The 115,343-nt window shown below is 44.0% G+C and carries 105 protein-coding genes, 1 pseudogene and 2 riboswitches (2 of these 108 cut by a window edge); of the genes and pseudogenes, 40 read left to right on the top strand and 66 right to left on the bottom strand.

The features are described 5' to 3' along the window. The 4 genes in view from motA to CXF83_RS02810 are tightly spaced (at most 50 nt apart) and all read left to right on the top strand, a layout consistent with a single transcriptional unit that may run on beyond the window. Nucleotides 1–691: the 3' portion of a flagellar motor stator protein MotA gene (motA, locus tag CXF83_RS02825; protein ID WP_101090868.1), read on the top strand. The gene continues 167 nt to the left of window position 1, outside the view; 691 of the gene's 858 nt are visible here — the last part of the coding sequence; its start codon lies beyond the left edge, outside the window; it ends in the stop codon at nucleotides 689–691. Next, complete coding sequence (locus tag CXF83_RS02820) at nucleotides 691–1,698, top strand: flagellar motor protein MotB (RefSeq protein WP_101090870.1); 1,008 nt, start codon at nucleotides 691–693, stop codon at nucleotides 1,696–1,698. Before motA ends, CXF83_RS02820 begins: the two co-directional genes overlap by 1 nt. Further along, nucleotides 1,683–2,117: a hypothetical protein gene (locus CXF83_RS02815; RefSeq protein ID WP_101090872.1), complete on the top strand. Its 435-nt coding sequence runs from the start codon at nucleotides 1,683–1,685 to the stop codon at nucleotides 2,115–2,117. The genes CXF83_RS02820 and CXF83_RS02815 overlap by 16 nt, the downstream gene beginning before the upstream one ends. A 50-nt stretch (nucleotides 2,118–2,167) precedes the next feature. Further along, nucleotides 2,168–2,452: a hypothetical protein gene (locus CXF83_RS02810; RefSeq protein ID WP_101090875.1), complete on the top strand. Its 285-nt coding sequence runs from the start codon at nucleotides 2,168–2,170 to the stop codon at nucleotides 2,450–2,452. Nucleotides 2,453–2,512: 60 nt separating this feature from the next. Here the strand turns inward: CXF83_RS02810 and CXF83_RS02805 are convergent, their stop codons facing one another. The 5 genes from CXF83_RS02805 to add form a co-directional block, all read right to left on the bottom strand. Then, a complete protein-coding gene (locus tag CXF83_RS02805; RefSeq protein WP_101090876.1) occupies nucleotides 2,513–2,857 on the bottom strand; it encodes a hypothetical protein in 345 nt (114 codons plus the stop codon). Between the two features lie 283 nt (nucleotides 2,858–3,140). After that, nucleotides 3,141–3,497 carry an antibiotic biosynthesis monooxygenase family protein gene (locus CXF83_RS02800; RefSeq protein ID WP_101090925.1) on the bottom strand — a complete coding sequence of 119 codons (357 nt, stop codon included), beginning with the start codon at nucleotides 3,495–3,497 and terminating at the stop codon, nucleotides 3,141–3,143. Nucleotides 3,498–3,616: 119 nt separating this feature from the next. After that, complete coding sequence (locus tag CXF83_RS02795; RefSeq protein WP_101090878.1) at nucleotides 3,617–4,030, bottom strand: VOC family protein; 414 nt, start codon at nucleotides 4,028–4,030, stop codon at nucleotides 3,617–3,619. 29 nt (nucleotides 4,031–4,059) lie between these two features. Next, complete coding sequence (locus CXF83_RS02790) at nucleotides 4,060–4,353, bottom strand: hypothetical protein (RefSeq protein ID WP_101090880.1); 294 nt, start codon at nucleotides 4,351–4,353, stop codon at nucleotides 4,060–4,062. A gap of 229 nt (nucleotides 4,354–4,582) precedes the next feature. Continuing rightward, nucleotides 4,583–5,578: an adenosine deaminase gene (add, locus tag CXF83_RS02785; protein ID WP_101090882.1), complete on the bottom strand. Its 996-nt coding sequence runs from the start codon at nucleotides 5,576–5,578 to the stop codon at nucleotides 4,583–4,585. Between the two features lie 25 nt (nucleotides 5,579–5,603). Beyond that, nucleotides 5,604–5,703: riboswitch (purine riboswitch) on the bottom strand. Between the two features lie 216 nt (nucleotides 5,704–5,919). On the opposite strand from add, the gene CXF83_RS02780 reads away from it, so the two are divergent. After that, a complete protein-coding gene (locus CXF83_RS02780) occupies nucleotides 5,920–7,134 on the top strand; it encodes an MFS transporter (RefSeq protein ID WP_101090884.1) in 1,215 nt (404 codons plus the stop codon). Continuing rightward, the gene (yidZ, locus tag CXF83_RS02775) at nucleotides 7,109–8,062 is read left to right on the top strand and encodes an HTH-type transcriptional regulator YidZ (RefSeq protein ID WP_101090886.1); all 954 of its coding nucleotides are present in this window, start codon (nucleotides 7,109–7,111) and stop codon (nucleotides 8,060–8,062) included. Before CXF83_RS02780 ends, yidZ begins: the two co-directional genes overlap by 26 nt. A gap of 403 nt (nucleotides 8,063–8,465) precedes the next feature. On the opposite strand, the gene CXF83_RS02770 is transcribed toward yidZ, so the two are convergent. The 6 genes from CXF83_RS02770 to CXF83_RS02745 form a co-directional block, all read right to left on the bottom strand. Then, nucleotides 8,466–9,590, bottom strand: coding sequence for a serine/threonine protein kinase (locus CXF83_RS02770; RefSeq protein ID WP_101090888.1), 1,125 nt, complete (start codon nucleotides 9,588–9,590; stop codon nucleotides 8,466–8,468). Further along, nucleotides 9,587–10,174, bottom strand: coding sequence for an ECF-type sigma factor (locus CXF83_RS02765; protein WP_157822905.1), 588 nt, complete (start codon nucleotides 10,172–10,174; stop codon nucleotides 9,587–9,589). Before CXF83_RS02765 ends, CXF83_RS02770 begins: the two co-directional genes overlap by 4 nt. A 73-nt stretch (nucleotides 10,175–10,247) precedes the next feature. Next, nucleotides 10,248–10,940, bottom strand: a complete 693-nt coding sequence (locus CXF83_RS02760; RefSeq protein WP_157822906.1) for a metallophosphoesterase — start codon at nucleotides 10,938–10,940, stop codon at nucleotides 10,248–10,250. 55 nt (nucleotides 10,941–10,995) lie between these two features. Beyond that, complete coding sequence (locus tag CXF83_RS02755) at nucleotides 10,996–11,589, bottom strand: hypothetical protein (protein WP_101090894.1); 594 nt, start codon at nucleotides 11,587–11,589, stop codon at nucleotides 10,996–10,998. An 85-nt stretch (nucleotides 11,590–11,674) separates the two neighbouring features. Further along, the gene (locus tag CXF83_RS02750) at nucleotides 11,675–12,001 is read right to left on the bottom strand and encodes a hypothetical protein (RefSeq protein ID WP_101090896.1); all 327 of its coding nucleotides are present in this window, start codon (nucleotides 11,999–12,001) and stop codon (nucleotides 11,675–11,677) included. A 294-nt stretch (nucleotides 12,002–12,295) separates the two neighbouring features. Continuing rightward, entirely contained in the window at nucleotides 12,296–12,691 is a 396-nt protein-coding gene (locus tag CXF83_RS02745; protein WP_101090898.1) for a GFA family protein, read from the bottom strand. 1,294 nt (nucleotides 12,692–13,985) lie between these two features. Here CXF83_RS02745 and CXF83_RS02735 point away from each other — a divergent pair. Then, entirely contained in the window at nucleotides 13,986–15,188 is a 1,203-nt protein-coding gene (locus CXF83_RS02735) for a dicarboxylate/amino acid:cation symporter (RefSeq protein ID WP_443018871.1), read from the top strand. Nucleotides 15,189–15,861: 673 nt separating this feature from the next. Here CXF83_RS02735 and CXF83_RS02730 read toward each other — a convergent pair. Next, complete coding sequence (locus tag CXF83_RS02730; RefSeq protein ID WP_101090902.1) at nucleotides 15,862–16,665, bottom strand: IclR family transcriptional regulator; 804 nt, start codon at nucleotides 16,663–16,665, stop codon at nucleotides 15,862–15,864. A 231-nt stretch (nucleotides 16,666–16,896) separates the two neighbouring features. On the opposite strand from CXF83_RS02730, the gene pta reads away from it, so the two are divergent. Both pta and CXF83_RS02720 read left to right on the top strand, forming a co-directional pair. After that, entirely contained in the window at nucleotides 16,897–17,949 is a 1,053-nt protein-coding gene (gene pta, locus CXF83_RS02725; protein WP_101090904.1) for a phosphate acetyltransferase, read from the top strand. 18 nt (nucleotides 17,950–17,967) lie between these two features. Then, a complete protein-coding gene (locus CXF83_RS02720; RefSeq protein ID WP_101090906.1) occupies nucleotides 17,968–18,729 on the top strand; it encodes a sulfite exporter TauE/SafE family protein in 762 nt (253 codons plus the stop codon). Between the two features lie 5 nt (nucleotides 18,730–18,734). Here the strand turns inward: CXF83_RS02720 and CXF83_RS02715 are convergent, their stop codons facing one another. Next, the gene (locus CXF83_RS02715) at nucleotides 18,735–20,495 is read right to left on the bottom strand and encodes a cobaltochelatase CobT-related protein (RefSeq protein ID WP_101090908.1); all 1,761 of its coding nucleotides are present in this window, start codon (nucleotides 20,493–20,495) and stop codon (nucleotides 18,735–18,737) included. Nucleotides 20,496–20,499: 4 nt separating this feature from the next. After that, nucleotides 20,500–21,471 carry an AAA family ATPase gene (locus CXF83_RS02710; protein ID WP_101090910.1) on the bottom strand — a complete coding sequence of 324 codons (972 nt, stop codon included), beginning with the start codon at nucleotides 21,469–21,471 and terminating at the stop codon, nucleotides 20,500–20,502. A gap of 263 nt (nucleotides 21,472–21,734) precedes the next feature. Between CXF83_RS02710 and xsc the strand changes: the two genes are divergently transcribed. The 10 genes and pseudogenes from xsc to CXF83_RS02660 form a co-directional block, all read left to right on the top strand. Beyond that, nucleotides 21,735–23,546, top strand: coding sequence for a sulfoacetaldehyde acetyltransferase (xsc, locus tag CXF83_RS02705; protein ID WP_180961127.1), 1,812 nt, complete (start codon nucleotides 21,735–21,737; stop codon nucleotides 23,544–23,546). 66 nt (nucleotides 23,547–23,612) lie between these two features. Next, nucleotides 23,613–24,653: a YeiH family protein gene (locus CXF83_RS02700; protein ID WP_101090912.1), complete on the top strand. Its 1,041-nt coding sequence runs from the start codon at nucleotides 23,613–23,615 to the stop codon at nucleotides 24,651–24,653. 194 nt (nucleotides 24,654–24,847) lie between these two features. Further along, nucleotides 24,848–25,240 (top strand): nuclear transport factor 2 family protein, encoded by a 393-nt coding sequence (locus CXF83_RS02695; protein ID WP_101090042.1) that lies wholly within the window; start codon nucleotides 24,848–24,850, stop codon nucleotides 25,238–25,240. Nucleotides 25,241–25,278: 38 nt separating this feature from the next. After that, the gene (locus CXF83_RS02690) at nucleotides 25,279–26,718 is read left to right on the top strand and encodes an NAD(P)/FAD-dependent oxidoreductase (protein WP_101090043.1); all 1,440 of its coding nucleotides are present in this window, start codon (nucleotides 25,279–25,281) and stop codon (nucleotides 26,716–26,718) included. A 58-nt stretch (nucleotides 26,719–26,776) separates the two neighbouring features. Beyond that, entirely contained in the window at nucleotides 26,777–27,784 is a 1,008-nt protein-coding gene (locus CXF83_RS02685; RefSeq protein WP_101090044.1) for a TRAP transporter substrate-binding protein, read from the top strand. Between the two features lie 105 nt (nucleotides 27,785–27,889). Beyond that, nucleotides 27,890–28,435, top strand: coding sequence for a TRAP transporter small permease (locus tag CXF83_RS02680; RefSeq protein ID WP_101090045.1), 546 nt, complete (start codon nucleotides 27,890–27,892; stop codon nucleotides 28,433–28,435). Between the two features lies 1 nt (nucleotide 28,436). Continuing rightward, nucleotides 28,437–29,777, top strand: a complete 1,341-nt coding sequence (locus tag CXF83_RS02675) for a TRAP transporter large permease (RefSeq protein WP_101090046.1) — start codon at nucleotides 28,437–28,439, stop codon at nucleotides 29,775–29,777. Between the two features lie 57 nt (nucleotides 29,778–29,834). Continuing rightward, complete coding sequence (locus tag CXF83_RS02670) at nucleotides 29,835–30,716, top strand: cache domain-containing protein (protein ID WP_101090047.1); 882 nt, start codon at nucleotides 29,835–29,837, stop codon at nucleotides 30,714–30,716. Between the two features lie 178 nt (nucleotides 30,717–30,894). Continuing rightward, the gene (locus tag CXF83_RS02665) at nucleotides 30,895–31,959 is read left to right on the top strand and encodes a porin (RefSeq protein ID WP_232775015.1); all 1,065 of its coding nucleotides are present in this window, start codon (nucleotides 30,895–30,897) and stop codon (nucleotides 31,957–31,959) included. 428 nt (nucleotides 31,960–32,387) lie between these two features. Beyond that, nucleotides 32,388–33,032, top strand: a pseudogene (locus CXF83_RS02660) (ISAs1 family transposase); the annotation flags it as partial. Nucleotides 33,033–33,457: 425 nt separating this feature from the next. Here the strand turns inward: CXF83_RS02660 and CXF83_RS02655 are convergent. After that, entirely contained in the window at nucleotides 33,458–34,219 is a 762-nt protein-coding gene (locus CXF83_RS02655) for a class I SAM-dependent methyltransferase (RefSeq protein WP_101090162.1), read from the bottom strand. A 140-nt stretch (nucleotides 34,220–34,359) separates the two neighbouring features. Here CXF83_RS02655 and CXF83_RS02650 point away from each other — a divergent pair, with 140 nt between their 5' ends. Continuing rightward, nucleotides 34,360–35,202, top strand: a complete 843-nt coding sequence (locus CXF83_RS02650) for a 23S rRNA (adenine(2030)-N(6))-methyltransferase RlmJ (protein ID WP_101090048.1) — start codon at nucleotides 34,360–34,362, stop codon at nucleotides 35,200–35,202. A gap of 104 nt (nucleotides 35,203–35,306) precedes the next feature. Here the strand turns inward: CXF83_RS02650 and CXF83_RS02645 are convergent, their stop codons facing one another. From CXF83_RS02645 to CXF83_RS02635, 3 genes are all read right to left on the bottom strand, one after another. Further along, nucleotides 35,307–35,558, bottom strand: a complete 252-nt coding sequence (locus CXF83_RS02645) for a hypothetical protein (protein WP_101090049.1) — start codon at nucleotides 35,556–35,558, stop codon at nucleotides 35,307–35,309. Between the two features lie 20 nt (nucleotides 35,559–35,578). After that, nucleotides 35,579–36,973, bottom strand: coding sequence for a M28 family peptidase (locus CXF83_RS02640; protein WP_101090050.1), 1,395 nt, complete (start codon nucleotides 36,971–36,973; stop codon nucleotides 35,579–35,581). A gap of 171 nt (nucleotides 36,974–37,144) precedes the next feature. Then, nucleotides 37,145–38,026, bottom strand: coding sequence for a LysR family transcriptional regulator (locus tag CXF83_RS02635; protein ID WP_101090051.1), 882 nt, complete (start codon nucleotides 38,024–38,026; stop codon nucleotides 37,145–37,147). 96 nt (nucleotides 38,027–38,122) lie between these two features. Here CXF83_RS02635 and CXF83_RS02630 point away from each other — a divergent pair, with 96 nt between their 5' ends. Beyond that, complete coding sequence (locus CXF83_RS02630; RefSeq protein WP_101090052.1) at nucleotides 38,123–39,505, top strand: MATE family efflux transporter; 1,383 nt, start codon at nucleotides 38,123–38,125, stop codon at nucleotides 39,503–39,505. A 12-nt stretch (nucleotides 39,506–39,517) separates the two neighbouring features. Here CXF83_RS02630 and CXF83_RS02625 read toward each other — a convergent pair whose 3' ends face one another. The 3 genes from CXF83_RS02625 to CXF83_RS02615 form a co-directional block, all read right to left on the bottom strand. After that, on the bottom strand, nucleotides 39,518–40,207 hold the full coding sequence (locus CXF83_RS02625) for a lytic transglycosylase domain-containing protein (RefSeq protein ID WP_101090053.1): 690 nt from the start codon (nucleotides 40,205–40,207) through the stop codon (nucleotides 39,518–39,520). Further along, nucleotides 40,204–41,226 carry a DUF3137 domain-containing protein gene (locus tag CXF83_RS02620; protein ID WP_101090054.1) on the bottom strand — a complete coding sequence of 341 codons (1,023 nt, stop codon included), beginning with the start codon at nucleotides 41,224–41,226 and terminating at the stop codon, nucleotides 40,204–40,206. The genes CXF83_RS02625 and CXF83_RS02620 overlap by 4 nt, the downstream gene beginning before the upstream one ends. Before the next feature lie 91 nt (nucleotides 41,227–41,317). Beyond that, the gene (locus tag CXF83_RS02615; protein ID WP_101090055.1) at nucleotides 41,318–41,887 is read right to left on the bottom strand and encodes a LemA family protein; all 570 of its coding nucleotides are present in this window, start codon (nucleotides 41,885–41,887) and stop codon (nucleotides 41,318–41,320) included. A gap of 1,638 nt (nucleotides 41,888–43,525) precedes the next feature. Between CXF83_RS02615 and CXF83_RS02610 the strand changes: the two genes are divergently transcribed. Further along, nucleotides 43,526–45,145 carry an AbgT family transporter gene (locus CXF83_RS02610; protein ID WP_101090056.1) on the top strand — a complete coding sequence of 540 codons (1,620 nt, stop codon included), beginning with the start codon at nucleotides 43,526–43,528 and terminating at the stop codon, nucleotides 45,143–45,145. 500 nt (nucleotides 45,146–45,645) lie between these two features. Here the strand turns inward: CXF83_RS02610 and CXF83_RS02605 are convergent, their stop codons facing one another. From CXF83_RS02605 to CXF83_RS02595, 3 genes are all read right to left on the bottom strand, one after another. Beyond that, nucleotides 45,646–48,801, bottom strand: coding sequence for an efflux RND transporter permease subunit (locus CXF83_RS02605; protein ID WP_101090057.1), 3,156 nt, complete (start codon nucleotides 48,799–48,801; stop codon nucleotides 45,646–45,648). Nucleotides 48,802–48,810: 9 nt separating this feature from the next. Further along, the gene (locus tag CXF83_RS02600; RefSeq protein ID WP_101090058.1) at nucleotides 48,811–49,968 is read right to left on the bottom strand and encodes an efflux RND transporter periplasmic adaptor subunit; all 1,158 of its coding nucleotides are present in this window, start codon (nucleotides 49,966–49,968) and stop codon (nucleotides 48,811–48,813) included. 343 nt (nucleotides 49,969–50,311) lie between these two features. Then, entirely contained in the window at nucleotides 50,312–51,001 is a 690-nt protein-coding gene (locus CXF83_RS02595) for a DNA-3-methyladenine glycosylase I (protein WP_101090059.1), read from the bottom strand. Between the two features lie 229 nt (nucleotides 51,002–51,230). Here CXF83_RS02595 and CXF83_RS02590 point away from each other — a divergent pair, with 229 nt between their 5' ends. After that, the gene (locus tag CXF83_RS02590) at nucleotides 51,231–51,857 is read left to right on the top strand and encodes a glutathione S-transferase family protein (RefSeq protein ID WP_101090060.1); all 627 of its coding nucleotides are present in this window, start codon (nucleotides 51,231–51,233) and stop codon (nucleotides 51,855–51,857) included. A gap of 85 nt (nucleotides 51,858–51,942) precedes the next feature. On the opposite strand, the gene CXF83_RS02585 is transcribed toward CXF83_RS02590, so the two are convergent. Further along, nucleotides 51,943–52,473, bottom strand: coding sequence for a thioesterase family protein (locus CXF83_RS02585; RefSeq protein ID WP_101090061.1), 531 nt, complete (start codon nucleotides 52,471–52,473; stop codon nucleotides 51,943–51,945). Between the two features lie 135 nt (nucleotides 52,474–52,608). Further along, entirely contained in the window at nucleotides 52,609–54,648 is a 2,040-nt protein-coding gene (gene prlC / locus CXF83_RS02580) for an oligopeptidase A (RefSeq protein ID WP_101090062.1), read from the bottom strand. A gap of 273 nt (nucleotides 54,649–54,921) precedes the next feature. Between prlC and CXF83_RS02575 the strand changes: the two genes are divergently transcribed. The 4 genes from CXF83_RS02575 to CXF83_RS02560 all read left to right on the top strand — a co-directional run bounded on the left by CXF83_RS02575 (nucleotide 54,922) and on the right by CXF83_RS02560 (nucleotide 59,141). Beyond that, entirely contained in the window at nucleotides 54,922–55,707 is a 786-nt protein-coding gene (locus tag CXF83_RS02575) for a hypothetical protein (protein ID WP_101090063.1), read from the top strand. Between the two features lie 112 nt (nucleotides 55,708–55,819). Then, a complete protein-coding gene (locus CXF83_RS02570) occupies nucleotides 55,820–56,287 on the top strand; it encodes a hypothetical protein (protein ID WP_101090064.1) in 468 nt (155 codons plus the stop codon). A gap of 344 nt (nucleotides 56,288–56,631) precedes the next feature. After that, nucleotides 56,632–57,987: a glutathione-disulfide reductase gene (gorA, locus tag CXF83_RS02565; RefSeq protein ID WP_101090065.1), complete on the top strand. Its 1,356-nt coding sequence runs from the start codon at nucleotides 56,632–56,634 to the stop codon at nucleotides 57,985–57,987. Between the two features lie 221 nt (nucleotides 57,988–58,208). Beyond that, the gene (locus tag CXF83_RS02560) at nucleotides 58,209–59,141 is read left to right on the top strand and encodes a YeiH family protein (protein ID WP_101090066.1); all 933 of its coding nucleotides are present in this window, start codon (nucleotides 58,209–58,211) and stop codon (nucleotides 59,139–59,141) included. Between the two features lie 17 nt (nucleotides 59,142–59,158). Here the strand turns inward: CXF83_RS02560 and CXF83_RS22670 are convergent, their stop codons facing one another. The 9 genes from CXF83_RS22670 to CXF83_RS02520 form a co-directional block, all read right to left on the bottom strand. Then, nucleotides 59,159–59,308 (bottom strand): hypothetical protein, encoded by a 150-nt coding sequence (locus CXF83_RS22670; RefSeq protein ID WP_180961128.1) that lies wholly within the window; start codon nucleotides 59,306–59,308, stop codon nucleotides 59,159–59,161. Between the two features lie 117 nt (nucleotides 59,309–59,425). Then, complete coding sequence (locus CXF83_RS02555; protein WP_232775014.1) at nucleotides 59,426–60,142, bottom strand: DJ-1/PfpI family protein; 717 nt, start codon at nucleotides 60,140–60,142, stop codon at nucleotides 59,426–59,428. A 182-nt stretch (nucleotides 60,143–60,324) separates the two neighbouring features. After that, nucleotides 60,325–61,521 (bottom strand): HD-GYP domain-containing protein, encoded by a 1,197-nt coding sequence (locus CXF83_RS02550; RefSeq protein ID WP_101090067.1) that lies wholly within the window; start codon nucleotides 61,519–61,521, stop codon nucleotides 60,325–60,327. A gap of 259 nt (nucleotides 61,522–61,780) precedes the next feature. Then, nucleotides 61,781–62,005: a hypothetical protein gene (locus tag CXF83_RS02545; protein ID WP_101090068.1), complete on the bottom strand. Its 225-nt coding sequence runs from the start codon at nucleotides 62,003–62,005 to the stop codon at nucleotides 61,781–61,783. A gap of 8 nt (nucleotides 62,006–62,013) precedes the next feature. Next, nucleotides 62,014–62,769: a DNA-binding protein gene (locus CXF83_RS02540; RefSeq protein ID WP_101090069.1), complete on the bottom strand. Its 756-nt coding sequence runs from the start codon at nucleotides 62,767–62,769 to the stop codon at nucleotides 62,014–62,016. Between the two features lie 40 nt (nucleotides 62,770–62,809). Beyond that, nucleotides 62,810–63,355, bottom strand: a complete 546-nt coding sequence (locus CXF83_RS02535) for a core component of ECF transporter (RefSeq protein WP_101090070.1) — start codon at nucleotides 63,353–63,355, stop codon at nucleotides 62,810–62,812. Then, entirely contained in the window at nucleotides 63,352–64,038 is a 687-nt protein-coding gene (locus CXF83_RS02530) for an energy-coupling factor transporter transmembrane component T (protein ID WP_101090071.1), read from the bottom strand. Before CXF83_RS02530 ends, CXF83_RS02535 begins: the two co-directional genes overlap by 4 nt. Next, a complete protein-coding gene (locus CXF83_RS02525) occupies nucleotides 64,028–65,401 on the bottom strand; it encodes an ATP-binding cassette domain-containing protein (RefSeq protein WP_101090072.1) in 1,374 nt (457 codons plus the stop codon). The genes CXF83_RS02530 and CXF83_RS02525 overlap by 11 nt, the downstream gene beginning before the upstream one ends. 17 nt (nucleotides 65,402–65,418) lie before the next feature. Further along, nucleotides 65,419–67,464 carry a TonB-dependent receptor plug domain-containing protein gene (locus CXF83_RS02520; RefSeq protein ID WP_101090073.1) on the bottom strand — a complete coding sequence of 682 codons (2,046 nt, stop codon included), beginning with the start codon at nucleotides 67,462–67,464 and terminating at the stop codon, nucleotides 65,419–65,421. A 430-nt stretch (nucleotides 67,465–67,894) separates the two neighbouring features. On the opposite strand from CXF83_RS02520, the gene CXF83_RS02515 reads away from it, so the two are divergent. Next, the gene (locus CXF83_RS02515; protein WP_101090074.1) at nucleotides 67,895–69,253 is read left to right on the top strand and encodes an isochorismate synthase; all 1,359 of its coding nucleotides are present in this window, start codon (nucleotides 67,895–67,897) and stop codon (nucleotides 69,251–69,253) included. Between the two features lie 220 nt (nucleotides 69,254–69,473). After that, complete coding sequence (locus CXF83_RS02510; RefSeq protein ID WP_101090075.1) at nucleotides 69,474–70,133, top strand: 7-cyano-7-deazaguanine/7-aminomethyl-7-deazaguanine transporter; 660 nt, start codon at nucleotides 69,474–69,476, stop codon at nucleotides 70,131–70,133. 866 nt (nucleotides 70,134–70,999) lie between these two features. On the opposite strand, the gene CXF83_RS02505 is transcribed toward CXF83_RS02510, so the two are convergent. Beyond that, nucleotides 71,000–73,135 (bottom strand): sensor histidine kinase, encoded by a 2,136-nt coding sequence (locus CXF83_RS02505; protein ID WP_101090076.1) that lies wholly within the window; start codon nucleotides 73,133–73,135, stop codon nucleotides 71,000–71,002. Nucleotides 73,136–73,157: 22 nt separating this feature from the next. Next, nucleotides 73,158–74,540: a sigma-54-dependent transcriptional regulator gene (locus CXF83_RS02500; protein WP_101090077.1), complete on the bottom strand. Its 1,383-nt coding sequence runs from the start codon at nucleotides 74,538–74,540 to the stop codon at nucleotides 73,158–73,160. Nucleotides 74,541–74,819: 279 nt separating this feature from the next. Here CXF83_RS02500 and CXF83_RS02495 point away from each other — a divergent pair, with 279 nt between their 5' ends. From CXF83_RS02495 to moaA (CXF83_RS02470), 6 genes are all read left to right on the top strand, one after another. Then, nucleotides 74,820–75,632, top strand: a complete 813-nt coding sequence (locus tag CXF83_RS02495; protein WP_101090078.1) for a substrate-binding domain-containing protein — start codon at nucleotides 74,820–74,822, stop codon at nucleotides 75,630–75,632. Continuing rightward, entirely contained in the window at nucleotides 75,629–76,336 is a 708-nt protein-coding gene (locus CXF83_RS02490) for an ABC transporter permease (RefSeq protein WP_101090079.1), read from the top strand. The genes CXF83_RS02495 and CXF83_RS02490 overlap by 4 nt, the downstream gene beginning before the upstream one ends. After that, complete coding sequence (locus CXF83_RS02485) at nucleotides 76,336–77,064, top strand: ABC transporter ATP-binding protein (RefSeq protein ID WP_198553515.1); 729 nt, start codon at nucleotides 76,336–76,338, stop codon at nucleotides 77,062–77,064. The genes CXF83_RS02490 and CXF83_RS02485 overlap by 1 nt, the downstream gene beginning before the upstream one ends. 94 nt (nucleotides 77,065–77,158) lie before the next feature. Further along, nucleotides 77,159–77,773: a molybdenum cofactor guanylyltransferase MobA gene (gene mobA, locus CXF83_RS02480; RefSeq protein WP_101090081.1), complete on the top strand. Its 615-nt coding sequence runs from the start codon at nucleotides 77,159–77,161 to the stop codon at nucleotides 77,771–77,773. Continuing rightward, nucleotides 77,770–79,566, top strand: a complete 1,797-nt coding sequence (locus tag CXF83_RS02475; RefSeq protein WP_101090082.1) for a bifunctional molybdopterin-guanine dinucleotide biosynthesis adaptor protein MobB/molybdopterin molybdotransferase MoeA — start codon at nucleotides 77,770–77,772, stop codon at nucleotides 79,564–79,566. Before mobA ends, CXF83_RS02475 begins: the two co-directional genes overlap by 4 nt. Before the next feature lie 20 nt (nucleotides 79,567–79,586). Further along, complete coding sequence (gene moaA / locus CXF83_RS02470; RefSeq protein WP_101090083.1) at nucleotides 79,587–80,573, top strand: GTP 3',8-cyclase MoaA; 987 nt, start codon at nucleotides 79,587–79,589, stop codon at nucleotides 80,571–80,573. A gap of 57 nt (nucleotides 80,574–80,630) precedes the next feature. Here moaA (CXF83_RS02470) and CXF83_RS02465 read toward each other — a convergent pair whose 3' ends face one another. Then, complete coding sequence (locus tag CXF83_RS02465; protein ID WP_101090084.1) at nucleotides 80,631–82,661, bottom strand: Ig-like domain-containing protein; 2,031 nt, start codon at nucleotides 82,659–82,661, stop codon at nucleotides 80,631–80,633. A gap of 238 nt (nucleotides 82,662–82,899) precedes the next feature. Between CXF83_RS02465 and CXF83_RS02460 the strand changes: the two genes are divergently transcribed. Next, nucleotides 82,900–83,352, top strand: coding sequence for a hypothetical protein (locus CXF83_RS02460; RefSeq protein ID WP_101090085.1), 453 nt, complete (start codon nucleotides 82,900–82,902; stop codon nucleotides 83,350–83,352). A 55-nt stretch (nucleotides 83,353–83,407) separates the two neighbouring features. After that, complete coding sequence (mutM, locus tag CXF83_RS02455; protein ID WP_101090086.1) at nucleotides 83,408–84,223, top strand: bifunctional DNA-formamidopyrimidine glycosylase/DNA-(apurinic or apyrimidinic site) lyase; 816 nt, start codon at nucleotides 83,408–83,410, stop codon at nucleotides 84,221–84,223. A gap of 9 nt (nucleotides 84,224–84,232) precedes the next feature. On the opposite strand, the gene CXF83_RS02450 is transcribed toward mutM, so the two are convergent. The 16 genes from CXF83_RS02450 to moaA (CXF83_RS02375) form a co-directional block, all read right to left on the bottom strand. Then, complete coding sequence (locus CXF83_RS02450; protein ID WP_232775012.1) at nucleotides 84,233–84,907, bottom strand: TVP38/TMEM64 family protein; 675 nt, start codon at nucleotides 84,905–84,907, stop codon at nucleotides 84,233–84,235. Nucleotides 84,908–84,942: 35 nt separating this feature from the next. Then, nucleotides 84,943–86,436, bottom strand: a complete 1,494-nt coding sequence (locus CXF83_RS02445; protein WP_101090087.1) for a capsule assembly Wzi family protein — start codon at nucleotides 86,434–86,436, stop codon at nucleotides 84,943–84,945. 10 nt (nucleotides 86,437–86,446) lie between these two features. Continuing rightward, complete coding sequence (gene coaD / locus CXF83_RS02440; protein ID WP_101090088.1) at nucleotides 86,447–86,929, bottom strand: pantetheine-phosphate adenylyltransferase; 483 nt, start codon at nucleotides 86,927–86,929, stop codon at nucleotides 86,447–86,449. A gap of 156 nt (nucleotides 86,930–87,085) precedes the next feature. Further along, the gene (locus CXF83_RS02435; protein WP_101090089.1) at nucleotides 87,086–87,760 is read right to left on the bottom strand and encodes a TIGR01621 family pseudouridine synthase; all 675 of its coding nucleotides are present in this window, start codon (nucleotides 87,758–87,760) and stop codon (nucleotides 87,086–87,088) included. A 56-nt stretch (nucleotides 87,761–87,816) separates the two neighbouring features. Beyond that, nucleotides 87,817–89,073, bottom strand: a complete 1,257-nt coding sequence (locus tag CXF83_RS02430) for a sensor histidine kinase (protein WP_180961134.1) — start codon at nucleotides 89,071–89,073, stop codon at nucleotides 87,817–87,819. A 49-nt stretch (nucleotides 89,074–89,122) separates the two neighbouring features. Continuing rightward, a complete protein-coding gene (locus CXF83_RS02425; protein ID WP_101090090.1) occupies nucleotides 89,123–89,800 on the bottom strand; it encodes a response regulator transcription factor in 678 nt (225 codons plus the stop codon). A gap of 3 nt (nucleotides 89,801–89,803) precedes the next feature. Beyond that, the gene (locus tag CXF83_RS02420; RefSeq protein ID WP_101090091.1) at nucleotides 89,804–90,325 is read right to left on the bottom strand and encodes a hypothetical protein; all 522 of its coding nucleotides are present in this window, start codon (nucleotides 90,323–90,325) and stop codon (nucleotides 89,804–89,806) included. Nucleotides 90,326–90,368: 43 nt separating this feature from the next. Further along, complete coding sequence (locus CXF83_RS02415) at nucleotides 90,369–90,719, bottom strand: NirD/YgiW/YdeI family stress tolerance protein (RefSeq protein WP_101090092.1); 351 nt, start codon at nucleotides 90,717–90,719, stop codon at nucleotides 90,369–90,371. Between the two features lie 110 nt (nucleotides 90,720–90,829). Continuing rightward, a complete protein-coding gene (locus CXF83_RS02410; protein WP_101090093.1) occupies nucleotides 90,830–91,945 on the bottom strand; it encodes an ABC transporter ATP-binding protein in 1,116 nt (371 codons plus the stop codon). Next, nucleotides 91,926–92,606 carry a molybdate ABC transporter permease subunit gene (gene modB, locus CXF83_RS02405; RefSeq protein WP_101090094.1) on the bottom strand — a complete coding sequence of 227 codons (681 nt, stop codon included), beginning with the start codon at nucleotides 92,604–92,606 and terminating at the stop codon, nucleotides 91,926–91,928. Before modB ends, CXF83_RS02410 begins: the two co-directional genes overlap by 20 nt. Next, the gene (gene modA, locus CXF83_RS02400; RefSeq protein ID WP_101090095.1) at nucleotides 92,606–93,385 is read right to left on the bottom strand and encodes a molybdate ABC transporter substrate-binding protein; all 780 of its coding nucleotides are present in this window, start codon (nucleotides 93,383–93,385) and stop codon (nucleotides 92,606–92,608) included. Before modA ends, modB begins: the two co-directional genes overlap by 1 nt. A 36-nt stretch (nucleotides 93,386–93,421) precedes the next feature. Further along, the gene (gene moaE / locus CXF83_RS02395; RefSeq protein ID WP_101090096.1) at nucleotides 93,422–93,871 is read right to left on the bottom strand and encodes a molybdopterin synthase catalytic subunit MoaE; all 450 of its coding nucleotides are present in this window, start codon (nucleotides 93,869–93,871) and stop codon (nucleotides 93,422–93,424) included. A 1-nt stretch (nucleotide 93,872) separates the two neighbouring features. After that, nucleotides 93,873–94,124 (bottom strand): molybdopterin synthase sulfur carrier subunit, encoded by a 252-nt coding sequence (gene moaD, locus CXF83_RS02390; RefSeq protein ID WP_101090097.1) that lies wholly within the window; start codon nucleotides 94,122–94,124, stop codon nucleotides 93,873–93,875. Between the two features lie 6 nt (nucleotides 94,125–94,130). Further along, nucleotides 94,131–94,562 (bottom strand): cyclic pyranopterin monophosphate synthase MoaC, encoded by a 432-nt coding sequence (gene moaC, locus CXF83_RS02385; RefSeq protein ID WP_428848205.1) that lies wholly within the window; start codon nucleotides 94,560–94,562, stop codon nucleotides 94,131–94,133. A 142-nt stretch (nucleotides 94,563–94,704) separates the two neighbouring features. Beyond that, nucleotides 94,705–95,229: a molybdenum cofactor biosynthesis protein B gene (gene moaB / locus CXF83_RS02380; protein WP_101090099.1), complete on the bottom strand. Its 525-nt coding sequence runs from the start codon at nucleotides 95,227–95,229 to the stop codon at nucleotides 94,705–94,707. An 86-nt stretch (nucleotides 95,230–95,315) separates the two neighbouring features. Further along, nucleotides 95,316–96,296: a GTP 3',8-cyclase MoaA gene (gene moaA / locus CXF83_RS02375; protein WP_101090100.1), complete on the bottom strand. Its 981-nt coding sequence runs from the start codon at nucleotides 96,294–96,296 to the stop codon at nucleotides 95,316–95,318. Then, nucleotides 96,284–96,420: riboswitch (molybdenum cofactor riboswitch) on the bottom strand. Its footprint overlaps the gene before it by 13 nt. Nucleotides 96,421–96,671: 251 nt before the next feature. On the opposite strand from moaA (CXF83_RS02375), the gene CXF83_RS02370 reads away from it, so the two are divergent. Then, a complete protein-coding gene (locus CXF83_RS02370) occupies nucleotides 96,672–98,321 on the top strand; it encodes an electron transfer flavoprotein-ubiquinone oxidoreductase (RefSeq protein WP_101090101.1) in 1,650 nt (549 codons plus the stop codon). A 327-nt stretch (nucleotides 98,322–98,648) separates the two neighbouring features. Beyond that, entirely contained in the window at nucleotides 98,649–100,565 is a 1,917-nt protein-coding gene (locus tag CXF83_RS02365; protein WP_101090102.1) for a methyl-accepting chemotaxis protein, read from the top strand. Between the two features lie 57 nt (nucleotides 100,566–100,622). On the opposite strand, the gene CXF83_RS02360 is transcribed toward CXF83_RS02365, so the two are convergent. From CXF83_RS02360 to CXF83_RS02345, 4 genes are all read right to left on the bottom strand, one after another. Further along, the gene (locus CXF83_RS02360) at nucleotides 100,623–100,949 is read right to left on the bottom strand and encodes a DUF4870 domain-containing protein (protein ID WP_101090166.1); all 327 of its coding nucleotides are present in this window, start codon (nucleotides 100,947–100,949) and stop codon (nucleotides 100,623–100,625) included. Between the two features lie 57 nt (nucleotides 100,950–101,006). Next, nucleotides 101,007–101,705: an MOSC domain-containing protein gene (locus CXF83_RS02355; protein WP_101090103.1), complete on the bottom strand. Its 699-nt coding sequence runs from the start codon at nucleotides 101,703–101,705 to the stop codon at nucleotides 101,007–101,009. A gap of 217 nt (nucleotides 101,706–101,922) precedes the next feature. After that, nucleotides 101,923–103,380 (bottom strand): sensor domain-containing diguanylate cyclase, encoded by a 1,458-nt coding sequence (locus CXF83_RS02350; protein ID WP_101090104.1) that lies wholly within the window; start codon nucleotides 103,378–103,380, stop codon nucleotides 101,923–101,925. 238 nt (nucleotides 103,381–103,618) lie between these two features. Then, nucleotides 103,619–104,482: a PfkB family carbohydrate kinase gene (locus tag CXF83_RS02345; protein WP_101090167.1), complete on the bottom strand. Its 864-nt coding sequence runs from the start codon at nucleotides 104,480–104,482 to the stop codon at nucleotides 103,619–103,621. Between the two features lie 373 nt (nucleotides 104,483–104,855). Between CXF83_RS02345 and CXF83_RS02340 the strand changes: the two genes are divergently transcribed. Continuing rightward, nucleotides 104,856–105,035: a hypothetical protein gene (locus tag CXF83_RS02340; RefSeq protein ID WP_101090105.1), complete on the top strand. Its 180-nt coding sequence runs from the start codon at nucleotides 104,856–104,858 to the stop codon at nucleotides 105,033–105,035. A 125-nt stretch (nucleotides 105,036–105,160) separates the two neighbouring features. Here the strand turns inward: CXF83_RS02340 and CXF83_RS02335 are convergent, their stop codons facing one another. The 8 genes from CXF83_RS02335 to CXF83_RS02300 form a co-directional block, all read right to left on the bottom strand. After that, entirely contained in the window at nucleotides 105,161–106,489 is a 1,329-nt protein-coding gene (locus CXF83_RS02335) for a coproporphyrinogen III oxidase family protein (RefSeq protein ID WP_101090106.1), read from the bottom strand. A gap of 278 nt (nucleotides 106,490–106,767) precedes the next feature. Next, nucleotides 106,768–107,751: a formate dehydrogenase subunit gamma gene (locus CXF83_RS02330; RefSeq protein WP_101090107.1), complete on the bottom strand. Its 984-nt coding sequence runs from the start codon at nucleotides 107,749–107,751 to the stop codon at nucleotides 106,768–106,770. A gap of 81 nt (nucleotides 107,752–107,832) precedes the next feature. Further along, nucleotides 107,833–108,402: a formate dehydrogenase FDH3 subunit beta gene (gene fdh3B, locus CXF83_RS02325; protein ID WP_101090108.1), complete on the bottom strand. Its 570-nt coding sequence runs from the start codon at nucleotides 108,400–108,402 to the stop codon at nucleotides 107,833–107,835. Between the two features lie 29 nt (nucleotides 108,403–108,431). After that, nucleotides 108,432–111,287 (bottom strand): molybdopterin-dependent oxidoreductase, encoded by a 2,856-nt coding sequence (locus tag CXF83_RS02320; protein WP_101090109.1) that lies wholly within the window; start codon nucleotides 111,285–111,287, stop codon nucleotides 108,432–108,434. Between the two features lie 18 nt (nucleotides 111,288–111,305). Next, nucleotides 111,306–111,503 (bottom strand): twin-arginine translocation signal domain-containing protein, encoded by a 198-nt coding sequence (locus tag CXF83_RS02315; RefSeq protein WP_101090110.1) that lies wholly within the window; start codon nucleotides 111,501–111,503, stop codon nucleotides 111,306–111,308. A gap of 540 nt (nucleotides 111,504–112,043) precedes the next feature. After that, nucleotides 112,044–113,054: a formate dehydrogenase subunit gamma gene (locus CXF83_RS02310; protein ID WP_101090111.1), complete on the bottom strand. Its 1,011-nt coding sequence runs from the start codon at nucleotides 113,052–113,054 to the stop codon at nucleotides 112,044–112,046. 50 nt (nucleotides 113,055–113,104) lie between these two features. Next, a complete protein-coding gene (gene fdh3B, locus CXF83_RS02305) occupies nucleotides 113,105–113,695 on the bottom strand; it encodes a formate dehydrogenase FDH3 subunit beta (RefSeq protein ID WP_101090112.1) in 591 nt (196 codons plus the stop codon). 26 nt (nucleotides 113,696–113,721) lie between these two features. After that, nucleotides 113,722–115,343 carry the 3' portion of a formate dehydrogenase subunit alpha gene (locus tag CXF83_RS02300; RefSeq protein WP_101090113.1) on the bottom strand. Its footprint extends 1,228 nt past the window's final position, so 1,622 of the gene's 2,850 nt are visible here — the last part of the coding sequence; its start codon lies off the right edge, out of view — the gene reads right to left on this strand; its stop codon occupies nucleotides 113,722–113,724.

Below are 115,343 nucleotides of genomic sequence, written 5' to 3'. Positions count from 1 at the left end.
TATGTATGAGCAGCTCAAAGAGCTAGTCAAAGTCGACCAAGAGGACCCTGAACTCTATCCACAACTGTTTGGCTTATTGAACATGTTGATGTCGCAGATTCAATCTCAAGGCCTACGAGTACTCGACGATCATATTGAAAAACCAAACGAAAGCTCACTATTCCTCATGTATCCAGCGGTACTTGAGCACCCAAATGTACTCAACTTTCTCATCGACAATCTAAGACTACAGTCTATTGGCAAGCTTTCACCTCATGATTTAGAACACATGCTAGATGAAGAGATCCACCGTATTGATGAAGATAGAATGCGCCCATCTTACGCCCTCAGTAAGGTCGCAGAGGCGATGCCAGGCTTTGGCATCCTGGCGGCAGTGATGGGAATTATTATTACCATGTCGAATATCGATGGTCCTATTACCATGATTGGTGTCAAAGTAGCCGCAGCACTTGTGGGGACTTTCATCGGTATCTTTGCCTGCTACTGCATATTTGATCCACTCTCCAAAGCACTTGAACATTTAGTCGAACGAAAATCGGCACAAATGCGGTGTGTTGCCGCAGTCTTGGCAGCCTTTGCTAAGGGTAAACCGCCGATGTTGGCGATTGATGCAGGTCGTAAACAAATTCAGAGTGAAAACCGTCCAACCTTTGTTGAACTTGAGCGCTGGATGCAGGAACAGAAAAGCTAATGGCGATTAGACCAGAGCCAATCATTATTCGACGCAGGCAGCGCTCAAAAGCTAAAGCTGCCCATGGTGGTGCCTGGAAAGTGGCATTTGCCGACTTCACCTTAGCCATGATGGCGCTATTTATGGTGCTATGGATAATGCAAATCGCAGATCAGCAAGAGCGAACGATGATAGTCCAATACCTCAATGGCGACTTATATGCTAAAGGTTCAGTCAATCCATTTGACCTAAGTAGTGCCTCGTCAATGCTCGACTTTCAAGGTAATCTCGCCATTCAACAAGCCGTGTTACCGGCCACTTCTACTGGTGTCGCACGCAGTGGTCCAGCACTGCATAATCGTATTCCATCCGGTACTGAGAACGCAAATGCGGGTAAAGGACCAGAGTTAAACTCCCTCGTGCCAGGCAAGTTTGAAACCCAGGCGCAACTAGAGTTTCTCGCAAGGGAGATAGACAAGGTAATCAAAGATGTCAGCATGGGGGCCAACGTTGAGCTGCAAGTGGTACCACAAGGTGTGCGTATATTGATGCACGATAATGTACATCAGTTTATGTTCACTCGCGGTAGCTCGGAGATGAAACCCTACTTTGAAGATCTACTCATGGCGCTCGGCCCTTTATTGAGTAAAGTGGACAACAAGATCACGATTTCTGGCCACACTGACTCAACGCCCTATGCGGGTAATAAGTTCACTAACTGGGAACTCTCGAGCAAACGGGCGCTACTCGCGCGCAGAGTACTTGAGTACGGTGGTCTTAAACGTCAGCAAGTTATTCAAATTACTGGTATGGCCGATCAAGCTCCCTATGTTGATGATCCCGCTGCAGCTGCAAACCGCCGTATCGAGGTGCTCATCATGACATCGGATGCGGAGACACAACTTCGTCAAATGATGGGGCTTCCTCAAGAGAAACCAGCTCCAAAAGAGAACCTTATAAAAGCAAAACACATTGCTGAGGCAAATCAACCACGGACGAGATACCCCTTATCATGGACAAACCAATAGTTAACCATGGCGAATTTATCCCTGCAGATAAAACGCCAACGCCTCAGCATGACCATGCCGACAGCCGGGAACACCTCAGGGTGAGTCTACGCCATGATGAACTACAAGATATTCGACTCGCTTGCGACGGCGTGACTCTGCCTTTATACAAAGACTATTGTTGGGCAAAAACCAAAATAGGCATCGCCAATATAAAGAACGTTGGCTTAGGTGGCGTCGGCATCATTAGCATTTGTGAGTTAAAACCTAAACAAGAACTGTACCTTAGGTTCGATGAGGTATATTACTCAATCAAAGTGATGCGCACTCAGAACATCAGCCACAAGCTACATTTCATTGGTGCTATGTGGATGGAAGAGGACGAAAAGCAGCGCGCTCTGATTACCAATAAGATCCTTGCCTCGAGTCAAAAAGCATAGATTAAACCGATTGATAACTTAAGTACTCAGTGATGAATAAGGAGATCACTATGCCAGCACCATATGAGCGCAAAAGACCCGATTTATTACAGAAGCTATTCCTTTATCTTATTCTGTTTGATTGGGTCATCTTGATTTACTTGATCATCGAACTCAAAGAGATATCTTTTCGCCATGGCGCAATAACCTCTGTAATGGTCGCGATCTTCAACCTCATTTTGGTTAACCTGTGCTTTAGACGTGCCCGCAGAGCAGGAGACAGCTATCAGATCTATCCCGTGATCATCGGCGCCTTAATGTCGTTTGTACTTATCGCCTATTTCTTTTTCTTTTAGCAAAACGTTTATATACCCATCCTGCATGAAGATGCTGGATTCAGTGGGAATTGGATGGGCTCACTTTCCAACGAACTCAAGATTAAACACGTCCAGAAATTCACGTAATGATTTGATCTTTAGTTCGGTCATAACAATGAGTAAAAATCCAAACACCCCCATAGCGATGAAGAATGGGCCAGAAAAGGCATCGGATGTTTTATAGGTCCACAAGCCATTAAGCAGTATCAGTGCGTTTATACTGCCGTTAATGAAATCATGAGTTTTGACAACATAACGATTGAGCGAAATATCATACGAAATTGAGCCGTTATTCGACAGACCTCCTAGCTTTACATTTATCCTGCGATCTTTCAGTGTGGCAGCGTAACCACGTGCCGTTAGCTCTTTGAGTAACAATTCCATCTGTGACCTCACTATCCTTTTTAATGATTTTGGCATCGACTCACGCGTCGTTACAACACATTTAACACTTATCACAAGGCAACCTAGCTTTGCCGCTGCAATGCTTCAAATCTAGTGACTTTGATGTCACAAGGCAATCAACTTACAGTGGAAAACATTCGAAAAGTTTTCACTTTACATCATGTGAAATAACCCTATATTCAGGTTTACTGTAATTTCAGCATCATCACTTGCTGAACGATAAGCACGAAAAAATAGCGGATAAAGCAATCAAACCCCGACGTTAATCTGAAGTCGATCGATGTGCTAATAGGCTGTCATCAGGGGCTTCTTCGCGCTGCTCCATACCGTAATCTCGAATAACACCGGCAACTCTAAGCCGATAGTGACTAAAGACTCCGCCACGCCCTTTTACTTGAGCATAACGATGAGATTCTAAATTTCGCCACTGTTGAATTGATGCTTCATCACGCCAAAATGATAATGATAGGATTTTGCTGTTGTCAGTCAAACTCTGAAACCGTTCAATCGATATAAAACCATCAATATCAGCTAACAGCGGTTTAATTTCAGCGGCAATATCCAAGTATTCTTCGGATTTTCCCGCTGCTATTTGCACTTCAAATATGACAGCAATCATAGGGTGTCTTACTCCAAACGGTTCAATATACTTGTCGATTACGTTAGCATTTTCAATATCAAACATTAATGAGTCGTATCAAAGTTTATTCAACAAAAAGGCGTTACGACTTACACCACCTAAGCAGTGGTTTTAATTAATTGCAATAAATCCCACTTAGTACCATAAAGATCTTTAAATACGACCACCATGCCATATTCTTCCGACCTTGGTGCTTCAGTAAACTCGATACCATTAGCCTTCATCTGCTCATAGTCACGCCAAAAGTCATTGGTGTGTAGAAACAAGAATACTCGACCACCCGTTTGATAACCCACAGATCGCTTTTGCTCTTCATTACTCGCTTGAGCTAATAATAAACTCGTGCCTGTAGAGTTTGGCGGAGCGATCAATACCCAACGTTTACCGCCCCCTAAATCAAGGTCTTCAATCAGTTCAAACCGCAGTTTTTTAGTGTAAAACGCAATGGCATCATCATAGTTTTCGACCACTAAGGCAACGCTGCCTATGTTCTGTTCGATAGCTTTACTCATATCATTTTCACTCCTAGTTATACCAATCATTATTTAATTTCTACGCCACATTTACAGCATTTATCTTGGGGCCAACGCAACGAAAAAATACTTAAGCCTGGTACCACTTGTCTTGCACCGCAATTAGAACAGCCTAAGCGAATCGCATAAAGAATCGTGAACGTCCCCCAGCCCATTGTAAGCAAGAACATCCAGTTATCTAACGAATAAAAATTACTTACATCAAAGCGCTCAGAAGATGTTCTATATACAATCGTTATGGCAGGTGTACCAGTAAAATACCAATTAATCGGCGTTTGTATTTGTTCATCAATAACTTCCATGTAGTAATATTTTTACTCTTGAATAATACGTTAGTTATTTTTATATGTATCAATTAACCAGTATGAATACCGACTTAAATAACACAAAAAATGAAGCAATAAACTTAAGCTTTACGGTAAGAATTTAAGGGGAATTGAGAGAACAAAAAATGGACGGAGAAAGAATTGAAAGCGACCCAGAGCATCTGCTCTGAGTCATATATCGGCGAGAATAAACGCTAGCGCGGTATTATTCTGCCAAGGTTAATAGTTGCTGCTTTACCGCTGCAGAAGCAAATGAATGTTCAACACTTACCTTATAGATTTCAAAATATTCTTTACGGCTTAGTTTAAACTCTTGCATCACTTTGCGGACTTCATCAGTCATGGTGGTATTCGAAACCGTGCGGTTATCGGTATTGATTGTGATCAACACACCATCTTTATAAAATTCGCTGAAAGGGTGCTCACTCAAGTTGTCGACCGCTTTAGTTTGTACATTACTTGTTGGGCAGCTTTCTAAGGCAACCGACGCACTTTTTGTTAAATCATAAGCTGCTCGATGCGTCTTAATATCAATACCGTGACCAATACGCTCCGCGCCAAGCATAGTAATAGCATCATGCACGTTTTGCCCTACGCCCTGCTCACCCGCATGAATAGTCACTCGATAGCCTTTCTTAACCGCATATTGCGCATGAGGAATAAATCCTTCGCAGAACCCTGGCAATTCACTGCCCGCAAGATCGAAAGCGACTACGCCGTCATTAATGAAGTTGGCGCCCGCATCAATAACTTCGTTAACTCTATCTTTAGGCATATTACGGATAATCGACAGAATGAAATTACCTTTGATGTCGTATTGCGACTCCGCTCTTTTCATCCCGTTAACTGCACTGCCAATCACTTGTTCCAGCGTCAACCCACTTTGAAGATGTAATAACGGCGCAAAACGCACTTCAAGATACTTGACGTTCTCTTTGGCAGCATCTTCAAACACTTCAAAAGCAATCCGCTCAATACCAGTAGCCGTTTGCATCACTGACAGTGGCAATTCAAATCGAGTCAGGTATTCATCAAGATTTTGGCAGGTATCGGGGGCGACCATTAACGATTGAATGTCACTAAGATCATTACTCGGTAATGATAAATTGTGCTGCTGCGCGATATCAATAACGCTTTGCGGACGAACGCTACCATCTAGGTGGCAATGTAGATCGATTTTGGGCAAGTCTAAATAATTCATAGGTCTCTACCTTTATTGAATAAGAAATTAAAGTCACAGACCTCATAATCAAGAATTTAAGGCTCTTGGTAGAAACTCCCAAACCATATCATTGGGATTATACGAAGTAATGTACCCAAGCTATTTCTAGATGCTGAATCCTGCATATAGAGTTTGGGTATAAGCGGGGTAGAATTTAACATTGTTAGCGCTATGACTACAAGCCGCTTAAAAATAACCACAAATAAAATACCTTATTGATCAACCGTATGTCGTAATAAGAAATACCTGTTGTCATAACAGCAACTCGTATATTGATAATTGGGAGCTTATTATCCTGCAATCAATTATACGAGGTACTTATGTTTCGATATCTTCTTTGCAGTTTTGCGCTTGTGCTCCTCTACCCCACCGCGATCGATCTCTACCTTGTGGGGTTACCTCAAATCGCACAAGATCTCGGTGCCAGTGAATCTCAATTGCACCTCGCTTTTTCAATCTACCTTGCAGGCATGGCGGCCACGATGCTATTTGCTGGGCGCTTTGCCGATGCCGTCGGCCGTAAGCCTGTCGCCATTGTTGGAGCGACTATCTTTATTATTGCCTCTGCACTTTGCGGTGCAGCTGACAGCACTCAAACATTCTTAATCGCGAGATTTGCCCAAGGAATTGGTGCTGGATCTTGTTATGTCGTGGCATTTGCTATTTTACGTGACACTTTAGACGACCAACGTCGCGCCAAGGTGCTGTCGATGCTGAACGGTATCACTTGTATCATTCCTGTTATTGCGCCGGTTATTGGCCACTTAATTATGCTCAAATTCCCATGGCAGAGTCTGTTTACAACGATGACTGGCATCGGAATATTGGTGTGTATCTTGTCTATATTTATCCTAAAAGAAACGAAACCCGATAAAGATGCTGAGCAGAAAACTGACAGTAACAAAAACCTCAATATAGCCAATACCGCAAAGCCTGAGATGTTTCTCGAACGCTATTTCATCAGCCGATTAATTATCACCGCCATGGGCGTGACGACCATTCTGACTTACGTCAATGTTTCACCCATGCTGATAATGGGAACGATGGGCTTTGATCGTGGCGAATACTCATCGGTGATGGCGTTAACGGCTTTGGTGAGCATGACCTCATCATTCTTAGCACCATTGGCATTATCTTGGTTGAAACAAAGCACGCTAATGCTAATCTCACAATGCGTATTAATGGCAGCGGCACTCGTGTTAGTCGTCTCCTATTTCGGTGTCGACAATCACAGCTTCTACCTCGTTGGATTCGGGCTGACATGCAGTGGATTCGCCATTGGTTTTGGTGTCGCAATGAACCAAGCCCTCAGCCCATTTTCCCTAAGGGCAGGCGTGGCCAGTTCTTTGCTCGGTATCGCCCAAGTATGCAGTTCTGGCTTATATATATGGCTTATGGGGCTGCTTGGTGTGAGCCCATTAAATATGTTGCTGATAATATTGCTGCTAGGTAGCCTTATTAGCCTCACTCTAATACTATTATTGGGGTCTCCCCTTCACAGTGGTCCAAATGAAAAAATCGTTAGCACGGCTTGATCTTAATTTGTTGTTCACGCTACAAATTTTACTCAAAGAGCAAAATGTGTCTAAAACCGCTAAGAAGCTAAATGTGACTCCTTCTACGGTAAGTAAAGCGCTTAAAAAGCTTAGAGATTGGTTCGACGATCCGTTATTTGTTAAAACACCTCAAGGCTTGAGGCCAACCCCTCTAGCGCAAAGTATCGAGGAAGATCTCGCTGAGTGGCTGCAAATGGGCAGCCAGATCCTAGAAAAACGCGGAGATGAAGTACCCAATGGTGTGCATTTTAATCTAGTGATGGAATCACCTTTACTGCTAATCATGTTTAATCAGCTATCACAGTCAATCTACCAAAAGTATCCTGATGCAAAAGTGAAGGTTCAAACTTGGGATTATGATTCGCTAGAGTCGATTATTTGCGGCGATGCTGACATCGGTTTTTCAGGTAGAGAGAGCCACCCACGTTCCAAAGAATTGCTGGATTTACTACCCTACTTTATTGACTTTGAAGTGTTATTTACCGATCTACCCATGGTGTACTTGCATAAAGATCATCCCGCACTGCTAGAAGAGTGGAACATAGATACGTTTCTCAAATACGCTCATATTAATATTGTTTGGGAAAAGAGCGAGAGCTGGGCGCTCGACGAAGTGCTAATGGAGATAGGGTTAACTCGCAATGTCGCCCTGACCATGAACAGCTTTGAACAGTCTCTCTTTATGGCTGCTCAACCTGGGCATAATATGTTCACAACGGCGCCTAAGTATTGCCAACAATATGTTCAGCATATGCGTTTTGATTTAGTCAGCCTGCCGATCCCTTTAGATAAGGAGTATCTCGACAAACTACTCACCCCCTTTACCATGCTGTGGCACAAACGCAACGGACATAATCCCAAAATAAGGTGGCTCAGAGACACCATAAAAAGCCTTTATTGCTCATAGGTTTAATGCCGACTAGATCTGTGGTTCGATCTATATTGCTATATAGGTGAATTGGAAAGAGTTTAAAATATAAATGAGCTAGCGATGCGTATTTGTCCTAATCAATAAATGTTAGGGGCTGTTGATCTTTCACGGTTGTTTTTGCCGCCGTTTATTGGCTATTTTGACAAGGCGGAGGCTATGTCGTTTAGTCATTCTCCACAAATAGCCTACAACACCGTAAAAATAGCCAAGAAGCGCGGCCCTTCGGGTTCGTTTCAATGCTTTTAGTCTTTTATGGCTAGAATGCGTTACAAGCTTTTCGCTTAGCCAGCTAAGCATCATCGCTCAAGCCTTGTACTAAAAGTATTATTCTTTACCGTAGAGAGTCGAGCAAAAACTAAGATCGAAAGATCAACGGCCCCTAGTTAAATATAATCCACAAACTGGTCGCTACAGAGTAAACCAACAACACACAAGTAAGTGAGGTAAAGGGCTTACGCTTTAATAGCTTTTGGAACAGATAAGGGCCACTTTGTGAAAACTCTTGAACCGGTAAACCTTGCTGGTAATAGCGGATACTTTTCCTAAGTGCTTCTGCATTTGAGTAGCGATGCTCAGGTCTAATCGATAACGCTTTTTTTATAATCGCATTGAGCTCGGTATTATTAAGTTTATCCACATCCATTTTCGTCGCCACTTTATCCGTCAGCAAATAATGTAATATAACCCCCAATGAAAAAACATCTGATTGCGCGGTACATTTTTGACCTAAAACCTGCTCTGGCGCACTCCAATACCGCGTAAAAGCCTGGATGGTATCGTGGCTTTTTTCACTAGCACTCGCTTGATATTTACTGGCCAGACCCAAGTCGATTAACACCAAGTGGCCTTGCTCATTAATAATGATATTCTGTGGTTTTATATCACCGTGGAAAAACTGTTCATGATGAAGGTAACTGACAGCTCGCATCAATTGATCAAATACATTTAGCCTCTCATTTTGGCTAACGTTATTATTGGCTATCCAGCTATCTAATCCTAGACCATCAATGTAATCCATCACAATGCAGGCATGACCTTGTACCTCAGACACCCCGTAAATACTGCACACATTAGGGTGATCTAACGCGATTAAAATAGACGCTTCATTAAAAAATATCGCCTTTTGTTGGCCTGAGTTAAGCTTATTGGTACGGAGAATTTTGACAGCAGCTTTATGTACTTTTTCACTCTCGCAGTCATGGCTCACTAAGCGTTGTTCACCTTGAAACACCAAGCCCATACCGCCAGATTCTGACACTAGTTGGGTAATCGTAAACCCCATCACCTGCTGACCAATAAAGGTATTTTGATCCATCGGATTTTGATTAGAAATTTGCTGAGATAATAATTGGCTACTCGATAGCGGAATATCGTCCACCAAGAGCATTTTTTCAAGCTCAATGGCTGCGGCAGGATAGGCCCTCTTCAACGGTAATAGCCGCTTTTCTTGCTCTATTTTACTTAAACTTGCCAATTCAATGTACAGGGAAACGATATCTATCATTCGCTTAATTTAGCTCTCAGCCATACAGTGGCAAATTTTAAATCACTATCGACGGTTCTAGGAGACAACCCTAAAATATCGGCAATTTGTTGATGCGACACTATGGCAAAATTTTTAAGTTCAAACACTTCAGCTTGTCTTGGATAAGTTTGTTGTAACTGCTCTAATACGGATGACAATGCTAGATTTTCAGTCCAATTAGGCAACAACACATCCGAATCGGATAATTGCGAATTCAAAAACTCATATTTAGCTTTTTGCTTGTTAATTAACGACTGGTGCGGCTTACCAAACAGTAAATGCCACACTGACACGCGTACATAGTCAAAAAAGTCTTGTCGGTTTTCAAAAGGCAGCTCATCGTTACGCCAGCGGTGTAATTTCACCACAGACTCACTCGCTAACTCAGTAATCGAAGCATCATGCAGGATAGTTTCATTTGGGCGATGCTGTGAGAGGTACTTTCCAACTATTGCGCGAATATCTTGATAAGCATAAGTGAGAAATTCCTCACTTTGATCTTTATCCCTATTTTGCCAACCCACCAATAATTCAGTGGCATTATTTAACTCTCTAATTGACACGTAAATCCCTCTATTCGCCACTTATAGACAACCGATAATCATCTATTTATGCTTCAATTACTAGTTATTACAGTTAATTAAGTTCATCCATATTAAAATCATTTAAGTTTATAATGGTCAGCTCTTGTTTTAATGCAAACGTATCAATCCAATAGCGATTATCAAACTGAGTAATATGACTAACAGGGCTATGTCCGTGCACCACATAGTCGATCATATCGATACCTTTACATGATTCATTTTTATGTAAAGGTCGGCTCCATAACACTTGCCAAATATCTTCATCGGACAACTCACCCTTTTGTAGAGTTTGCCAGTCAGGTGGGGCTGATGCATGGCTAATACCAATGTTTTTTCCATTGACACTAATCGTCCGGGTCAATGGCATGGTGATATCAATTAATGTTTTCCAACGCATTAGCACATCAAATCGGTCTAAGTGTTGTGACAACCACTCGCCCCCTTTTTGCTGTAATACATCCCAATACTCAGAGGACTGAAAGCCCAATAAAAACAACTGTTCATGGTTGCCCATTACTGAAAAAAACCACTTCTTGGTTAATAAATTTAAGCATTCAATACTTTCTACACCTTTACTGATGAGATCCCCAGTGCAAAAAAGTCGGTCAATCTGAAAGTTAAACCCCAATGTAAACAATTGCTCATAGAGTCGTTTAATTTGCCCATGAATATCACCGACAATATAATCTTTGCCCAAGACGTTGGCAGTATTAAACACATGCTGTTTTCGAGGTTTAAAATGCATTACTTTGAACCTTAAAAAATGGCCAGTCATCAACTGGCCATTCGAAAATGACAATCTACTTTTGAACCAGTTGAGCCCACAGAGCATGGTTGGTTTTGTAGCCAGGCTTAATCGTTGTAATGACCACTAACACAAGACTGACTAAGAAAAGATAAAGACCAATATCGGTATACTTAAGAGCCTCACCTAACCCACGCATAATGTCTTTTGTTCTTGCTCCACCTAGCATCTGAGTCATCTGAAACATCTCTGCTAATTGCTGGTAAAGTGTATAACCAATAGACACTAGTAATATAAGCAATAAACTGCGTGAAATTAACTGCTTTGCACCCAATAGGTGGCTACACAAAGCCAGAATAACAATCACATATAACCAAGACGGTGTTAGCTCGCTCAGCGGCATACTACTTCCCATAAATGTCATCACGGGGAAAAATGTGCTCAGCAGCATAAAAGCCAAACTAAATACTGCGAAAAAGTTCATTAATTTAATGCTCGCAGTATCGACAGCTAACGCTCTATCTTTAGTATTGGTAAGGGTTACCTTAGCTTGTTCAAAAGCTTGCGACTGCTGTAAATCACTGGTTAACTGCCCTGCGGTATTTCTGGCCTCGCTAGCCAAGTCTAACGCTTTATTCTTTAATGACATGTCTTGTTATCCCTGTTATTTCGGTCTGTTTTTTACCCAAGAAGGTTATACACCTCAAGAGTATTTGGTGGTTGCTGCCTACTGATTAAAGTTGGAGAATGTTAGCGGCTAATAACTCTCGATCTAAACTAATATCATCATCTTCTGCACGCTCAATGATGTACGACAGTTCGCATGCATTCACGATGTCACTTTGTTCACTGGTCATCGATTTAGTCAGGCTTCTCACTCCCGCTTCCTTAAAGCAAGTATTCATCATTTTCATTTTCTGTTGGAAATCACCTGATGAATTCCAATCTTGGATCCAAGCTAATTGATCTTCTTCTGCAGAGCTTCCACAACCGACTAATATGATCGCAGCCAAGCCAAATAACATTGCAGATTTAATGTTGTTTCCAGTATTCGATTCCATCGTTATTCCTTAATTTTGGGTATATATTTTTAATCAATGAGCTAATAGGGAATGAGTTTAAAGAAACAACAGAAAACGATGAGTGACGTAAAATAATTATATTTACGCAAAGAGGATTGAAGATTTTTTGTATTTTGAGGAATTGATTACTGAGTATCAGATTAGAGTGAGACAATTATCGCGAGCTTTTAATAATGACCAAAGCAGCGTTGAGTGTTAGCGGTTCAACCTAGCATGATGAATGGCCTTATTATTTAGTCAGCCAAAGACAACATTGACCATTTGGCTAAGCAGTTACTCCGGCCCCTCTTGAAACAATACAACACCTGTAGGCATTACTTCCCAACTTGCTTTAGAGCCAACAAATATATGTTGGCCAATTTCGATATCTGGAGAGCCATTAACGCAGCCTAACGTAACCTGCAATATCTTCCCATTATGTATGGTGCACAGAGTCGAGCCACAGTGCTTACAAAACTGTAAGCCATAGCCATGCTCACCCACAAACGAAGTCAGTAAACTTTCACCAGAAAGCCACTCGAATTGCTCCGGATCTACAAAAGCAGCTGCGGATGCCTGCGCATTAAATGCCTTGCGACATCGAGAGCAATGGCAAGATTTAGCGTCTCGAAGCTTTCCGTTTAGTTGATATCTAATCTCTCCGCAGAAACATTCTCCGGTGATAGGCATAGCTTTCTCCATGGTGCTCTCGATCTGCTGATAAGTTCATCATAGCCACTGACGTAAAGTGTGCCATGCACTATGACGGTCTATATTTGTCGCTGGCGGCATCAATAATTAAGAATGCTGTTATTACTAAAAATGAAATGAGCCTTTGCTGGATCACTTATAAACTGCAGCTAGTTAAAGCCATAGCTATTACTTTTGTGATTTTTATTAGCTAAATACGCGACAGAAAATGAAGTAACGCCTTGTTAAGTCGGGAGTAAACGATTGCCAAATTTGCAGCAACGTAAGAACGGCACATACTGACGAATCCGCCTTAACAGATTGTTAAGTTTGCCTCTTAAGCAGCCACTTTATTGCCGAAAACAACAAGTGAATAACTGTAACGACAAGCGATACATAAACGAATATTGGGACAAACCAACTTATCGCAGTATCGAAAATAAATTGCCAATTCGTCCCTCCGTCATTGTAAAAAATACCGTTTGGGTTCTCTAGCCGTTCCCACAAAACAATTATCAACGTCACAACAGATGATACCGATAAGCCCACTAATAGCCCCAAAAACCAAAAGTGATTTTTTATGTCGGTTAATTTCAAGAGTTCTCATCCAATTGGTTGAAGTGCCAATCTACTAGGCAACTTAACGCCCTATAACAAGCGAATCATGTACTGACGGGCGACTGGCAAATAACCTTGATGAATCTTAATTCAGAGGCTTGTTTACTTCACACCATATCAGTCGCTTGTTGGACTGAAAAACAGCGCTATTAATAGTCAATAACATACCTAGCTTTCTACTCGAGATCAACGCTCAGCCCTCACCAACTCACTCGCTGAAAGGTTTTCAGCATCCTCCCTGCGGCTAATCACCGAAGAAGATTGATTTGGGAAAATCAGTGTATTAACGATGGTTGTCCTTCTTTTCACTCCCAAAAAGAAGCTGAAACAAAATGTAATCCTGCTTAATTAAGTAAACATCTCAAACTCTTGTTCATTCACTCCGTAAAGAAAAAGCGTTAAACACATGCTTAAATAACGAACGTCAAATACAGATACATGAATCCGCCCTACAAATTATGAATCCGATTTAGCGATATACTAATTTTTACCTATACTTTTTAAAGATAACTCAATGTGGATCTAATATATTTGTAGAAGGAGGACTTAACCACCTATTTAAGTGCTGTTTCACAGTGCCTGATACACGGGTGTGATAGCTTTACGCCTCTTCAGCAAATGCTTAATAGAACAGTTCAACAACGGAGCGAGTGTGGCAATTTCAGATAAAAAATTAATGAACAATATAGGTCTTCAGGTCGTTATTGCCATGATAATAGGGGCATTAGTAGGCCTTTACATGGGAGAAGATGCCGCCATATTTGGACCTTTGGGCACCATATTTATTCATCTGGTTAAGATGCTCGTTATCCCCTTAGTCGTGGTATCTATTATCGCCGGCGCCGCCAGCCTAGGTAACAGCCCCTCAGCGGGTAAGATGGGTATTGGCACTTTTGCCTTCTTTATTATCACCTCAGGCATTGCCGTTACACTCGCACTTGTCATGGGCAACATTTTCAAACCTGGTGCCGGAATTGACTTTAGTGCACACGGTCAATCACTCACCCAGATCACCGCAGAGCAAGGCGCACTTCCCAGTGCCATGGATACTCTGATAGGTATGATCCCAACCAATGTCTTTGAATCAATGACTTCCGGGAATATCCTGCAGATCTTGGTCTTCTGTATCTTCTTCGGTATCGCATTGAGTAAAGTGAAAGGCGATGGTGCCAAACCGGTTATTAAGAGCCTCAATACCATAGTCGAAGCCTTTGTTTGGATGATCAATTGCGTGATGATCATTGCCCCTCTCGGCGTATTTGGTCTGATGGCTGAATCTGTGGGCTCATTCGGCTTTCAGGCTCTGGAAGTCGTATTGAAGTTATTCGTGGTCTTCGTGGTCGCGATTCTTATCTATGCCTTCATCTTCTTCCCGTTGATAGTAAAATTCTTCTCCAACGTTCCGGCGATGAAGTTTATCTCTGCGATGAAGAAGCCTCAGGCGATGGCGTTATCTACCGCTTCATCTATGGCAACACTGCCTGTCACCATGGAAACTTGTGAACAGGAACTCAATATCTCCAAGGCGACCACGGCCTTTGTATTACCGCTGGGCGCGACCATCAACATGACGGGTAACGCCATCTATTATGGCTTAGTCGCCATGTTCTTCGCCCAGATGTATCATATAGATCTGACCACCACCGCCTATGCAGCCATCATCTTCACTTCGACACTAGGCGCCATCGGCCAAGCGGGTGTGCCAGGGCCGTCGTTCTTGGTCGTCGCCGTGCTGCTTGCAGCAGGGATCCCGATTGATGGCCTGCCACTGCTGTTTGCGCTGGACCGTATATTTGACATGATCCGCACCTCACTGAACATTACAGGCGACGCTGTCTGTGCTGTCGTGATGGATCGATTTAATCCGCAACACAAGTAGTCTGCAGTACAAAGATGGCTGACAAAAAAGCCCTTTTACCGATATGTAAAAGGGCCTTTTATTAGAAGCCAGAACCTATTTTGTAGCATGCCACTAAAATCAGAATGTTCAACGGCACAGATGGTCATGCCATCAACAATGGCTGTCCACTTTTCACTCATCTATCGAGCTTAGTCGGAGGCTATTCGTTATGCCATTAACAATGGGTGATGAGAATAAAGGCTTGAGTTATAAGCCGCCAAATCCATTCTGTAAAATAATGGAAAAACTTAGGTTATAGGCTAACTTACATCGATCATCGTGGCCCTATACCCGTTGCATTAAAAGTTTAACCCTTCAGCGGAAATTAAAATCCCTGTAGGCAATATGGGGGATTGAAGCTAATCGTTATTCTATATTAGAAGCCACAACAAAGCTTAAAGGGCTTTGCCATTTGCTTTAAACGTCGACCGCACGACGTGAGCGACTCAGAATGGGGCAAATACTGAGTGCAATTGATATTATTCATTAATGCTTATCAAAATACCGCATTAAAACCCGAGTCGATAACGTTCTCACCGTGGCATCAGCAATGGGCTCAGCGAGCCCATTGCACGCACTAAACATCAATTTACGTTTTTAACAGGGATATCCAAGCTACTTCTAAATCCTAAATTTAAAAGTTATTCGGATATTATGCAGGCCAACTTTCAGCTTCAATAGCAGCTAAGGCTCTAGCTGCGCGCTGTAATGCCGGTAAAAAATGCAGTGCACTTTCTGGCTTTAAACGCATAATCGGTGCCTGAATTGCTAAGCATAAATTAGAGCGTCCAGAGGGGGTTGGTACTAATACCGCTACGCATAATAACCCCGGTAAAAACTCTTCGTTATCGATGGCATAACCTGCATGCCTAACATTATCGAGCTCAGTCTCTAATGCCTCAATATCTGTAATGGTTTTATCGGTATATTGGGTTAACGTTGCATGCGCCAATAATCTTTTTCGCTGAGATGTACTCATCTCCGACAAAAACAACTTACCACTAGCAGAGCAATGAACCGGGACTCTAGAGCCTGATTTCAAATAAAACCTCAGTGGTGCCGCCGTTTCTATTCTATCAAGATAGACAATTTCTCCGCCGGACAACGCGGTAATATTACCACTCTCACCCACATCATCGACAAGCTGGCGTAACACCGTTCGCCTTGCACTATGGGTTGTATTATTCAGTAGCAGTTGCTCTGCCAATCGGCGAAGCCTACCTCCCGTACTGTAATGACGTTCATCACCATCACGCTGAATAATTCCTGCCGCTTCTAGCTGCTGCAACATTCTGTGTAACGTGGGCTTTGGTAAGCCCGTTTCTTCAACTAATCCCTGTAATGAAAAGAACTCATCTCTTTGCGCTATCACTTCCAATAATGAAAATAGACGCAGAGTCGGTGTGTCACCATTAACTTGCACAGCGTGAGGTTGGTCAGTTTGAGAGCCTTTCATATACCTCCATTTTGATTTTTAACCCATGAGAACCATAGATTATAACCATTTTTTTTTGATAATTCATTGACGTTAACCGTGTACACCGCATAGTATCACGAACAAACGCCAATAAACGGAACCTTTTGTCTCATTAATTATTATAGACTATTTATTCTAATCATATATAAAAAAACTAGCACCCGATGTAACTGAAGGATGCTCACTCCCAACCAAAAGAAGACAGTGAATATGAAAGTAATAGATCGAATAATCGAGCAAGCCCGTTTATCACCACGCACGATAGTGCTATGCGAAAGTGACGATGAACGTATTGTTCAAGCTGCCTTACGCGCCAGTAAAGAGAAAATTGCTCACATTATCTTAGTCGGTAAAATCAAAACCATTCTGAAGCTTATCAATGATAACGATGCCACTAATACACTTAATGGGATTACTGTTATCGACCCTGAGCACTCTCCTCTTGTCACCGAGTTTAGTCAGGTATTCTTTGAGAAAAGAAAACATAAAGGAATGACATTAGAAGCCGCAGCACTAGCGATTAAAAAGCCACTTTGTTTTGCTAATCTTCTCGTTGATCTCGGCTATGCCCATGGCTCTGTTGCGGGCGCAGTGAATACCACGACTGATGTGGTCCGCAATGCCATACAAGTAATTGGGGTTAGCCCTGAAGCAAAATTAGTCTCTAGCTTTTTCTTGATGATTATGTGCCAGCCCTTTCATCAACTTAAAGGCGGCATCATCTTTTCTGACTGTGGTCTCGTTATCGACCCCAATGCCGAAGAGCTCGCTGATATAGCCATGGCTGCCGCACGTAATGCCCAAGCTTTACTGGGTGAAGAACCTAAGGTGGCGATGCTCTCTTTCTCTACCAATGGTAGCGCGAAACACTCCGCCGTCGATAAGGTGGTCAACGCATCGAATATCATCAAGGCCGCAATGCCTCACTTAGCCATTGATGCCGATGTTCAACTGGATGCAGCGATTGTAGCGGATATTGCTGAGAAAAAAGGCCCTAATTCTAAGGTGAAAGGCCAATCTAATGTCCTTGTTTTCCCTAATTTAGAGGCCGGGAACATCGGTTATAAATTGGCAGAAAGAATGGCTCAGGCCACTGCTATTGGCCCTTTACTTCAGGGCTTAACCAAACCCGCTAATGATCTCTCACGGGGCTGTAATGCTGGTGATATCTTTTTAGTCATCGCTGTGACGGTAGTTCAAGCTCAAACGATGAATCATTCAGCCCGAGAGCAAAGCAGTCTGCTTACACCAATACCCGCCTGATGTTCTAGGGAGAGCTCCATGACAACGACCTTAGCTTTACTCTTATTGATCATAGTGATTGGTACTTATTTTCAAACCTCTACGGGCTTTGGTCTCGGTATTATTGTCACCGGTACAGCCACTGCACTCGGGCTAGCTGAGCTGAGTTTTATTGCCGCCGTCGTCAGCTTAATCACCTTAGTTAACTGTGCTTTTTCACTACCGGGGAGCCTTAAAGAACTCGATTGGCGTGCCGTCATAGCCGCAGGTATTGCGGTATTTCCAGGGGTGATCATTGGCGTGATTTTGCTGTCTTACTTAAGCGATTTCGCAACCAATATTTTACAACTCCTATTGGGTGTGATGATTATTATTAGTGGAGTCAGCTCAATACTCAGCGCAAAAAATAGCGAAAATCAACTTCGTAGCCATGATGTCACTTTCTTTATTAGTGGTTTCACCTCGGGTTTTACCGGCGGTTTATTTGGTATGGCGGGCCCACCGCTTGTATTTCATTTTTATCGTCAGCCCTTCTCAATGGTTACCATACGTAATATGCTATTGCTGCTTTTTGCTTGCACTTCAGCGACACGTAGCGGCTATCTCGCCTACCAAGGTTTACTCACTTCAGAGATGTTAATCCTATCGGCATTAGCGCTACCTTTAGTGTCTGCGACGACCTTGCTAGCTCGGCGTTATCCTCCCCCGTTAACGCCAAAGACAATGCGTTATATCGTCTTCGTTCTTTTGATGCTACTGGGCAGTTACCTGCTCATATCAGGGGTATTAAAACTACTTTAACCTCATCACCTTTTTGTTGAAGTGATGAGGTCTACTAACGTATTAAACAAAGAGACATCCAGCTCTTGCCCAAGATCAATTGCCAGATTGCGTGGATAATAGGAACTTAAGTCAATTCCTACGCCGACTCCGATAATTTCAACTCCTAGACGTTGTTGAGCAAAGACCACATCTTTAAGGTGATTGTCGAGATAAAGGGGATCATTTGTCTGGTGTGTCGCGGTATCCATAGGGCTACCATCTGAGATAACAATTAATATCTTACGCTGTGTTTCTTGATTTAGTAGCCGCTGAGAGGCCCATTCTACCGCTTCACCATCAATACCCTCTTTATACAGATCGAGTTTAAGCATCGAGGCTAGCCCAAGCCTGCCACTTCTCCAACTCTGTTTAGCCTGCTTAAAGACCAAATGTGATACCGAGTTCAAGCGACCAGGATGCGGCGGACAAGCTTGTCTACGCCATTGCTTTAACGCCGGTCCACCATTCCACGCCCCCGTGGTAAAACCCAACACTTCGGTTTCAACTTTGGCCACATCCAATGCCCGCACCAGAATATCCAGTAGGGTCGCTACTTTATTTGCATGGGTTTTCATCGAGCCTGAGCAGTCGACTAGAAAGCTCACCTGACTATGGATAATGGGTTTTAGGTGAGCTTGATAAAAAAGGGCTGTCTCACTCGGCGAACACACAATTAACGGCAGTCGGCCGCCATCGATATAACCTTCATCCTTGGCTGATTGCCAGCCATCGAGTTCGAGTTGGCTCAGTTTCAGAACGATTTGACGTGCGAGTCGGTTGATATTAATCGTTTGTTGTAAAACCAGTTTATCTAAATGGATTCGATATTCTCGTAACAGCTCAGCACGCACTAACTTGGCGGGAAAAACCACTTTATCAAATTGCGTCGTAAACACATGATAGACCGACTTTACCTTTGAGCGGCCCTTATTGTTATCAATTATACCCGTGGCAATCCCTTCCCCCTCATGGCTAACAACATCGAGTAATATGGCAAAACCTTTAAGCACTTTTTCAGTATTTGTAGCGCCTTCATTAGCCGCTAAAATACGTTGCTCTGTTTCAATCATAGTTTCAATAATATGGGCAATTTCCAGCGCGTAATCCGCATACTTTTGTTGATCCTGCTGGCATCGACGTAAACCGGATAACGGCGTACCAATGGCGCCCGATAACGCCGCTCGAGTATGCTCGATTAAACTTTCGGTTTCAGCTGACACGGCTTGTGCCATCAATCTTGCTCGGCACATTTGAGCTAAGGTATAAAGCAAGATCCCAACGGTGGTATCGGTTAAACCTGAGTCATGAAATGTACGCGACCAATGCCTAAACAACTGATCAATATTAAGCGCCATTCCTGGCCATTGCGGGGGTAATAGGCTCTCGACTCTCGCTTGTTCCAACATTTCAAACACTAACCCCGCGATTTGAGTCTCAGGTTTTAGGCTTTGGTGAAGTACTGTGTCTGAATAAATAAGTCGTAAAGACAAAGCATCTATTCGTCCTTTAATATCAGGTTCATTAAGTGGGAATTCTTGCCAATAATGCTGTAAATGCGGCGCGTAAAATGGCAGCACGCAGGTATCCAGATACAGTTTTACATTACGATATACGCAGTGCTGTGACAGGCCAGTATGGGCAGAAAACGGGCTATTAAAAGTGTTAAGTAAAGAAGTTGCTAACCTGTCTGCACTGCTATCTTTTTTTTGCAGATTTTGTACCGAGTCATCATCGACCAACATCATATTGTTACTCCGTTAAGATAAATTCTTGTCCGAAGCAGCGCTGAAAATATTCAGCCACTAATTCTTTCTCTTGTGCTTCACATTTATTCAAAAATGACAGCTTAAAAGCCAAGTTGATATCATCAAATATTTGGGTGTTCTCGGCCCAAGTAATCACAGTGCGAGGTGACATTAAGGTCGAGATTTCTCCCGCCATAAAGCCTTGCCTTGTCAAGTTTGCCAATGACACCATAGAGTCGACCAAATTTTTATATTCCTTTTTAAAATTAGTGACTTGATCTAACACCATACTGACCTCCTCTGCTTGAGGTAAATAGTTGAGTGCCGCCAATATATTCCAGCGATCTATTTGTGCATGGTTCAATACCTGAACACCACGATAGAGGCCTGAGTAATCTCCTTGGCCGATCGTATTGGCTGTGGCAAAGAGTCGAAAATCAGCATGGGGTGAGATAACTCTATTCTTATCAAGTAAGGTGAGTTTCCCATCTCGCTCCAAAATACGTTGGATCACAAACATCACATCAGGACGCCCGGCATCGTATTCATCAAAAATAAGTGCGATAGGACGCTGAATAGACCAAGGTAAAATACCCTCTTGAAATTCAGTCACCTGTTTACCGTCTTTAATCACAATGGTGTCCTTACCCACTAAATCTAAGCGACTGATATTTCCGTCTAAATTAACCCGTACACAGGGCCAATTTAATCGAGCTGCCACTTGCTCTATATGGGTAGATTTACCGGTGCCATGCATCCCTTGCAACATCACACGACGGTTATGTTCAAAGCCAGCCAAAATAGCAAGTGTCACCTCTTTGTTAAAGTGATACCCCGCATCGATTTCTGGAACATACGCATTAGGTTCACGATAACCCGTGACGATTAAATCCGAATCAATGTTAAATACATCACGGACACACACTTCAACCTTAGCTGAAAGTGCAATGGGTTCATTAACGCGCTCATCAGTCATATTAAATCCACTTAAGTTTTTGTAAATAAAAGGCTATAGCCCATTTTATTAAAACAAATAGTCTTACAAATCCGTTCAAATCATCCTTTTGTTTGCATAAAACTAACACGCGAACACAGAAATCAGAACAAAAAGTACCACTTTTTACAATTAGTGTTTGACAGGATGATTTGTAGTCAATAATGTAAGGGCAGATCAGATATTGGAACGATATATTCCATAAACGATACTTACCTAAGCATTCATTCAAGGAATTACTCATTATGAGCACAAAAAATGACCGCGCTGTTGTCGAAGGTCCAACTAAGATGACACCATCAGAGGCTTTCGTTGAAACGATGGTCGCTAATGATGTGACAAATATATTCGGTATCATGGGATCTGCATTTATGGATGCCATGGATATATTTTCTCCAGCAGGCATTCGCCTTATCCCTGTGGTTCACGAGCAAGGTGCTGGCCATATGGCCGATGGTTTCTCTCGAGTGACTGGGACTCATGGTGTTGTTATCGGTCAAAATGGCCCAGGTATTAGTAACTGTGTTACCGCTATTGCAGCTGCATATTGGGCTCATAGCCCGGTAGTCATTATCACCCCTGAAACGGGCACGATGACTCAGGGTTTAGGTGGGTTCCAAGAATGTAATCAGCTCCCTATGTTCCAAGAGTTTACTAAATACCAAGGGCACGTTACGCACCCTAACCGTATGGCTGAATATACCGGTCGCTGTTTTGACCGTGCATTAAGCGAAATGGGCCCGACTCAACTTAATATCCCCCGTGATTACTTTTATGGTGAGAGTGTTTATGAAATTCCTAAGCCTTCACGTCTTGACCGTGGTCCAGGCGGTGAGTCTAGCTTAAATGAAGCTGCTGACTTACTGGCTAAAGCTAAATTCCCAGTGATTATCTCTGGTGGCGGCGTAGTGATGGGCGATGCGATTGAAGAGTGTAAAGCACTTGCAGAACGCCTAGGCGCGCCAGTCGTTAACAGCTACCTGCACAACGACTCTTTCCCAGCAAGTCACGAACTTTGGTGTGGCCCACTCGGTTACCAAGGTTCAAAAGCTGCGATGAAATTAATGGCGCAAGCCGATGTTGTTATCGCGCTAGGTTCACGCTTAGGCCCATTCGGTACACTTCCTCAACACGGTATGGATTACTGGCCAAAAGACGCAAAAATTATCCAGATAGACGCTGATAATAAGATGCTTGGTCTGGTTAAAAAAATCTCTGTCGGTATTTGTGGTGATGCAAAAGCAGCTGCTATAGCTCTGACTAAACGTCTTGCTGGACGTACGCTAAATTGTGATGCGACGGTTGCCGAACGTAAAGACAAAATCTCAGCCGAAAAAGCGGCTTGGGAAAAAGAACTTGATGAATGGACCCATGAAACGGATGCATTCAGCCTCGATATGATCAAAGAAAATGCAGAAGAAACACCGTTTTCTGGCGGTGAATACCTGCATCCACGTCAAGTCCTACGCGAGCTTGAAAAGGCAATGCCAGAAGATGTCATGGTGTCTACCGACATCGGTAATATCAACTCAATTGCTAACAGTTATTTGCGCTTTGAAAAGCCAAGAAGCTTTTTTGCAGCCATGAGTTTTGGTAACTGTGGTTATGCTTTCCCGACAATTATCGGTGCCAAAGTTGCCGCACCAGAACGTCCAGCAGTCTCTTATGCTGGTGATGGTGCTTGGGGAATGAGCTTGATGGAAACCATGACATGTGTACGTCATGAAATTCCAGTAACAGCCGTTGTTTTCCACAACCGTCAATGGGGTGCAGAGAAGAAAAATCAGGTTGATTTTTATGACCGTCGCTTCGTTGCAGGTGAGTTAGACAACCAAAGTTTTGCCGAAATAGCACGCGCTATGGGCGCCGAAGGTATCACGGTTGATCGCTTAGAAGATGTTGGCCCAGCCCTTAAGAAAGCCATTGATATGCAGATGAATGAAGGCAAGACCACCATCATCGAGATCATGTGTACCCGAGAGCTAGGTGATCCTTTCCGCCGTGATGCCCTTTCGACCCCTGTACGTCATCTAGAAAAGTACAAAGATTACGTTTAACGGTTACTGAAGTAAGCCTGGCTCGCCTTTGAGTCAGGTCCTTTTTTTCACAAAGGTCACTCATTCATGAGCACAAAACAACTGACAACGCCGCTAAGTACTTTTGGCAACGTGCAAAAGATATTACCGGGATTTATGTTATGTGGCGTTATCGCTGCAGCAGCATCGTTTATCTCTGAGCACTACGGCGGACCTAAATTTTTGTATGCATTGCTACTGGGGATCTCATTCCATTTTCTGGTCGATAACCCAAGATGCATTTTAGGCATTGAAGTCTGCGCTAAAAAGCTAGTACGTGTGGGTGTGGCCTTGCTCGGTGTGCGTATTGCCGTGAGTGACATTAGTGATTTAGGCGCTTTTGGTGTGGTTGCACTTGCAGCTGGAGTCGCACTCACCATCGGTTTTAGCTTGTTTTTAGCTCGAATATTAAAGCTACCTTATATGCTAGGTCTCCTCGCTGGAGGAGCCACTGGTATTTGTGGTATCTCAGCGGCAATGGCTATTTCATCGACCTTGCCGCAAAACGAAGAAAATGAACGATACACGTTATTGACGGCTATCGGTATTGCGACCTTTTCAACCGTCGCCATGATCACCTACCCACTTATTGTCAGTTCGCTCGGTTTAACCACGAGTGAAGCAGGTTTATTTTTAGGAGGCTCAATACATGACGTGGCTCAGGTTGTTGGCGCCGGATATATGCTGTCGCCAGAAGTCGGTGATGCCGCCACCTTAGCCAAAATGTTCAGAGTCGCCATGTTAATGCCTGTCATCATGATATTGGTTGTTGTGCTGAGATCTGAGCGAGAAAAATATGATGGAAAAGAGGGCAAGCGTCAGCCATTAGTTCCACTATTTCTAGTGGTATTCATCGCGCTAATTGCATTCAACCAATTTGGTTTTATTTCAAAAGAAGTTAGCACGCTGTTTTCAACTATTTCCAGTTGGTGCTTAGTTATATCGATTGCAGCTCTTGGCGTAAAAACGTCATTTGAAAAACTGGTCGGATTAGGTTGGAAGCCCATTGTCCTACTAATGAGTAACACGATATTTATCGCGCTTTACATGCTCATTATCGTCTATTTAAGCCAGATCATTTCTAGTTAGTAAAAATAAAAACTGAATGTAGTAAAAAAGTATGACAAATATCAACCGAATACTGCGGCGTAACGCCTTAAGTAAAAGGAACGCATATTGATATAAATTACAAAATGCGATACAAAACATTTCATTTTATGCAATAAAGATTACAAATTCATGACGTATGAAAACAGTTAAATAAATAATTAGGAAGCAACACAATGAATAATCAAGTCAGCATTAGTTTTTTAGAGGCCTTTTCTCAAGCATGGAATGACCATGATATTGACACACTTATGAGCTGTATGACTCAGGATTGTGAGTTCCATGCTACCGCGGGCTCAACAGTTTTAGGCAGTAGCTTTAGTGGTGCTGATGACGTTAAAGCCGCCTTCCAACTCGCGTGGACAAACTTTCCTGACGCGCAATGGTTAGATGCAGAGCACTTTATCATTGGTGATAAAGCGGTAACTGAATCTACATTTTGCGGTACTAAAGCTGACGGTACTCGCGTCGAAGCACGCATGGTTGATGTATTTACCCTACGTGATGGCAAAATTCTGGTAAAAAATGCCTTCCGTAAAGATCGTCCCTCACTGGCAGCGTCCGCTTAATTGCGGGCTGATTTCTGCAAAACGCATTAAGGATGACTATGAGCATACACCTCGAAACCGCTGGCTTAGATCTAAAAGCAGGGATGAATGCACGGGAACCGTATAATCCACAATATGATCCATTAGTACAGCCTAACCCAGGTCACGGGCAAGATTATGCCCCAACCTACTGGATTGGTACTGCGGGTGAAGCCCCTGAAGATGATGGCCCAATCGTGAGTGATATCACAGCCGATGTTGTGATTGTTGGCTCTGGTTATACGGGACTATGTGCTGCGATTTATCTTGCTGAGCATTACGGTATTAAAGCCACGGTATTAGAGGCAAATAGAACAAGTTGGGGCTGTAGTACCCGTAATGGCGGACAAGCTCAATGTGCATCAGGACGCTTAAAGCGCTCACAATGGATTGAACGCTGGGGAGTCGATACTGCACTGCGTATGCACCAAGAATGTCTGGATGGTATGCAAACATTTAAGGATCTGATTAAAGATATTGATTGTGAGCCTCAAGCAGGTGGACACCTTTATATAGCCCACCGCGACAAGGTTATGCCCACTCTGGAAAAAGAAGCTTCAATACTGCGTAAAACATTTAATTATGATGCGCAGATCTTAGATGCTGCCACCGTCAAAAATGAGTATGTTAATGACTCCGAAGCGGCAGGTGCTATGCACGAGCCCGAAGGTATTGGCATTCATGCAGGCAAACTCGCCTTTGGTTATTTGAAAAAAGCGCGTGCACTCGGGGTTAAAGTTCATCCTGGTAGCCCAGTTATCGGCTGGGAAACACGTAATGGAGAACATTGCTTACGTACGCCAGGTGGTGTCGTCAAAGCGGGCGCTGTAGGAATGGCAACTGGCGGTTATACTTCTCAAGGTTTGCATGCCAGTACTAAAAATCGTTTACTGCCTATTCTTTCTAATTCAATTGTCACGCGACCATTAACCAACGCAGAACTCGCAGCGTGTAATTTTAAAACTCATCAAGTTATCACCGATACCCGAATATTAAGACATTATTACCGCCTTCTACCTGACAACCGCCTTCAAATAGGCAGCCGCAGTGCCATTACTGGTAAAAATGCTCCCAAGCAAAAATACCAACAATTTCTGGAAAATGATTTAGCAAAGAAATTCCCAGCGCTTAAGGGAATACAAATAGATTACTCCTGGTGGGGATGGGTCGATGTCAGCCATGACATGATGCCACGTATTTACCGACCAGATCCGAAAGAAACCATCTATTACGCCATGGGCTACGGCGGTAATGGCGTGATGTATTCAGCCCAAGCAGGTAAACGACTCGCGCAGTGGATTGCCGGAGAAGAAACTCAGATAGATCTCCCGATATTTCAATCTCAGTTGCCCTTTCCGAATGTTCGTGAGGCTATTGAATCTGAAGCATTTGCTCCTTTTAGAAGAATGGGTCAGAAGTTTTTGTACAACTGGTATCACCTTAAAGATGAAGTCTTTTAAGTTGATGCAAAATAATATTTTCAATTCGAATCTAATAATTATAAAACAGGATAGAACTATGAAATTTGTTAAAGCCGTAATTGTACCCATTATCACCAGTGTTAGCTTACTCGCAATGTCATCCATCGCTTCAGCTGAAACGTTCAAAATGGCATTAGGGGACGCTGCCGGAGGAACTCAGTGGGAATTAGGAAAAACATTTCAGGAATTACTCAACGAAAAAACAGGTGGCAAAGCCACTGTTGATTTATTTCCTAATGGCCAATTAGGCAATGAGCAAGATACTGTTAACAATGCTTCTATGGGTATATTAGACTTCTCAGTATTGGCGATTAACAACGTCACGCCATTTTCACCTAGCGTAGGCTTACTGACTATGCCCTACGTTATCTTAAGCCCTGAAGATGCAAAAACATTAACCCAAGGTAAAATCGGTCAAGAGCTCGTTCAAAATACGATTGACGATGCAGGTGTACGCATTATTGGTTGGGCATATTCTGGTTTTCGCGTACTCACTAACTCAAAACGTCCGGTAAAATCACTCGCCGACCTTAAAGGGTTAGTCATTCGTGTGCCACGTAATGAGATTATGATGTCGACCTACCAAGCCTGGGGCGTTAACCCAACACCTATGGCTTGGTCAGAAACCTTCACAGGCCTGCAGTTAGGCGTGGTTGATGGACAAGATAATCCTTATATCACTATCGATGCAATGAAATTTAATGAAGTCCAAAAGTACGTCACCAACCTTCGTTATATCTTCTCAATTGAGCCACTTATCATCAGTGAATCTGTATTCCAATCTCAAAAGCCTGCAATGCAAGCCATCATTTTAGAAGCAGGTAAAGAAGCCACTGAACATAGCTACTCTTTCTTATTAGAGTCTGAAGATAAAATTAAGAAATCTTTAGTCGCCAAAGGCATGGTTATCTCTGATCCAAGTAATGGTGAAAAAGAGTGGATAGATCTAGCAACTAAGACTGTCTGGCCTAAATTTTATGACAGCATAGGTGGCAAGGATAAACTTGATGGAGCCTTAGCAACACTCGGTCGCGCCGCTAATTAATCTCATCGATTAATTCCCTTTAAAAATAGTCATAAAAATGGCGAGTGCGAATATTAACAATGAGTTTGTTCGCTTTATTCTTAGTTGTTTATTGAGGACAAGAATATGTCTGCTAAGCATTTTTTTATAAAACACATTAATAATATTGAAGAGTATTTGTGTGCTTTATTGTTAGCCACCTTTGTTATGTTGTTATTTGCACAAATTGTATTACGCCAATTTTTTCAGTACTCCATCCCTTGGGGGGATGAAGTATCAACTTACATGTTTGTTTGGTTTGCTTATCTGGGGGCCGTAGTCGCCGCTAAGATGTCTGCGCATAACCGAGTTACATTTCAGTTTAAATGGTTTCCACCAATCGTTAAAACCGTCTGTGAGACAATTGCCGATCTATTGTGGATTGGATTCAACCTCTTTTTTGTTTATTTAAGTTATGACTTTGTCTTTAATAAAATGAACCTATTTTGGAAGTCGCAAACGACAGGAATTCCAATGAAGTACTTTTACCTTATTTTACCCATTGCATTCACATTGATGTCGGTAAGAATACTGTGGAATATGTATTTACGATTATTTAAAGGGATTGAAGCTCTTGACCCTGAAGCAGAAGAACTGAAAAAAATCAGTCAAGCTAATCAAGGAGAGATATAGCATGGAACAATATCTCACGCTGATTTTGTTTGGCGGTTTCTTAGTGATGCTTATCCTAGGTGCTCCAATTACCGTATCTTTAGCTGGCGCAGCAATGGCTGCTTACCTAATACTTGATAAAAATCCTATAGCAATGGTTCAAATCGCATTTACCTCTGTGGGTAACTTCCCTTTAATGGCCCTCCCCGCCTTTGTCCTTGCGGGTGCCCTTATGGAGGCAGCAGGTATTTCGCGGCGATTAGTTGATATAGCCGAACACTTAGCTGGCCCAATTACCGGTGGCTTAGGTGCCGCGACAATTATCGCTTGCGTATTTTTCGGCTCAATATCAGGTTCTGGTCCAGCAACTACGGCAGCAGTAGGTATGTTAATGATTCCCGCCATGGTCAAGCGTAAGTACGATAGAAGCTACGCATCAGCCGTAACTGCCGCCTCTGGTGGACTGGGTATTATTATTCCCCCTTCAATTCCCTTAGTCATTTTTGGCATCTCATCAATGGGACTCAAGCCACCCGCTGAAGCCATCGCTTTACATGGTCAATTTGCCAGCATTTCGATTCCTAAGCTCTTTATTGCAGGTGTGATTCCTGGCTTTATTATCGCTGGTAGCTTGATCGTAATGAATTATGTCATCTCAAAACGCGAAGGCTATAAAGGATTAACCGATACATGGTCGTTCTCTGAGATAGGAACGGTTTTCCGCCGCGGGATTTGGTCACTGCTTGCACCAGTATTAATACTCGGTGGCATATACTCTGGCTTCTTTACGCCAACAGAATCAGCCATCGTCGCGGTCATGTATTCACTTTTTGTGGGTTTCTTTATCCACAAAGAGATGAAAATCAAAAACGTATTTAAGTCGTTATCTACGACCACTTGGATCACAGGGCGAGTACTTCTAATTTTGTTTGCCGCCACAGTATTTGGTCGCTTATTGGTCGAGCAAAGAATTCCAGCCATCATTGCTGAAAATTTACTGCACATGACCGATAACATGTACTTGATCTGGATTCTGATGATTGTCTTCCTACTCTTTGTCGGTATGTTTATGGAGACATTGGCAGCCATCATGATTATTGTCCCGGTCATGCTACCTATTATGTATATGTTAGGCGCGGATCCAACCCATGTTGGTATCGTTGTGGTATGCGTACTTTCAATTGGGTTTGCGACGCCTCCTCTAGGGGAAAATATCTTTGTCGCATCCGGTATTGGCGGTTCGAGCGTTGAACAGATCACCGCACGTATTCACCCCTTCGTCTTAGCTTCTGTGATTGGCGTTATTATTATCGCATTCTTCCCACAGTTAACACTTTGGCTTCCCTCTCTGGTGGGATATTAATGAATCAACTCGGTAACAACACACATTTTATTAAATTGACATACTTAGGAATATTCTATGAATACTAAATTAAAAAGTAGCTTATTAGCCGCAAGTTTAGTGATCAGCACCTCTGTATCAGCAGGCATGACAGCAGCTGATGAAGATCTGAGTGTTACTCACATCGAAACAAAAGAAGAAGTTAGAGCCAAAGTACTTTTAGCAACAGCCGTTGACTATATAAAAGAAAATGGTAGTGAAGCCGCAAGTGATTTCAACCAAAAGCCTGAATTTTTTGATGGTAACTTGTATGTTTTCGCACTCAATATTGACGGTGAATTCTTAGCCAGTGGCGGTTCATCTTCTGTATTAGTCGGTGATACAGTATTAGATACCTTTGATATGTATGGTAAATATTTTTTCCGAGAAATGATCCAAAAAGCCATAAAAGATGGGAACGGAGCTGTTGAGTATCACTGGAAGAACCCGACAGATCGTTCAGCTTCACCAAAAAGAACTTTATTTCAACGTGTTGGAAATACCATTGTTGCGGTAGGCTATTATCCAGTCAGAGCTACTGCATTTCAAGCAAAAGAACTATTAGGCTTAGCCACAGTTGAAATACATAAAAATGTAAAAGCAGCCCTGCATAAATTCAATAATTTAGACGGTGAATATATTAAAGGTGATCTTTATATTTTTGTTATTGATATTAAAACAAAGTTATTTCTGGCTCACGGAGTTAGTCGCAGCTTAATCAACCAATCAATCGACACTTCGTTAGATGATGTCGGCAAAGCCGCCACCAATAAAATGCTAGAAATGGCGAAACAAAAAGATTCAGGCGAAATAAGTTATGTCTGGACAAACCCCATTACGAATGAAAAAGAAGTTAAGCGCACTTTATTTAGATTAATTGATAGATATTTATTATGTGTAGGCTATTACACTCCAAACTAATAATATTTATTTAACAACACAAAAAGTTAACAACATAAAAGATTAATAATAAATTAAGCGTGAAAAACTAGAATTAATTAATAAACATCAATAAAAGATTCTTACTCTAATTTTTAACTACAAAATTAGAGTAGCTGTGTGTCTGGATTCTAAAATCAAAATAAAAAGGGATATAACAATGATGAAGATAATGACAGTACTACCTTTAAGTCTGTGTGCGTTAACTATGAGCGCCCATGCTGCAGATACACTCGAACAAAAAGTGGAAAAATTAAATGAACGAATTCAGCAGTTAGAAGGTGAAACAGCGAGTCCTTCGCAGTTTGAAAACAGTAAATTCAGCTTATACGGTTCTTTTAGACCCACATTGGTCTACAAAGACAACCAAGATAATAACTGGGATATAGGCGATGCACTCTCTAGAGTCGGCATTAAAGCTAGCACAGAGTTTTCTGATGGTTGGAGTGCAATTGCGCAAGGCGAGTGGAGTGTTGATATCTCAAATAATGGTGATTTAGGTAAAGCTCGTTTAGCCTATCTTGGTATTGCTTCACCTTATGGACAAGTTGCCTTTGGTAAGCAAAGACCGGCTCAATACACCTTAATTGAAGAATATGTTGATATCTTTAACAATGCAGCTAGCCCTTTTGCTTTCGATAGCAACGGACCATTTTTTGTTGATAACTTCGCTACCTACAAATTAAGTCTCAAACAATTTACCTTGATGACCTCTGCTCAGCTAAATGGTAACAATGATACTTACCTGTATAACTCAGGCCTCGCTTTTGATAAAGATAGCTTTCATGTTGGTGTCACTTATCTAGATCAAAACACCAGTGATTCAGTCAACGGTGCTGCAATTAATGGCGAGCAAGAAACCTGGGCAGCCTCTGTGGCTTATGGATTTAAAAATGGTCTTTACTTAGCTGCAGCCTATACCGATGTTAGTTACGACTTTGATGTCTCTTCTATTGATAAGAGCGGCAGTACATTAGATACAGCACTTGCTTATCCTATTGCTGATCAATATAAAGTTAAGCTCGGTTACTTTGATTACGATGACGGTAAGAGTGATCTATTCAGCCAAAGCTACAGCGGTTATAACACTACTCTTGAGTGGAACCCTGTTAGCAATATCCGCCTTCACTTAGAGTACTTAGCTAAAAACTATGATCAACAAAATGATGATCAAAGCGTGACACTTGGCTTCCGTTATGACTTTAATATGATGTGGGGAAAGTAAAATATTATTAACCCATTTTTTATAAAAGCCTTTATCATTCAATAGCTGCAATCACAGCTATTGAATTTATTTATATATACAACATTCATACTACACAATGTATTGAGTGACTCATTATAACCCCACACAATGATATCAAATTTATAATTAAAACTACTGAATATCTCCGTTATAATTTATCAACACCAACAAAAAAGAGCCCATGAATATTGAAGTTAATTAATTTTAAAAACTTATTTAAAAACGTGTAATAAATTATAATCCAAAACAAAGTTCCCCTTAGGTGTTATCGTTATAATGGATTTTAAATGCACTATAAACACCATAATACTCAGGGTCAGATCGTGAACATTATTCAAGCAGTTTCAGCAAAATATTGACCGAATCAATTACTTGTGAGCTTATACTCCTTTTTAAGGAGTCTCATTATGTATATCGAATCATTCAAAGAACATTTTGGCGCGATTGACGACTACCGCCAAAGTGCAAAGATCACCTATCCATTGTTCGATATACTGTTCGATTCTCTTTGCGCTGTTATTGCAGGTTCGAATGATTGGTTCGATATCGGAGAATACATTACTGGTCACCACCATTGGTTCAAAACGCAAAAAAATTGTACCGGCGGGATCCCTACTGACGATACAATTGCTAGAACAATTCCTGTTATTACTCCTGATCGTTTTAACGAGTATTTTCTAGTATGGATGCAATCGGTTCAGCAGCTAACTAATGGGGAAGTCACTGCGATTGATGGAAAAACGCTACGCGATTCATATAATCGTGATGACCAAAACAGCACTATTCATATGATAAGTGCTTATGCTTCAACAAATAAGCTGGTACTTGCTCAATTAAAATTAGACAAAAAAATAATGAAATCACGGCAATTACAGAACTTTTTTGAAAATACTAGAACGACGCGGATCGCTAGTGACAATCGATGCAATAAGCTGTCAAACAACGATTGCTAAACGATCATCGACAAAGATGGTAATTACCTACTGGCTGTAAAAAACAATCAAGGCCGCTTAGCTAAAGCGGTAAATCAAGCTTACTTGAGGCATATGGCTCTCAACATGCTTAGAACAGAAGCGACTAAGCTCAGTATCATTGGTAAACAAAAGCGTTGTTTAATGAATCCTCAACATCTAGAAAAAGCTTTCCTCCCTAGATTATGTAGCTCGACTAAATAATGAACACTCATGCGTTTGTCCTGTGATTACTATCCCTCTCACTTATCGCGTTCTTTGATCGATATGAAGCGGTCAATCAATACAACAAACGTAGCATCACTAAGTCCTTTTTTGTAAATAAAATAATTTCATAACTATGCTACATTTGGATCTAAATATGGATAGGCAAGAAGAGCCAGCTTATTTACGAGGTCTATATATTGCTTCTTTTACCATCCACCCACATCTTAATTTATAATCTTTTATCAAATATTAGCCACCACTAAAGATGACTAAAATTGCCTTGAGCAGAACGATAAAACCTACTTCATTGCCGCTTTTACATATACATCGAATCTGTTTTTCTTTTGCGCCAATACCATACTCGGTTTCACACCGTCGAGGTCTTCAGCGTAGTCAGGGCGCTTAACTACAACGCGTTTGGTCGCTAGGGCTTGGGCTGGTTTAAGTAAGCCATCTGCATCTAAATCTGCGCCCACAAGAGTTTGAAACACACGCATCTCTTTTTTAACTAACGCCGATTTCTCACGGTGTGGGTACATGGGGTCAAGGTAGACCACGTCAATTTCGGTGCCTGATGACTTAGCGGCATCGGCTAACGCATTAAGGCTTGAACCATGGAATAAGCTCATGCGCTCTCGCATCCACTCTCCAATCTCAGCATCGTCGTAGGCTCGGCGTAAACCATCCTCCAATAAAGCGGCGACCACAGGGTGGCGCTCAACCATAATCACTTTACACCCGAGACCTGCAAGCACAAAGGCATCGCGACCTAGGCCAGCGGTACCGTCCACTACGGTTGGCATTACGCCTTGCTTAAGGCCGACCGCTTTTGCAATTGATTGACCTCGACCGCCTCCAAACTTACGTCGGTGTGCAACGGCACCAGAAACAAAATCAACGTTAATACCGTCCAATTTTGGTTCATCACGCTTATACAGACTTAAGGTGTTGTGCTCAAAGCGTAACTCAAACTGCGCTTCTTTATCCCAAACCAGTCCCCAGCGTTCACTAATATCAGCGAGAGACGGGTATTGCGGATTAAAAAAAATCGGTATTTGCAAAAGTAATTCCAGGTGTTTAAGAGGCTCAGTCACATTATGCCAAAAGCCAGCGAGAGTGAATACCTATACCTGATGCCACATAAAACTTATAATGACGCTATTACACAGTTTATGACTGTCCATTTAAGTCTGGAATCCTCATGTTAAGTTACCGTCACGGCTATCACGCTGGCAATTATGCCGATGTTCTCAAGCACGCAATCTTGGTGCAAGTGCTGAAATTAATGCATAAAAAAGATAAGCCAATGGCCTACATTGATAGCCATGCTGGCGCTGGAGGTTATGCACTCACGGACGACTTTTCAAAAAAGACCGGCGAGTATTTAGAAGGCGTCGCGAGACTGTGGGAGCGAAGTGATTTACCTGAATCTTTAGTACAGTACATTACCGATGTGACTCATTTTAACCAAGGTAAGAAAGATCTCGAGTTTTACCCAGGCTCGCCTGCCTTTGTTGATATGAACATGCGTCAGAAAGATCGCATGGTTTTGCACGAACTGCACGGTACTGACTTTCTAACACTGGAAGAACAATTTGCCGGTGACAAACACGTTAACGTCATCAAGGGAGACGGCCTCAAAGGTATGATTGGTGCTGTGCCACCACTTGAGCGTCGTGGGGTTATTTTGATTGACCCGAGTTACGAAATGAAAACGGATTATCAAGATGTTGCTAAAGCCATTATCAAGGCGCACAAACGCTTTTCTAGCGGCGTATTTATGCTTTGGTATCCGGTCGTTGATCGCGCGCAAACCGAACGTATGCTTAAGGTATTGGCCGAAAGCGGCATTAAGAACCAGCTGCGTATTGAACAAGCGATTAAGCCAGACAGTGATGAATTTGGTATGACGGCCGCTGGGTTGTGGATTATCAATCCACCATGGCAATTAGACACCATTGCTAAAGAGATGCTCGATTATCTTGAGCGGCGTATTGGCCAAAATGGTGGTAAAACCGTGGTTAAACTAGAAGTTGCTGAATAACGTCTGACGTTATTACCTGACATAAAGCGCTCATGCGAATCAACCTGCATGGGCGCTTTTGTTTTAACCCTAGCTCACTATAAACCTGATACTACCAATTAAAACTATAAACACTCATCGTCATCGTTAATCTGACGAGTAAATAAGCCCATAATTGCACTTAAGATACCTATTTCTGTATCGTGATTATCGCTAGAGAATGTTTGACCTGGACGCGAATCTCTAACTTCTCGATCAGCCGCATTAGTACTTGCACCTTTTACAAAATCACAACCCGCATTAGACACCGTATTGGATGAGCAAGCCACTGTGCTAATGGAAAGTAGCGCTATTGATAATATTAAAACTATTTTCATAAAAATTTATTCATCCTTGATTAAAAAAATGCCCCAGCAGCCCCAGGGAAGACTACCGGACTGACGTTTCCGTTAGCACTCACACTCGCAACACCAAATAGGTAGTTATCTATCACCATATTTTCCAGCTTGAACGAATTGACCTTGCCCACATAACGGCTATGCGTCCATTCTGACTCTGTGGTTAACCGCCAGTACACTCGGTATCCCACCACCTCTTTTTGCTTAGCAGCATGCCAATTTAGCGTGGTACTGGCTGACACTTGGCCTTCAATACTGACACCAGCTGGCGGCGCGGGTGCCCATGCCATTGAGGCTAAGCTAATGGCATTTAACGCGGTTAATTTTGCATTAAAATTGAAATCAACACCTTCAATTACATCACCATAAGCAATGCCATTTTCAACGCGAATATCTTGATGTTGGCGGTTGTAGTTCTCGTTAGTTTCCATGATGCGCACGGCCGGTAAACCCGCTTTGTTAAAAGGCAGATGATGGCCGCCACGACCAAAGCGATCTAAACGGTACACCAGCATGACATCTAAGTTAGTCATGTATTGGTCTGCTAACGTCTTAATTTTACGGGCAAGGTTACGTGATGCAGAATCATTTTCGCCGCCACTAAAATAACGCTGTTTGGCTTCATCTGTGGTTTCTGCAATCCGCACCCCTTCAGAAAAGACCCGCACTGAGTGGTTATCGATTACCCCGTTAATGCCTTCAATGTTACCTATCATGTCATTGTTTAATACAGCCTGAACTTGCCAGCCTTTATCTTTAGCGTATTGCGCTAGCGTTGCGCCACCGTATAAACCTTGCTCCTCGCCCGATAACGCCGCGTAAACAATGGTGCCGTTAAACTGGAACTGAGATAACACTCGCGCCGCTTCTATCGCGCCAGCCACACCCGATGCATTGTCGTTAGCACCCGGGGAGAGTGACGTTGCATTCATCACATCAGTCACTCGGGAGTCAATATCACCGCTCATCATCACTACACGCTTAGGATCTGTACTACCACGCTGAATCGCAATGACATTGACCACTTCGGTAGGATTAGGAATGCGCTTACCCGTGACAGTATCGGCAAGTGTTATAACCTCTAGGCAGCCACCACAAGCTGTAGATATCTGCTCAAATTCCGCTTTTATCCAACGTCTTGCCGCGCCAATACCTTGAGTATCAGATGCTGTTTCAGACAGCGTATGCCGGGTACCAAAACTCACCAATTTCTCAACATCACTACGTAAGTGATTAGCGCTTGGCGCAGTCGCGATAGTGTATAAGCGCATGTCTTCTGCAGAGGGAGCAACATTAGCTTCGCTGGCAACACTGCTTGCTGCCACTACCGATAACGCAAGCGCAGCCAAAGGCCACTTAGCGCTGAGAGACCATTTACCAAAGAACGTATTCATCTGATGATTCTTTTTGTTGTTATTTTGCGCACCACTTTAGCAAAACGGCAGCCATTACGGGTAATTAAGCCACCCTCAATTGTTAGTATGTATGTCAACTGAAAGGCATCGCTTCATTTAATAATAGCGATAGCTATCTTCCATTAGAGATCGAGGATTAACACCTGTAAATCAATCATCATCTAACACTGAATCAAGCTCTGCAAAGAACCAACGCATCACAGGTCCAATTTCTTTATCACGTCGATTAACAACCCCGATTTCAACTAATAGCGGATCGGGAATATATTCTGTCGATAGCTCTAGTAGTTCATTGGAATACCACTCCGTTTTGGCCACATGCTCAGGTACTAACGCCCAACCAACACCTTGCAGCGCTAAGGCCACCATGTAGTAATAGCTGTCGATATACCAATGGTTTGCCGATAATGGCTGGCTTTGTGATTGCCCGGTTCGATCGCAAATAGCTAACTGCCGATATTGCATCAATTGCTCCAGCGTCGGCACGGGCACTTGCGCTAAAGGGTGCTGTGCTGATACGACTAAACTATGTTTGAATTGACCAATTGACATAAATTCTAATGCGTCGGGCAGCGATACGGTATGAAACATAATGCCAATATCCGCGCGCCCTTGGTCCACCCAGAGTGCAATGTCTTCTTGGGAACCATTAATAATCGTCAGTTTAAGCAGCGGGAATTGCGTCGATACCCGCAAGAAAAAGGTTTCAAACGCATTCACCGGCACGGCTTCGTCAATCGCTACCGTAAGCGCAACTTCTTCGCCTAATGTCGCCGTCATCGCCCGAGCGTGTAGGCGTTGACATTGTGCTAATACCGATTGCGCTTCGATAAACATCTCTTCACCTAATGGCGTAAGTATGGGTAATTTAGCGCTACGATCAAACAGTTCAAAACCCAAATCAGCCTCAAGGTTACTTACCGCGGTGCTCACTCGTGATTGTGCCTTGCCCATACGCCGACCCGCCGCCGAAAATGATCCTAACTTGACCGAATTCACAAATGCGTTTAGTTCATCTAAAGTCCAGTTCACAACCACTCCTATATCAAAAACAGATAGAAACCAACTTGGTTCAATCTTAATAACAGAGTAACTTGCCCGCATACGTACTTCAACACTGTAAATTTTATGTCAGCACTCCCCCTAATATCAGACCAAAATAAAACCATCAAACAAACTTTTTGGCGTTATACCCTGCCCGCCATTGCGGCCATGTTAGTCAATGGCCTATATCAAATTGTCGATGGTATTTTTATCGGTCACTACATCGGGTTTGAAGGACTGGCTGCGATTAACATGGCTTGGCCCGTGGTCTACTTTATGGTGGGATTTGGCATTATGGTGGGGATGGGTAGCGGCAGCTTGCTATCGATTCAACGCGGTAAAGGCGACACCACGGCAGCGCCGACAATATTAACGACCAGCATGATAATTATGCTGGTGTTAGCGGGTGCGTCCACCCTCATTCTGTTGGCGAGCAGTACCTACTTATTACAAGCTCAGGGCGGAGTCGAAACCACTTTACGGATGGGGCAAGATTATATTGCAGTCTTTACCTGGGGCGGCCTCGCTACTGTGCTGGCAGCGGCACTGCCTTTCTTAATCCGCAATGATGAAAACCCTCATTTGGCCACTATATTAATGGTGATGGGTGCGGTGATTAATATCGTATTGGACTACCTGTTTATCGCGGTGTGGGAAATGGGCTTAAGCGGGGCAGCCATTGCGACTATCACCGCTCAGGTCACTATTTGTGTGATTGGTTTAGGCTATTTTTTATCGCCCTATAGCAACATAAAGTGGCCAGCCAAATTGACCCTGTTCAATTTGAGCTTTAGTCGGCAGATACTTTTACTGGGCTCTTCAAGTTTATTTATGTACCTCTACACTAGCTTTGTATTTGCGCTGCATAACCGACTCTTTATGGAATATGGCTCGCCCTTAATCGTCGGAGCCTTTGCTATTGTTGGCTATTTAATGGTGTTGTACTATTTTGTAGCCGAAGGTGTTGCTGAAGGCTTACAGCCGCCCGTGAGCTACTATTACGGCGCTGAGCAGCATGAAAATATCAATAAGATGTTAATGCTGTCGATTAAAGTCACTTTAATCGCGGGGATAAGCTGGACCCTTCTGCTTAACTTTTTTCCCGAAATAATGGTTGGCCTATTTACCAATGATGATCCGACATTAGTCACAACCGCAGTCGACGGAATACGTATGCATCTGTTTGCGATGCCATTAGATGGGTTTATTGCATTAGCGTCGGTGTATTTTATGGCGACTAATCAAGGTAAAAAGGCACTTATCGTGGCCTGCAGCAATATGCTGGTCCAGCTACCCTTCTTATTTATTTTACCTAAATTTATGGGTGTCGACGGTGTCTGGTTAGCCATGCCGTTGTCTAATATTGCCCTGTGCAGCGTGGTAATACCGCTAGTATATTTTGATGTAAAAAAACGTCGTTTACTGGGTAATCATCATCTCAATACTATCAATGCAGTGACAACTTAAGCCTCAATACAATTAGCTTTTACGATAGCGTTGTAACAGAATATTGACCCGTTCAACATAGGCTTTTGTTTCGGGAAATGGCGGCACGCCTCGATATTGCTCAACCCTTGAAGCGCCGGCATTATATGCGGCGCATGCTAAAGTAATATCACCATCAAATCGCTTTAACAGCTGTGCTAAATAACGGCTACCCGCCTGAATATTTTGACTCGGTTTAAAAGCATCTGTCACGCCGAGCTCTTTAGCTGTGGCTGGCATTAGCTGCATTAATCCTTGTGCACCCGTCTTTGAAATTGCAGCAGGTCTAAATGACGATTCAGCATGAATAACGGCACGGATTAACGCGGCTTCTAACTGGTAGGTTCTCGCGGCTAACCGGATGTCATCGTTATATTGTTGGGTAAATAACGGGATAGACTGCCAGTTAATATTTGAACTGGGTTTACAGGCGTAGCAGTCATAAATACGCACTTGATAATGCCCTGTCTCTGGCGGTCTATCGGAAAAAACCACCACCCCATCGGCATTCTGATAATGGTAAACCTGATTCGGATCGCTTTTTACCTGCTTCGACTTATTGCTATTTCTCTGACTACCCAACACACTTTTATCTGACGGTTTAGCCACAAAATGCGGCTTACTGGTTTGTGCCCAGCTGCATAAACTCAAAGCGGCAAGGCAGAGCAATAAGGCCTTAATCATAACCCTATCGATTTATCGAGTTTAAGCACGTCGACAATAGCAAACAGTTGCTTCATCTCTTTATTAATCTTGCTAAATTCATATTCAAAAGTCGCCCCTTTAAATATTGATGCCATTTCAAATCGATTATCTTTGCTCTCTAACATAATCAGTAACCGGTTTTGATAAAAGGCACATTGGATTTTGTTATCAAAACTGGATGACAGCGCTTGTAAGCGCTCCATAAAGGTCACGGTAAGCAGGTACCTTGCTTCTATTTGATCGGTAGAAAACACATCAAACTGTTTTTCAAAAATAGGATCTTCCAGCTTTACCCTATCTAATCCTTTAAAGCTTCCTGATAAAAAGTTCATCAGCCCACCACGGTTTTTAACAACCACAGTATGACCTTGAAATGCTTTATGACTGCTTAGCTCGATCATCAGCCCCTTAAAAACACTGACGGTATCGGTGCTTTTATCACGCTGCACCTGCTTAGTTAGATGCAGTTCGTTTAGCGCAATTTCAACGCCTTTATAGGTTCCTTGAACATAATCATCGAAATTAGCTCCGTCATAATGAGGTAATATTTTTGAAGATTTAAGTCCTGTGAGACTCATTTGATGATCGCGACTAAAAATAAAATCACTACCAAAGTATTTGAATATTTGCGGATAGACCCGTTGTTTCACATCTTGCTTATAGTGTTTAATCGGTCGATTTGTCCACCACAAAAAAGGTAATAAAAGACCCGCCAAAAACAGATAGAAAATTTCAGGGGTTGAGGCTGAAGCAAGCATGGGCTTGAACATTAAAGCCAGAATAACCAAGCCAACATAAATAGCGCCACTCAAATAGAGCCTACCACGACATGCTTTAAGACTTGAAACTCTGGCATTTTCAAATTTACTGCTTAGCGGTTCAATACACTGTTGATAATGTGCTTTAAATGCATCTTGCTCGCTTGCGGGTGCTTTGAGTCTATCACCGCCACGCAATGCCTTGATCGGCGCACCAAAAATAAAACCGATGATATTCATATAATCATAATGTTAACTAATATAATTTCTGCCCGATAATACGCTCTAGTCAGGTAACGGCACTGACACCAGCACCGCTAAAAGACCCTTGCTACTTTAAAAAGTCAGCCGCATCCACTGGTGCTTTGGACACCTCGTCAGCTTCATAAAAGGGCATCACTTTAACACTCGCCATGGATGCTATGATTGAACCCGGAAAGATCTCTACGGCAGTATTGAGCTCTGAAACCGCACTATTATAAAAGCGACGTGCAGCTGAAAGCTGGGCTTCGACTTCATTATAGGTTTGCATCGCTTGCAACATGGTGTTGTCGGAGCGAAGTTCAGGATAGTTTTCGACATTAACCATAAGCTGTGACATTTTTTGATTAAGCAGCTCTGATACCTCTAAGTGCGCTTTAACCGCATCAGGATCGGTATCGCTGTACCTTTCTATTGCTTGGGTTCTTAGCGCGGTGATCTCAGTTAACAGTGATTTTTCATGCTCCATGTACTTCTGCGCAATCTTTAATATATTGGGTACTAAATTCGAGCGCTTCTTCAACTGCACATCGATGCCAGATAAGGCTTCTCGGCCTGCATTGCGTTTTTTAATTAAACTGACATACCAGAGGTAAGCAATAATCACCACCAACCCTAAGCCCAACATAATACCTTCCATTGTATATCCTTATTGTTTTGGTGCCCTTTTTTATAGGCATCTTTGCCAATGCGCAGGAAAAATAATCATTTTTTGGCGCTACTCTTGGCTTTAGTAGCCACACTGTTACTCATTTAGCGACCAAAATCCAGCCTAATAGAGTGACTTGCCAGCATTTTCCGTGGTGTTTTTTAACGCACATCTCACCAAGTTGCTACCTTTATCGCTGAAAAGTCACATTAGAACGTTGTAATCTGAGGGTTTAGCACCATTAATGATTAAACTTCACCAAATTAAATTAAGCGACTACTTTATCATCAGCGATATAATTTATTAACTTATGCTTCAAAGACTAAAGGTGTTTTATCTCTAGTGTTTTTTTGTACAACCTCACAATTATTATTACCATTATTGCCAATAATTTACCGCTAAAGCTATAGTTATGACTTATTGCTAGTGAATTTGATGCTATTAGGCAGAATACTCACTTCAAATCTCGCAAACTCAATATGTTAACCAAAAACAGCTTACTTATTTTTAGCTTATAGGCTGCGACACATCGATATATTAGTGTCAGCCATAACCGACATCGTAAACCCATCAATCTCTTTTGGACGCATTATTTATGAGTCCTTTTTTGTGTCTAAAATCCGACAATACCAACACACTTTTACGGATGACTAGACCATTATTAACATGAATAACGGCTCATCTAATCTACTGTTGGTGTTCAGCGTTGATACAGCTATAGCACGCTATATTGGTGTCATCCCTAGCGGACATTGTTAACCAATCAATCCCTTTTGGACTCATTATTTATGAGTCCTTTTTTTTGCCTGAAATTTGATAATCCCGGCACGCTTTCACGGGTGACTAAGCCATTAGTTAACATGAATAACGGCTCATCTAATCTGCTATTGGTGTTCAGCGTTGATACAGCTATAGCGCGCTATATTGGTGTTATCCCTAGCGGACATTGTTAACCAATCAATCCCTTTTGGACTCATTATTTATGAGTCCTTTTTTTTGCCTGAAATTTGATAATCCCGGCACGCTTTCACGGGTTACTAAGCCATTAGTTAACATGAATAACTGTTCATCTAATCTGCTATTGGCGTTCAGCGTTGATACAGCTATAGCGCGCTATATTGGTGTTATCCCTAGCGGACATTGTTAACCAATCAATCCCTTTTGGACTCATTTTTTATGAGTCTTTTTTTTTGCCTGAAATTTGATAATCCCGGCATGCTTTCACGGGTGACTAAGCCATTAGTTAACATGAATAACTGTTCATCTAATCTGCTGTTGGTGTTCAGCGTTGATACAGCTATAGCGCGCTATATTGGTGTCATCCCTAGCGGACATTCATTCAACGAGCATTGTTAACCAATCAATCCCTTTTGGACTCATAATTTATGAGTCCTTTTTTTTTGCCTGTCGTTTAGCCTCCGCTTTAAAGCCCTTTAATCCAAAGCCAGCCGTGAGTTTGTTACCTGCCGCCAATCCCTTTTAAGGTTCAATTAATTGTTGTTATCCATCATGCAAGGTCAGTTTACATTCCTACCGCTTTCACGCTATGAAACTGATATTAAGTAAACATAAAAATGACATTTAATAATTATAAAAACAAATAAATACCCACAACTGAAGGATGATGAAATGAGCACCGATAAAGGTGAGAGCTTGCCTCTACCCAATGATCCACCCACAAGCCCTGAAACACAGCAGAGCGGTTGGTTCGTAAACTTCCTCAACGTTGTTGAACGACTCGGCAATTTACTGCCACACCCTATTACACTATTTGCACTCTTTTGTGCCGCGGTCGTCGTTATCAGTGGTATTGCAGGCTACTTTGAACTCACCGTTATAGACCCTCGCCCAGAGGGATCATCTGGACGTAGTGCTGATGGTCTCATCCATGTGGTAAGCCTAATGAACGCTGAAGGCTTACGGATGATAGTTTCAAACCTTGTCACCAACTTCACTGGTTTTACGCCATTAGGCACGGTATTGGTTGCGCTATTAGGCGTGGGTATCGCTGAACGTTCCGGATTACTTTCCGCTGCCATGCGTTTATTGGTGATGGGCGCTTCAAAACGTTTAGTCACCTTGACCATTGTATTTGCCGGGATTGTGTCTAACACCGCTGCCGAACTTGGCTATGTGGTACTGATCCCTATGGCTGCCATGATCTTCCATTCGTTGGGACGACACCCATTGGCGGGCTTAGCCGCTGCGTTTGCCGGCGTGTCGGGAGGTTACAGTGCCAACCTACTGCTCGGTACTGTCGATCCGTTACTTTCTGGGATCACCGAAACTGCGGCGCAAATGATTGACCCTGATTATCTAGTAGGCCCTGAAGCAAACTGGTACTTCATGTTTGTCTCTACCTTTTTAATCACCATTCTAGGGGCATTAGTAACCGAGAAAATTGTGGAGCCAAAACTCGGCAAATATGATCCTAGCGAAGCGGCCACCGATCTCAGTCAACAAAAAATGGATGGCGTGACAAAACTAGAGAAGAAAGCTCTCAAAGTTGCGGGACTGACAGTACTCGCTATGTCGCTGTTATTAGCGCTAACGGTTGTACCTGAAGGCGCACCATTAAGAAACCCTGATACCGGGCTTGTTGCAGGCTCGCCGTTCCTAAAAGGAATAGTTGCCTTTATCTTTGTCTGTTTTGCCATTCCGGGGCTGGTTTATGGCCGCGTCGTTGGCAGCATGAAGCGTGATGTTGATGTGATTAATGCCATGTCTCACAGCATGAGCAGTATGGGGATGTACATTGTATTGGTGTTTTTTGCTTCGCAATTTGTCGCTTTCTTCAAATGGACCAACTTAGGCGCGGTATTGGCCGTATCAGGCGCCGATGCGTTAACCACTATTGGCCTAACCGGGCCATTAGTGTTTTTACTGTTTATTATGATGTGCGGTTTTATCAACTTAATGCTCGGCAGTGCATCAGCGCAATGGGCGGTTACTGCGCCTATTTTCGTCCCCATGTTGATGCTGGTAGGTTATGCACCAGAAACCATTCAGGCGGCGTATAGAATTGGCGACTCAGTGACAAACCTCATCACGCCTATGATGAGTTACTTCGGCTTGATTCTGGCAGTGGCGTCTCAATATAAAAAGAACCTTGGCATAGGAACACTGGTCGCAACCATGTTGCCTTACTCGATGGTGTTCTTCGTTGGCTGGACCTGTTTTTTCTTCATCTGGGTGTTTGTCTTTGGCCTACCAGTAGGACCTGGTGCAGAGACTTATTACACGCCTTAAAGTACAGGAATATACTCAAACGGCTTGGAAATAGAACTCGAAACAATCGCCCTTGTCACTTCAATTGATGAGGGCTTTTTATTGAGATTAGCACCATAACTTGTCGCCGCTCTGAATCCTACATTTAGAGGTTGCTGGTGATCATAACCACTGACGTTCAGGTCAGATTTAGGAGGTAGAGTCATGCATGGGGCAATTACCGAGGATGCCAGAGCCGAGAACAACTATTAGCTTCATGTTTCCGACTTGCCTTCAGCGATTTGAATTCCCACTGGATGAACAGATACTTAATACAATTGGTATAAGAAGCACTTTTCCTGCTAACAACGCACTGCCACCATGAGTTAGGTCGCGTATCCAATAAAAAGATTATTCCCCGTGATAGCGCATCTTTACCGCTAGGCTCCTAGGGGCTGATTTGCGGCTAACAACACCGATAAAAGCGCAACAAAAAGCCCAGCATTTGCTGGGCTTTTTTATATCACCTAATAACCTTAACGTTATTCAGTTTTGGGTGTCTCGACTTTTGCAGCCTCAACGTTAGCCCCTTTCTTTTCTCGCTTGCTGAAGATACGTTCAACAACCACGAAGAAGATTGGGATAAAGAAGAGCCCCATAAAGGTTGAGCTCATCATGCCGCCCAGTACCGCAGTACCAATAGCGTTTTGGCTACCAGAACCTACACCGCTACTAATGGCAAGTGGCACAACACCAAGACCGAATGCCAGTGACGTCATCAAAATTGGACGTAAACGCACTCGAACCGCATGCAGCGTTGCTTCCACTAAGCCTGCGCCCTTATCGTAGAACTCTTTGGCGAATTCTACGATCAAGATGGCATTTTTGGTTGCAAGCCCCACCGTGGTTAACAGACCCACTTGGAAAAAGACATCGTTAGGTAAACCACGGCCATTCATCGCTATCAGTGCGCCAATAATACCCAGCGGGATCACTAATATCACTGCAAATGGAACCGACCAACTTTCATACAGTGCCGCAAGTACGAGGAAGACCACCACAACCGACAATGCATAGAGCATCGGGGCTTGATTACCAGAAAGACGCTCTTCATAAGATAAACCATTCCACTCAACACCAAATCCTGGCGGTAGTTTCTTGACCATCTCTTCGATGATATTCATCGCCTCGCCGGTACTAAAGCCTTCTGCCACACCCCCTTGAATATTCATCGCGGGGAGACCGTTAAAGCGCTCTAGACGAGGAGAGCCATACTCCCAAGAACCCGTCGCAAATGCCGAGAATGGCACCATTTCGCCTTGAGTGTTCTTCACGTACCAAGAGTCCATATCGTCAGGCTGCATGCGGTAATCCGCTTCACCTTGAACATACACTTTTTTCACTCGGCCACGGTCAATAAAGTCGTTGACGTAGTTACCACCCCAAGCTGTACCCAGTACGCTGTTAACCGCACTAATGTCGACACTCAATGCACGCAGTTTTGCATGATCGATATGCACTTGATAAAGCGGTGCATCCTCTTGGCCATTCGGGCGTACACCCACTAGGTTTGGATTTTTCGATGCCATGCCTAATAAGATGTTCCGTGCTTCGACAAGCTTTTCATGACCTTGACCATTTCTGTCCTGCAGATAGAAATCGAAACCATTGGCAGTACCTAGCTCGATAACCGCGGGCGGCACGAACGCAAATACAAAGGCCTCTTTCATCTGCATAAACATGCCCATGGCACGTCCAGCAACTGATTGCACATCTTGACCTGGGTTTTGACGCTCAGACCAATCTTTTAGACTAACAAACGCAATACCCATGTTTTGACCGTTACCCGCAAAACTAAAGCCGGAAACACTAAATACTGATTTAACGTTATCGCCCTCAGTATTCAAATAAAAGTCTGTCACATCGTCCAATACGTCTTGCGTCGCCTGTTGGGTTGAGTTCACCGGCAAGATTGCCTGAGTAAACATGATCCCCTGATCTTCATCGGGTAAGAAGGCTGTTGGCATACGCATAAATATCCAGCCCACTGCGACCGTAATGGCAAGATATACCATCATAGTACGACCAGCACGCTTGATCATCGCCGCAACACTCGCTTCATAACGCGAAGTCATCGCATCAAACTTGCGGTTAAACCAACCAAAGAAGCCTGTTTTTGTATGGCTCTCACCTTTAGCAATAGGTTTAAGCATGGTGGCACAAAGTGCTGGCGTTAAAATAATCGCCACCATCACAGATAATGCCATTGCTGAAACGATAGTTATCGAGAACTGCCTGTAAATAACACCAGTTGAACCCGACATAAATGCCATAGGCACGAATACCGCTGACAACGTCAAACCAATACCCACTAGTGCGCCAGTGATCTGATCCATCGACTTCTTAGTCGCTTCGATGGGGCTTAACCCCTCCTCCTGCATCACACGTTCGACGTTTTCTACCACCACAATCGCATCATCCACCAGCAAACCAATCGCCAATACCATGGCAAACATGGTCAAGGTGTTGATGGAAAAGCCTGCGAACGACAAAATAGCGAATGTACCGAGCAATACAACAGGTACAGCAATCGTTGGAATTAGCGTTGCACGGAAGTTCTGCAAGAACAGGTACATGATTAAGAATACCAGTACGATAGCTTCAAGCAGTGTATGCACTACACCTTCAATCGATTTTTCAACGAACGGTGTGGTGTCGTAGGGATATACTATCTCCATACCTTCGGGAAAAAATGGCTGTAACTCAGCAATTTTTTTACGAACACCTTCAGCCGTTGCTAACGCGTTTGCGCCAGTCGCTAACTGAATACCAAGACCTGCTGCAGGTTTGCCGTTGTAGAAAGATTCTACCGCATAGCTTTCTGCGCCCAACTCAACTCGCGCAACATCTTCGAGATAGACCTTTGCACCGGAAGAGTCAGCTTTAATAATGATTTTCTTAAACTGATCGGCAGTTTGTAAACGGCTTTGTGCCGAAACAGTCGCGTTAAGCTCTTGTCCTGCTACCGATGGGGAACCACCCAACTGACCTGCCGAAACCTGTGCATTCTGCTCTTTTATAGAGGAGATAATGTCCATGCTGGTCAAGTTATATTGGGTCAACTTAAGCGGATCTAACCAGATACGCATCGCATATTGCGCGCCAAACAGCTGAATCGTACCCACACCAGGGACACGACTCATAGGATCTTGCACATTTGAGGCTACATAGTCAGAAATGTCATTTTTATCTAAAGAGCCATCTTGAGATACAAAACCCACCACCATCAAGAAGCCAGCACTCGACTTCGCGACATTAACACCTTGAGCTTGTACCTCTTGCGGTAACAATGGCATCGCAAGCTGAAGCTTGTTTTGCACCTGCACCTGAGCAATATCAGGATCGGCTTCGGCATTAAAGGTTAAGGTAATTTGCGCATTACCAAAGCTATCACTGGTTGAAGATATATAGCGCAGGTTATCAAGACCCGTCATGCGCTGCTCAATTACCTGGGTAACTGAATCTTCCATCGTCTTAGCTGACGCACCAGGATAAACAGCGCTAATCACTACCGATGGCGGTGCAATATTAGGATATTGAGACACGGGTAAGCCGAAGATAGATAACACCCCGGCCAGCATCACAATAATGGCGATTACCCAAGCAAAAATAGGGCGATCAATAAAGAAACGTGCCATAGCTCTACCCTATTTCTGTTGTTGTGCTTGAGGTTTTTTATCCGCGACTAAAGGACCCGCTTTAACAGGTGCTCCAGGGCGAATTTTTTGTAGGCCTTCAACAATGAGTTGATCACCAACATTCAAACCATCCGTAATACGCCACTGGTTATTAATCACTTCAGCTGTCGTCACAATGCGCGACGCAACTTTACCGTCGATAATCACCATCGCGACCGCTTGGCCTTTAGTGTTACGAGTAATCGCACGCTGAGGGACAAGAATAGCCTGTGGATCGGTACCGGTATTCAAGATAGCGCGAACATACATACCCGGCATTAACACGCCGTCCGGATTAGGGAACTCGGCACGTAGAACGACTGAACCTGTATTTTCATTCACACTAACTTCCGCGAACTGCAGTAAGCCATCATGGTTATAGGTAGTGCCGTCTTCTAGCACCAACTGCACTCCCGCATTATCAGACGCCTTAAGTTGGCCATCTTTTAACTTAGCTCTTAAACGCAACAACTGCGCACTCGACTGAGCTATCTCAATGTTAATTGGATCAAGCTGTTGAATGGTCGCTAACGTTTGAGTTTGATTTGCCGTCACTAACGCACCAGCAGTCACTGAAGATTTACCTACACGCCCAGAAATAGGGGCACGCACTTCGGTGTACTCAAGGTTAATATTCGCGGTATTGATAGCAGCTTCGGCAACGGTGACACGCGCTAACGCTTCTTTGTATGCCGCATCAGCTTCATCATAATCCTGCTCACTGATGGAGTTTAACTTTACCAGCTTCTTAAAACGCAAAGCCTTGGCTTTAGCTGACACTAAGCTTGCTTCTGCACTTTTAAGATCTGCTTGTGCACTAACGAGTGCCGCTTTATAGGTTGCCGAGTCAATCTGATACAGAGATTGACCTTTCTTTACATCTTTTCCTTCAACAAAGCCGCGGTTCATAATAATACCACTGACTTGAGGGCGAACCTCTGCTTCTAAATACGCCTTACTTCGTCCAGGTAGTTCAACCAAAATAGATTGAGATTGAGCCGCTATAGTAATTACACCCACCTCCATAGGTCCTCTTTCTTGAGGCCCCATTTGATCAGATTTTTGCCCACATCCAGTTATCCATAACGCCACACTTAACACAGAGGCAATTTTCACTATTTGCCGCATGAGAACTCCTATAAAAGCCATCTAACCGGTAATTGAATTATTTTCAGCATTAAATGCCGCCAATTAAACCTTTGAAAGCATAAATTTTTGTCTGATTATTTAACGTGCCTTTATCTCACAATGCAGGCTTGTCAACAAGGAAATATACGAGATTAATTTGTAAGTTAATAAGAATTCCCGCACTAAATCAGCCACATATGTTTAATTATTGTTAACGATATATATTTTTCAACATTCGCATTAGCCCTAAGTTTAGAACAGATGACATTAGATGCTGAAAATTAACAGGTAATGCCAATACATTATCAAAAAAGCATCACATCAAGATCCATAACATTGGCTACTAAATCCGATTATCACCGACGCTACAGGCTAGAATCCGACTGATATCAGCCAAACTGCGGCCTGAATCCTGTTGCCAGTGATTAAAGACGGCTTGGACCTGCTTAAGTCCCGCTTTTGAGCTAAAGCCATAATCCACTAGCTGGTGTGCCTTGAGATAGCCTTGCACGTCGCTAGTCAGTAGAAAGGTGTCTTTACCGATAGCGCGTAAAAAATAGGGACCTGTGTTACCGCCAAGGCGTGTACCTTTGCGCTTTAAGCTTGCCCATAAACCGATAATATCTTCGCTAGGCCAGCTTGCCAAAAACTCAGCAAAACTACCGTGCTCACGCGCAAGGTCGTTGACCATATGCGCGTTGTCATAGATCGCCATCGTTTTCTTAAGATGCCTGATTAATACGATATCATTAGCCCGCTCTTGCAACTGCTCGGTCGACAGCATCAATACCTTAAAAGGCTCAAAATCAAAAAATGCTTTTTGGTATGCTGGCCACTTAGCCTCGACTATTCGCCACACAAAGCCGCTTTGAAATACCTTTTTACTCATCTCAGATAACAACGGAGCATCGCTATATTGACCAATTTCGTCCTCCGTCAGGCTCGCTGACATTAACTGTTCGAGTCCTGCACTGCCGCCTTTACGCTCTGATGCCCGCTGATAAATTGATGCAAACGTTTCAATACGACTCATCTGTTCTCCTGTTGATACCCAAGCCACAGTTCGACATGCTCGATGCTGCATTTCGAAGTCGCATGGGTATATATTCTGCGGCAGATAACCATTAACCTGCTGAGAGGCATTACTTTATCAAGATAACTCATAGTGTAAGGCACTCACGCAACCAACACAGCACATTGTGGGGACCCGTTTTAGCAACTAGAGTTAACACAAATGCTTTTGATTGGAGTCTGTAACGACCATGGATCTGTATTACCATCCACTGTCACGACAATCACAAAAGGTACTCATTGCCCTTTATGAAAAACAAGCCCACTTTTATCCGCATATTATTAATTTAGCGGATCCTTACGCGAGGCGGGAATTGCAACGAATTGATGCTAGCGGCCACCTACCTTTACTCAGAATTGCATCAGGAGAGGTCATTCCCGACGCGAGTATTATTGTAGAATACCTTGATACCAACATTGAGCAAGGTACTCAACTCATTCCTGCATTAACCAAGGATGCATTGCAAGTAAGGCTCTACGACAGACTCAGCGATACACGGCTCGACACAGTGATCGACCATTGGCTGGCAGCCAAGCATCAAAAGCTCAGTAATCAAATTAAGGTCAAGCAACTTGAAAATGAACTGCTGACAACCCTGGACAGTTTAGACCGACGCCTCGCCACATATCATTGGTTATGTGGTGACAGCTTTAGTTTAGCCGACTGCGCGACGATCCCATGTTTACTGACATTAGAAACCGATTTTAAGCTACTCGACTATGAACATCTCGGCCGTTATTGGATCCAAGCCACACTGCGGGGAGCCGTCAATCAAGTGCAAGAGGAGGTGGCGCTCACTCTTGCTCGTACGTCATGACGCCGCTATGCATCCGAGCAAACACAGCGATAGCCAGCTGGAGATGGAACGCCCACAGAAAGATCAGACAGTAGTAGAATGGTGATTATATGTTCTGCGCTTTCTTTAACTCTAAGAAGCGTTTCCACTTTTCAACTTCAGCTGGCAGCTCTGGTGCAGCATCATTAAATGGGATCTCTGCTAGCATCTTTAAAATTGGCACCTGTTTCTTCTTACAGACAAAAACGCCGCGCACATGGGCAATGCAATGCAAACCGCGCTCACTGACAAATCGCTGTTCGACATAGAAGTATTTCTCATCCCAACCGACCACTTTGCTTTCAATATCAAACTTAGCAAATGGCTTGATATCGCGAATATAGGTGAACTCAGCGGCATTAATAATCGGCATCCATCCCAATTTTATAAAACGCTTTAGCAAGCCCATTTCGGACAACATGTAAGTTCGAGCCAGATCCATAAACGCTGGGTAACGCGAATTAGTCAGGTGGAAGTTGATATCGCAATCGGAAGGTAATGCACGATAACTGAGTGTGCTCTTGCCTAAAAAATCGATTTTATTACAGTGACGAACGCGCCAAATAAACAACCAAAAAAGCCTAAAATAGAGATTCATTTACAGCTCAACCTACATCCTTGATAAATAAGAGCCGAAAGGCTAGCAGAGGTCATACCAGATAACAAGCTGTGAAGTAGATCAAATAAAAAAGGCGCACTAGGCGCCTTAAAATGATAAAAATTGACTTAACAATTAGCCGTTAATACCGCAATGTCTTAGCAGAGCATCAGTCTTAGGCTCTCGACCGCGGAAACGTTTAAACAATGTCATAGGTTCTTCACTGCCGCCCATTTCGAGGATATTCTCTAAGAAACGCTTGCCCGTTTCGGCGTTAAAGATCCCTTCTTCTTCAAATAGAGAGAATGCATCTGCAGAGAGCACTTCAGCCCATTTATAGCTGTAGTAACCTGCAGCGTAGCCACCTGCAAAGATATGCGCAAAACCATGTTGGAAGCGGTTAAATTCAGGTGCCTTAACGACCGCCACTAACTCACGGACCTCATTTAGCTTAGCTTGGATCTCTGCGCCTTTGGCAGGGTCAAACTCTAAGTGCATCTTAAAATCAAACAGTGAAAACTCAAGCTGACGCAACATCATCATGCCTGACTGGAAGTTTTTCGCCGCCAGCATTTTATCCAGCATCACCTTTGGCAACGGCTCACCGGTTTCGAAATGGCCTGAAATTTCAGCCAGAGCTTCCTCTTCATAACACCAGTTCTCCATAAACTGACTCGGTAGCTCAACCGCGTCCCAAGGTACGCCGCTGATCCCAGAAACGCCGCCAACATCAATCTTAGTCAACATATGATGAATGCCATGGCCGAATTCATGGAACAGAGTCGTCACTTCATCATGGGTAAATAACGCGGGCTTGCCTGCCACAGGTGCATTGAAGTTACACGTGAGGTAAGCAACCGGATCTTGCAAACCTGCGCTAGTGGCACGACGAGCACGGCAATCATCCATCCATGCGCCACCACGCTTACCTTCACGGGCGTAAAGATCTAAATAGAAACTGCCACGGTGTTCGTCATTGCTGTCGCGAATATGGAAGAAACGGACATCTTTATGCCAGCTATCAAACTCTTTTTGCTCCTCGACCTTAAGACCAAATAGGCGCGATACAGTATAAAACAGCCCTGAAAGGACTTTATCTTCTGGAAAATAGGGACGCAGTAGCTCTTGGGAGATCTCGTAGCGATGCTGTTTCAATTTCTCAGCATAAAAACCAAGATCCCATGCCGCAAGATCGACAGCACTGTATTCGCTGGCAGCAAAATCTTTAAGCTCGTTAAGTTCGGTTTCGCCTTGTGTTTTAGAGCGCGCAGCAAGCTCCGTTAAAAACGCTAATACTTGTGCCGGTGTTTCGGCCATTTTCGTTGCCAATGACTTGTCGGCAAAGCTGTCAAAACCTAATAGGTTAGCCAGCTCGTGGCGTAATGATAAAATTTCATCCATTAACGGACCATTATCAAATTCGCCAGCATTGGGCCCTTGATCAGATGCTCGCGTGACAAACGCACGATAACACTCTTCACGCAGCGCACGATTCTCGCTGTAAGACATCACGGGTAGGTAAGAGGGGAAATCTAAGGTAAACAGCCAGCCGGTTAACTCTTTGGCCATCGCCATCGCCGCCGCAGCCGCAACAGCAGATTCAGGTAAACCCTTTAGCTCTGCTTCATCAGTGATCAGCTTGCTCCAGGCTTGAGTTGCGTCTAATAATTGATTAGAGAAACCACTAGTCAGTTCCGACATACGCTTAACCAATTCACCATAACGCAGCTTGTCGCCATCACTTAAGCCAATACCTGATAGTTCAAAATCACGTAGGCTGTTTTCAATCATTTTCTTTTGCGCTTGTGAATAATCAGCAAACTCTGCTGATGCCGCAAGTGACTTATAGGCTTGATAGAGCCCCTGATGCTGGCCGACAAAGGTACCGTACTCAGATAACAAAGGCAGACATGCATCATGTGCCGCACGCCATGCATCATTACTGACAACCGAATTCATATGCGAAATAGGTGACCATATTTTTCCCAGTTCATCATCAACGTCATCAAGTGGAGCAACTAAATTATCCCAACAATAGTTACCCTCATTCTTTAACACTTGTTCTATTTGCGCTCGACAGTTCGCGATACCTTGTTCAATAGCAGGCTGAATATGCTCAGGTTTAAGACTAGAAAAAGGCGGAAGCTTAGTGCTATTTAGCAAGGGGTTGCTCATGAGTGAGTCCTTAACATTCTATGTTGATAGTTAAGAGATAGGGGTTAAGAAGGCAATATTCAATGAATTGGCAATAAAACTTATGCTTCGAGGGTTTTCTAGCAGTAAAAAACGCTCATTTCCTTGATGAAGGTCATATTCCAGCCGTATAAACTCCGCTCCGTATTGGTATTGCAAACCACTTCGCAAATACAACTTGTTATCATTTACATTTACGGCGTAAAAATTATGATGTATGGGATTTTCACTTCCTGCTAAATACTGAGTCTTGTAATGAGAAAAGCACTGCAACTTATCGCCATGATCCCACTATTAATCGGATCATCTGTTGTATTAGCCGATGCAGCGTCTAATATCGATGACTCACACAATACTAAAATTATTGAAAAACTGCCGTTAGATGATAGTGGACAAGTTCATGCGCTTTTTGACCTTGGTTGGGACTCTAGCTACATTTCAGAAGGTCGAAATAATCTCGACCAAGGCGGTATCTATTGGGCAACCGCTGCAGTACAAAGAAACAATTTTAACCTATACGCAACTGTCGGACGTGGTGATAGCCAGCACTATACCGAGTGGAACGTGGGGGTAGAGTATGCTTTCAACTTAACCGACAACCTAGGCGGCAGTGTCGGTTACCAACGTTTAGAGTTTTACGGTGACGAACGCGCCCATGATAACGAACTCTTTGGCATACTGGAGTACGCCGCCGTTGATTGGTTAGTGCCTTCCGTGAGCTATACATATTCTACGGAAGCTGCAGGCTATTTCGTCGAAGTAAGCATACACAGTAATTGGGAGCTGACACCAAACTTCAGCGTCTCTCCATACATCACCCAAGGTTTCGATTTTCAATATGTCAGCGAAGAGCATGACGGTGCTAATCACTTCCAATTGGGCATTGAAGCAGAGTATCAGCTGCCTAATCAGTGGGTGCTATCAGGCCATGTTAGTCACAGTATTGCTCAAGAAGACATAAAACTCGAAGCGCGAAATAACAATACTACTGCTAGCTTAGACGAAACCTATGCAGGTATTCATTTAAGCTGGAGCTTCTAACGCCAGAACACTTAAAATTGAACTATAGTTTATTGCTAATGGCCCGATAAAAACCAACATAAATGACCACTTTCAAAGGATTGAAAATGGTGTCTAACTCAGAGGACAAGGAATGTTACTCAGCCCCTATCGACACATCGCCTGTGCACTAATCCTTATCAGCCCTTGCAGTCTTGCAAATGACTCACCGTCGCTGCCTTTAGGCACGGTACTGGACGATAAAGGTCAGCCATTGTTGATCCCCACACAGCCTAAAACCGCACTGAGCTACACACCGGTTAAGCAAAAAAAAACAACTCGCGTGGGTCAACCATCAAAACCAAAATCGAAAGCTAAACTCAAGAAGGTTAACCGCAAGCAACAATTGGCAAGCCGTAAAAAGGTGGCTAATGACGCCGGTTGTCGCTGGCTGAATAGCCGCATGACTTTACTAGAGAAAAACGTAAGCCTTGGTATCAATCATCGCAACATGCACCTCCAGCATGAACTGAATGCTAGGCAAGATGAATGGGAATGCCTTAAGTGTGGCATAGAAGGGCCAAATCAAAGTGATCATCATAGCTGCCAATATCGGCGCTAACAGAGATAAATATTGTTGTAATATCCTGCTCCAAAACTAGGTCTTATCATCAGGTTTAAGCTGCTAAAGTGGCTTTGTCACATCATGTTGAACTGACGACAATGCATTGAAATAGTGCTGACGCGTCCCAATATCAATGACTAAGTTCAAAGCGGATGCTTAAAATATTTGATCTGGTTCAAATAAATTTTTCAATCTACAATGGTGCAATATCGATGCACCCCCATAAATACTAGGCACACTATCGTCTTTTTAACTCGAAGTGCGTCATAGTCGTATACACAGGAACAAAAGCCTCTGCCCTATTTTGCTTTTGTCAGTAAGTAACTTTTTTGGAGATACACATGGCTCAACATTTTGATTATATCTGTCTTGGCGCTGGTAGCGGCGGTATTGCTTCAGGTAATCGTGCAGCAATGCGCGGCGCAAAAGTATTGGTAATTGAAGCAAAACACGTTGGCGGCACTTGCGTAAATGTGGGCTGTGTACCTAAAAAAGTCATGTGGTATGGTGCTCATATCGCTGAATCTATGCATTTATTCGCTAAAGATTATGGTTTTGACGTAACCGTTAATAACTTTAACTGGAGCACATTAGTTGATAACCGTGAAGCTTATATTGGTCGAATCCATGATGCTTACGGACGTGGTTTTGCGAGTAATAACGTCACACTGCTAAATGGTTACGGTAAGTTCGTTAATGCTAATACTATTGAAGTTGATGGTGAGCACTACACAGCCGATCATATCCTTATCGCTACAGGCGGTGCACCAACGATTCCAACTATCCCAGGTGCTGAATACGGCATTGACTCAGACGGGTTCTTTGCGCTGCGTGAACAACCAAAGCGTGTTGCAGTTGTTGGCGCTGGTTATATTGCCGTTGAGCTCGCAGGCGTATTACATGCATTAGGCAGCGAAACTCACTTATTAGTTCGCAAACATGCTCCTCTTCGTAACTTCGATCCCATTTTGACTGACACCCTAGTTGAAGCGATGAAAATCAATGGACCGACATTACACACCCACAGCATTCCAAAAGCCGTGGTTAAAAATACTGATAGCAGCCTGACACTAGAGCTTGAAAATGGCGAAAGCATTACCGTAGACAGTTTAATCTGGGCCATTGGTCGCTCACCTTCTACTGGCAACATCGGCCTTGAAAATACCGATGTTAAGCTTAATAAAAAAGGCTATGTGGTCACTGACGAACAGCAAAATACCACAGCAAAAGGTATTTACTGCGTTGGCGACATAATGGAAGGTGGCGTAGAGCTTACCCCTGTCGCAGTAAAAGCAGGCCGTTTATTATCAGAGCGCCTATTTGGCAACATGCCAAATGCCAAAATGGATTACAGTGTTATTCCAACAGTGGTATTCAGTCATCCACCCATTGGCACTATGGGGCTTACTGAGCCTGAAGCGGATGATAAATTTGGTAAAGATAACGTTAAAGTATATACCTCTGGCTTTACCTCAATGTATACCGCTATTACGGCACACCGCGAAGCCTGCAAAATGAAGTTGATTTGTGCCGGCGAAGATGAAGTGGTAGTGGGTATCCATGGCATTGGTTTTGGTATGGATGAAATCCTTCAAGGCTTTGGTGTGGCAATGAAGATGGGCGCAACTAAAGCAGACTTTGATTCTGTTGTTGCGATTCATCCAACAGGGTCTGAAGAGTTCGTCACTATGCGCTAAGCTATTGAATTAAAGTGCAATTACTGGCTACCCATTCCGTTACCAGAGCCTGTAAAAAAACAATCCGAAGTTGACAACAGCTTCGGATTTTTTATGTCCCCAACACACTTACATTCAACGTTGCTAAACTGACAATAAGCAGTATTTAATTTATCAAAATCAAAATAAGCGTTATACTCGGCGGCTAAATTGCAACCGACACTTAACGTAAGTTCTGTTTAATGACCATTTTGAACCAGCCTCGAACACAACTCACCCTGTTTACCCTAGCTGGCTTACTTTGTTTGCTGCCGATGATCTCCTCTCCTGTTGCACTTATTCTAGGCTTTACCCTTGCTAGCATTGGCTGGGCGCCTGAGCAACTCATTCTCGCTAAATTGACCAAAAAACTATTAGCATTTTCAATTGTCGGCCTCGGCTTTGGCATTCAGCTCGACACTGCCATTTCGGTCAGTTTAGACAACCTTCCCTTAATTGTAGGGTCGATTATTTTCACCTTAGTTTTAGGTGTTGTACTCACTCGGCTGCTTAAATTTGATAGAAAGACAGGCTATTTGATCGCCTCAGGCACGGCAATTTGTGGTGGTAGTGCGATAGCCGCAGTTGCACCCGCCATTAAAGCAAGCAACGAACAGGCGGCGATTGCGCTGGCTACCGTGTTTATTCTTAACTCTGTTGCGCTATTTTTATTTCCTGCCATTGGCCATGCATTATCGATGACGCAACATGAGTTTGGCGTATGGAGTGCAATAGCGATACACGATACATCTTCAGTGGTTGGGGCGGCATCCGCCTATGGTAATGAAGCACTCACGACGGCGACAACCATTAAGCTTGCTAGGGCTTTATGGATCGTTCCTATCGCATTACTGAGTGCCATGTTCTTTAGTGGCGATAAGAAAAAAATTACCATTCCCTACTTTATTGGTTTTTACTGTTTAACCATCTCAATTGCTTATTGGATCCCCCAGGGAGAGGCTTTTTATGAGGTCGCGTTTGAGGCGTCGAAACGCTTATTGGTGGTGTGCTTATTTTTAATTGGTGCAGGGATTACAATCAAGAAGATGAAAGCCACAGGCCCGAAACCACTGGTGCTGGGTTCACTGCTATGGCTGGCGATTGGTACGAGTTCGTTAGGATATATTCTCTATTGAAGCGAGTGCTGATTATATTAGTTTGGCATACTATTTTGGTTGCGAAATACAATCCAAAGTAGACCACTAAAAGCACCGAGATCAATAAGTGCCCGCGTCAACCCTGACGTCATGAGTGAAGCACTGATTAATAGCAGACAACACAGTAAGATTAACCCTTTATTCATGCGAACTCCCCCAATTTGCGTTCTGAACCAATCGCAATTATTGAGGACGTTCGCAATTCCTGCCAATATCCTTTATTACTATTTAATAGCTTTTTCAGCTAAGGCTATATCATTTATTTATAAAGTAACGGCGTAAGGATCATTCTTACTGTCATCAACCCAATGGTACTCGGTTAGCGTTTCAATACGTCTAGCCTCTGCTTCACCATGTAATTGCTTTACCCAATACAGAGCGGCATCAGTACCTGCGGAGACGCCTGACGAGGTTAAAAACTTCCCGTCATCGACCCAACGCGCCTGAGACTGCCAATGCACTTTAGCGCCCAATGAGGTCACCCACTTAAAGGCCATTTTGTTAGTGGTCGCCTTAACGCCATCTAAACTTGATGTTTTTGCCAACAATGCCGAACCCGTACAAACCGAAAATACTTTTTTACTGTTGGCAAGCTGCGCCGTGAGCCATTGGATCATACGCTCGTCGTCAACTAATTTTCGCGTACCTAGTCCGCCAGGGATTAATAACAAGTCACATTCATAAGTGCTATCTATTAAAGCATCAGCCACCACCCTTGGCCCTTGATAACTTCTAACCAACTCAGTCGGCCCCACCAGCTTTATCTCTACATTTGGCATATGGCCAAGCATTTCGATGGGGCCATGTAGGTCTAGTGTTTCATAATCGTCAAATACTAAAGCTAATACGCGATAGCGTTTTTTTTGAAATAGCCTTGTTGTCGTGCCTGCTGCCGCTGGAAAAGCGAATAAACTCGACGCAACGACCACCGAACTCATCTTTAGAAATTGTCTACGTTTAAGCATCTGTTCATCATCCACTGCTATCCATTCTTTTGGTTAGAATGCCGGCTTATGACTTAATTCAATGATAGTTAAGTAAAGAGTGGCTTAAATAACAAATAGCAGAGGTAGATCAAAAAAGCCGAAAGCTAAGTAAAGCTCTGGTCACAAAAAAGCGCCATGAATGGCGCTTTTTTAGCTCTTTAAAAATAAGTCATCGTTTAATAGAAAGGCGTTGGATCTATCTCTAAGCTACTTGGCGAGATCCCTTTCTCAATATTGAGATCGGATTTAAGCAAATCAACCATCGTCACCCCAGTGTAGTACTTATGTTTATTTGAATAAAAGCACTTCACCTTTGGATGCAGTGCATCGCGGTTTTTAGCTTCCCATACAATACCAACTCGGCCATCAGATAACTCCACTAATGAGCCTACGGGGTAAACACCAACACAACGAATAAAATCATACACCAGAGCTTGATCTAAATGGAATGGCGTTAAACTCAGTAGAATTTTAAACGCAGCAGCCGGACTCATCGCCTCTTTATAGCAGCGAGCTGCGGTTAACGCATCGAAGATATCGACGATACAGCTCATACGGCCATGAATCGGGATCTCATCGCCCTTTAGCCCGCGCGGATAACCCTTACCATCGAGCTTTTCGTGGTGCATCAAGCTGATGTCTTTACTCACCTGCGAAAGGCCAGCGGTGTTATCCATGATCTCGACCGCAAACGTTTGATGTAATTTGACGTGCTCAAACTCTTCGGCGGTTAACTTACCAGGCTTGTTGAGAATAGCGCTATCGACTTTGATTTTACCGATATCATGCAAAATGCCACCCACCGCCAATTTACGTAGCATATCAGTATCAAATTTCAGATAACGGCCAAACGTTACCAGCAAAAATGCCACATTGATGGAATGTTCTAGCAGGTAAGCGTCTTTTGAACGAAGGGCTGATACGCATTTTAAAGCATCAGCATCGAGCAATACCGATTCAATCATATTATCGGCCAGCACTTCAAAAGGCCCAACCTCTACCGCTTTGCCCTCAAAGGTTTCAGACAGCACTTTTTGGATAAGATCTTTTGCCTCAACCATTAACTCTTTTGCTTTATTTTGAGTGGTAGCTCGGTCTTTTATGACCCTTTTAGCCACAGGTTTGACCACGGAAGTCGACTTTAAATTTGGCCGATTCAAACCACAATCAACTGACGAACGCTCAGCATTAACCCACACATGGGTAATCCCGCTGCGCAGCAATTTGGTAATCGCTTCTTTGCTGCGGATTTGACCTGCGTTAGCAATACTCACGTGTCCTTTGGCGCTGTCGATAGATTCGACAAACATACCTACGCCTAATTTTGCGACAGGTACTTTAATTAGATTTTTTGATTCAATTGAATCACCCATTATCTCTTCGTCCCCGGATGACAAAATGTTCAAAGCACTCGAGTGTAAAAGCGCTTCCTCTACTGACTGTTGGCTGAATGTTGCTGAAGTTACATTCAGCTTCTAATTATTATTTTGGGTAGAGGCGCACATTCTATTCTGAGTGCTAACAAAGCACCACAGTTAAAGCCAACTAAAACACTCGGGTAATACGGGGGGAAGTCAAAAATAGCTATTAATTAGTTAGATACGCTATATATCACACTGAAATTAGTACATGTCACTCCTTAACAGCATAATCTTTTTTATAACAATCGAACCCATTTGGACGCCAGCGACGATAAAGGCAGTTGTAGCACGAACGTAAATGGTCATCGATCTGCTCATCTTCATCGTCTTCCAAAAACAGACTACATTGTTGTGCAGCCTCACGGGAGGCTAAATATGCTTCACTATCAAAGTTAAATCGCCACACGCCATCAATATAGGTAAACCACTTGTCCATACTCGCCTCTAATATGCTTTAAGAGTTTGTTTAGATGCATTCACCCAACCATTCTCATGCTGGCTAACGAGCAAGGCAAACATATGCTGGCGATAAACGGCTTTAACCTTGCCATTCAGTAATACACGCTCATCAATGGCTAAGATATCGCCATTGTCACTTAATACCGCTTGCAGCGAACTCATTGATAAAATATCTGCAACACTGAACTCGGACGCCACTCCAGCAGCATAATTACCAAGATCTAGTTGCCCTTTTACTCGTCCATCTTGACCACTTAAGCGCAAGCCTAATCCCGCTAATGCCCCTATAACGCCCTGACCTGTCCCACCATGTTCCGTTAAATCGATGCCTAGCTCAGCCGCTAGTTCATACGCTTGTTGTTTAGTTTTAACCGCCACTTTCGCTGACTGACCAAAAGCAATCAGAGCGTTGATGTCATACATTGAGGTCATATCCAAAATCGCAAGACCCGGATCTGCCGCCGCGGCTGATTCACTCAATAAATGGGTTACACATATTTGTTTAATTGTTTCAACACTAAGGTGGGTTTCAACGCGAAAGCACATAGCACTGTTGTGTGATGTGTAGGGGATATCTGGATGCACAAATAATTGATGTCGAGTCACCCAGCATTTGTCACTGCTTGCCTTTGTTTGCAAATGCGCTTGTGCCAACAGGTTTGCGATCTCTTCCGCTATCTCTCCCGTACCTTTGGTTGCTATATCGTCTGTATCATCGATGCAGATTAGCCAACTTTTCATTTATGCTCCTAAGCTGTAATCATGTTTAAATGGCGGTTTGTTACTTGTATTGTTTGTGGTGATCTTGCAATAAGTCATGCGATTGCAAGCGCCGAAGTACCGTGGGAACGATGAGTGCGGCGCCAATGGCGAACACCCCGCCTTGTAGAAAATTAAGTGCAAACTTGGTTAACGCAATCTGGTGTGTCATGCCTGCCAGCATATTCTCAACCCAGCCTTTGCTTGCCCAAGCAAGACACCCGATTAACGCCACTATCACGCATTGCCAGCGCAGTTTAAACATGCCTGCAATCATCAATAATGTAAGATCCATTGCCACTGCGGGCAGGCCAAACTTAAGTAAAATGAGTGGGCCGCCTTTGCCAATACTGAGCATCATGGCAACGATGCCAGCCAGTAATCCGCAAGCGGTGATACAACCGACTCTGCCGACAGCGCCATAACAAAGTAGGTAAAAAAAGGTCATCAAAAACATCGAGTGACCACTTAGCCCTAACTTGAGTCGTAACATGCTTTTTAAGACCACCAATAAGGTGGCGCAAAATCCGATAAACAGCGCGTCTTCTAATTCGAAATGCGATTTCATTCTGAGTCTCTTGTTGATGGCCAATGGGTGCCTTTAGCAGCGTTGCCAAAATGGCGCAGCTTTGCCGAGATTGCCATCTGCTTGGAAAGTTTTAATAACTGGATCAGCAGCGGCAGTAGCACGCAATAAATAAACTCCGGCCAGTTCTTAGGATTACGCAGCGCTTTAGGGGTGATCCTTGCACCACGCATACATTGGATCTGATAGATCTCTTTTAGCTCTCGTGACATAAAAGGCAATAAGCTGAGTGACGCTGCAACGACAAATGCCCATTGGTGTGGTAAACCCCAACTTAAAACTTCTCCAAGCCGCTCAGGAGGTTGAGTGCTTGAAAGCCACCAGCCGGGTAACATTGCCAATAACACCCGCAGCACTACAAAAGCGCCTTCAAGTAACTGGCTCTCTCCATGAAACATGTAGTAAAGTCCCATAGTCGTGACCAACTGCACTGCCGCTATTCGCAGTAACCCGCTGATCTTTTTCTTAAGCAGCAGTCCATGAACGACCAAGCCCCCATTAAGGGCCACCAATATCCACAGTGCACTGCTTGGCAGCAGAAATGCTGAGGTCGAAAGTAATAAGCTCAACAGTAATGCCAGTGCACAATAGTGGGTTTCGTTCAGCCGCCCCAAAAAGCGACGGCGCCTACCCATCGCTAACCTTCTTAGGGGGTTAACCCGCATAGGACTGCTCCATCGAATCCGACCTGTCTAACAAAAAACCTGACTCGATGTGCCAGACTCTATCCACATCATCCAATGACATTTCTCGATGACTCGACAATAAGATGGCACAGCCCTGTTGTCGCAATTGCAGCAACAGTTGCCACACTTTCTCGCAATGTACGTTATCAAGCCCTGCAAAAGGATCATCAAGCAGCAACACTTTAGGCGTTAAACATGCAAGCGAAGCTAGGGCAATGATATGTTGTTGTCCGTAGCTCAGTTTATGGGGCGATGCCGCAGCTAAACCCATTAAAGAGAGCTGCGCTAACATCTGTTCTGCACGAGTAAGTGGAAGCTTGAATCGACGTAAACTAAATTGCATTTCGGTCAACACCGTCTGTTCAAACAGCTGTCGATTCGGTCTTTGTAACAACAAGGATAGGTTAGGCCCGTATATGCCCAGCTGAGGGCGTTTGCCAAGTACCGAGAACGGCAGTTGACCGATATCCGCTTGGATCCCTGCAAGCGCTTTTAATAAGCTACTTTTACCGCTGCCGTTATCCCCCACCAATGCCACGATTTCGCCCGCAGCAAGGCTTAACGTATTAGCGCAACGGAACAAGGTTTCGCGGCCAGTAAATTGAAAACGATGCGGTGAAATACGCACTCTTTCTTCTGCGCTGTTCTCACTTGTCGTCACTTTTGCTGCTGCCGCATTGAGTTTGTGTTCGCGCGGCACCGACGGTAAATATAAACCCGCCACCAATTTACCCTGTTCTAACTGCCATAGATGGGAAACTAACGAGCCAAAAGCTTGGGCATGATGTTCTACCATCACAATAGCTACCCCCTCACTCAATAGATTTTTAAGCACAAAATACAGCTCTTGCACCCCATGGTTATCTAACTGAGTCCAAGGCTCGTCAAGTAACAGTAAGTTTGGCTCAAATACTAACTGCGCGGCCAACATCAAACGGTATTTTTGCCCAAGGGACAACACATCGACAGGCGTGTCGATACTGACATATAGCCCCACGCGCCTGAGTGCTTGTTGTACTTTATCTAACATTTTTACCGATGGCGTGCCGAGGTTTTCCAGAGCAAAGGCGATTTCCGCACCTACACTCTGGCGTAACACCTGCACATTAGGGTCTTGCATCACTAACCCCACCATTAGCGCTGGGTGTCGAATCATCTCTCCTTCAAAGGGTCTCGATAACTCACCAGCAATGAGATGCAGTAAGCTAGACTTACCGCAACCCGTTGCGCCACTAATACAATGGCATTCTCCGTGATTTACTGACAAATGAAGATCATCCAAGATCGCCACTTGGTGGGTGTCATAGCCAAAATGGATCCCTTTCAGCTCGATTAAATTCATCTATTTGCTCCCGTTACCTAGATCTGCCAATTAATGCCGATAAACACTTGGCGACCGGCCTGCGGTAAAGATTCACTTTGGTAGTAGTTCTCGTCGAGTAGATTGGTGGCTCTTAGGTAAAGCTCCAGTTTGTCATCCAACAAAGGCTGAACAAGGTTGATATCAACCAAGGTGTAATCACCTAGAGACTGCTCAACCAAGATTTTCTGACCAGCCACTTTTTGTTGTGAGTAGTAGATTTGGTCCATGATCCGCTCGGCATTAAGATTTATCCGCATCGCAAAAGGCAATTGGTATTGCGCTTGGAAACGCAGCTTGTGCCGCGGTCGATACTCCAGAGTCTGCATCGAAGCAACTGCCGATTTGTCTTCTGTATCTAAAAAGCTATAAGCAAAAGTGATAGAGAGATCATCAACGCTATTATTCTTTAGCTCCAGATCGACCCCTTTAAAGTTATAATCGCCCATGTTTTGATAAACACTGCTTAAATCTTTGGCAATATAGTCTTCAGTATCGGTGTAAAAGCCTGCAATATTGAGCTCTGTTGAGTACCCAAGATCTTGCAGTAGCCCCAACTCTAGGTGCTTTGACACTTCGGCTTCGAGATCGGCATTACCTGATGATTGTGCATACAGGTTGCGCATAGACGGGAAGCGTACTTTGCGGGCGATACCCATATTGATACGAGTATGCTCTAGCGCCTGCCAATAGCCTGATAATTGTCCTGAAAAATCTGTTTCAACTTCTGAGACACGGTCTTGGTCGTGAAATGCACCGCCCAATGTGACGCCGTAATTATCACCTTGGTATTGATACTCTAGCGCTGTGGTGTATAGCCAAGCTTCATCATCGAAATTATCACTACCGCCACCGCTCCCGCCTCCATTTCCACCGCCGTTACCGCCGCCATTGCCACCGCCACCACCATTTCCGCCACTCCTTGTGGCTTTATCCGTTTTGCTACTCTTGATCGCACTCGATTCCCAGCTCTGCTTCTCAGCAATGAATGCTGTGGTTAAAATACCCGCTTCATCAAAATTCGAAATAAACTGCAGATTAGCCCCTTGGACTGTAGATCGGCCATCTTGCTGAGCTTTGACTGCTTGATAGCTATCATCTTTGTATTGGGTTTCTAATACGTCACTCTGATTGTGATAAGCAAAGCCACGCAATGTGAACATTGAATTGAATTTATGTGCTAGACCTAGTTGGAATGTCTTAGCTTGGTAGTCATCAACTCTTTCGAATTTTACACTGCCAGTGCCGGTACCATCTCGACTGGGCTTACCCCACTCACCTTGACGAAAACTCATATTCGCCATGAACTGGGTATTATCATTGAGCAAATAGCTCGCTTGAGCATAAAGATTATCTAAGGTTTTATCGGCATTCTCACGTAAATCACCTTGCTGATACTCGGTATCGTCATAATCACTCGACATAGACCAACCATCAGTTTGCTGTCGACTGTAGTTGATTAATCCTTGCCAGTTGTCACCGCTGCCTGCAGCGCTGATATCACCGTTGAACGTGTTGTCTTGGGCCGCTTCTAAGCGTCCTGATAAACGAGGAGCATCTCCACCTTGTTTGGTAATGATATTAATCACACCGCCCGCGCCACCAGGGCCATAAAGTACTGATGTTGGCCCAACAGACACCTCTACAGAGCTAATCTGACTTGCTGGAATTAAACTAGGATCAAACTGACCATCTTCAGCGCCATTGGCTGGCACACCATTAATCAGGTAGATAACATGCCGTGCTTTAAAGCCGCGCACATCAACACGAGGAGTGCCCTGTCCGCCAACGCGAACATATAACCCTGGTACATTTTTTAGCAACTGATCTAAACTCTGAGCGCCAGTTGCCTTGATGTCATCTTCATTAAGACTCCAATGAGTTGTTGCCGATTCTGTTACCGCTGCTTTCTCTCCATGAACCACAATCACTTCGGTCACATTCAGAATAGGGTCCCGTTCCATCTCATCTGCTTGCACTTGGTAGCTAAAGCTCAGTGCTAGCGCAATAGAAGATAGTTTCAGGGCTTTATTTTTGTTTCTCATTGGTTTTCATTATCCTAACGACATTAATGGCAGCCATTGTCAGAAAGAGAGCCTGCGTGCACAAGTAACAGATAGGGGAATAACAACCTAGATCGACTAATTTGAACAAATAGAAGAGAAGGCTAATACCACCTGTGACATTTTGACCACACATAATGATAGGGCAGACAAAAAGGCGCAGTGAATCCCATAAAAGAAACAAACTAGGATCTCTAACACACCACCCAAGATAAATACGGAGTGCAAAACTAAAGCATGATGATTAAATAGTCAGTGATAGCTCACAGCAGTAGAGCAACCGACTTGACACTCTTCCCACTGGATATTACTTTGTGTAAAGATTCTTATTACCAATTTGAAACTGGGTTAATTAATAAGTAGAGGTCAGCACCTCTAAACAACCCACACGAAATGCTATTTGGAGTATTTATTGGCCGCCCCTTTGCTGTCTCATGCTATTAAGTCTTTAACAGACAAGCTTTCATCTTTTATTCTTCAACCACACAGCGACCCCATTATTCAGCTGTCGGTGACGATTTCGGCGATCCCTGTTATTGCTTGGCTCGCAGCGCAATCGACTTATCCTAGAGTCTATTGGAAAGGGCGTGACACCGAAGAGGAAGTCGCCGCCATTGGCTGCTGTAAAGATTTCTTTTTTGGTGATGATGTTGATGACCTGGAAATGTCAGCGGAATACCAAAAGCAACGCGCCCTCACCAATAATCAAGACATACGTTATTACGGTGGCGTTGCTTTTGATCGCAAAAATGAGAGCTGGCCAGAATTTGGCAAGGCACGTTTCATCTTGCCACGCATTGAATTACGCCGCAGCGGAAATGAATATAAGCTACTGATTAACCTTAGCTTTACCGATAGTAGCCTCGAAGAAGAGATTGCGATTGCACTGCAAGCGATTGCAGCGCTTGATAACCCAAAACCGCTAACACCCCCCAATAAAGTGGCGTTAATGAGTCGCAGCGATAAACCTGATCGCTATCGCTGGAATGAGCTCGTTAATCAGGTTACTCATCCAAAATTTATTAAAGACACTCCAAAAGTCGTGCTATCTCGTCAAACTCAACTTGAGATTAATGAATCAGTCGACCCTTGGATGCTACTTGCCTGCTGGCAGGGAAGAAATCCAAATAGTTTTCAATTTGGTTTTCAATTTACCCCTGAAAGTGCTTTTATTTCTTGTACACCTGAACGTCTATATCGACGCAGACAACGAGAGCTGTTTACCGAAGCGCTTGCTGGCACAACGGTGAGAGGGATCAATCAAGAGCAAGACAAGGCACTGGCACAGGAGTTGTTGGACGATACCAAGAACAGTCATGAGAACCAGTTGGTTAGACAGCAAATTGTAGATGTACTCAGTCCACTAAGCCATTACGTTGGCGCAGAAGAGTTTCCAACCATATTTAAGCTAAGCCATATCCAGCATCTACACCGCTCAATTAGAGCTGAGTTAAAAGCGGGAGTTAATGACTTTCAACTGATCCAAGCGCTACACCCCACCCCTGCTGTTGGTGGCCTCCCTAAAGAACCGGCAATGAACTTTATTCGCCAACAAGAAGGCTATGCTAGAGGCTGGTATGCTGGCGCGTGTGGTTACTTCAATAAGCATGAAAGTGAGTTTGCCGTCGCCATTCGCAGTGCACTTATCGAACCAGGGCGTATTAACCTATTTGCGGGTGCAGGTATTGTTTCAGGATCTGAGCCGGATAAAGAGTGGACTGAGCTTGAAAACAAGTTAGCCACTATTCTGTCGATATTGACCGAGTTATAACACCACAGCCAAACCAAAAGTAGTGACTGAACAACGAATGTGGCAGGAAATTAGCCGCCACATTACTTTTCTGCTTGCTCTGTAAAAATTCTGCTCTATAATTTGCCGCCCCATATTATGGGTTCGCACTATTTTTACTAACCAAAAATTGTAAAATTATAGCGGTTATCGCTATTGCGGGTTCCCTCACCCCGCCCGATTTATTAAAAAAGGCCACAAGATGTTGATGTTATCTCCAACGCAGGTTCGCCGCGCGTTACTGCTTTTAGCAGGCTTTCACATAGTGATTATTTGTACCAGTAATTACTTGGTGCAATTACCCTTTCAGATCTTCGAACTGCATACCACATGGGGCGCTTTTAGCTTTCCATTTGTTTATCTTGCGACCGATCTTACCGTCAGAATTTTTGGTCAGCAGGCCGCCAGAAAGATTATTTTTCTAGCCATGCTCCCCGCACTCGTCATCTCTTACTTAATGGGTGTGGTGTTCCATCAAGGCAGCTTTCAAGGTGCAGCAGCCCTACTAGAATTCAACAGCTTTGTATTTCGTATCGCCTTTGCAAGCTTTGCAGCCTATTTTATAGGTCAGCTTATGGATATCTTTGTATTTGCCAAGTTAAGACAAACGAAGTCTTGGTGGGTTGCCCCAGCGGCCTCAACCATCATAGGCAACCTTGTTGATACGATCGTCTTTTTCTCTCTGGCTTTTTACGCCTCAACAGATAGTTTTATGGCTGCTAATTGGCCTGAGATTGCCAGTGTTGATTATGGTTTCAAGCTCATCGTTAGCCTGGGTCTATTTTTACCGGTTTACGGTCTGCTATTAAAAGTACTGCAAGAGAAAATTTTGCAGGAGACCGGTCGTAAAACCCTGCTATAGCGCCACTCTCGGCTCAGCAGCCTGACTATAATTTAGCCTTTATATTCACCTTCACCTCATTTTTTGAGAGATATTATCGGTGAACAGGCTAAATGAATGAGTGTGGAAAACATGCTCGCTCGATGGCGAAGTCACCGACTTAGAATTGACGAATAAATTGCAGATGTATTTTACAGCTGACTGGGCGGAATGTTTCTAGAAGATCTCGGATAACGGTATTGAGTAAAATAAAACTCACTTGCAAAAACGACTCGGAGATAAAAATTAATAATAAAACTTGCAAACACAAATGAGAATCATTACTATTAATGTGCGTTCCAAAACTCAAGTTAATCTATAAAGTTCTCATCATCTTTATACTGCAACGAGTTTTCTATTAGTTTTTAGCACGACATTGCTCACACACTCTTAAGTGGCCGGGAATTATTCCCCGGCTTTTTTTTGCCTTAAATTCTTATGCGTTAATATATCTACCACCACAAAGTAATTTAAGGCATTGTTAAATATGGATATAAATAGACTGCAGTAAGCTTATCTCAATTAATTAACCGCAGAGTAGAAATAAAGCTTGCAGACCCAAGTGATAATGATTATTATTTAGATGCGTTCCAAGAACTCATCAAGCTGTAAGGAATCTCATCTCCTTTAAGCCCGAGTTTGCAAAGCACGACATTGCTCACACACTCTTTTGTGGCCGGGATTTTTATCCCGGCTTTTTTTTGTCTAAAATTTCAATCTTGCTATGTGAATAACGACTCGCCCTCCAGCCCGACCGGGCCGAAACTGCACCACATTGCTCACACACTTTTTATTAGCCAGGATTTTTATCCCGACTTTTCATTATTTAAATGCTGGCACTGAGCGGATTATTGCTCGAACTCGGGGCGATGGCCGTGTAATTGTAAGCCTTCGTAGGGGGTATTTGTCTGTTCTTCTACGGCGGTATGATACAAACCAATAGTGAACAAACTGCCTTTACCTACCGTTGAACTCACTTCAATAGTGCCACCAATACGCTTAATAATACCGTAGCTTAATGATAGTCCTAGACCAGTACCATCTTTACGCGTGGTGTAGAAAGGGTCAAAAATGCGATTAAGTTCCTCTTCGGGAATACCTTTACCCTCATCTTCAATCTCTATTTTAACTCCAACAAGCTCACCACGTTGTACCCAGTCGTATGTACGGATCCATATCTGACCCTTATCATCAATTGCATGGGCGGCGTTGACCACAATATTAATCAATACCTGCAATAATTGTGGGCGGTTAACTTGAACAGGGTAACTCGCATTAAGCTCCTGCCTTAGAGTTACTTTTTGCGTTTGTATTGAGTGACGTACCAGAACTAACATCTCTTCAATAATCGGTGTAATTTGATGCATTTCCAGCGGGGCGTTGAACTCTCCGGGGCGGCTGTACTGCAACAAACTACGAATAATGGTACTGATACGTCCTACTTGCTGAATCACCAACTCGATCTCTTCTTCGACGGCTTCAGCCTTATCACCTAATTCGTATTTTAACAGTTCCATGTTGCCGAGGATCACGGCGGTAGGGTTATTAATTTCGTGGGCGATGCCCGCAGTCAACTCACCTAACGCGGTTAATTTTTCATTGATCACCAGCTGTTGACGGGTTTCATTAAGCAAGGCAACGTTCGCTTGCAGCTCTTCCGTTTTTTCCTGCAGGCTGCGAGTGCGCTCTTCAACTTTGACTTCCAGTTGCTCTGCAGCGGCTTGGATCTGAGTATTGCGACGTTGTAACAGATCCAGCATACGGTCGAACTGTTCAGCAAGATTCGACAGCTCATTGCCACTATCTAGGCCCAATGAACCAATACGTAAGTCACGCCCAGATTGCACCGCTTTTACAACATGATGGATGCGCTCAATGGGTTGCAATAAACTGTAGGCTCCGCGATAAACCAACCAGCCAGAAACCAATAACACCAACATTAAAATAGTACCGAGTTCGATAATATTGAGTAAATAGTTATGGATAAAGGGAGATTCAGAGAATCCGGTATAGATCATACCGATACGTTTACCTTGCACGTCCTTTAAAGGGGCATAAGCCGAGATAAACCAGTCATTAAATACAAAGGCGCGATCAACCCATAACAGGCCTTGATTTAAGACTTTTTCACGTACCTCTGATGACACTAAACTGCCGAGTGCTCTGCCACGTTCCTCATCTCCTTTGGGAAAAAAGTGCAACGGGACGTTGGTGCTAATACGGATATTATCGAGAAAGATGGTCACTGTGCCGATGGAGCGATCGGGCAATGTTCCCTTGTCATAAACGAGATCACGAATATGGTCGACAATACGACTATCTCGATTTAATAAAATACCACCATCTAAGTACCAAGCCACATTGCCTGATGCGTCCGGGAGAGGCAGCAATGAACGACTTAATAAACCGCGCTTCTCTTCCGTCTTGACTGGCTCCATCGCTCTTTGCGTTTTCATCACCGTCACTTTGGCTTGTTCCGCCAGAACAGGATCAATACGAGAAAGGCGACTGGGTGATAACACCATTAACCCAGAAAATGGTTCGTGACCCTCAATATGAGGTAACATTTGGCGTATGTCAGGGTCTGCCGCCGCTTCAGCGACAGTGATCAAACGTAAGAAGTCTAAATCGATATCAACTTTAGCCAAAGTGAGTTGCTGTCTCAGCTCTTCTCTAGTCAATTTCCCATTGAAATTTAGCTTTCTGAAGTCATTTTGAAATGCCCAGGATTCCATTACCAGTTCAAGTTGCTTCTCTTGAATGGTTTGCACTGAAATAAGGGTATTGTTAGCCACCGTTAAATCAGCTTTTACTTTCATAAAGAGCTGCTTTCCTGTGTAGCTTATATTCCAATAGATGGTAATAAACACTAGGCTAACCAGTGTTAACAAAATCGGTAGCAGGGTCAGAATAAGAATGCGATAGCGCACCTTTGCCTGCATCTGCTGCCAGCTAACACCGAATATATTGGAAAAAAATGACACCTAAACTCTCCTGACTAACGCGTTATTCTTCAATGTTCTTTTCGCCGCCAAACCACTCTTTGTACTTGCGGTCTAGCGTTTTACGCGACACGCCAAGATCTCTGGCTGCCGCTGATTTATTACCACCGTGTATATCCACAACTCGAGTCACGTGGTCACGCTCAACATCCTTCAAGGCCCATTGCAGCGGATAGCCTGATTCGACAACCATCTCAGCCTTAGGCTGAGCTTTCCAGTACTCGGCAGGTGGTTTGCCGAGTAATATACAGCGTTCAATCATATTACGCAGCTCGCGGATATTACCAGGCCATTCGTGTTGTTGTAGTTTAAGCAAATCTTCATGACTCCAAACCACCTCTTTAACCCCAAGTTCCGCGGCCAATTGGCAGGTAAAGTGATGTGTCAGCTCAACGATATCTTCCGGTCTATCTCGTAGTGGCGGAATGACTATATCGAGGACATTTAAGCGATAGTAAAGATCACGTCTAAAATTACCCGCCTCGACCTCTTCAGATAACTTACGATTAGTCGCCGCAAGCACTCGGACATCAATATTGATCTCTTTCTCACTGCCCACGGGTCTTATGGTTTTCTGCTCTAATACGCGCAGTAAAGCAGTTTGCATTTTTAACGGCATCTCACCGATTTCATCAAGGAAAAGAGTGCCACCCGAAGCAAAGCTAAACAGTCCTTCACGGTTCCCCTTTGCCCCCGTAAATGCGCCTGCAGAATGACCAAATAGTTCACTCTCAAGCAGCTCTGGCGCTATCGCACCACAATTGACCGGGACAAATGGCCCTTGGCGTCCGCTTAATATGTGTAATTGTCTAGCCACCAGCTCTTTGCCGGTTCCCGACTCCCCTTCGATTAACACTACGGCATTCGTCGGTGCGACGCGCGCAATGACATCTTTGACCTCAGTCATGGCATCGCTTTGGCCAATAATGGTGGACGACTGATTGAATGAGACTTCACGGCGCAGCATTAAATTTTCACGCTTCAATAAGCGTCGCTCAATACAGCGGTCAACCGCTTTCATCATTTGCTCGAGATGGAAGGGTTTCATAATAAAGTCTGACGCGCCAGCACGAAGCGCTTTGATGGCTACGTCCATATCGGCATAACCCGTCATAAAGATGATGTCAGAACGTCTCTCTTGATCATTGAGCGCTTCATGCCATTCAATACCTGATCGGCCAGGTAAGCGAATATCGACAATCAGCAGATCAAAATGACAACGCGAGCGCAGTTGTTCTGCATCCTCAACACTGGAAGCGGTTTCTACCAATGCAAATTTCTTGGCGAGTGCCTTTTTCAAAAAACTGCGCATACCAGGCTCATCGTCAACAATTAGTACCGATACAGCGGAAGGAAGTGGCTTCATATCATTTACTCTCTGGTTCATCTTGTCTTAAACAGGACATTTTGACTCATAATGAATAAAGTCTAACACCTAAGTGGTAAAAATAGGTCACTATGAACCACGGTTTAGTGATGTTGGGACATATTGTCTGAATGATTTTGGATAAGCATGGGAGCAAGCTCACACTTAAACGACTGATGTGATACAAAATCATCAAATTTAAAAATGGCATTAAACTTGCTCTTAAACAGACAAGTGATTTCACTTCCCAGCGGTGACTCAGGTATAGAGTGACCCATATATATTTGCCAAGGAGTAAAAATGTTAAACCTTAAACGCGTTATTGGTCTTGCTGTGACTGCCGCATTATTTGTTGGAATGCCAGTTCAAGCCAATGAAGTTATTAAGCTAGCAACCACAACCAGTACTGAAAACTCAGGTTTGTTAAACAACCTTTTACCGACTTTCGAAGCCGAAAGCGGTTATAAAGTACAGGTAATTGCAACCGGAACTGGTAAAGCCCTTAAGCTTGCTCGCCAAGGTGATGTTGATGTTGTAATGACACACGCCCCCGCTGCAGAAGCCAAGTTCGTTTCTGAAGGTTATGGCAGACTTCCACGCGGGATAATGGAAAATGATTTTGTTATCCTAGGCCCAAAAAACGATCCCGCTAACATCCGTTCTAGCAAGTCAGCAGAAGCGGCATTTGCCAAGATAGCTAAATCAGATACACCGTTCATTTCACGTGGTGACAACTCTGGCACTAATATGAAAGAACTTATTCTTTGGGGCAAAGCCAATGTTAAGCCAGAATTTGCAGGCTATACTTCTGTAGGCCAAGGCATGGGTAAAACACTATTAATGGCAAACGAATTACAAGGTTATACTTTATCTGACCGTGGTACTTTCGTGGCATATTCGGGTAAAATAGGCCTAGCAGTAGACTTTGATGGTGGTGAAGCTCTGGCGAATCCATACCAAATCATGTTGATTAATGCAGACAAGTACCCTGACTTAAATCATAAAGGGGCTAAAGCATTAAGCGACTGGCTGATCGGCGCTGAAGCGCAAACGATGATCAATAACTATAAAGTTAAAGGTGAGCAATTGTTCAAGGCAACATATAGCGAATGAATGAAGGCTGGTTAGCCCTAACACAGCAGGCGTTAAGCCTGCTGTTTTCATTGGATCCAGAAGTCTGGTCCATTATATCGGTATCTTTTTCAGTATCATTGGCAGCATTAGTAATTACTTTGCTGCCTTCAATGGTGCTCGGCTTCATATTGGCCTTTTCTCGCTTCCGTGGTCGCTGGCTCGTCACTAACTTGATTCAAACCCTGCAATCTATTCCCACCGTTGTCATCGGATTATTGGTCTATCTTTTGTTAACCAGAATGGGGCCGCTTGGCGATCTGAAATGGCTTTTCACCCAACAAGGCATGATTTTAGGGCAGATGATGATTTGCGCACCCGTAATTGTCGCCATGAGCCAAGCCGCTTTCACCAGTGTTGACCGCCGTGCTTGGGAAACCTCTCGAACATTAGGCGCGCCTTGGTACAGCGCCATTTGGACCGTCTGCAGAGAGCTTAAAGTACCACTATTATTAACTATAATCGCCGCATTTAGCCGCATCCTGACCGAGGTAGGCTGCTCGATGATGGTCGGTGGTAATATTGCTGGCGTCACTCGAAATATTCCAACCGCTATCGCCTTAGAAACCAGCAAGGGCGACTTTGCTCAAGCGATAGCGCTTGGGCTGGTACTGTTAGTATTAGCACTAGTGCTAAACTTTGCCCTAGGTACCCTAAGAGGCAAGGCCGAGCCGAGGAGTCATTAATTAGCATGGCAAAAATTATTGCACAAGATCTTGAGATGCGTTTCGATGATAAGCATCTGTTTAGCGCTCAAGAGCTTATTTTTCCGCAGAAGCAAGTGATCCACCTACAGGGTGATAATGGCAGCGGGAAAACCACATTAATGAAATTACTTGCAGGACTGATTAAACCCAGTCGAGGCCAAGTGCAGGCCGTCGGTTATTCACTGGCGCCATGGTGGCGTAGTAATGCTATTGTTGGTAAAGCGCTATATCTGCATCAGCACCCCTACCTTTTTGATGGGAGTGTGCTTTATAACCTGACTTATCCTTTAGCATTCTCAAGCGAAGATAAGGCAAAGCTGAGTGCACGCACTGAACAAGCAATTGAAATGGCCCAGTTAAGCCATCTATTAAGGCAATCTGCCTCTAGTTTATCTGGCGGTGAACGACAGCGGCTTGCGATAGCGCGAGCCTGGATTGTCGAACCCAAGCTGTTGATGCTCGATGAGCCAACGTCAAATATGGATAAGCATTCTCAACGACTTGTGTTGCAGATGGTCTCAGATCTAAAACAGCAAGGCACAGGAATGATTATTAGTAGCCATCAATCATGTATGCTGACGCAAATCTGCGATCATGCGTGGCTAATCGACAATAACAAAATTAGCACCAATGACATGGTGCATGCAGCAGCACCGACTTTAGCAGTCCATATCAATCCCAACATGTTAAACAGTATGGTCAAATAGCCTTGCTAAAATTGCTACCGCGCCAGCATTAAGTTATGGAGCGACGGAGTATGATTGCTATTGTTACGTAAGCTGCAACTAATAACAGGAATATGTGATGACAAAGATCGATGCAGTGATCCTCGCCGGCGGAATGGCCAGACGTATGGGTGGCAATGATAAAGGCTTAGTTGAATTAGAAAGCCAACCGATGATCAAACATACAATTGATAGGATTCGACCTCAAGTTAAGGAGATCCTGATCAACGCAAACCGTAATCAAAAGGTGTATTCTGAATTTGGCTTTCAGGTGATAAGTGATCAAGATACAGGCTACTTAGGCCCATTAGCAGGTATGATCACTGCGATGAGTCACACACAAGCAGACTATTTGATGGTTGTCCCCTGTGATTGCCCGTTGCTACCAACAGATTTGGTAGCCAGAATGCTAGCGCAGTTAATTGCTGAAGATGCAGAGCTTGCAGTGGCTAGTGACGGTAAACGGGAGCAACCCGTCGTCATGTTATTAAAGCCCAGCTTACGCACATCAATGAAAGCATTCTTAGATGCTGGCGAACGCAAGATAGATTTTTGGTATGCCAAACACAATTATGTTGTGACCGACTTTAGTGACCAACCAAATGCCTTTATTAACGTGAATACGCCAGAACAAAAACAGCAGCTTAGCGAAGCCATCGCCAACGAAAAGAACAACCAGAGGTGTAAATGAGCATACCTTTTACGAATCCGCTACCTATCCCTGTTCTCGGATTTTGTGCCTATAGCGGCACCGGTAAAACCACATTATTAAAGCAATTAATCCCTGAGCTTAATCGCCGTGGAATTCGACTTGCCGTCATCAAGCATGCTCATCACAACTTTGACGTAGATATTCCGGGTAAAGATAGCTTTGAGATGCGTAAAGCTGGCGCCAAGCAGATGTTAGTCGCCTCTCATATACGCTGGGCGTTGATGACCGAAGATGCCAGGGAATCAGATCCTGAACTGCCTTACCTGCTCAAGCAGATTGAAACAGACAGTGTTGATATCGTGTTGGTTGAAGGCTTCAAAAAATTAGAACTGCCTAAAATAGAACTCCACCGCGCCGCGCATGGTAAGCCGTTTATTCACACCCATGATGAAAATATTCTTGCTGTGGCGTGTTGCGATGACACCAAATTGCCAAGTGAGCTGCAGCGTTTAGATATTAATAACGTGGCGCAAATAGCTGATTATGTCAGTGACTATATTGCGGCGTGGAAACCCTGCCCAATCGACCTGCCTATGGCACCGAGCTGTGGTTGCGAACTCGATAACAGCACCACTCTGTCGGTACGCCAAGGCATCGATAAAATTCTCTCTTACGTCAAGCCGATCAGTACCACTGAATCAGTGGATTTGGACGAACTCGAAAATCGTATTTTAGCGACCGATGCTATTTCACCAGTCAATGTGCCACAACACACCAATTCAGCAATGGACGGCTACGCATTTAAGCTAGGCGAAGAGAACCAAGCCTATACCATGATGGGCGAAGTCATGGCAGGTCACGCTTATGCTGGCACTATTCAAGCGGGTGAAGCCGTACGCATCATGACAGGCGCTCCAGTGCCTGCTGGTGCCGACACCATTCAGCTACGTGAACTCGCCAACGAGCAAGACGGGAAAGTCGAGTTTGAAGGTGCTATGGCGTTAGGCCAACACGTAAGACAAGCGGGCGAAGATATAGCGCAAGGCGAAGCCGCACTAGCCGCTAACACTCGCCTGCATGCCGCCGAACAAGGTTTACTCGCCTCATTAGGCTTTGGCGAACTGCCCGTTTTCAAACGTCCAACCATTGCCGTGTTCTCTACCGGTGATGAAGTTTGCCAACCAGGCGAACCGTTAAAGCCAAACTGCATCTTCGACTCCAACCGCTACACCATCAAGTCGATGGCGAAGAAGCTCGGTTGTGAAGTCATCGATCTGGGCATTATTCAAGATTGTGAAGCCGCACTAGCAGAGGCTTTAACCAGTGCCGCTAAGCAAGCTGATATCGTGATCAGTTCAGGTGGCGTATCTGTGGGTGACGCTGACTACATCAAAACCGTATTGGAAGAAGTTGGTCAGATAAACTTTTGGCGTATTAATATGCGTCCTGGTCGCCCATTGGCCTTTGGTCAAATCGACAACAGCTTATTTTTCGGCTTACCAGGTAACCCTGTTGCGGTAATGGTGTCGTTCCTACAATTTGTTCAACCTGCTATCCGCAAGCTTGCGGGAGAGCAAAACTGGACACCCACCATGGTGCCAGCAATCACAGAAAAACCACTGCGCAGCCGAGTCGGTCGTACCGAATTTATGCGCGGGATCTACCATCTGGCAGCAGATGGTAAGTTACATGTAACCACAACAGGTGCTCAAGGCTCAGGGATGCTTAGCTCTATGGTAAAAGGAAACTGTCTCATCGTGATAGGCGAAAAAGATGACCAGTTAAATCCAGGTGACACAGTTTATATCCAACCTTTTTCCGACCTTCTTTAAGGGTCATATAGGTAAGTAGTATGAGTTTGATCGTTGACAACTTTGGCCGGACAGTCGAATACCTACGGCTGTCTGTAACTGACCGCTGTGATTTTCGCTGTGTTTATTGCATGAGTGAAGATCCCTGCTTTTTAAGTAAAGAACATGTGCTAAGTCTTGAAGAATTAGCCTGGATCGGACAAGCTTTTACCGAGTTAGGCGTTAAAAAAATACGCCTCACAGGGGGTGAACCTTTAGTGCGAACCGACTGTGATAAGTTGGTAAAACTACTCGGCAAGCTACCCGGTCTTGAAGAGCTTTCGATGACCACCAATGGTTCTCGGTTAACCCGCTTCGCGCAAGAGATGCATGACTCAGGGCTTAACCGCCTCAATATTAGCCTAGATACGCTAAAACCAGATCTGTTTACTGAGCTGACGCGTAACGGCAAGGTCAACCGAGTCATTGCAGGTATTGATGCTGCACGCGCCGCTGGCTTTAAAAAGATAAAGGTCAATGCGGTTATTTTGCGTGGCCAAAATGATGATGAAGTACTGGATCTGATTGAGTTTTGTCGTGAGCGAGAACTCGACATCGCATTCATCGAAGAGATGCCGTTAGGCGTAATTGATGAGCGCAAGCGCAGTCGCCATTGCAGCAGTGAGGAGGTTCAGCAGCTCATTCAGCAGCGTTATCCCTTGCAGCTATCCAACCGCCGTACTGGCGGCCCGGCTCGTTACTACACTATGCCGGGCAGTGGTATCCACGTTGGTTTTATTTCACCGCACAGCAATAATTTTTGCCACGAATGTAATCGAGTCCGCGTCACGGTTGAAGGCCGTTTATTACTCTGCCTAGGCAATGAGAATTCTGTCGATTTAAAAGCTATTTTACGAGAGTTTCCTGCTGATATCGAAAAACTAAAAGTCGCTATTCTAGACGGGATACAGCATAAACCGAAAGAACACCATTTCGACCCTAACGGTGAAACCCAGATCCTGCGGTTTATGAACGCCACAGGGGGTTAATTCAATTGTGGATTTAAAATAAAAAAGGCACTTAATGTGCCTTTTTTATTGTCGAGATTATGGAGTGATATTTATTGGAATAATCGCGGCCGTTGACTCATGTCCATTAGGGGTTTTAACCATAACAACCAGCTCCCCTGTAATAGCTTGGGAAGTTCCTTTCACCGCGATGCCATAACTCTGCCCACCAGCTTCATTAGTGTTTGGCCAGGTAAAGCTACTTTGCCCTACGACCTCTCCGACAGAAGATGTAAAGGTTACCACTGAGCCCGATGGCATCTGCTGACCATTACTATCGGTAATCGTTAAAGATGCTTGACCAACGTCTGCCCCAGAAATATCTAATACTTGATCATCGTTATCTATCCCACTATCAATTACGACAACATTAGCTGCAACAGCCGAACTACCAGACATAACGATGACTACGCTACCTCTTATGTGGATAGATTTGCTATCACTCAAACCATCAGCGCAGCCATCGTGAACAGGAACACTGCACAACACCCCATTATAAAGCTTATCTCGACGAGTAAATGTACCATCATTATTAAAATCGATTAGCTCTTCTAATGCATCCTTGTCGTACACCTTATTTTCATTGTAATCGTTAAAAACTTCATTCATATCATACTGATTACTATCTATGCCAACCGATTGAAATAGTGGAAATTCGTCAGCATCAAAGCGGCCATTACCATTTGAGTCCGGGAAAGATTCCTCACCGAGGGCATAAGCAGTAACAGTAGAGCGGCCATTCACAGGTCTAGGGTTTTGCTCCTGCCACTCCACAGTGCATTGTCCATCTAGCGTAAAGCAAGAATCATCGATAGCACCACCTTCGGTAGTGAAGTAAACCGCGGTGCCATCTGGCGCGAAATTATTAAATGCATCCGCAAGGTATGCTGTGACAGGAACTCTTTCAAAAAGATCTGGGTTTAAATTTTTGACCTTTAACGTAAAACTATCTTGATCTGGGATGCCGGTGGAGATAATCAATTTACTTGATTGAGTGATAAGCAGCGGATCGCTAGCATCAACCGTTGCCATGACACGGACAGTGGTCGCAACCGCACCTGAATTCACTACAGTCTGTACCATACCGCTACTGTCGGTAATCCCTTGTGAGTGGCTCAAATAGGTTCCGCCCATCTCGGTATTAAGACTAAAACTCACTGTTTTATTGCTAACAGGGGTTCCAGTCGTGTCAAATACTTGGAACTTAACCACTGAAGTTTCTAAACCACCTGTGGTTTTGATCGAAATTAATGAAGGCTCTGCCGAAACGAAACTAATACTGCCCTCGGTTGGAGCAAGTATATTGATTGACGCTGAAGCAGAAAGACTCGATCCCCCTACATTGACGGTAATGCTAATAGGATCATTTCCTATACATCCTGTAGCGAGGTATAGACTGGTGGCTAAGCCATTAATCGCTGTTACCGGTGAGGTCAGCTCAGCTAAGGGGGTCGAAGCTTTAGCACAAGCTGAAGAGAAGTAAACATCGGCGGGTTGAGTGAATGGCATACCTTGTTCATCAACAATCATCACCGAAATACTCGCGGTCCCACCAGCTGATAATGAATCGGTGCTAACCTCCGCAATTCCCTCCTGCAGGGGTTCGCCGCTGCCCATCACTAAGTTAGTTGCCCCGATGACCAAAATAGCGGTGTCTTGTTCACCAGTCACCAAAGATGCCGTAACCGTGCCAGCTCCTAATGTGGTGCCGGCTAATATATCTACCGTCGCATTACCATTTTCATCAGTCACTGCGGTAGTAATGGGCAAGTCACCTAAGCTGCTACTGAAAGTCACAATAACTGGGTCACTTATACCGTCAACTGCAGCCACTAGCTTTCCAGGAGCAACTGCAGTTATTGATGAGACCTCATCCCCCCCGGTACCAATAATACTCAAGGAGACATTGTAGGTAATGGCATCATCTGATGTAGGGGCCGCATCACTATTATCAAGTAATCCGCATGGCACGTTCGAAGGACAAACGGGCTCTCCATCACCATCGCCGCCACAAGCAGCCAAAATAAAAACAAAAATTGTGGGAATCAATATCCTGTATATTGAGGGCATATCCATCTCCATATAAATACTGTGGTTATTCAAATTAAACACCCACTAGGTATAGGCTATGATTGCTGTTCTTTCACACTTTAATTGCATTATCCATACTGTATTAGTGTAAAACTCATTCCCACATCGGCTAGATCCTCTAAAAAATCCGCTTTACTAACCGCTCATCTGTTCTAAGGTTTGTGAAAGCTCGACTGAATAGATACACTCACTGCATCACTTAATTATCATTATCGCCATGGCCCTATCCAGAAGAAAATGGAATACCATTATCATTCTAGCTTCTATTTTTATGATCTCAGTACTGACTGTGGTCGATGATAATAGCCGTGTGAAACCGTTGCAAACGCAAGCGCTGTTCGATCAATCTGCACCATTATCGCAATTACAACTGGGTGAGTATTGGTTGCAGAAACGTCAATCAGGTTGGCAATGTAGCGAAGAGATACTCAATTGCCTCGAATGGGCTAATGCATGGGAGCTGGTGCATATATCCGCCCTCGTTGATAATCCTGAAACGGTAGGTGAGCCAATAGAGTTAGTGATCCAAATCGACGATATCGATACGGCCCAAGTCTGGGTGCTATTTAGCAGCCAAGGCTTACTAAAGTCTCCCGCCGGCAACTGGTATCAAATTCCTGCCAGCTTACGAGAACAACTCAGCCCCATCATTCGAGCGCAAGCTCATTAATACGATGAGTATAATCAATCATCGAGATCTCACAGCGTAAAACAAGAGAGCCTAAATGCCAGAATTACCTGAAGTTGAAGTCACTCGACAAGGTGTATCACCCTATTTAGTTGATAATGAAGTCACCGACTTAATTATTAGAAATGCATCACTTCGCTGGCCAGTGCCTGAGATTGCTAAACAGATTATTGGTCAAACTGTCCGTAATGTTCGCCGTCGGGCAAAGTACTTACTGATCGACACCGACGCTGGCACCACCATAGTCCACTTAGGTATGTCTGGCAGTTTACGCATACTGTCCGCTAACAGTCCGGTCGAAAAGCATGACCATATCGATTTGGTGCTCGCAAGCGGTAAAGTACTGCGCTATAACGACCCAAGGCGTTTTGGTTGCTGGTTATGGAGCGAACTACCAGAAGAGGCCCATCCGTTGTTATCGAAATTAGGGCCTGAGCCGCTTGAGTCAGGTTTTCATGCTAATTATTTAATCGCGGCGTTACAGAATAAGAAAAAAGCGATTAAGCTGTGTTTGATGGACAATCATATTGTAGTGGGTGTGGGTAACATTTATGCCAATGAAGCGTTATTTGCGGCGGGGATCCATCCACAAGCCGAGGCGGGTAAAGTGGACGCCGAACGGATAACGATTCTGGTCGCTGAAGTAAAACAAATTCTCGCCCGCGCCATTGAGCAAGGTGGCACCACGTTAAAAGACTTTACTAATGCCGATGGCAAACCAGGATATTTTGCGCAAAAGCTACATGTCTATGGGCGAGGGGGCAAAACCTGTACTCATTGTGGTCACTTGCTCAGTGAAGTGAAGCTGGGTCAACGCGCGACCGTGTTTTGCAGTATTTGCCAGCAGCGCTAATCACGGCACTCAATCTTGCTCTTTAACCGCCTGTTTAAGCTCTTTACCGAGTCGGGTGCGATAAAGGTATAAGCCAATCAATAGCGCCACGGCAAATAAACCCACGCTCAATTGCAAGTGATGTTCATCGCTAAGGCTAACCCCAGCACCTGCAAAACTAAAAATGAACATTTGTGGCAGAAAGCCAATACCACTGCCGACAAAAAACTGCCATGGACTAACACAAGTGGTGCCTGCTAAGAGGTTGGTAATGTAATTACTGCCGAGTGGCAACAAGCGGAACATCAACGCTTTAAGCCAAGTTTTGTGGATGATCAACGCTTCAAGCCGTGCTAATTTTTGCTCGAAGCGACGTTTAATCTGCTCACGAAAAACAAAGCGGGAAAAATAGAATAAAATAATGCAGCCCATTAAGGCCGAGATAGTGGCAAAGATTGCACCATTTATACCACCGAGCGCATAACCGAAAGCAAATGCTAGTACTTGCCTAGGCCCGCCAATACAGGAGAACAGCGCTCCCATTAATACCAGCTCAGAGACGGCCGTCGAACCATGCTGTTCGACGTAATCAGTAACCCACTGACTATCACTTAAACGCTGAAAAAAACCTTGTTGCACTGCAACGCCGATTAAAATGGCGATAAATAACAGTCCAAGCAACCTCACGGCCAGTTTAATATTCACGGGGTATCGCAATGCAACAGACGTCAGTCAAACCGCTAGAAACGGTATTCATAAGCACCAAATAACGTCGCGTCTGTTTCTTTGTCTTGCGTCTCAAATTCCGATTGAGATACCGTTCCACCTACGCTCATCATGCCCTGCCACATCGGCATGCGATAGCTAAGCTCTAGCATCAACAAATCCTCTTTGGGAGGCTGAGGAGCCCAATCGATATTCGCATTAGCACCATCTTTATTAAGTTGGGCGTAACGCAGTAAAGAGGTAAAGCCTTTGCTATTGGCGAATTGGCCAATTAGACCTAATACATACACGTTGGCGTCACTGTCATAAGTGCTACCCAGTGCACGGCCATAATAACGTGAACCACTTTTGTAAGTTGAATGCTCGTAAAAACAGTTAAATGCATTTTCATCTTCACCACAAAAAACCATGGTGTCGGTATATTCAAAAAACAACTTGTACTGTTGACCATCAAAGTTGAAACGCGTGTCTGCGCCAAACATAGAGCCACAGTCGACGATATCCCAAGGCATGGAGCCCTTTGAATCTTCGCAAGTTCTTTCGTAGTAAAGGCCAAACGGGACGTTATACCAAGTATCACTAAAACGTATATCGTAGCCTGCGATTTGGTTACCATAATTGGTACAGCCGCCGGCTCCCTCGTTACGGCAATCTTTTTGACCGGTAATGGATTTAAAGGCACTTTCAAAAGAACACTCTTCCCCATCACCACAGAACTGGGTTGTCCAAGACACACCAAGCTCTAGCTGACGAAACGGACGCACTGAGCCACGCAAGTTCCACATCAGCGTGTTGGGGACTGCACGCTCCTCTTCCATCCTGCTAACACCCGCAGTAAAGTTCCACGGCCCAATCCAAGATAACCAAGGTGTTTCAAATGCTTGAGCATTATTGCGACTCAACATCAGTGAAGGCATTGGTCTGGCGTTATTGGACTTGTGCAGTGAAGAGTCAAATCCAGGTCCCCACCATTGCTCAACCGCGCCAAGTGTCACCATCCAGTTACCCATGACCATCGCAAGATAGGAATCATCGAAACGTAGCGATTTATCATCGGCAGGATCGTAGTTAGCTGACGTGGAAACTTTATAAGCAAATCTATCGCCCAAGTACTCGTATGATGCAGTCGCCTCACCTTGTTCTCTATAATCAGAGCCAAAATGTTGGAATCTCGCGGCATCACTGGCAGCAGCAAACTTGATACGGGTATTGCCACGATTGCCGACGGCATTACGGTAGTTGAAGTTCACCCGAGAGAATGCGTCCACTAAGGCAGGCGAAAGTGTTGATGGCTCAATGTTAGCCAAATCATCACCGATACCCGACCACATTAACGGATAGGTATTGACGGGGGCCGTAATCACACCTGCATCGGCCAATGCTTGAATATCGGCTCGTAAATAGATATCGGATGTATCCACCCAAGGGGCTGCGCTAATGATGGCAGAATAACAAACGGCAAATAGTGCCAACAGCCTAATATTGATCAATAAAACACGCTTTATCATGGTCGGAGTCTTAACCTTTTTCTTTATTCATTAGTGCATTAGCAACTTCAGCATGGACAAACTGGCTCACATCACCACCGTGATGAGCAACCTCTTTAACCAGAGTCGAAGAGATAAACGAGTTCTCCTCTGCTGGGGTTAAAAACACACTTTCTAGATCGGGGCTAAGACGGCGATTCATATTCGCCAATTGGAATTCATACTCAAAATCTGAAACAGCTCGCAAGCCTCGAACTAACACACTAGCTCGTTGCTCTTTGGCAAAATCCACCAGCAGCCCTGAAAAACCAACCACTTCCACATTATCTAAATGTGCTGTCACTATTTTTAATAGTTCCACTCGCTCACTCAGCGTAAAGCGCGGCTTTTTAGAGGGGTTAGCAGCAATGCCAATAACAACATGTTTAAATAATTTGGCAGCACGCTCAATAAGATCAGCATGACCATTAGTCACGGGATCAAATGTTCCTGGGTATATGGCTCGTTTATGCACAATTATCTACTCATGTTTAGTGTTAATTATACGCCGATTAAGGCTTAACTTTTCAGGGCACTATCCTACTCGTAATCCACTAGATTGTGAATGTGTAAGCTTAGATATTCCTTAAGTCCTGCATATTTCAAACTTAGCGTTGAAAGACAAGTAAATTTACTTCGCTTTAGGCCAGTTCAAACTTTCGGGCTGCGACCACAGTGCTAACTGCTTAGAAAATGCTTCACTATTAAAAGCAACACCGGATTGAGGAGGCATACTGAACTGGTAGGCTTTATTTTTATAGTTAAAGTACAAACTGTAGGCATGCAGATAGCCTCTATCTGATGCCGCACCACCATAGAGTTCGTCACCTAAAATTGGCACTCCAATACTGGCTAATGCCACTCTAAGCTGGTGAGTTTTACCGCTTAACGGTTTAAGTAAATAAAGGCGTAAACCGTCAGCTACCGATTGTGAAAAGAATTGAGTGATTGCAGGGTTAACCGTGGTGCGCAGTAATTTGTGCATGCTGCGGCGTGACTTGGCCATATCGCCAATGACCCAACCTTGTTTCTTTTTGGGCTTGCCTTGTGCCAGTGCCAAATAGTACTTTTGAATTTTGTGTTCACTGAATTGACGGGTAAATTCAGCTGCTGCAGCTGATGACTTGGCTAAAATGAGCAAGCCAGACGTCAATGTGTCTAATCGATGTACCGAATACAGTTTTATACCCAGATCTAGCTCAGCTTGAGCAACAACCCCAGCGGAACCATCTTGACTGTGGAAATGGACGTTGGCCGATTTATTGATAATAATAAAATCGGCTTCGTCAGCAATAACTTGATACATAAAGAGAAAACCCTACCAAACAGACAAAATGTTTTAACAACCAACAGGTATGGGTATCAAAAAGTAATTTGCACTTTAAGCCCCGGTTGGTTATCCATTAAGGCGATTTTAGCATTATGGCGCGACAGAATCGCCTTAACCATAGATAAACCTAAACCGGTACCTTTATGATGTCTGCTTGGATCTAAGCGGACTAAGCGCTCGAAGACTTTATCGCGTGAGCCTGCGGGGATCCCTGGGCCATTATCTTGAATTGAAATAACATTGCGGTTTTGCGAAATAATGATCGTTGCACCTTCACCTGAGTATTTAATCGCGTTGTCGACCAAATTAAATAATGCCTGGAAAAGTAAATACTTATCACCGCTAACGCTAAACTCTTCACCGGCCATTAATTTAAGCGACTGGCCATTATATTCGGCCATCACCTCTGCCATCTCAAATAGATCTCGGCAGATATGTTGCAAACTCAGTGACTGTAGTTCTAATGTTTGCTGGCCCTCTTCTATTCGAGTGAGCGACAGCATGGCGTCGAATGTCGCCAAACAGTGATCAAGTTCTTCAGTGATGATAGCGCAACCCTCAGCTAATTCCTCTTCAGGCTTTTCTGGCAACTGCTCTAAGCCGATACGCAAATGAGATAGCGGTGTACGCAGATCATGCGCAATATTGTCCGTCACGCCGCGCACCGCCGCGAGATTTTTTTCTAAAGTATCTAACACTCGGTTAAATTGTTGTGCCAGCATATCAAACTCATCTTGCCGCCAACTAACAGGTAATCGCGTCGAATATTGCCCTTGTTCCACCTGTTCACTCAGTCGATTATATTGCACTAATCTCCGCAAAATAGCCTTGGAAAACAGATAGCCAAGCGCTAACGTTAATACAACTGTTAACATTAACGCGGTAATCGCCGCATTGGTGAATTTGTCGATTAACGTCCCTAACTGATCCACTCGAGTCGCAACCAATACCGGGCCATAACGTGTCATCACCATGCCACCAGTAAGAATGTGCAATTTATCGGCTCCGCCCTTAAAAACGGGAAACTCACGTTTTTCGGGCAGCATAGGCATGTCTTTGGGGATCATGCTTAATGAGCCAATAAGATCGAAGGAGTTGCGCCATACGATTAAGGCGACTTTAGGGTCGGCACTGCGGACTTGCGTAGCAAAACTGTGCCTATCAAGCGTGAGTGCCATCTGTTGATAGCGGGTTTTCTCGGCATTGAGGTGTTGATCGAGTTGAAACTCTTGTTCATTAATCAACTGACGATACATCCCCAATAGCAAGGTGCCAATAATCACCGTCACCAATGCAGAGAAAATAATCGTAATGCGCCACGCACTACTTTGGTATGGCTTAATGCCCTTGGCGTAGGCGATAACCAGCCCCTCGGACGGTTTCAATCAACTCACCATGGCCTAACTCTTCAAACTTACGTCTAAGCTTAGCAATATGTACATCGATAACATTGGTACGTGGATCAAAGTGATAATCCCATACTGCTTCAAATAACAGTGTACGACTTATGACTTGATTCTCATGTTCCATAAGGTATTTTAGTAACTGAAACTCTTTAGGCTGTAGCAAGATCTCTTGCCCGTCCAATGTGACTTTTCGGGTCAGCAGCTCAATCGCCAATGGGCCAACATTTAAGCTGGTCACCATGGGTTGTGACTCACCGCGTTGCATCAACTTTTCGGCACGCACCAATAGCTCAGAAAACGCAAATGGCTTAGTCATATAATCATCGCCACCAGCGCGTAAACCTTTAACGCGTTCATCCACATGACTCAATGCCGATAAAATAAGTACTGGTGTTTGGCTGCCCGTCGCACGCAATGCTGCTAATAGCTTAAGCCCGTCAAGTTGGGGTAGCATGCGGTCTAAAATGATCAAGTCATACTTCATGCTGGTCGCTAGCAGTAATCCTTGGTGACCGTCGGTGGCCGTTTCAATATTGTGCCCCTGCTCAATAAATCCTTTTACAACGTATTCGATGGTAGTCGCATCGTCTTCAACCATGAGTATTTTCATGCTTTAATCCCATTTGAGCAGTGGTAGTAATTGCTTATTTTCCATATCGAAGGCTAACTTTCGTTTACCTTCGGCATCTAACATTTCTAACTCTATATAGCTTATTCCAAGGTCATTATCGACCTCTGCCTTGACCAAATGCCCCGTGCTGTCTTTACAAACAAGGGTTAACATTTCAGAAAATGTTAACCCACTTTGCTGCAGCATCATTATGCCAGCAAGTTCGTCCTTATCATCATTTTTTAAACGCCCAATATCACGCACTTTAAGGCTGCCATCAATTGCACGGTATTCATATTCAGTAATTGTTTTTGCTTGCGGATCGATCATCTTAAACTCGTAAATGAGTTCTCCATTATCGAGCTCTGCTTCAAATTCAGAGATCACCCCAGGGTGCAGTAGCTCTAGCTTTTGTATCATTTCTATCGGCGATGGGTAATCTCCCGTCGACATGAGCGGATACAGACCTTGGCCTGCCAATGCACTACCTGATACTAATAACAATCCCACCAGCCAACGAGCCATGGCTCCTCCAAAAAATAAAACGCTAAATCATACTAATAAACAATTATTGAGAAACCAGACGCATACTGTCGATCTCTATTTCAATGCCATTCCATTCATCATCAACTTCACCAATCAATGTGACCTTGGTGTCGCTAGTGACTTCTATTTCACGCCACAATGCATTGTCTATCTCGACCTCTACCTCGCCGCTTTGATCGCGAAACAGGTATTTTTCATCACCTAAACTTTTGACTAGATAACCCGTCAACTCAATGGGTGTATCGTCTTTTGCTTTAGCTGCATCAGCAGCCGTTGTAGCATGACTTGCCACTCCAGGACCATTATAAGCAGCCACTGCAGGCAAGGTTAATACAGCAGAAAGAATAATTGAACCGGTTAACAATTTTGTCATCGGATAAACACCTCGTTTAGATTAGGAGTCATACTATGACAAAACACATAACACCAAGGTGACGTAAAGATTAAACTTTGATCATACGTTGGAGTTTATTGCTAAACCGTTTATTCGGTATTAGGTTCCAAAATATGGATCAATTCAGATTTTAGCGCCACCGTCGTTTCGCCGCCCTCTACAAGTTCCAGCTTTTGGGCTAAGTGTAATGGCACTTCGGCGTTAATTTTATGCTTTACGCCCACAACACTCGCCAGAATTCGTACCGTTTCGCCCATCACTAGCATCGAATCAATGGTAATATCGAGCTTATTAAAGCTACGGCACAAACGGCCTTTTTTAATCGAATTAAATCTAACGCCTTGATTGGGGATCACCCAGCGCACTTTTGCGCCAACATTTAGGCTCTCAAAGTAAGTGCTGGCGATAAGATGATCACCAAACTTAAGCCAAGTGATCTGCCGCTCTTCCTCCTGTGCAATAACATAGGCGTCAAAGATATTACGCAATCCCATCTGCTTTGCTACGGCTTCGTCGCGCGGCCGAGTCAGCACTTCTCGTGGATGGCCTTGCTGTAACATTTTTCCTTGGCTGATCAAAATCATGTTATCAGCCAATAGCAATGCCTCATTAAGATCATGAGTGACCATAATCACTGGGATCGCTAACTGCTCTTTCAAGCGAGCAAGCTCTAAATACAAGCGCTCACGAGTTTCTCTATCCACAGCAGAAAAGGGTTCATCAAGCAGCAAGACTGAGGGCTCACGTGCTAATGCACGCGCCAATGCCACCCGTTGTCGCTGACCGCCAGAAAGGTGCGCTGGCAGTCTGTCGGGTAACCCATGTAGATTAACCCGCTCTAACCAATCTTTAGCCCGCGTCGCACGTTCAGATTTGGGAATATGGTCTAATGCCGCGATCACATTTTCTAACGCGGTTAAATTGGGAAACAAACCAAAGTGCTGCGGCACATAGCCTAAATGCCGTTGTTGTGGACTCAGCTGTATCGACTTTTTATCGCAATACCAGCTGGTTTGTCCATAACGGATCTCGCCAGACTGCGGTTTATTTAAGCCAGCTATCATCCGCAACAGCGTTGACTTACCGCCACCCGACGGTCCAACCACCGCCAGCACTTCACCCGCTTTACAGGTAAATTCCGCATCAATAGTGATATGTTCGGTTTGTTTAATTCGACAAAATAGATCAGCGACGACTTGAGACATGCTTACCTCCGACTCGTCGTGACAAACTGGTGGTCAGTGCCAATACCGTAATCGCAAATAGTAATAGCACCAATGACATATTCCCCGCACTGGCAAAATCAAACGCCTGTACGCTGTCATAAATAGAGATGGCAATGGTTTTAGTTTCACCCGCAATATTACCGCCCATCATTAACACGACACCGAATTCCCCTAATACATGGGAAAAACACAGCACCATTGCCGTTAATACGCCCGGCCACACCATAGGTAACTCAATTTTAAATAGCGCTTTAGTGCGGCTCATACCACAGCAAGCAGCGGCATCACGCACATCTTCGGGTACGGCTTCAAAAGCACGTTGAATAGGCTGAATAGCAAACGGGATATTGATAAAAATAGAAGCGACTACCAGCCCTGAAAAATGAAACACTAATTGATGTCCGAGCAGCTGCTCTAGCATCTGTCCTAGCCAGGACTCACTGCCCAAACCGACCAATAGATAATAACCAATCACTGTCGGTGGTAACACTAACGGCACCATAACCAAAGCCTCGACCCAAGACTTACCGCGAAATTGACGATAAGCCAAGAAACGTCCGGCTAAAATAGCCATTGGCACCAATATTACGACGGTGACAGTACTGAGTTTAATTGATAGCCAAAGTGCTTCCCAATCCATTAGTTAACCGCTTTGCCAAAACCATACTCAGCAAAGATATGCTGCGCTTTGTCGGTTTGAATATAGTGATAGAATTCGTTCGCTGTTTGGCCCGCTTTTAGGGTCAATACCATGCGTTGTTTCAGTGGGCTATATAAAGATTGAGGGATAACCACATAATTTGCTCGGCTCTTAAAGCGCTCTGCTGACGCCAGCGATAATGCGATTAAGCCACCTTGAGTTGAGCCACTTAACGCAAACTGTGCCGCTTGCGATACGTTCTCACCAAAAATAAGTTGTGGTTGAATCTTTTGCCATAAACCTAAGTTTTGCAACGCTTCTTTGGCTCGTTCGCCATAAGGTGCATGGTCGGGATTGGCAATAGCAAAACGCTTAAGTGCTTGAGTGTCCATGAGCTGCTTAAGTCCATCGAGATTTTCATCTAAGACCAACGGTGAGGTTTTAGGGGCTGCAAGCGCAAGCTTGCCTACCGCATAAACGATCCCTTTGCCTTGAGTTTGGCCGGCACTCGCAAGTTGATTGGTGTAGCGCTCGTCAGCCGAAAGAAAAATTTCAAACGGTGCTCCATGCTTTATCTGGGCAACAAAATTACCCGACGAACCATAGGTGATCCGTACTTTTCCACCCGTATCTTGATTAAACTGCTTCGCCACATCATCTAAGGCAAACTTGATACTCGATGCTGCCGCTATTGCCGGCACATCCTCAGTCGCAACCGCCGCTTTGCTTAGTAGCAACAATGGCATTAGAACCGACAGCAAGACCACGCTAAGCTTCATCAAGTAACTCCCTAATACACCTAATTTAAAATACGATTACTTTTTATTCCACACATTCGCCGCTTGCTCATCGGAATCACGCGCTTCAACCCAGCTTGCGCCTTCTTCACCCGCTTCAAGTTTCCAAAATGGGGCTTTGGTCTTTAAAAAATCGATTAAAAACTCACACGCGGCAAAGGCTGCTTTTCGATGTGCGCTGGTAACACCAATAAAGACAATCTGCTCACCTAAAGCCATTCGACCAACACGATGAATAATCGTAACGTGGTTGAGTGCCCAACGCTCACGCGCCTCAGCTTCTATTTGATTCAATACCGCTTCGGTCATGCCGGGGTAATGCTCAAGTGTAAGATCAGTAACGGCACTGCCATCATTGAAGTCACGTACTTTACCCACAAAAGTGACCACAGCGCCATCACCATTTTCTTGGCTAATTAACTGATACTCTTCTGGAACACTAAAATCTGCAGTTTGTACGCGGATCATCTTAGCCTCCAGTCACTGGTGGGAAAAAGGCAACTTCATCGCCATCTTCAATAGCGCTATCCCACTGGCTAATGGTTTGATTAACCGCCACCAATAGCTTGTCTGACGCCATAATCTTGGCCCATTTATCATCTGTGGCGGCTAATGTTGCTCGCAAGCCTTCAGCTGTTTGGGTATTTTCGGCCGCTTCAACTTTGATGCTTGCGGTGCCAAGTAGCTCTCTTACTTGCGCAAAAAACAGTACGTTTATCATCTCTTTCTATACCTTAAAGTGACCAGATTTACCGCCACGCTTCTCAAGTAAACGTACTTGAGAAATCACCATATCTTTTTGTACCGCTTTACACATATCGTAAATCGTCAGTGCTGCAGTTGATGCCGCCGTTAACGCTTCCATTTCAACACCCGTTTTACCCGAAAGCTTACACAAGCTGCGGATCCAAACACGGTTATGCTCAGGTTGCGCTTCAAGCTCAACCTCAACTTTAGTCAGCATCAAAGGATGACAGAGTGGGATCAAATCAGATGTTTTCTTTGCCGCTTGAATACCAGCAATACGCGCCGTGGCAAATACATCACCTTTGTGATGGCTGCCTTTCATGATCATGTCGAGCGTTTCGCTCGCCATCTCGATATAAGCTTCTGCTCTAGCTTCACGCTCAGTGACTAATTTATCTGTAACATCAACCATGTGTGCGTTACCGTCTGCATTGATATGGGTAAAAGCATTTGTCATTAGGGTTAAACCTTCTTAATCAACATATTTATCAAAACACCTTATAGATAGCCTGCTAACGCAATATATTGCGTTAGCACAGGGCGTTATCTACAAGTTAGTCTGTTATTTTCTTAACGTGCATCACAAAATTGCAAGGGCGATGCGTAGCGTCCAACTGCTCTTTCAGCACTTTATTCCAACCGGTTTTACATGCTCCGGTTGAACCTGGAAGACAAAATATAACGGTTTTATTAGCAATGCCACCGAGTGCGCGAGACTGCACGGTTGAAGTGCCGAGCTCGGTATAGGTGATATGACGAAATAACTCACCAAAACCTTCGATATCGCGATCAAAGAGTGGCTTGACGGCATCAGGTGTGTTGTCTCTTTCTGTAAAGCCGGTGCCGCCTGTCGTGATAATCACTTGGACGTTATCTGAGGCAATCCACTGCGAGACCACGGCACGGATCTGATATTTATCATCTTTAATTATCTGACGCTCGACCAAGTTATGCCCAGCTTCAAGCAGTGCACTTTCTAAAAACTGACCAGAGGTGTCGTTGTCGATATTGCGGCTGTCTGACAAGGTTAATACAGCAATATTAAGTGGCAAAAATTGGCTCTGAGTACAATGTCCCATAACGGTCTCTTTAATTTAACTAAATAGCAGTCAATGCGGCGATTATAGCGGGGATCTGACGCAATAAATTTGCGTCAGATCTAAATTTAGCCACCAATAGAAGCGAGATGCTGCGTCACGCCGGTGATGCCGTCGTGCAGAAAATGCGTCTCTTTTTTCTGTGCGAGCTGTCCATGTAAACGCTCAATAAGCTCAGCTTGTTGATCTTGTGTTTGCAGCAAATCACGTAAGTCGACCCCATTTTCAGTGAACAAACACAGGTGTAACTTACCTTTGGCTGAAACACGTAAGCGATTACAGCTGGCACAAAAGTTTTTAGCATAAGGCATGATAAGCCCGATACGACCTTGGTAGTCTTGATGGCTAAAGTTTTGTGCTGGACCATCATCCGCCGAGGGAGTATCAAACTGCCAGCCCTCTTGTTGCAGCTGAGTTTTGATATCGGCGCCGGCTAAATGATGCGCTTTAAAGTAGTCGTGGCCTAAACCTGTTTCCATTAGCTCAATAAAGCGCAAATCAATGGGCGTACTTTTAATCCAATGCAGAAAGCGTGGCAAGTCCTTATCATTGAGACCCTTAAGCAATACAGCGTTGATTTTTACCCGCTCAAAGCCCGCTTCTAGCGCTGCATCGACACCGCGCATCACTTCATCAAACTTATTCTCACCGGTAATTTGATAAAACATTTTCGGGTCGAGACTGTCGACAGAGATATTAATGCGTCTGAGCCCAGCGTCATACCATTCTTGGGCATGCTTAGCTAAGCGATAACCATTGGTTGTGGTGGCGATAGTTTTGATTTTTTCGTTATCTTTAACAATCCGAATAATATCGGTGAAATCTTTACGCAAGGAGGGCTCACCACCGGTGATCCGAACTTTTTGCGTGCCGACTTCAGAGAAGGCAGAAACTAAATGTTCTATCTCATTGAGATCGAGAAACTTGGGTTTACCGTCGGGACGATAACCATCAGGGAGGCAATAAGTGCATTTAAAGTTACATACATCAGTCACTGACATACGCAGATAATGAAACCGTCGACCAAAATTGTCTTGTAGTTGGGACATGATCACCTTTCCAAGTAAGGGGAGGTGAGATCATTTCTTTTCTCACCCCGGTGGCGTTATTGCCACGGCTAAAAACCCGTATCTGTCTCGACGTAGGATTAGAAGCTCGGAGAACCGTCAAACTTGATTATAGGCGTTTTTTGGCGACAAACCATAGCTTCATCGTCACTATTAGCATTAAAAAGCAGCACCTGTGGAATATGTGTGACCGCCATCACCCAAAAAAGTGCTTAAAATAGCTGCACTAGAACAGTTTAAACTCTGTGCCGTAGCCCTATTTTGAGGTAAAGTGAAGTTAAAGATTAAAACACCCGTTTATAGTGCGTGAGCTTTTTGCCACTGTAATCATCGGGGGAAATAAAGGAAGATGAACTGATGGAACGCGAATCAATGGAGTTCGATGTTGTAATCGTGGGTGCCGGGCCCTCAGGATTAGCAGCAGCTTGTCGTTTAATGCAGATATCCAAAGACAGTGGTCAAGAACTCACGGTCTGTGTAGTAGAGAAAGGTTCTGAAGTCGGAGCCCACATTCTCTCTGGAGCCGTTTTTGAACCCAAAGTATTGGGTGAGCTTTTTAATGACTGGAAAGAGTCTGGCGCACCGCTGCACACTGCGGTAACTCACGACGAGATCCACATGCTGAGCTCAGCAACCGACGCCCGCCTTATGCCGAATGCTTTGGTTCCAAAGACCATGCACAATGAAGGCAATTACATCATCAGTGTTGGCAATCTATGCCGCTGGTTAGCCGAGCGTGCTGAAGAGCTTGGTGTTGAGGTATTCCCAGGTTTCCCTGCAAGCGAACTGCTTTTTAATGCTGATGGCAGCGTTAAAGGGATCCAGGTAGGTGACATGGGTGTTGGCGAAGATGGTCAGCCAAAAGGTAGCTATGAGCCTGGCATGGAACTTCACGCTAAATACACCGTATTTGGAGAAGGTTGCCGTGGCCATTTAGGCAAACAGCTTATTGAAAAATACCAACTTGATAATGGTAAAACCCCACAACATTATGGCCTTGGCTTTAAAGAGATCTGGACCGTTCCCAGCGAACAACATGAGCTCGGCAAAGTGGTGCATACTGGTGGTTGGCCTTTAACTGAAGGCGCGTCGGGTGGTGGCTTTATGTATCATCTCGAAAACAACCAAATTGCCGTTGGTTTGATTGTTGATCTCAACTATAAAAATCCACATTTAAGTCCATTTGATGAATTCCAACGTTATAAGACTCACCCAGTCATTGCTAAAACGCTCACTGGCGGCGAACGTGTCTCTTATGGTGCTCGTGCTATTACCAAAGGTGGCTTGAACTCTTTACCAAAACTGACCTTCCCTGGTGGAATGATCATTGGCTGTGATGCGGGTACCTTAAATTTTGCCAAAATCAAAGGTACACATACCGCAATGAAGAGCGGAATGTTAGCTGCAGAAACACTGGCACAAGCGATGCTAGCCGGAGTTGATGGAGGCAAAGATCTCAATTGCCTCCAAGACCGATTTGATGAGAGCTGGCTAAAAGAGGAACTTTATTGTTCACGTAATTTTGGCCCTGCAATGCATAAGTTTGGGACATACCTTGGCGGTGCATTTAACTTTGTTGACCAAAATTGGTTTGGCGGTAAGTTTCCGGTCACCCTTAGAGATGAAAAACCTGATTACGCCCAGATGGCGGAATCAAGTGCCTACAGCAAAATCGATTACCCTAAGCCAGACGGAAAACTTAGCTTTGATAAGCTGTCGTCGGTTTATTTGTCGAATACTTTCCATGAGGAAGATCAGCTGTGTCATCTTCGTTTAAAGGATGTGCGGATCCCAATCGATTTCAACTTGGTTAAATTTGATGAACCCGCACAGCGATATTGCCCAGCAGGGGTATATGAAGTTGTTGAAGAGGCAGGCGAGAATAAGTTTGTGATTAACAGCCAAAACTGTATTCACTGTAAGACTTGCGATATCAAAGATCCAAGCCAAAATATCACTTGGGTAACGCCTGAAGGCGGTGGCGGTCCTAACTATCCAAACATGTAAACGCCATTGAAATTCAATTCATAAAATGCAACTTCTTAATGAATTGATATCAGTGCAGATTACGATATTAAAACTAAATGCACACCACAAGGTGTGCATTTTTAGTTGCACCAATAACAAAAAATAGACATAATCCTCCGCGCTAATATAAGAGTACAGATTTCAGACTGAAATTCAGATACCTGCCTTTATTCCTACACGTTACAAAACAGATCCCTCTTCACAAAGCTCAGCCTAAAAATAGGTTTTGCGTCCACTGTGCCGAGTCTGTTATCAATCCACTACTTTCGGCCATCAATATTGGCTGTATTAGGCAATCGAATTTTTATGAAATTGAATATGCTCACCATTAAACAGAAAATTCTGCTTACTGTGACCCTAACAGTATTACTCTCCACAGCCCTTGTCGGCATGCTTAGCCAACAAAGCGCTAAACAAGTGGTAGAACAAAGAATGTTGACCTCGGAGATGCCCAATATGTTGGCGCAGATCCGCAATAAGCTCGAACTCAACATTTCGACATTAATGAATGCCGCTCAGCAACTCGCCAACAATAAAATGTTACTCCAATGGCTAGAAGAGGATCGCCCCGCAGCCGGTGAACCTTTGCTGGTGAGCCAGTTAAACGAGATCTCCCGCCAATATGATTTAGCCCAAGCCTCTTTTGCGGATAAAGAAAGCGCGGCTTACTATACTCAAGATGGTTTTCTGCGAGAGCTAAACCCGGCTCAAGATGCTTGGTTCTTCGATTACAAGAACAGCGGCCAAGAGTCCATGCTCAATGTATTCACTGAAGACAATGGCGATGTGAAGCTATTTATTAACTACCAACAACCCAATGGTCGAGGCTTAGTCGGTTTAGGAAAATCTCTCGATGATATGGTGCAGTTATTACGCTCATTTAAAATTGAACAATCAGGATTTGTCTATTTGGTCGACAGCAAGGGACAAGTAAAATTACACCCAGACACGGCACAAATAGGTAACGCGGATTTAAACAATCTATATAGTGGCACCGACACTTCAAGCCTAATGCGCCGTACTGATTTCAACCTATTGAAAACAGATATCGATGGCGAAGCCATGCTCATTGCTAGCAGCTATATTCCGTCAATGGATTGGTACTTAATTGCGCAAGTACCTGAAAGCGAAATTTTTTCACTGCTCGAAGAGTCAGCCTATAAAATTCTTATCTGGACCGCGGTAATTGCAGCATTATTTATTGCGTTATCAAGCTTAGTCGCCAGTTCTGTTAGCCGCCCCATCGCCAGAGTTGCTGACATGCTGCGCGATATTGGTGAAGGTGAAGGCGATCTGCGTCAACGACTGCCGGTTGAAGGAGAAGACGAATTAGCCCAGCTAGCCAAGGGGTTTAATAGCTTTATCAGCAAAATTCAAGCCTCGATGATTGAAGTGGCAGAAACCAGTAAGCAACTCGGTTGCTCTGCCATCGATGTATCTCACCAGGCACAGCGCACTTTAGAAGATAGCCAGCTGCAAAAAGACCAAACCATTATGGTCGTTGCCGCGATTAATGAAATGGGCGCTACGGTTAATGAAATTGCCAGTAATGCCGCGCAAGCTGCAGATACAGCAAAAGCCGCAGATACGGATTCAACTAACGGTCAAGTCGTTGTGACTCGAGCACGCGAAACCATTAGCCAACTGTCCAATGATGTCGAACAAGTCGGTGAGGTCATTGAGTCACTAGCAACTCACACTCAATCTATCGAAAGTATTCTCGATGTGATTCGAGCGGTGTCTGAGCAAACAAACTTGTTAGCGCTAAATGCTGCAATTGAAGCCGCCAGAGCAGGTGAAGCGGGTCGGGGGTTTGCAGTGGTTGCCGACGAAGTGCGTAATCTAGCATCACGTACAGCCACTTCAACCAATGAAGTACAGGTGATGATTGATAAACTGCAAGCCGAAGCAAGTCGCGCGGTAGAAGCGATGGAACAAAGCCGCTCTCGATCTATTGAGGGAGTTAATGCTGTGGACGAAGCGAGTCAATCACTGACCGGCATTAGTGAGCGCATTGGTTCAATCAGTGACATGAATATACAAGTTGCAGCCGCCACTGAAGAGCAATCAACAGTCGTTGAAGATATTAATCGTAACGTGAGTGATATTAACGACATTACCCAGCGCACTGCAGATACTGCTGAAGATGCTGCTAAAGCCAGCCAATCACTCAGCCAGCTTGCGCATCGACTCGATTCATTAGTGGCTAACTTTAAGGTTTAACCTGAGTAATAACATTGCCTATCGAGGTCACTCGGTAGGCAACTCAAACAGCTAAATTTATGTACGTGGTTTGATAAATTTGATCGACATAGGGTATTTATAACTTTCGCCTTCACTGGCTTTCATCGCTGCAATAATCGTAAAAACAATATCAACGATCGCAATAATACCGAGTAGAATGAACCCTACACCAACCAACATCAATACGGCACTGATCATGGCATAGATCGCCATGCTGATCTTAAAGTTCAAACAGTTACGCCCACAACTATCAACAAACGGCAGCTCATCTCGCTTCATCAACCAGACAATTAATGGTCCTAAAATACTGCCAAACGGGATCAAATAGCCTGAAAAACTAGCCAAATGTACCACTACCCCCATGTTTTTCTCATCTTGAGTCACAATTCCACTCCTTGAAATATTAATATAATCAACAAACTATGCTTGTTGTACGCCATATAAACGCATTTGCCAATCTTCAATGGCATTATTCGCCATTCGACGCTGTAAACTTCCAACCCAAGATGCCGCAAGTCCAGGACAATTCGCTAAACGTTGATATTGCACGGCATCAAAATCGGGCAAGAAATAGATATGCATCGCTTCTGCGATGCTAATATCAGAACACCTTTCAATAAGCGTAATAGTGTCAGCCTCATCAATTGTGCCGCTCTTCAGTACTCGATAAAACCAGCCACAACGGCCGCTCTGTTGCATTGCTAGCGCAAAATCATTGTGACCGAACTGCAGATTGAGTTTAAAACATGGCGACCTAGGCTGTGTCACTTGTAACAGCACCTCGCCTATTTGGACAATATCGCCAATATTGACTTGGGTTTCATCCAGCCCGACAGTACTAATATTCTCGCCCATCGCAGGAGCATCTTTAAAGCCGGTGATCATATCCCAGCGGCGATATTGACCGTAATGCTCTCGAGGGAAATGGTGCAATACTCTGTCGAGCCCGCCGTGATGCTTGGGATCTGCTTGGCTATCGCCTTCAACCGTTCCTTCAGCAACAAGTAGCTGCTTACAATCGTGTTTTTGATCAATGCCACTTTGCACGGCGCCAAATTTTGTCTGGTCATTGCCGCGATATAAACCTGAAATTTGCTTAATGAGTATTTGCGCTGTCATCAAAAAATGCTCTTAATTATCATGCTTTATCCTATCACTCGTTATTGTGATAGCGATACCCTAGCTGCATCAACAATAATGAATATTATCCAGACGAGTTCAAAATAAAGTCTTGTTACCAGTATATTCTAGGACTGCTAGATCTTGATTAACTAGATAACCGTCCTCGGCATCAGACAAGGTCAACTCACACAAAATAAGAAGCTCTACTAGCGGGTTAATAGGACAATACCACTTTATTTCTGCCCTGTCCTTTTGCTTGGTACAGCGCAACATCAACACGGTTAATCAACTCTTCAGGCTTTTCTGAAGCGCGATGTTCTGCAACGCCAGCGCTCACTGTTACCCGTATTTCATTGCCATTAACTCGAATAACGCGAGCTTCTATAGAAGCTCTAATTCGCTCAGCAATATCGTGACTACGACTCAAATCGATATTCGGCAGTAGAATTAAGAACTCTTCCCCGCCCCAGCGGCACAGCAAGTCTTCATCCCGAAGTTGAGATTTAACCATGTTACTGACGGTCTGAATCACCAAATCGCCCATGTTGTGGCCATAGAGATCATTAATGCGTTTGAAATAGTCGATATCAAAAATCAACACCGACATTGGAGTGCTATCCAGCACCGAACGAGCCAGAGATTTAGCAAAGTACTCTTCAAAAGCTTGACGATTGGCTGCACCTGTCAGCTTATCAGTCGACGCCATCAACTCTAGTTTTCGTTGATATTTACCCAAGGTCATGTTGGCTATTATCAAAATGGCCAACGTCACAAAGATACTCAACCCTAAGTTAGCCCAGAAGGTGGTAAGCAGCTTCTGTTTGCCTAAGCTTTCATCTTGTTCCACCAATAAGTACCACTTAAAATCTGCGACTAAACGGCTGTTTAGAAAAATGGTTCTACCATCTCGTTCATATGATAAAGCAGCGCTAGGACTGGTTAAAATGCGGGTGGCAAGCATCTCTAGCCCTGGGGTAGTTTGTAAAGTATCGCCGCCAGAGAAACCTTCGCTATGCAAAGTGATGTTGCCTTGCCTATCGGTAAAATAGACACTGCGGTTATATCGAGTTTGATAGAGCTCAACCATTTTTTTTACACTTTCGACTGCCAAGCCGACACCAGTAACTCCAATGAAATTGCCGTCAAAGTCGAACACCTTATAATTAACGTAAATAACGGTTCGATTACGGTTAGCCGTATCTTGATCGATATTCACTTCATAATGTTCTGACTTAGGCAGCGAGCGCACCCTGAAATACCAAGCATCATTTGGATCAAGATCATCGATCTGTTTTAAAACACCGCTCGAATGGTAGTAATTACGGCTAGCTTCAGAAACAAAAAAGCTAGTGACAGTACCGTACTTCTCTTGGATCTCTTTAAGATAGCGTACGACCTTATCTGGCGATTTCTCTTGATCTAGAGTCCAATCACGTACAAAGGTATCTTGCGCCATTAGCGATGAAATAAAGATAGGTTTGAGTAGATCCTGTTGTATTTCTGAATAAATATTATCACTGGTTAACGGTAAAGTATTTTCTTCGATTTGCTGACTTAATGAATCATGTGCCACTTGATAACTGATACCGCTGGTGACCACAAAAGCTGCTAGTAACAAAACCGTTAGGGTCCAGATAAACCGTTTTTTATCGTTCCACACTTTATGACCCATATACGATGCTCACTTCACGCGATTAAATTGAACCCACTCAAACAAGCCTAACTTGTTAACTAAGTGTTAATATTAACTGAAAATCGCTTGGCTCGCATTGATTATTAGTATTGATAAGAGGGGGGTTATTGTAGAAAAATAGCCCTGTAGGAGAACAGGGCAAAAAGCAGTTTAAAAAGAGGTTAATAAACTAAGGAAAACGTCAATCCATAGCTAAAGCTACTTGATAATAGTGACATTAAGATGACGATTTAGATTGAGCTCCTGCACTTAAATACTCTTTTAAGCCTTTCCCTGGGATTGAACTCTCACAGGCCACTGCGTAGCTAGACCAGGTCGAAGCCTCTTGCATCGACTCAACCATGGTTAATTTGTTAACCAGACCGTTAATAAGGCCTGCAGCATAAGCATCTCCCGCGCCTGTGGTATCAACCACCACACTCGGCACTGCCGCCACATCAACGGGTTCGGATCCACTGTAGAGCGTGGCGCCATTTTCACCATCAGTCACAATAAAATATTGCAAACTTTCGCCCGCTATCGACTTGGCAAACTCCCATGGCTGCTGTCCGCAACGCCCATGCATATCACTTAAGGAGGTTAATAAAATATGGCAAGGTCGAGCTCGCTCATCTTTAGCCAATTGGGCTATCACCCAACAATGCTTAATCGCCGTTTTCGCCCAGCTAGCAGCACCTTCAGATGATGAATTAATATAAAAAGCGTCAATCGTCCCCCATTGAGGCGGAATGGGTAACTCAAATGTCGGTCGCTCGGGACGAATGATGGTTCGCTCACCATCAGGCGTCATCATCAATAGCATTTCGTTAGTAGGACCCGCTCGACGCTGCACTAAGCTGCAATTAATCCCCTGAGTACTCGCTTCTGCTAACAACCAGTCACCGACGTCATCACGCCCAACTTCAGTCACTAACGTCACTTGATGTCCAGCCCAAACTAAGCCGATCCCCGTATTAGCACCACCGCCACCAAGCCTCTGGCCGCCATCTTGATAATGAAATCGACCTCCTGTTTTCAGCGGTTTATTGAGGTTAAAGATACGATCACAGTTTAAGTTTGCGACAAGTAAAATACTGGCCATGACAACCTGATAAATAGAGTGCGATACATTGATAGTAAGAGATTTGTATTCGTGCGCCAAGCCCAATGCGTAAGTCATTAGCTTTTATCTTGAGAAACGGTTCAATTTTCACATTCCCAAGAATGCTCTGGAGTGATTTTGGGCGTTTTATAGTCGTTTCATGTAAGACATCTCTCAAGCAGGCGTGAGACTTGACGACATTTATAACTAAATATGCATTTGCCGTCAGCATTAAGCTTCAGAAAAACCTCGTAATAATGAATTATAAATCTTTTCTGTTATTCCACCCATTTTGACTATACTTAAAACACTTACACAGTCACGGCTTGACTGCGTATATCATGGCCACATCCCAACGGAATAGGATAGTTGAATGGACTCAATTATTAGTATGGATGAACTCACGGAGTTCCAGGAGTCGCTCGAGACTCGTCTCAAACGTTATAAAGCGTGTCTTTATGAGTTTGATAAAATGCGATATACCGATACGTATATCGTACAAATTAGGGAAGATATCGTTCGTTTAGAGCACCTAATTTCGCTGCAGACATAAGAAATTTTTCAGGGTAAACAAACAAAGCGGTAAATACTCTCAAGTAGTTACCGCATTTGCTGTGGAGGAGTTTAGTGGACCTAATTAAATCAATTTATAATATTAGCTTAGCCAATGTTAACTGATTACATATCACTTTCTTTTAGTGGTTTACGCAGTTGAGCTCGGACATTGTCCATCCCAGAGTAAAACTCTTTCATCATCAACAACCCCATCATTTTACCGTTATCAGTAACAATCAAATTATCACGATCCATCGGGTCATTTTTGATAGCACCAATAGCCTTCATCGAGGTCATCTCTTTAAATAAGGCGGTATCTAGGTTGACGCCAAATGTCTCACGGAAGTACTTACGTGATAAACGCCCTGAGAACATCCCTAGCAGGAATCGATACTGCATCACCTCTTTACGACCGTAGTTTTTTTGCTGCTCAACACCCATATGGCCACTTCCAATTCGCTGTTGATACTTCTTCAACGAGAAGGTGTTCACGTAGAGCGTGTCATCTAAGAAACTGAATGAGCCTGAACCTACGCCTAAATACTCGTCGTAGTCGATAACGTATTCATCAAAACCTTCATTATCTGTTTTACCAAATGCCCAAGCTGAAAGCTGATTGTATTGGCCATTCAGGCTATTCAAAATCTGACGATATTGGCGCACCATGTCACCTTGAGGCGCGGCCAACTTACCTTTAACACTCTTACGTGTTTGATGCGTGATCATCAGCGGGTAAGTGGTGATTTGACGTGGGTCTAACTTTGCCGCCATATCTAAGTCATTTTGGATCACTTCATCTGTTTGACCACGAAAGCCAAAAATAAGATCGACGTTAATGATCGGAAACAGCTCTTTAGCTGCCATGATTTTATCGAATGTCTGCTGACCAGTACCAAACTTATCGATCCGATCAGTCATGGTTAAAATGTCATCGTTAAAACTCTGCACCCCGATAGACATACGATCAACTAAGCCCTCAAGCTGCTTAAAGCCTGGACGGTCTAAGTGTTGTGGATCTGACTCACATGACACTTCTTTAATACTTGGGAACAGTTTTTTCGCATGCTCGATGGTTCGGGCAAGTTCATCTTCTAAAACAGTGGTGGTACCACCGCCGATATACATAGACTCGAAGTCATAACCGAGGTTTTTGACCATATCCATCTCTTTTCGCAAAGAGATAAAGTAGCTACGAGCCTTATCTTCATTGAACAGAAAACGATGGAAAGTACAATATGAGCACAAGGTATGACAGAAAGGCACATGCGCATAAAGCATGTATTTCTTACCTTCAATTGGGTTTGGCATCATCTCGGCAGAAACCGTATCGAGCCTTAAATTGCGATCGACATAGAACTGCATCACCTTTTCCATGCTACTAATCATCCAATCTGGCGTGGTGATATTAGCTTTATAAGGTTGAGCGCTATCGGGCAAAATAATTGAAGACATAAAAATTCCTATCAAAGATGGCTGTTCAAAAATAAAGAGAGATGTACCGAATTGAACTAGCGGAGAGCAAAATTAACACTTTAAATCACAGTAAAACGTGATTTGGTTATAACTTAGCGTTTCCTATCAAGGAAATGTAGAGCATTTTGTTAAGTAAGTCATGTTTTAGCAAAGGCGCATAAATCGACCAACTCGTCATTTGTCCGTTTAAAACAAAAACACCTCAGTGAATAAATCAACTGAGGTGTTTGCCGTTCAAGCCTTAGATACTAAAGAATTTACTCTTTGTATTTAAGCGTTCCATTCTCTTTGATCTCATCGAACCAAAGATTGTGGTGCTGGCTTGCCCAAGTTTCATCACAGTAACCTGAAACCATACATTCCATACCACCTTCAGACATAACCGTAGCCATAAAGATATGGACGATTGAGAAAGCAGTAATGATGATAGCGCTGATAGAGTGAAGTACCAATGCAATCAAGCTCAATGTGCGGCTAGGCTCGAACAAGTTCGGGAATAGTAGCAACATACCTGAAGCAGAGATCACCAGACCAAATAAAGCAAAGGCCCAGAACCACAACTTCTCACCGGCGTTAGCGAAACCAGCATCTGGATGCTTGCCTTTAAATGGACCGAAGTTGATGTAACCACCAACAACCATCATCCACTTAATGTCGTACATCTTTGGTAGCTGGTTTTTAGCCCAAAGCCCTGTCATTAATGCCCAACCAATCATGAACGGGATCGCCATGAAGTCGTGCACTTGCTTTGCAGCATAGACAAGGTTTGACCATAGACCTTCACCGATATAAGGCTGGAAGAAGAATCGTCCGGCCAATAGTGTTAGACCCGTCAAAATCAATAGCAGACACGGAATAGCACCTAACCAGTGAATAGACACGTCAAACTTAGACCAGCGATAGACCAACTTACCCGAGAAACCACCGTGCAGCTTGGAGATGCCATTCACTTTGATAAACAGGATAAAGATAATGATCATACCAAATAGCGCGGCCATTAACGCCGGCGCTAATAGGTCACTACGCAGCTCAAGTACACGTAAATCATACGTGTTGATTGGCTGAGCATGGAATTCACTTAACGATGTTGTACGACCTTCTGCACCCGCTTTAAGCTGTGACCAAATTTGGCCATTATCCACTTTAGCATCATCAGCATGATCTGCACTGTCATGAGCAAAAGCTGTCACACTGAATAACAGTGCAATAGCGATACCTATGTGTTTAAACCATTTGTTCATAATACGTCCTCTGTTACTGCTTGCTGGCCCAACTAAACAGGCCAACAAGTAGTATGTTGGAAGATGTTCAACCTAAGTTGATCAACCCCAAATTGCGTTTTTAGAACCACGGTATGCAACACGTTCACGGAAGATAGAAGAAATAACTCCAGCATCCCCCGCTAGTAGCGATTTAGTTGCACACAGTTCGGCACACATAGGTAGCTTACCTTCAGCGATACGGTTAGAACCATATTTCTGACGTTCTGCGTCAGAATGGTTCTCTTCAGGACCACCAGCACAGAAAGTACACTTGTCCATCTTACCGCGAGCACCAAAAGCGCCGCCTTGAGGGAACTGAGGAGCACCAAATGGGCAAGCGTACAAGCAGTAACCACAACCGATACAAGTATCTTTGTCGTGCAGTACGATGCCATCTTCAGTCTTGTAGAAACAGTTTGCAGGGCAAACAGCCATACAAGGTGCATCACTACAGTGCATACAAGCGACAGAAATTGACGCTTCGCCCTTCACACCATCATTGATTGTCACTACGCGACGACGTTGAATTCCCCACTCAAGAGCAGAGTCGTTTTCATTCTTACATGCTGTGACACAACCGTTACACTCGATGCAGCGCTTGGTATCACATAAAAATTTCATTGTAGCCATTCTGGCAATTCTCCTAGCTAATTCTGCAATTACGCTTTAACGATCTGGCACAACGATGCCTTGGTTTCCTGCATCTGAGTCACAGGGTCATAACCATAAGTCAATGCTGTGTTACAAGACTCACCAAGAACATAAGGTACAGTGCCCTCTGGGTAGTTAGCTGCAAGGCTTTCACCGTGCATATGACCCGCGAAGTGGTAAGGCATCCAAGTAACACCAACCTTAACGCGTGGAGTGACCATAGCCTTAATCTTGATTCGGCCACCTTCAGCACCTTCAAGCCATACAGTGTCTCCGTCGCGAATTGCGCGATCAGCAGCATCAGCAGGGTTAATTTCAACAAACATCTCTTGTTGAAGCTCCGCAAGCCAAGGGTTACAACGAGACTCTTCACCACCACCTTCATACTCTACTAGACGACCAGAAGTCAGACCTAGCGGGTACTTAGCTGCTGAGTCTTTCTCTTGAATTGACTTGTACAGCGTCGGTAGACGATGAACTTGCATGTCATCATATGTTGGATACTTAGACACAAGATCACGACGTGGCGTATAAAGCGGCTCACGGTGAATTGGTATTTCGTCAGGGAATGTCCAAACAATACAGCGAGCTTTAGCGTTACCGTATGGGATGCAACCGTGCTTCATTGCTACACGTTGGATACCACCAGAAACGTCAGTCTTCCAGTTTCTACCTTCAGCTTCTACTTTCTCTTCTGCTGTTAGGTCATCCCACCAGCCAAGCTGCTTAAGCATGTCAGCGGTGAATTCTGGGTAACCGTCTTGAATTTCCGCGCCTTTAGAGAAGCTACCTTCAGCCAATAAGTTCTTACCTTTATACTCAACACCAAAACGAGCACGGAAGTTACCACCGCCCTCAAGAACATGTCTGCTTGTGTTATAAAGGATCTGTGTACCAGGGTGCTTCTGCTCTGGTGTACCCCAACATGGCCAAGGTAGACCATAAGTATCGCCTTTAGCAGGACCGCCAAGAGCTTCAAGAGTTGTGTTGCTAAATGTGCCCCAGTTTTGAGTATGCAGCTTCAAACGCTCAGGGCTTTGGCCTGACATGCCGATCGTCCACATACCGCGGTTAATTTCGCGAGTAATGTCTTCAATAACAAGAACATCATTTGCGTCTTTAGCGATACGCTTAGTGTACTCATCAGCAAAACCGAGCTTTTGAGATAGACGGTACATAATCTCAAGGTCAGTCTTAGATTCGAATAATGGCTCGATAACCTTCTCACGCCACTGCTGGCTACGGCCAGAGTTAGACACAGAACCTTCAGTTTCAAACTGAGTGGCTGCAGGAAGAAGATAAACACCATTCTTACGACGGTGCATGACACCTGCCATTGTTGGGAATGGATCAACAACAACAACCGTATCCATCTTATCAAGTGCATCACGGACATCGCGCTGACGAGTTTCAGTGTTAACTGATTGTCCCCAGAAGAATGCCATACGAATGCGATCTTTTTGTGCGAGTTTTTCAGGCGTTTCTAACACACCGTCATGCCAGCGAGAACAAGGAATACCAGGAGTATTCATTGGAATGCGACCAAGATATGAGTTTTGGTCAAAACGACTCTTAACCCAATCAAAATCTAGGTCCCAAACGTGGCTCCAATGTTTCCAAGAGCCCGTCTTTAGACCGTAGTAACCTGGTAGCGTATCGAACAATAGACCTAAGTCAGTCGCGCCCTGTACGTTATCATGTCCACGGAAGATGTTTGTTCCGCCGCCTTTAACACCCATGTTACCAAGGGCAAGTTGAAGGATACAGTAAGCACGAGTGTTAGCATTACCCACGTGATGCTGAGTACCACCCATACACCAAACAACGGTACCTGGACGGTTATCCGCCATCAGTTTAGCTGCTTGGTAAACATCTTCTTCTCGACAACCAGTGATGTTCGCCACTTCTTTTGGTGGGAATTTTTTCGCTTCTGCGCGAATTGATTCCATCTCGAAAACACGCTCTTGAATGAACGTCTTATCTTCCCAGCCATTTTCAAAAATGTGCCAAAGCATACCGTAGATGAATGGAATATCAGTACCCGGACGCAGATCACAATGTAAATCAGCATGCGCAGCAGTACGAGAGAAACGTGGATCAACTACAATAAGTTTTGCGTTATTTTTCTCTTTCGCGATCAGGATATGCTGCATTGCAACAGGATGCGCTTCAGCAGGGTTAGCCCCGATGAAGAAGATTGCATTTGCATTCTGAATATCGTTGAAAGAGTTAGTTTGCGCACCGTAGCCCCAAGTGTTAGCAACACCGGCTACCGTGGTAGAGTGACAAATACGTGCAGAGTGGTCGACGTTGTTCGTGCCCCACATTGCCGCAAATTTACGATACATGTAGCAGCCTTCGTTCGAGAACTTAGCACTACCCATAAAGTAAAGTGAATCTGGACCAGATTCCTTACGGATATCTAGCATCTGGTCACCAACTTCGTTCAAAGCTTGTTCCCAAGATAGTTTCTTCCACTTGCCATCAACAAGTTTCATTGGGTACTTAAGACGCTTCTCACCGTGACCATGTTCACGTAGCGCAGCACCTTTAGCACAGTGTCCACCGTTGTTGAATGGGTGATCAAAAGCAGGCTCTTGACCTGTCCATACGCCATTTTGTACTTCTGCGTATAAACCACAACCAACAGCACAAGCACTACATACTGTGCGCTTGATTTCAGTGGGTGCATCATGTGGGACATCTTTGGCTTCTGCTCGGCGCATCATGCCTGTACCCAACAACGAAGCTGCAGCAATACCACCAGATGTGATACCAGCTTGCTTCATAAATTGACGACGGCTAATACCTAGAGTTTTTTTCTCTACAGTAGGTGCCGCGTTGGATTTACGAGTTAATTGCATCGCTTAAATTCTCCTAAACTAGCCGCGTAAGCTATTGTAATAACTGCGAACGTGAGCAGTTTCTTGATAGCCATTAGCACTCTTAGTGCTGACATTATTTTCACTTGCTTGAGCTACACTCACGCCTGTTGCGGCGATTGCGACACCTGCGGTGCCACCAATTGTGAGCGCTTTCAGCAAAGATCTGCGGTTCAGATCAGGCTGTTGCTTCTTCATTTTTGCTCCTGGTATGGAAGGAATATTCTTTATTAGAAATTATCAGGGCACCTTTTTCTACGAGCTCATAACACGGCCACTTGTTAATCAAGTGTTATCATCAAACGAGTTAGTCAAAAGAAGGTGATTGTTATTAAAAACATCCATAAGTTTCGCGGACAATATATGAGAAAAAGGCAGCAGGAAAATTGATCTGAATCCAATTCAGCTGCGGAAAACATCATCAATACCACTAAAGTGTTAGCTTAATCATGTTTTATATAATGGAGGTGTTTAGGCGGTACAAGTAAAGCAATAATGCGCATAACTAATTGTTAATAACAATAGTAACTTAAGCGTTACATTGTTTAGCAGTAGAATAACTTAGCGTGATAGATTTTTAAGCAAAACAGAGCCTCTGAAAGAATCTGAAATAGGGGGAGATTACTTATCAAATGCATTAAAATCGTTCGTGGATTACAGGCAAAAAAAAGCCCCCGACTTATTTGGCCAAGGGCATTTATGACTTACAGCTTAAGACTTATAACTCATAACCAGAGTTTAATCTTTATACTCTAAGGTACCGTTTTCTTTGATTTCGTCATACCAAAGATTGTGGTGCTGAGAGGCCCAGTTTTCATCACAATAACCAGAAACCATGCACTCCATACCACCTTCACTTAATACTGTCGCCATCCAAATATGCACGATAGTAAAGGCGATGATGATAATCGCACTAATAGCATGAATTAACAGTGCAGCCATAGAGGCTTCGCGTGGTAGATCCAAACCTGGCAATACTAGCATTAAACCTGACGCGGCAATAAATAGCCCGAATAAGGTTAATGACCAGAACCACATTTTCTCACCAGCATTAGCAAAGCCACTATCAGGATGCTTGCCTTTAAATGGACCAAAGTTGATATAACCACCAACTACTAGGAACCATTTTAAGTCATACATCTTGAAGGTTTGCATTGGCATCCATTTAACAACACACAGGATCCAAGACACAATAAATATCGGTCCGACCCAATCATGTATCGTTTTGGTACCATAGATGAGACCAGCCCAGAAGCCTTCCCCAACATAAGGCTGCAATACATATTTACCCAGCATGATATTTAAACCAGTAAAAATCAGTGCCAAACATGATGTCGCTAATACCCAGTGGATCCACAGGTCTGCTTTAGTCCAACGCAGCACCATTTTTCCAGAAAAGCCCTTACTCAGCTTAGAAGGACCATTTACCAAGTAGAAAAACAGGAACGCAGCAAATACACCGACAACAGTAATACCCATCACTGGTGTTAAGTACTGGTTTCTTACGTCTTTACCTTGGTTACCCGCAACGTTAATCAATACACCTGGCTCAATACCTTGAGCTGTTGTAAAGCCTGAGTCGCCTGCTCTTACCGCGCGCCAAAGATCAGCTTCACTGGTTTTACCCGCTTGCTGTTGGCTCGATTGTTCATCTGCTGCTATTGCTGATGTGCTAAGTCCCAACCCCATAGAAAAAACCAGAGGGATAACTAGCATTGCGAACAAGCTGCGCAGTGATTTCATATACATATTCACTCCTTAATTGGGCTATACACCAAAGTGCATAGCCCTATTCAGCCCTACGCGCCAGTCTTTGGGGTATAGCCCCATATTGCGCCAGGGTTTCCTCTAGCTGCAATACGCTCACGGTAGATATCAGATACTACGCCAGCATCACCCGCTAACAGTGCTTTAGTTGAACAAAGCTCTGCACACATTGGCAATTTGCCTTCGGCGATACGGTTAGCACCATACTTCTGGCGCTCTGCATCTGAATGAGTCTCTTCTGGGCCACCGGCACAGAAAGTACACTTATCCATCTTGCCGCGACTACCAAATGCTGTCTTCTGAGGGAACTGAGGCGCTCCGAAAGGACAAGCATAGAAGCAGTAACCACAACCGATACACGTATCTTTATTGTGTAATACGATGCCATCTTCAGTGCGGTAGAAACAATCTGCAGGACAGACTGCCATACAAGGTGCATCAGTACAGTGCATACATGCCACTGAGATTGACGCTTCACCCGGTACACCATCATTGATAGTGACTACGCGACGACGTTGAATGCCCCACTCTAGAGCGGAATCGTTTTCGTTTTTACATGCTGTGACGCAACCGTTACACTCGATGCAGCGTTTGGTGTCACATAAGAATTTCATGACTGCCATAATGGCTTATCTCCTCATCAAGTTAATTAAGCTTTGCTGATCTGACACAAAGAGGCTTTCGTCTCTTGCATCTGAGTCACAACGTCATAGCCATAGGTCATTACAGTGTTGGCAGATTCGCCAATAACGTAAGGTACTGTTCCTTCGGGATAGTTCTTCTCAAGGCTCTTACCTTCGAATACACCCGCAAAGTGGTATGGCATGAAACATTCGCCAGCGGTAACTCGAGGAGTTACCATCGCTTTAACTGTGATTTTTGCCCCTTCAGGACTATGAACGAAAACATCATCACCATCACGTAAACCGCGATCAGCAGCATCCGCAGGGTTGATCTCGATAAACATTTCTTGCTGAAGTTCTGCAAGCCATGGATTTGAACGAGTCTCTTCACCACCACCTTCGTACTCTACCAAACGCCCAGTTGTAACGGCGAGTGGGAAGTCTTTGGCAAAATCCTTTTCCTGAATTGATTTATACAGGGTAGGAAGGCGCCAAACCATACGATCATCATAAGTTGGATACTTAGAAACCAAGTCACGACGTGGTGTATAAAGTGGCTCACGGTGTAATGGAATATCATCAGGGAAGTTCCAAACGACGCAACGCGCTTTAGCGTTACCGTAAGGAATACAACCGTGCTTGATAGCCACTCGCTGAATACCACCTAAGATATCTGTCTTCCAGTTCTTACCTTCAGCAGCAACTTTCTCTTCAGCCGTTAGATCATCCCACCAACCAAGTTGCTTAAGCATCTTGTCGGTAAACTCTGGATAACCATCTTGGATCTCACTGCCTTTTGAGTAAGAACCTTCAGCTAAGATATTGGTGCCATTATGTTCAACACCATAACGAGCACGGAAATTACCGCCACCGTTAATCACTTCACGACCAGTACGGTACAAAATTTGTGTACCTGGATGCTTCATCTCTGGAGTACCCCAACAAGGCCAAGGTAAGCCATAGGTTTCACCTTTAGCAGGTCCACCTGGTGCTTCAAGCGATTTAATATCGAAGGTGCCCCAGTTTTCTTGGTGCATTTTCAAACGCTCTGGGCTTTGACCGGTGTAACCAATGGTCCACATACCGCGGTTGAATTCACGGGTCATATCTTCAATCAACGGCTCTTCACCATTCACCTTGATATTCTTACAGAGCTCACTTTCAATGCCCCACTTCTTCGCCAAATTATACATAATCACATGATCTGGCTTACATTCGAATAGTGGTTCAATCACTCGTGAACGCCACTGTAATGAGCGATTAGACGCTGATACAGAACCGTAAGTTTCAAACTGTGTTGCCGCAGGAAGTAAATAAACACCATCCGTACGTTCGTGCATGACACCCGCCATAGTTGGATATGGATCCACTACAACCACTGTTTCCATCTTGTTCAATGCTTCACGCACTTCACGACCACGGGTTTCAGTGTTAACTGATTGTCCCCAGAAAAATGCCATATGAACATTATCTTTCTGCGCAATATTAGCTTTATCTTCAAGTACACCATCATGCCAACGTGAACATGGGATACCTGCAGAGGTCATTGGATCTTGGCCTAAATGTTTCTCTTGATCAAAGCGGCTCTTAACCCACTCATAATCTAAGTCCCAAACATTACACCAGTGCTTCCAAGAACCTGTTTTTA

This window comes from Shewanella sp. Choline-02u-19 (assembly GCF_002836205.1).
Classification (GTDB): Bacteria; Pseudomonadota; Gammaproteobacteria; order Enterobacterales; family Shewanellaceae; genus Shewanella.
Note: the sequence above shows the minus strand (reverse complement) of the source record. Positions and strands in the feature narration are given on the sequence as shown.

Excerpts from the sequence above, each read along its gene's own strand:
- CXF83_RS02820 (WP_101090870.1), top strand. The coding sequence starts at position 691 with ATGGCGATTAGACCAGAGCCAATCATTATTCGACGCAGGCAGCGCTCA.
- CXF83_RS02815 (WP_101090872.1), top strand. The coding sequence starts at position 1,683 with ATGGACAAACCAATAGTTAACCATGGCGAATTTATCCCTGCAGATAAA.
- CXF83_RS02810 (WP_101090875.1), top strand. The coding sequence starts at position 2,168 with ATGCCAGCACCATATGAGCGCAAAAGACCCGATTTATTACAGAAGCTA.
- CXF83_RS02805 (WP_101090876.1), bottom strand. The coding sequence starts at position 2,857 with ATGGAATTGTTACTCAAAGAGCTAACGGCACGTGGTTACGCTGCCACA.
- CXF83_RS02800 (WP_101090925.1), bottom strand. The coding sequence starts at position 3,497 with ATGATTGCTGTCATATTTGAAGTGCAAATAGCAGCGGGAAAATCCGAA.
- CXF83_RS02795 (WP_101090878.1), bottom strand. The coding sequence starts at position 4,030 with ATGAGTAAAGCTATCGAACAGAACATAGGCAGCGTTGCCTTAGTGGTC.
- CXF83_RS02790 (WP_101090880.1), bottom strand. The coding sequence starts at position 4,353 with ATGGAAGTTATTGATGAACAAATACAAACGCCGATTAATTGGTATTTT.
- add (WP_101090882.1), bottom strand. The coding sequence starts at position 5,578 with ATGAATTATTTAGACTTGCCCAAAATCGATCTACATTGCCACCTAGAT.
- CXF83_RS02780 (WP_101090884.1), top strand. The coding sequence starts at position 5,920 with ATGTTTCGATATCTTCTTTGCAGTTTTGCGCTTGTGCTCCTCTACCCC.
- yidZ (WP_101090886.1), top strand. The coding sequence starts at position 7,109 with ATGAAAAAATCGTTAGCACGGCTTGATCTTAATTTGTTGTTCACGCTA.
- CXF83_RS02770 (WP_101090888.1), bottom strand. The coding sequence starts at position 9,590 with ATGATAGATATCGTTTCCCTGTACATTGAATTGGCAAGTTTAAGTAAA.
- CXF83_RS02760 (WP_157822906.1), bottom strand. The coding sequence starts at position 10,940 with ATGCATTTTAAACCTCGAAAACAGCATGTGTTTAATACTGCCAACGTC.
- CXF83_RS02755 (WP_101090894.1), bottom strand. The coding sequence starts at position 11,589 with ATGTCATTAAAGAATAAAGCGTTAGACTTGGCTAGCGAGGCCAGAAAT.
- CXF83_RS02750 (WP_101090896.1), bottom strand. The coding sequence starts at position 12,001 with ATGGAATCGAATACTGGAAACAACATTAAATCTGCAATGTTATTTGGC.
- CXF83_RS02745 (WP_101090898.1), bottom strand. The coding sequence starts at position 12,691 with ATGCCTATCACCGGAGAATGTTTCTGCGGAGAGATTAGATATCAACTA.
- CXF83_RS02735 (WP_443018871.1), top strand. The coding sequence starts at position 13,986 with ATGAACAATATAGGTCTTCAGGTCGTTATTGCCATGATAATAGGGGCA.
- CXF83_RS02730 (WP_101090902.1), bottom strand. The coding sequence starts at position 16,665 with ATGAAAGGCTCTCAAACTGACCAACCTCACGCTGTGCAAGTTAATGGT.
- pta (WP_101090904.1), top strand. The coding sequence starts at position 16,897 with ATGAAAGTAATAGATCGAATAATCGAGCAAGCCCGTTTATCACCACGC.
- CXF83_RS02720 (WP_101090906.1), top strand. The coding sequence starts at position 17,968 with ATGACAACGACCTTAGCTTTACTCTTATTGATCATAGTGATTGGTACT.
- CXF83_RS02715 (WP_101090908.1), bottom strand. The coding sequence starts at position 20,495 with ATGATGTTGGTCGATGATGACTCGGTACAAAATCTGCAAAAAAAAGAT.
- CXF83_RS02710 (WP_101090910.1), bottom strand. The coding sequence starts at position 21,471 with ATGACTGATGAGCGCGTTAATGAACCCATTGCACTTTCAGCTAAGGTT.
- xsc (WP_180961127.1), top strand. The coding sequence starts at position 21,735 with ATGAGCACAAAAAATGACCGCGCTGTTGTCGAAGGTCCAACTAAGATG.
- CXF83_RS02700 (WP_101090912.1), top strand. The coding sequence starts at position 23,613 with ATGAGCACAAAACAACTGACAACGCCGCTAAGTACTTTTGGCAACGTG.
- CXF83_RS02695 (WP_101090042.1), top strand. The coding sequence starts at position 24,848 with ATGAATAATCAAGTCAGCATTAGTTTTTTAGAGGCCTTTTCTCAAGCA.
- CXF83_RS02690 (WP_101090043.1), top strand. The coding sequence starts at position 25,279 with ATGAGCATACACCTCGAAACCGCTGGCTTAGATCTAAAAGCAGGGATG.
- CXF83_RS02685 (WP_101090044.1), top strand. The coding sequence starts at position 26,777 with ATGAAATTTGTTAAAGCCGTAATTGTACCCATTATCACCAGTGTTAGC.
- CXF83_RS02680 (WP_101090045.1), top strand. The coding sequence starts at position 27,890 with ATGTCTGCTAAGCATTTTTTTATAAAACACATTAATAATATTGAAGAG.
- CXF83_RS02675 (WP_101090046.1), top strand. The coding sequence starts at position 28,437 with ATGGAACAATATCTCACGCTGATTTTGTTTGGCGGTTTCTTAGTGATG.
- CXF83_RS02670 (WP_101090047.1), top strand. The coding sequence starts at position 29,835 with ATGAATACTAAATTAAAAAGTAGCTTATTAGCCGCAAGTTTAGTGATC.
- CXF83_RS02665 (WP_232775015.1), top strand. The coding sequence starts at position 30,895 with ATGATGAAGATAATGACAGTACTACCTTTAAGTCTGTGTGCGTTAACT.
- CXF83_RS02650 (WP_101090048.1), top strand. The coding sequence starts at position 34,360 with ATGTTAAGTTACCGTCACGGCTATCACGCTGGCAATTATGCCGATGTT.
- CXF83_RS02645 (WP_101090049.1), bottom strand. The coding sequence starts at position 35,558 with ATGAAAATAGTTTTAATATTATCAATAGCGCTACTTTCCATTAGCACA.
- CXF83_RS02640 (WP_101090050.1), bottom strand. The coding sequence starts at position 36,973 with ATGAATACGTTCTTTGGTAAATGGTCTCTCAGCGCTAAGTGGCCTTTG.
- CXF83_RS02630 (WP_101090052.1), top strand. The coding sequence starts at position 38,123 with ATGTCAGCACTCCCCCTAATATCAGACCAAAATAAAACCATCAAACAA.
- CXF83_RS02625 (WP_101090053.1), bottom strand. The coding sequence starts at position 40,207 with ATGATTAAGGCCTTATTGCTCTGCCTTGCCGCTTTGAGTTTATGCAGC.
- CXF83_RS02620 (WP_101090054.1), bottom strand. The coding sequence starts at position 41,226 with ATGAATATCATCGGTTTTATTTTTGGTGCGCCGATCAAGGCATTGCGT.
- CXF83_RS02615 (WP_101090055.1), bottom strand. The coding sequence starts at position 41,887 with ATGGAAGGTATTATGTTGGGCTTAGGGTTGGTGGTGATTATTGCTTAC.
- CXF83_RS02610 (WP_101090056.1), top strand. The coding sequence starts at position 43,526 with ATGAGCACCGATAAAGGTGAGAGCTTGCCTCTACCCAATGATCCACCC.
- CXF83_RS02605 (WP_101090057.1), bottom strand. The coding sequence starts at position 48,801 with ATGGCACGTTTCTTTATTGATCGCCCTATTTTTGCTTGGGTAATCGCC.
- CXF83_RS02600 (WP_101090058.1), bottom strand. The coding sequence starts at position 49,968 with ATGCGGCAAATAGTGAAAATTGCCTCTGTGTTAAGTGTGGCGTTATGG.
- CXF83_RS02595 (WP_101090059.1), bottom strand. The coding sequence starts at position 51,001 with ATGAGTCGTATTGAAACGTTTGCATCAATTTATCAGCGGGCATCAGAG.
- CXF83_RS02590 (WP_101090060.1), top strand. The coding sequence starts at position 51,231 with ATGGATCTGTATTACCATCCACTGTCACGACAATCACAAAAGGTACTC.
- CXF83_RS02585 (WP_101090061.1), bottom strand. The coding sequence starts at position 52,473 with ATGAATCTCTATTTTAGGCTTTTTTGGTTGTTTATTTGGCGCGTTCGT.
- prlC (WP_101090062.1), bottom strand. The coding sequence starts at position 54,648 with ATGAGCAACCCCTTGCTAAATAGCACTAAGCTTCCGCCTTTTTCTAGT.
- CXF83_RS02575 (WP_101090063.1), top strand. The coding sequence starts at position 54,922 with ATGAGAAAAGCACTGCAACTTATCGCCATGATCCCACTATTAATCGGA.
- CXF83_RS02570 (WP_101090064.1), top strand. The coding sequence starts at position 55,820 with ATGTTACTCAGCCCCTATCGACACATCGCCTGTGCACTAATCCTTATC.
- gorA (WP_101090065.1), top strand. The coding sequence starts at position 56,632 with ATGGCTCAACATTTTGATTATATCTGTCTTGGCGCTGGTAGCGGCGGT.
- CXF83_RS02560 (WP_101090066.1), top strand. The coding sequence starts at position 58,209 with ATGACCATTTTGAACCAGCCTCGAACACAACTCACCCTGTTTACCCTA.
- CXF83_RS22670 (WP_180961128.1), bottom strand. The coding sequence starts at position 59,308 with ATGAATAAAGGGTTAATCTTACTGTGTTGTCTGCTATTAATCAGTGCT.
- CXF83_RS02550 (WP_101090067.1), bottom strand. The coding sequence starts at position 61,521 with ATGGGTGATTCAATTGAATCAAAAAATCTAATTAAAGTACCTGTCGCA.
- CXF83_RS02545 (WP_101090068.1), bottom strand. The coding sequence starts at position 62,005 with ATGGACAAGTGGTTTACCTATATTGATGGCGTGTGGCGATTTAACTTT.
- CXF83_RS02540 (WP_101090069.1), bottom strand. The coding sequence starts at position 62,769 with ATGAAAAGTTGGCTAATCTGCATCGATGATACAGACGATATAGCAACC.
- CXF83_RS02535 (WP_101090070.1), bottom strand. The coding sequence starts at position 63,355 with ATGAAATCGCATTTCGAATTAGAAGACGCGCTGTTTATCGGATTTTGC.
- CXF83_RS02530 (WP_101090071.1), bottom strand. The coding sequence starts at position 64,038 with ATGCGGGTTAACCCCCTAAGAAGGTTAGCGATGGGTAGGCGCCGTCGC.
- CXF83_RS02525 (WP_101090072.1), bottom strand. The coding sequence starts at position 65,401 with ATGAATTTAATCGAGCTGAAAGGGATCCATTTTGGCTATGACACCCAC.
- CXF83_RS02520 (WP_101090073.1), bottom strand. The coding sequence starts at position 67,464 with ATGAGAAACAAAAATAAAGCCCTGAAACTATCTTCTATTGCGCTAGCA.
- CXF83_RS02510 (WP_101090075.1), top strand. The coding sequence starts at position 69,474 with ATGTTGATGTTATCTCCAACGCAGGTTCGCCGCGCGTTACTGCTTTTA.
- CXF83_RS02500 (WP_101090077.1), bottom strand. The coding sequence starts at position 74,540 with ATGAACCAGAGAGTAAATGATATGAAGCCACTTCCTTCCGCTGTATCG.
- CXF83_RS02495 (WP_101090078.1), top strand. The coding sequence starts at position 74,820 with ATGTTAAACCTTAAACGCGTTATTGGTCTTGCTGTGACTGCCGCATTA.
- CXF83_RS02490 (WP_101090079.1), top strand. The coding sequence starts at position 75,629 with ATGAATGAAGGCTGGTTAGCCCTAACACAGCAGGCGTTAAGCCTGCTG.
- CXF83_RS02475 (WP_101090082.1), top strand. The coding sequence starts at position 77,770 with ATGAGCATACCTTTTACGAATCCGCTACCTATCCCTGTTCTCGGATTT.
- moaA (WP_101090083.1), top strand. The coding sequence starts at position 79,587 with ATGAGTTTGATCGTTGACAACTTTGGCCGGACAGTCGAATACCTACGG.
- CXF83_RS02465 (WP_101090084.1), bottom strand. The coding sequence starts at position 82,661 with ATGCCCTCAATATACAGGATATTGATTCCCACAATTTTTGTTTTTATT.
- CXF83_RS02460 (WP_101090085.1), top strand. The coding sequence starts at position 82,900 with ATGGCCCTATCCAGAAGAAAATGGAATACCATTATCATTCTAGCTTCT.
- mutM (WP_101090086.1), top strand. The coding sequence starts at position 83,408 with ATGCCAGAATTACCTGAAGTTGAAGTCACTCGACAAGGTGTATCACCC.
- CXF83_RS02445 (WP_101090087.1), bottom strand. The coding sequence starts at position 86,436 with ATGATAAAGCGTGTTTTATTGATCAATATTAGGCTGTTGGCACTATTT.
- CXF83_RS02435 (WP_101090089.1), bottom strand. The coding sequence starts at position 87,760 with ATGTATCAAGTTATTGCTGACGAAGCCGATTTTATTATTATCAATAAA.
- CXF83_RS02425 (WP_101090090.1), bottom strand. The coding sequence starts at position 89,800 with ATGAAAATACTCATGGTTGAAGACGATGCGACTACCATCGAATACGTT.
- CXF83_RS02420 (WP_101090091.1), bottom strand. The coding sequence starts at position 90,325 with ATGGCTCGTTGGCTGGTGGGATTGTTATTAGTATCAGGTAGTGCATTG.
- CXF83_RS02415 (WP_101090092.1), bottom strand. The coding sequence starts at position 90,719 with ATGACAAAATTGTTAACCGGTTCAATTATTCTTTCTGCTGTATTAACC.
- CXF83_RS02410 (WP_101090093.1), bottom strand. The coding sequence starts at position 91,945 with ATGTCTCAAGTCGTCGCTGATCTATTTTGTCGAATTAAACAAACCGAA.
- modB (WP_101090094.1), bottom strand. The coding sequence starts at position 92,606 with ATGGATTGGGAAGCACTTTGGCTATCAATTAAACTCAGTACTGTCACC.
- modA (WP_101090095.1), bottom strand. The coding sequence starts at position 93,385 with ATGAAGCTTAGCGTGGTCTTGCTGTCGGTTCTAATGCCATTGTTGCTA.
- moaE (WP_101090096.1), bottom strand. The coding sequence starts at position 93,871 with ATGATCCGCGTACAAACTGCAGATTTTAGTGTTCCAGAAGAGTATCAG.
- moaD (WP_101090097.1), bottom strand. The coding sequence starts at position 94,124 with ATGATAAACGTACTGTTTTTTGCGCAAGTAAGAGAGCTACTTGGCACC.
- moaC (WP_428848205.1), bottom strand. The coding sequence starts at position 94,562 with ATGGTTGATGTTACAGATAAATTAGTCACTGAGCGTGAAGCTAGAGCA.
- moaB (WP_101090099.1), bottom strand. The coding sequence starts at position 95,229 with ATGGGACATTGTACTCAGAGCCAATTTTTGCCACTTAATATTGCTGTA.
- moaA (WP_101090100.1), bottom strand. The coding sequence starts at position 96,296 with ATGTCCCAACTACAAGACAATTTTGGTCGACGGTTTCATTATCTGCGT.
- CXF83_RS02370 (WP_101090101.1), top strand. The coding sequence starts at position 96,672 with ATGGAACGCGAATCAATGGAGTTCGATGTTGTAATCGTGGGTGCCGGG.
- CXF83_RS02365 (WP_101090102.1), top strand. The coding sequence starts at position 98,649 with ATGAAATTGAATATGCTCACCATTAAACAGAAAATTCTGCTTACTGTG.
- CXF83_RS02360 (WP_101090166.1), bottom strand. The coding sequence starts at position 100,949 with ATGGGGGTAGTGGTACATTTGGCTAGTTTTTCAGGCTATTTGATCCCG.
- CXF83_RS02355 (WP_101090103.1), bottom strand. The coding sequence starts at position 101,705 with ATGACAGCGCAAATACTCATTAAGCAAATTTCAGGTTTATATCGCGGC.
- CXF83_RS02350 (WP_101090104.1), bottom strand. The coding sequence starts at position 103,380 with ATGGGTCATAAAGTGTGGAACGATAAAAAACGGTTTATCTGGACCCTA.
- CXF83_RS02345 (WP_101090167.1), bottom strand. The coding sequence starts at position 104,482 with ATGGCCAGTATTTTACTTGTCGCAAACTTAAACTGTGATCGTATCTTT.
- CXF83_RS02340 (WP_101090105.1), top strand. The coding sequence starts at position 104,856 with ATGGACTCAATTATTAGTATGGATGAACTCACGGAGTTCCAGGAGTCG.
- CXF83_RS02335 (WP_101090106.1), bottom strand. The coding sequence starts at position 106,489 with ATGTCTTCAATTATTTTGCCCGATAGCGCTCAACCTTATAAAGCTAAT.
- CXF83_RS02330 (WP_101090107.1), bottom strand. The coding sequence starts at position 107,751 with ATGAACAAATGGTTTAAACACATAGGTATCGCTATTGCACTGTTATTC.
- fdh3B (WP_101090108.1), bottom strand. The coding sequence starts at position 108,402 with ATGGCTACAATGAAATTTTTATGTGATACCAAGCGCTGCATCGAGTGT.
- CXF83_RS02320 (WP_101090109.1), bottom strand. The coding sequence starts at position 111,287 with ATGCAATTAACTCGTAAATCCAACGCGGCACCTACTGTAGAGAAAAAA.
- CXF83_RS02315 (WP_101090110.1), bottom strand. The coding sequence starts at position 111,503 with ATGAAGAAGCAACAGCCTGATCTGAACCGCAGATCTTTGCTGAAAGCG.
- CXF83_RS02310 (WP_101090111.1), bottom strand. The coding sequence starts at position 113,054 with ATGTATATGAAATCACTGCGCAGCTTGTTCGCAATGCTAGTTATCCCT.
- fdh3B (WP_101090112.1), bottom strand. The coding sequence starts at position 113,695 with ATGGCAGTCATGAAATTCTTATGTGACACCAAACGCTGCATCGAGTGT.